General features: G+C 62.6%; 105 protein-coding genes and 2 pseudogenes (1 of these 107 running past the window's edge). 49 read left to right on the top strand and 58 right to left on the bottom strand.

The window, feature by feature from the left end; genetic code table 11:
- Nucleotides 1-65: 65 nt before the first annotated feature.
- Nucleotides 66-592: pseudogene (locus YUO_RS41360) on the bottom strand (GNAT family N-acetyltransferase).
- Between the two features lie 228 nt (nucleotides 593-820).
- Here YUO_RS41360 and YUO_RS0122165 point away from each other — a divergent pair.
- The gene (locus YUO_RS0122165; RefSeq protein ID WP_028349245.1) at nucleotides 821-1,117 is read left to right on the top strand and encodes a hypothetical protein; all 297 of its coding nucleotides are present in this window, start codon (nucleotides 821-823) and stop codon (nucleotides 1,115-1,117) included.
- Between the two features lie 293 nt (nucleotides 1,118-1,410).
- Nucleotides 1,411-2,329 (top strand): annotated as a pseudogene (locus YUO_RS41365) (transposase).
- 136 nt (nucleotides 2,330-2,465) lie between these two features.
- Here YUO_RS41365 and YUO_RS0122180 read toward each other — a convergent pair.
- Entirely contained in the window at nucleotides 2,466-3,413 is a 948-nt protein-coding gene (locus YUO_RS0122180) for a LysR family transcriptional regulator (RefSeq protein ID WP_235782788.1), read from the bottom strand.
- Nucleotides 3,414-3,661: 248 nt separating this feature from the next.
- Between YUO_RS0122180 and YUO_RS0122185 the strand changes: the two genes are divergently transcribed.
- The 6 genes from YUO_RS0122185 (at nucleotide 3,662) to YUO_RS0122215 (ending at nucleotide 10,268) form a co-directional block, all read left to right on the top strand.
- Nucleotides 3,662-4,705: an ABC transporter substrate-binding protein gene (locus YUO_RS0122185; protein ID WP_051379580.1), complete on the top strand. Its 1,044-nt coding sequence runs from the start codon at nucleotides 3,662-3,664 to the stop codon at nucleotides 4,703-4,705.
- Nucleotides 4,706-5,455 (top strand): ABC transporter ATP-binding protein, encoded by a 750-nt coding sequence (locus tag YUO_RS0122190; RefSeq protein ID WP_028349248.1) that lies wholly within the window; start codon nucleotides 4,706-4,708, stop codon nucleotides 5,453-5,455. It abuts the gene before it with no gap.
- Nucleotides 5,452-6,210 carry an ABC transporter permease gene (locus YUO_RS0122195; RefSeq protein WP_028349249.1) on the top strand — a complete coding sequence of 253 codons (759 nt, stop codon included), beginning with the start codon at nucleotides 5,452-5,454 and terminating at the stop codon, nucleotides 6,208-6,210. Before YUO_RS0122190 ends, YUO_RS0122195 begins: the two co-directional genes overlap by 4 nt.
- 24 nt (nucleotides 6,211-6,234) lie before the next feature.
- On the top strand, nucleotides 6,235-7,044 hold the full coding sequence (locus YUO_RS43890) for a methyltransferase domain-containing protein (RefSeq protein ID WP_156908722.1): 810 nt from the start codon (nucleotides 6,235-6,237) through the stop codon (nucleotides 7,042-7,044).
- A complete protein-coding gene (locus tag YUO_RS41375) occupies nucleotides 7,041-7,850 on the top strand; it encodes a DUF169 domain-containing protein (RefSeq protein WP_083754669.1) in 810 nt (269 codons plus the stop codon). The genes YUO_RS43890 and YUO_RS41375 overlap by 4 nt, the downstream gene beginning before the upstream one ends.
- Nucleotides 7,851-8,501: 651 nt before the next feature.
- Nucleotides 8,502-10,268, top strand: a complete 1,767-nt coding sequence (locus YUO_RS0122215) for an adenylate/guanylate cyclase domain-containing protein (protein WP_028349251.1) — start codon at nucleotides 8,502-8,504, stop codon at nucleotides 10,266-10,268.
- Nucleotides 10,269-10,458: 190 nt separating this feature from the next.
- Here the strand turns inward: YUO_RS0122215 and YUO_RS0122220 are convergent, their stop codons facing one another.
- A complete protein-coding gene (locus YUO_RS0122220; RefSeq protein WP_035727309.1) occupies nucleotides 10,459-11,430 on the bottom strand; it encodes a Bug family tripartite tricarboxylate transporter substrate binding protein in 972 nt (323 codons plus the stop codon).
- A gap of 404 nt (nucleotides 11,431-11,834) precedes the next feature.
- Between YUO_RS0122220 and YUO_RS41385 the strand changes: the two genes are divergently transcribed.
- Together YUO_RS41385 and YUO_RS0122235 are read left to right on the top strand one after the other, a co-directional pair.
- Nucleotides 11,835-13,622 carry an adenylate/guanylate cyclase domain-containing protein gene (locus YUO_RS41385; protein ID WP_235782789.1) on the top strand — a complete coding sequence of 596 codons (1,788 nt, stop codon included), beginning with the start codon at nucleotides 11,835-11,837 and terminating at the stop codon, nucleotides 13,620-13,622.
- A gap of 378 nt (nucleotides 13,623-14,000) precedes the next feature.
- Complete coding sequence (locus YUO_RS0122235; protein WP_035727313.1) at nucleotides 14,001-15,203, top strand: MBL fold metallo-hydrolase; 1,203 nt, start codon at nucleotides 14,001-14,003, stop codon at nucleotides 15,201-15,203.
- Between the two features lie 232 nt (nucleotides 15,204-15,435).
- On the opposite strand, the gene YUO_RS0122240 is transcribed toward YUO_RS0122235, so the two are convergent.
- The 3 genes from YUO_RS0122240 to YUO_RS0122250 form a co-directional block, all read right to left on the bottom strand.
- Entirely contained in the window at nucleotides 15,436-18,591 is a 3,156-nt protein-coding gene (locus tag YUO_RS0122240; RefSeq protein WP_028349255.1) for a multidrug efflux RND transporter permease subunit, read from the bottom strand.
- Between the two features lie 9 nt (nucleotides 18,592-18,600).
- Nucleotides 18,601-19,806, bottom strand: a complete 1,206-nt coding sequence (locus tag YUO_RS41390) for an efflux RND transporter periplasmic adaptor subunit (protein ID WP_198028072.1) — start codon at nucleotides 19,804-19,806, stop codon at nucleotides 18,601-18,603.
- Between the two features lie 336 nt (nucleotides 19,807-20,142).
- Nucleotides 20,143-21,165, bottom strand: a complete 1,023-nt coding sequence (locus YUO_RS0122250; RefSeq protein WP_028349256.1) for an SAM-dependent methyltransferase — start codon at nucleotides 21,163-21,165, stop codon at nucleotides 20,143-20,145.
- A 343-nt stretch (nucleotides 21,166-21,508) separates the two neighbouring features.
- Between YUO_RS0122250 and YUO_RS0122255 the strand changes: the two genes are divergently transcribed.
- From YUO_RS0122255 to YUO_RS0122265, 3 genes are all read left to right on the top strand, one after another.
- Nucleotides 21,509-22,504: a hypothetical protein gene (locus YUO_RS0122255; protein ID WP_028349257.1), complete on the top strand. Its 996-nt coding sequence runs from the start codon at nucleotides 21,509-21,511 to the stop codon at nucleotides 22,502-22,504.
- Between the two features lie 175 nt (nucleotides 22,505-22,679).
- A complete protein-coding gene (locus YUO_RS0122260; RefSeq protein WP_028349258.1) occupies nucleotides 22,680-23,705 on the top strand; it encodes a peptidoglycan -binding protein in 1,026 nt (341 codons plus the stop codon).
- The gene (locus YUO_RS0122265) at nucleotides 23,705-24,151 is read left to right on the top strand and encodes a GNAT family N-acetyltransferase (RefSeq protein WP_028349259.1); all 447 of its coding nucleotides are present in this window, start codon (nucleotides 23,705-23,707) and stop codon (nucleotides 24,149-24,151) included. Before YUO_RS0122260 ends, YUO_RS0122265 begins: the two co-directional genes overlap by 1 nt.
- 16 nt (nucleotides 24,152-24,167) lie before the next feature.
- Here the strand turns inward: YUO_RS0122265 and YUO_RS0122270 are convergent, their stop codons facing one another.
- Nucleotides 24,168-26,021: an ABC transporter ATP-binding protein/permease gene (locus YUO_RS0122270; protein ID WP_028349260.1), complete on the bottom strand. Its 1,854-nt coding sequence runs from the start codon at nucleotides 26,019-26,021 to the stop codon at nucleotides 24,168-24,170.
- A 181-nt stretch (nucleotides 26,022-26,202) separates the two neighbouring features.
- On the opposite strand from YUO_RS0122270, the gene rpmE reads away from it, so the two are divergent.
- Nucleotides 26,203-26,430, top strand: coding sequence for a 50S ribosomal protein L31 (gene rpmE / locus YUO_RS0122275; protein ID WP_028349261.1), 228 nt, complete (start codon nucleotides 26,203-26,205; stop codon nucleotides 26,428-26,430).
- A gap of 178 nt (nucleotides 26,431-26,608) precedes the next feature.
- Here the strand turns inward: rpmE and rcdA are convergent, their stop codons facing one another.
- Both rcdA and YUO_RS0122285 read right to left on the bottom strand, forming a co-directional pair.
- Entirely contained in the window at nucleotides 26,609-27,121 is a 513-nt protein-coding gene (rcdA, locus tag YUO_RS0122280) for a protease adaptor protein RcdA (RefSeq protein WP_028349262.1), read from the bottom strand.
- A 560-nt stretch (nucleotides 27,122-27,681) separates the two neighbouring features.
- A complete protein-coding gene (locus tag YUO_RS0122285; protein WP_028349263.1) occupies nucleotides 27,682-27,873 on the bottom strand; it encodes a DUF1192 domain-containing protein in 192 nt (63 codons plus the stop codon).
- 274 nt (nucleotides 27,874-28,147) lie between these two features.
- Here YUO_RS0122285 and metG point away from each other — a divergent pair, with 274 nt between their 5' ends.
- The 5 genes from metG (at nucleotide 28,148) to YUO_RS0122310 (ending at nucleotide 34,614) form a co-directional block, all read left to right on the top strand.
- Complete coding sequence (metG, locus tag YUO_RS0122290; protein WP_028349264.1) at nucleotides 28,148-29,827, top strand: methionine--tRNA ligase; 1,680 nt, start codon at nucleotides 28,148-28,150, stop codon at nucleotides 29,825-29,827.
- A gap of 70 nt (nucleotides 29,828-29,897) precedes the next feature.
- Nucleotides 29,898-30,896 carry an NAD(P)H-quinone oxidoreductase gene (locus tag YUO_RS0122295; RefSeq protein WP_028349265.1) on the top strand — a complete coding sequence of 333 codons (999 nt, stop codon included), beginning with the start codon at nucleotides 29,898-29,900 and terminating at the stop codon, nucleotides 30,894-30,896.
- A gap of 121 nt (nucleotides 30,897-31,017) precedes the next feature.
- A complete protein-coding gene (locus YUO_RS0122300) occupies nucleotides 31,018-33,894 on the top strand; it encodes an EAL domain-containing protein (protein WP_028349266.1) in 2,877 nt (958 codons plus the stop codon).
- Between the two features lie 87 nt (nucleotides 33,895-33,981).
- The gene (locus YUO_RS0122305) at nucleotides 33,982-34,263 is read left to right on the top strand and encodes a type II toxin-antitoxin system RelE/ParE family toxin (protein ID WP_028349267.1); all 282 of its coding nucleotides are present in this window, start codon (nucleotides 33,982-33,984) and stop codon (nucleotides 34,261-34,263) included.
- A gap of 48 nt (nucleotides 34,264-34,311) precedes the next feature.
- Complete coding sequence (locus YUO_RS0122310; protein ID WP_028349268.1) at nucleotides 34,312-34,614, top strand: HigA family addiction module antitoxin; 303 nt, start codon at nucleotides 34,312-34,314, stop codon at nucleotides 34,612-34,614.
- 155 nt (nucleotides 34,615-34,769) lie between these two features.
- On the opposite strand, the gene YUO_RS0122315 is transcribed toward YUO_RS0122310, so the two are convergent.
- Complete coding sequence (locus YUO_RS0122315; protein WP_028349269.1) at nucleotides 34,770-35,054, bottom strand: DUF7662 domain-containing protein; 285 nt, start codon at nucleotides 35,052-35,054, stop codon at nucleotides 34,770-34,772.
- Nucleotides 35,055-35,187: 133 nt separating this feature from the next.
- On the opposite strand from YUO_RS0122315, the gene YUO_RS0122320 reads away from it, so the two are divergent.
- Nucleotides 35,188-36,714, top strand: a complete 1,527-nt coding sequence (locus tag YUO_RS0122320; RefSeq protein WP_028349270.1) for a GGDEF domain-containing protein — start codon at nucleotides 35,188-35,190, stop codon at nucleotides 36,712-36,714.
- Between the two features lie 108 nt (nucleotides 36,715-36,822).
- Here the strand turns inward: YUO_RS0122320 and galU are convergent, their stop codons facing one another.
- Entirely contained in the window at nucleotides 36,823-37,701 is an 879-nt protein-coding gene (gene galU, locus YUO_RS0122325; RefSeq protein ID WP_028349271.1) for a UTP--glucose-1-phosphate uridylyltransferase GalU, read from the bottom strand.
- Between the two features lie 249 nt (nucleotides 37,702-37,950).
- Between galU and YUO_RS0122330 the strand changes: the two genes are divergently transcribed.
- Both YUO_RS0122330 and YUO_RS0122335 read left to right on the top strand, forming a co-directional pair.
- A complete protein-coding gene (locus tag YUO_RS0122330; protein ID WP_235782790.1) occupies nucleotides 37,951-39,315 on the top strand; it encodes a lytic murein transglycosylase in 1,365 nt (454 codons plus the stop codon).
- Between the two features lie 160 nt (nucleotides 39,316-39,475).
- Complete coding sequence (locus tag YUO_RS0122335; protein WP_028349273.1) at nucleotides 39,476-41,194, top strand: SGNH/GDSL hydrolase family protein; 1,719 nt, start codon at nucleotides 39,476-39,478, stop codon at nucleotides 41,192-41,194.
- A gap of 140 nt (nucleotides 41,195-41,334) precedes the next feature.
- On the opposite strand, the gene YUO_RS0122340 is transcribed toward YUO_RS0122335, so the two are convergent.
- The 3 genes from YUO_RS0122340 to YUO_RS0122350 all read right to left on the bottom strand — a co-directional run bounded on the left by YUO_RS0122340 (nucleotide 41,335) and on the right by YUO_RS0122350 (nucleotide 43,150).
- Nucleotides 41,335-41,709: a CsbD family protein gene (locus YUO_RS0122340; protein ID WP_028349274.1), complete on the bottom strand. Its 375-nt coding sequence runs from the start codon at nucleotides 41,707-41,709 to the stop codon at nucleotides 41,335-41,337.
- A 93-nt stretch (nucleotides 41,710-41,802) separates the two neighbouring features.
- Nucleotides 41,803-42,537 (bottom strand): SDR family NAD(P)-dependent oxidoreductase, encoded by a 735-nt coding sequence (locus YUO_RS0122345; RefSeq protein ID WP_028349275.1) that lies wholly within the window; start codon nucleotides 42,535-42,537, stop codon nucleotides 41,803-41,805.
- Nucleotides 42,538-42,565: 28 nt separating this feature from the next.
- The gene (locus YUO_RS0122350; protein WP_235782791.1) at nucleotides 42,566-43,150 is read right to left on the bottom strand and encodes a GNAT family N-acetyltransferase; all 585 of its coding nucleotides are present in this window, start codon (nucleotides 43,148-43,150) and stop codon (nucleotides 42,566-42,568) included.
- A 24-nt stretch (nucleotides 43,151-43,174) separates the two neighbouring features.
- On the opposite strand from YUO_RS0122350, the gene YUO_RS0122355 reads away from it, so the two are divergent.
- Both YUO_RS0122355 and YUO_RS0122360 read left to right on the top strand, forming a co-directional pair.
- Nucleotides 43,175-43,954 (top strand): SDR family NAD(P)-dependent oxidoreductase, encoded by a 780-nt coding sequence (locus tag YUO_RS0122355; RefSeq protein ID WP_028349277.1) that lies wholly within the window; start codon nucleotides 43,175-43,177, stop codon nucleotides 43,952-43,954.
- Between the two features lie 344 nt (nucleotides 43,955-44,298).
- Nucleotides 44,299-45,186, top strand: coding sequence for a TauD/TfdA dioxygenase family protein (locus tag YUO_RS0122360; RefSeq protein ID WP_028349278.1), 888 nt, complete (start codon nucleotides 44,299-44,301; stop codon nucleotides 45,184-45,186).
- A gap of 154 nt (nucleotides 45,187-45,340) precedes the next feature.
- Here the strand turns inward: YUO_RS0122360 and YUO_RS0122365 are convergent, their stop codons facing one another.
- Nucleotides 45,341-45,991, bottom strand: a complete 651-nt coding sequence (locus tag YUO_RS0122365; RefSeq protein WP_028349279.1) for a YqgE/AlgH family protein — start codon at nucleotides 45,989-45,991, stop codon at nucleotides 45,341-45,343.
- A 137-nt stretch (nucleotides 45,992-46,128) separates the two neighbouring features.
- On the opposite strand from YUO_RS0122365, the gene YUO_RS0122370 reads away from it, so the two are divergent.
- Nucleotides 46,129-46,962 carry a protein-disulfide reductase DsbD domain-containing protein gene (locus tag YUO_RS0122370; RefSeq protein ID WP_028349280.1) on the top strand — a complete coding sequence of 278 codons (834 nt, stop codon included), beginning with the start codon at nucleotides 46,129-46,131 and terminating at the stop codon, nucleotides 46,960-46,962.
- 133 nt (nucleotides 46,963-47,095) lie between these two features.
- On the opposite strand, the gene YUO_RS0122375 is transcribed toward YUO_RS0122370, so the two are convergent.
- Both YUO_RS0122375 and YUO_RS41395 read right to left on the bottom strand, forming a co-directional pair.
- Nucleotides 47,096-47,368 (bottom strand): hypothetical protein, encoded by a 273-nt coding sequence (locus YUO_RS0122375; RefSeq protein ID WP_028349281.1) that lies wholly within the window; start codon nucleotides 47,366-47,368, stop codon nucleotides 47,096-47,098.
- Nucleotides 47,369-47,460: 92 nt separating this feature from the next.
- Nucleotides 47,461-47,658, bottom strand: coding sequence for a hypothetical protein (locus tag YUO_RS41395; RefSeq protein ID WP_035727318.1), 198 nt, complete (start codon nucleotides 47,656-47,658; stop codon nucleotides 47,461-47,463).
- 249 nt (nucleotides 47,659-47,907) lie between these two features.
- Between YUO_RS41395 and YUO_RS0122385 the strand changes: the two genes are divergently transcribed.
- Complete coding sequence (locus YUO_RS0122385) at nucleotides 47,908-49,275, top strand: oligosaccharide flippase family protein (protein ID WP_028349282.1); 1,368 nt, start codon at nucleotides 47,908-47,910, stop codon at nucleotides 49,273-49,275.
- Nucleotides 49,276-49,503: 228 nt separating this feature from the next.
- Nucleotides 49,504-50,334 carry a sulfite exporter TauE/SafE family protein gene (locus YUO_RS0122390; RefSeq protein WP_028349283.1) on the top strand — a complete coding sequence of 277 codons (831 nt, stop codon included), beginning with the start codon at nucleotides 49,504-49,506 and terminating at the stop codon, nucleotides 50,332-50,334.
- A gap of 31 nt (nucleotides 50,335-50,365) precedes the next feature.
- Here the strand turns inward: YUO_RS0122390 and YUO_RS0122395 are convergent, their stop codons facing one another.
- The 12 genes from YUO_RS0122395 to cysG form a co-directional block, all read right to left on the bottom strand.
- Nucleotides 50,366-51,154, bottom strand: a complete 789-nt coding sequence (locus YUO_RS0122395; protein ID WP_028349284.1) for a 3-hydroxybutyrate dehydrogenase — start codon at nucleotides 51,152-51,154, stop codon at nucleotides 50,366-50,368.
- Nucleotides 51,155-51,159: 5 nt separating this feature from the next.
- Nucleotides 51,160-52,335, bottom strand: coding sequence for a DUF3734 domain-containing protein (locus tag YUO_RS0122400; protein ID WP_028349285.1), 1,176 nt, complete (start codon nucleotides 52,333-52,335; stop codon nucleotides 51,160-51,162).
- A gap of 137 nt (nucleotides 52,336-52,472) precedes the next feature.
- A complete protein-coding gene (locus YUO_RS0122405) occupies nucleotides 52,473-52,970 on the bottom strand; it encodes a CAP domain-containing protein (RefSeq protein ID WP_028349286.1) in 498 nt (165 codons plus the stop codon).
- A gap of 93 nt (nucleotides 52,971-53,063) precedes the next feature.
- Entirely contained in the window at nucleotides 53,064-54,113 is a 1,050-nt protein-coding gene (locus tag YUO_RS0122410) for a sulfate/molybdate ABC transporter ATP-binding protein (protein ID WP_028349287.1), read from the bottom strand.
- On the bottom strand, nucleotides 54,103-55,101 hold the full coding sequence (gene cysW / locus YUO_RS41400) for a sulfate ABC transporter permease subunit CysW (protein WP_083754672.1): 999 nt from the start codon (nucleotides 55,099-55,101) through the stop codon (nucleotides 54,103-54,105). The genes YUO_RS0122410 and cysW overlap by 11 nt, the downstream gene beginning before the upstream one ends.
- 10 nt (nucleotides 55,102-55,111) lie before the next feature.
- Nucleotides 55,112-55,918: a sulfate ABC transporter permease subunit CysT gene (gene cysT, locus YUO_RS0122420; RefSeq protein ID WP_028349288.1), complete on the bottom strand. Its 807-nt coding sequence runs from the start codon at nucleotides 55,916-55,918 to the stop codon at nucleotides 55,112-55,114.
- Nucleotides 55,919-55,987: 69 nt separating this feature from the next.
- Nucleotides 55,988-56,977 carry a sulfate ABC transporter substrate-binding protein gene (locus YUO_RS0122425; RefSeq protein ID WP_028349289.1) on the bottom strand — a complete coding sequence of 330 codons (990 nt, stop codon included), beginning with the start codon at nucleotides 56,975-56,977 and terminating at the stop codon, nucleotides 55,988-55,990.
- A 137-nt stretch (nucleotides 56,978-57,114) separates the two neighbouring features.
- Nucleotides 57,115-57,837, bottom strand: a complete 723-nt coding sequence (locus tag YUO_RS0122430; RefSeq protein WP_028349290.1) for a phosphoadenylyl-sulfate reductase — start codon at nucleotides 57,835-57,837, stop codon at nucleotides 57,115-57,117.
- 5 nt (nucleotides 57,838-57,842) lie between these two features.
- The gene (locus YUO_RS0122435; protein WP_028349291.1) at nucleotides 57,843-58,358 is read right to left on the bottom strand and encodes a DUF934 domain-containing protein; all 516 of its coding nucleotides are present in this window, start codon (nucleotides 58,356-58,358) and stop codon (nucleotides 57,843-57,845) included.
- Nucleotides 58,345-60,000: a nitrite/sulfite reductase gene (locus YUO_RS0122440; protein WP_028349292.1), complete on the bottom strand. Its 1,656-nt coding sequence runs from the start codon at nucleotides 59,998-60,000 to the stop codon at nucleotides 58,345-58,347. Before YUO_RS0122440 ends, YUO_RS0122435 begins: the two co-directional genes overlap by 14 nt.
- A gap of 13 nt (nucleotides 60,001-60,013) precedes the next feature.
- A complete protein-coding gene (locus tag YUO_RS0122445; protein WP_028349293.1) occupies nucleotides 60,014-60,325 on the bottom strand; it encodes a DUF2849 domain-containing protein in 312 nt (103 codons plus the stop codon).
- Entirely contained in the window at nucleotides 60,322-61,758 is a 1,437-nt protein-coding gene (gene cysG, locus YUO_RS0122450; protein ID WP_028349294.1) for a siroheme synthase CysG, read from the bottom strand. Before cysG ends, YUO_RS0122445 begins: the two co-directional genes overlap by 4 nt.
- A 253-nt stretch (nucleotides 61,759-62,011) precedes the next feature.
- Between cysG and cysD the strand changes: the two genes are divergently transcribed.
- The 4 genes from cysD to YUO_RS0122470 all read left to right on the top strand — a co-directional run bounded on the left by cysD (nucleotide 62,012) and on the right by YUO_RS0122470 (nucleotide 67,406).
- Nucleotides 62,012-62,806, top strand: a complete 795-nt coding sequence (gene cysD / locus YUO_RS0122455) for a sulfate adenylyltransferase subunit CysD (protein ID WP_028349295.1) — start codon at nucleotides 62,012-62,014, stop codon at nucleotides 62,804-62,806.
- A 24-nt stretch (nucleotides 62,807-62,830) separates the two neighbouring features.
- A complete protein-coding gene (gene cysC / locus YUO_RS0122460) occupies nucleotides 62,831-64,747 on the top strand; it encodes an adenylyl-sulfate kinase (RefSeq protein WP_028349296.1) in 1,917 nt (638 codons plus the stop codon).
- Nucleotides 64,748-64,947: 200 nt separating this feature from the next.
- Complete coding sequence (locus tag YUO_RS0122465; RefSeq protein WP_028349297.1) at nucleotides 64,948-67,110, top strand: malate synthase G; 2,163 nt, start codon at nucleotides 64,948-64,950, stop codon at nucleotides 67,108-67,110.
- 95 nt (nucleotides 67,111-67,205) lie between these two features.
- Nucleotides 67,206-67,406 (top strand): CsbD family protein, encoded by a 201-nt coding sequence (locus tag YUO_RS0122470; protein WP_028349298.1) that lies wholly within the window; start codon nucleotides 67,206-67,208, stop codon nucleotides 67,404-67,406.
- Between the two features lie 51 nt (nucleotides 67,407-67,457).
- Here the strand turns inward: YUO_RS0122470 and YUO_RS46390 are convergent, their stop codons facing one another.
- The gene (locus YUO_RS46390) at nucleotides 67,458-67,610 is read right to left on the bottom strand and encodes a Thivi_2564 family membrane protein (RefSeq protein ID WP_156908724.1); all 153 of its coding nucleotides are present in this window, start codon (nucleotides 67,608-67,610) and stop codon (nucleotides 67,458-67,460) included.
- 223 nt (nucleotides 67,611-67,833) lie between these two features.
- On the opposite strand from YUO_RS46390, the gene YUO_RS0122480 reads away from it, so the two are divergent.
- On the top strand, nucleotides 67,834-69,927 hold the full coding sequence (locus tag YUO_RS0122480) for a methyl-accepting chemotaxis protein (protein ID WP_028349299.1): 2,094 nt from the start codon (nucleotides 67,834-67,836) through the stop codon (nucleotides 69,925-69,927).
- Nucleotides 69,928-69,968: 41 nt separating this feature from the next.
- On the opposite strand, the gene YUO_RS0122485 is transcribed toward YUO_RS0122480, so the two are convergent.
- Entirely contained in the window at nucleotides 69,969-70,613 is a 645-nt protein-coding gene (locus YUO_RS0122485; protein WP_028349300.1) for a DUF2865 domain-containing protein, read from the bottom strand.
- A gap of 27 nt (nucleotides 70,614-70,640) precedes the next feature.
- Nucleotides 70,641-71,408, bottom strand: a complete 768-nt coding sequence (locus YUO_RS0122490) for a L,D-transpeptidase (protein ID WP_028349301.1) — start codon at nucleotides 71,406-71,408, stop codon at nucleotides 70,641-70,643.
- Between the two features lie 311 nt (nucleotides 71,409-71,719).
- Between YUO_RS0122490 and YUO_RS0122495 the strand changes: the two genes are divergently transcribed.
- The 3 genes from YUO_RS0122495 (at nucleotide 71,720) to YUO_RS0122505 (ending at nucleotide 73,817) form a co-directional block, all read left to right on the top strand.
- Entirely contained in the window at nucleotides 71,720-72,823 is a 1,104-nt protein-coding gene (locus YUO_RS0122495; RefSeq protein ID WP_028349302.1) for an AI-2E family transporter, read from the top strand.
- Nucleotides 72,824-72,889: 66 nt separating this feature from the next.
- The gene (locus YUO_RS0122500) at nucleotides 72,890-73,249 is read left to right on the top strand and encodes an ElaB/YgaM/YqjD family protein (protein ID WP_028349303.1); all 360 of its coding nucleotides are present in this window, start codon (nucleotides 72,890-72,892) and stop codon (nucleotides 73,247-73,249) included.
- Between the two features lie 118 nt (nucleotides 73,250-73,367).
- The gene (locus tag YUO_RS0122505; protein ID WP_028349304.1) at nucleotides 73,368-73,817 is read left to right on the top strand and encodes a hypothetical protein; all 450 of its coding nucleotides are present in this window, start codon (nucleotides 73,368-73,370) and stop codon (nucleotides 73,815-73,817) included.
- Between the two features lie 314 nt (nucleotides 73,818-74,131).
- Here the strand turns inward: YUO_RS0122505 and YUO_RS0122510 are convergent, their stop codons facing one another.
- The 5 genes from YUO_RS0122510 to YUO_RS0122530 all read right to left on the bottom strand — a co-directional run bounded on the left by YUO_RS0122510 (nucleotide 74,132) and on the right by YUO_RS0122530 (nucleotide 79,346).
- The gene (locus YUO_RS0122510; RefSeq protein ID WP_028349305.1) at nucleotides 74,132-74,548 is read right to left on the bottom strand and encodes a hypothetical protein; all 417 of its coding nucleotides are present in this window, start codon (nucleotides 74,546-74,548) and stop codon (nucleotides 74,132-74,134) included.
- A 229-nt stretch (nucleotides 74,549-74,777) separates the two neighbouring features.
- Entirely contained in the window at nucleotides 74,778-76,052 is a 1,275-nt protein-coding gene (locus YUO_RS0122515) for an MFS transporter (protein ID WP_028349306.1), read from the bottom strand.
- Nucleotides 76,053-76,504: 452 nt separating this feature from the next.
- A complete protein-coding gene (locus YUO_RS41405; protein WP_051379585.1) occupies nucleotides 76,505-77,113 on the bottom strand; it encodes a LabA-like NYN domain-containing protein in 609 nt (202 codons plus the stop codon).
- Nucleotides 77,114-77,408: 295 nt separating this feature from the next.
- Nucleotides 77,409-78,407: a DUF808 domain-containing protein gene (locus YUO_RS0122525; RefSeq protein WP_028349307.1), complete on the bottom strand. Its 999-nt coding sequence runs from the start codon at nucleotides 78,405-78,407 to the stop codon at nucleotides 77,409-77,411.
- A gap of 132 nt (nucleotides 78,408-78,539) precedes the next feature.
- Nucleotides 78,540-79,346, bottom strand: a complete 807-nt coding sequence (locus YUO_RS0122530; protein WP_028349308.1) for a response regulator — start codon at nucleotides 79,344-79,346, stop codon at nucleotides 78,540-78,542.
- Between the two features lie 314 nt (nucleotides 79,347-79,660).
- Here YUO_RS0122530 and YUO_RS0122535 point away from each other — a divergent pair, with 314 nt between their 5' ends.
- Both YUO_RS0122535 and YUO_RS0122540 read left to right on the top strand, forming a co-directional pair.
- On the top strand, nucleotides 79,661-79,852 hold the full coding sequence (locus tag YUO_RS0122535) for a NepR family anti-sigma factor (protein ID WP_028349309.1): 192 nt from the start codon (nucleotides 79,661-79,663) through the stop codon (nucleotides 79,850-79,852).
- Nucleotides 79,852-80,400 carry a sigma-70 family RNA polymerase sigma factor gene (locus tag YUO_RS0122540; protein ID WP_028349310.1) on the top strand — a complete coding sequence of 183 codons (549 nt, stop codon included), beginning with the start codon at nucleotides 79,852-79,854 and terminating at the stop codon, nucleotides 80,398-80,400. The genes YUO_RS0122535 and YUO_RS0122540 overlap by 1 nt, the downstream gene beginning before the upstream one ends.
- A 207-nt stretch (nucleotides 80,401-80,607) precedes the next feature.
- Here the strand turns inward: YUO_RS0122540 and YUO_RS0122545 are convergent, their stop codons facing one another.
- From YUO_RS0122545 to urtA, 15 genes are all read right to left on the bottom strand, one after another.
- Nucleotides 80,608-82,266, bottom strand: coding sequence for a CHASE domain-containing protein (locus YUO_RS0122545; protein ID WP_028349311.1), 1,659 nt, complete (start codon nucleotides 82,264-82,266; stop codon nucleotides 80,608-80,610).
- A 357-nt stretch (nucleotides 82,267-82,623) separates the two neighbouring features.
- A complete protein-coding gene (ureG, locus tag YUO_RS0122550) occupies nucleotides 82,624-83,256 on the bottom strand; it encodes an urease accessory protein UreG (RefSeq protein WP_028349312.1) in 633 nt (210 codons plus the stop codon).
- A 162-nt stretch (nucleotides 83,257-83,418) separates the two neighbouring features.
- On the bottom strand, nucleotides 83,419-84,156 hold the full coding sequence (locus YUO_RS0122555) for an urease accessory protein UreF (RefSeq protein ID WP_028349313.1): 738 nt from the start codon (nucleotides 84,154-84,156) through the stop codon (nucleotides 83,419-83,421).
- Entirely contained in the window at nucleotides 84,137-84,697 is a 561-nt protein-coding gene (locus YUO_RS0122560) for an urease accessory protein UreE (protein WP_028349314.1), read from the bottom strand. Before YUO_RS0122560 ends, YUO_RS0122555 begins: the two co-directional genes overlap by 20 nt.
- Nucleotides 84,698-84,748: 51 nt before the next feature.
- Nucleotides 84,749-85,048, bottom strand: a complete 300-nt coding sequence (locus YUO_RS0122565; RefSeq protein WP_028349315.1) for a putative quinol monooxygenase — start codon at nucleotides 85,046-85,048, stop codon at nucleotides 84,749-84,751.
- 47 nt (nucleotides 85,049-85,095) lie between these two features.
- Nucleotides 85,096-86,811, bottom strand: a complete 1,716-nt coding sequence (gene ureC / locus YUO_RS0122570; RefSeq protein WP_028349316.1) for an urease subunit alpha — start codon at nucleotides 86,809-86,811, stop codon at nucleotides 85,096-85,098.
- Nucleotides 86,812-86,940: 129 nt separating this feature from the next.
- Nucleotides 86,941-87,396 (bottom strand): endonuclease domain-containing protein, encoded by a 456-nt coding sequence (locus YUO_RS41410; protein WP_051379586.1) that lies wholly within the window; start codon nucleotides 87,394-87,396, stop codon nucleotides 86,941-86,943.
- 357 nt (nucleotides 87,397-87,753) lie between these two features.
- Nucleotides 87,754-88,059 (bottom strand): urease subunit beta, encoded by a 306-nt coding sequence (locus tag YUO_RS0122580; RefSeq protein WP_028349317.1) that lies wholly within the window; start codon nucleotides 88,057-88,059, stop codon nucleotides 87,754-87,756.
- Nucleotides 88,060-88,172: 113 nt separating this feature from the next.
- Nucleotides 88,173-88,475, bottom strand: coding sequence for an urease subunit gamma (locus tag YUO_RS0122585; protein WP_028349318.1), 303 nt, complete (start codon nucleotides 88,473-88,475; stop codon nucleotides 88,173-88,175).
- Between the two features lie 40 nt (nucleotides 88,476-88,515).
- Nucleotides 88,516-89,352, bottom strand: coding sequence for an urease accessory protein UreD (locus YUO_RS0122590; RefSeq protein WP_028349319.1), 837 nt, complete (start codon nucleotides 89,350-89,352; stop codon nucleotides 88,516-88,518).
- Nucleotides 89,353-89,388: 36 nt separating this feature from the next.
- On the bottom strand, nucleotides 89,389-90,084 hold the full coding sequence (gene urtE / locus YUO_RS0122595) for an urea ABC transporter ATP-binding subunit UrtE (RefSeq protein WP_028349320.1): 696 nt from the start codon (nucleotides 90,082-90,084) through the stop codon (nucleotides 89,389-89,391).
- Between the two features lie 110 nt (nucleotides 90,085-90,194).
- Nucleotides 90,195-90,956: an urea ABC transporter ATP-binding protein UrtD gene (gene urtD / locus YUO_RS0122600; protein ID WP_028349321.1), complete on the bottom strand. Its 762-nt coding sequence runs from the start codon at nucleotides 90,954-90,956 to the stop codon at nucleotides 90,195-90,197.
- A 4-nt stretch (nucleotides 90,957-90,960) separates the two neighbouring features.
- The gene (gene urtC, locus YUO_RS0122605) at nucleotides 90,961-92,127 is read right to left on the bottom strand and encodes an urea ABC transporter permease subunit UrtC (protein ID WP_028349322.1); all 1,167 of its coding nucleotides are present in this window, start codon (nucleotides 92,125-92,127) and stop codon (nucleotides 90,961-90,963) included.
- Nucleotides 92,124-93,737 carry an urea ABC transporter permease subunit UrtB gene (gene urtB / locus YUO_RS0122610; protein WP_028349323.1) on the bottom strand — a complete coding sequence of 538 codons (1,614 nt, stop codon included), beginning with the start codon at nucleotides 93,735-93,737 and terminating at the stop codon, nucleotides 92,124-92,126. Before urtB ends, urtC begins: the two co-directional genes overlap by 4 nt.
- A gap of 187 nt (nucleotides 93,738-93,924) precedes the next feature.
- Nucleotides 93,925-95,241, bottom strand: coding sequence for an urea ABC transporter substrate-binding protein (gene urtA / locus YUO_RS0122615; RefSeq protein WP_028349324.1), 1,317 nt, complete (start codon nucleotides 95,239-95,241; stop codon nucleotides 93,925-93,927).
- 543 nt (nucleotides 95,242-95,784) lie between these two features.
- Between urtA and YUO_RS0122620 the strand changes: the two genes are divergently transcribed.
- From YUO_RS0122620 to YUO_RS0122635, 4 genes are all read left to right on the top strand, one after another.
- Nucleotides 95,785-97,227, top strand: coding sequence for a DEAD/DEAH box helicase (locus tag YUO_RS0122620; RefSeq protein ID WP_028349325.1), 1,443 nt, complete (start codon nucleotides 95,785-95,787; stop codon nucleotides 97,225-97,227).
- A 23-nt stretch (nucleotides 97,228-97,250) separates the two neighbouring features.
- Nucleotides 97,251-97,538, top strand: coding sequence for a translation initiation factor IF-1 (infA, locus tag YUO_RS0122625; RefSeq protein ID WP_028349326.1), 288 nt, complete (start codon nucleotides 97,251-97,253; stop codon nucleotides 97,536-97,538).
- Nucleotides 97,539-97,806: 268 nt separating this feature from the next.
- Nucleotides 97,807-98,019, top strand: a complete 213-nt coding sequence (locus tag YUO_RS0122630) for a cold-shock protein (protein ID WP_002714433.1) — start codon at nucleotides 97,807-97,809, stop codon at nucleotides 98,017-98,019.
- A 281-nt stretch (nucleotides 98,020-98,300) separates the two neighbouring features.
- Complete coding sequence (locus YUO_RS0122635; protein WP_028349327.1) at nucleotides 98,301-99,884, top strand: TadE/TadG family type IV pilus assembly protein; 1,584 nt, start codon at nucleotides 98,301-98,303, stop codon at nucleotides 99,882-99,884.
- Nucleotides 99,885-100,214: 330 nt separating this feature from the next.
- Here the strand turns inward: YUO_RS0122635 and YUO_RS0122645 are convergent, their stop codons facing one another.
- The 4 genes from YUO_RS0122645 to YUO_RS0122660 all read right to left on the bottom strand — a co-directional run bounded on the left by YUO_RS0122645 (nucleotide 100,215) and on the right by YUO_RS0122660 (nucleotide 103,081).
- Nucleotides 100,215-100,817: a TadE/TadG family type IV pilus assembly protein gene (locus YUO_RS0122645; RefSeq protein ID WP_028349328.1), complete on the bottom strand. Its 603-nt coding sequence runs from the start codon at nucleotides 100,815-100,817 to the stop codon at nucleotides 100,215-100,217.
- A 19-nt stretch (nucleotides 100,818-100,836) separates the two neighbouring features.
- Nucleotides 100,837-101,391, bottom strand: a complete 555-nt coding sequence (locus YUO_RS0122650; protein ID WP_028349329.1) for a TadE/TadG family type IV pilus assembly protein — start codon at nucleotides 101,389-101,391, stop codon at nucleotides 100,837-100,839.
- A gap of 223 nt (nucleotides 101,392-101,614) precedes the next feature.
- A complete protein-coding gene (locus YUO_RS0122655) occupies nucleotides 101,615-102,049 on the bottom strand; it encodes a pilus assembly protein N-terminal domain-containing protein (RefSeq protein WP_051379588.1) in 435 nt (144 codons plus the stop codon).
- 201 nt (nucleotides 102,050-102,250) lie between these two features.
- Nucleotides 102,251-103,081, bottom strand: a complete 831-nt coding sequence (locus tag YUO_RS0122660; RefSeq protein WP_028349331.1) for a sterol desaturase family protein — start codon at nucleotides 103,079-103,081, stop codon at nucleotides 102,251-102,253.
- Nucleotides 103,082-103,306: 225 nt separating this feature from the next.
- Here YUO_RS0122660 and YUO_RS0122665 point away from each other — a divergent pair, with 225 nt between their 5' ends.
- On the top strand, nucleotides 103,307-104,545 hold the full coding sequence (locus YUO_RS0122665) for a glycosyltransferase family 87 protein (RefSeq protein WP_028349332.1): 1,239 nt from the start codon (nucleotides 103,307-103,309) through the stop codon (nucleotides 104,543-104,545).
- 51 nt (nucleotides 104,546-104,596) lie between these two features.
- On the opposite strand, the gene YUO_RS0122670 is transcribed toward YUO_RS0122665, so the two are convergent.
- Both YUO_RS0122670 and YUO_RS0122675 read right to left on the bottom strand, forming a co-directional pair.
- Nucleotides 104,597-106,045, bottom strand: coding sequence for a hypothetical protein (locus YUO_RS0122670; RefSeq protein WP_028349333.1), 1,449 nt, complete (start codon nucleotides 106,043-106,045; stop codon nucleotides 104,597-104,599).
- 18 nt (nucleotides 106,046-106,063) lie between these two features.
- Nucleotides 106,064-106,891 (bottom strand): sterol desaturase family protein, encoded by an 828-nt coding sequence (locus tag YUO_RS0122675; RefSeq protein ID WP_028349334.1) that lies wholly within the window; start codon nucleotides 106,889-106,891, stop codon nucleotides 106,064-106,066.
- A 308-nt stretch (nucleotides 106,892-107,199) separates the two neighbouring features.
- Between YUO_RS0122675 and YUO_RS0122680 the strand changes: the two genes are divergently transcribed.
- The 7 genes from YUO_RS0122680 to YUO_RS0122715 all read left to right on the top strand — a co-directional run.
- Nucleotides 107,200-107,364: a Flp family type IVb pilin gene (locus YUO_RS0122680; protein WP_028349335.1), complete on the top strand. Its 165-nt coding sequence runs from the start codon at nucleotides 107,200-107,202 to the stop codon at nucleotides 107,362-107,364.
- Nucleotides 107,365-107,562: 198 nt separating this feature from the next.
- Nucleotides 107,563-108,087, top strand: coding sequence for an A24 family peptidase (locus YUO_RS0122685; RefSeq protein WP_028349336.1), 525 nt, complete (start codon nucleotides 107,563-107,565; stop codon nucleotides 108,085-108,087).
- Between the two features lie 126 nt (nucleotides 108,088-108,213).
- Nucleotides 108,214-109,005 (top strand): Flp pilus assembly protein CpaB, encoded by a 792-nt coding sequence (gene cpaB / locus YUO_RS0122690; protein ID WP_028349337.1) that lies wholly within the window; start codon nucleotides 108,214-108,216, stop codon nucleotides 109,003-109,005.
- A gap of 17 nt (nucleotides 109,006-109,022) precedes the next feature.
- The gene (locus YUO_RS0122695) at nucleotides 109,023-110,486 is read left to right on the top strand and encodes a type II and III secretion system protein family protein (RefSeq protein ID WP_028349338.1); all 1,464 of its coding nucleotides are present in this window, start codon (nucleotides 109,023-109,025) and stop codon (nucleotides 110,484-110,486) included.
- 9 nt (nucleotides 110,487-110,495) lie between these two features.
- Nucleotides 110,496-111,245 (top strand): CpaD family pilus assembly protein, encoded by a 750-nt coding sequence (locus tag YUO_RS0122700; protein WP_028349339.1) that lies wholly within the window; start codon nucleotides 110,496-110,498, stop codon nucleotides 111,243-111,245.
- Nucleotides 111,242-112,513, top strand: coding sequence for a CpaE/TadZ family protein (locus YUO_RS0122705; RefSeq protein ID WP_028349340.1), 1,272 nt, complete (start codon nucleotides 111,242-111,244; stop codon nucleotides 112,511-112,513). The genes YUO_RS0122700 and YUO_RS0122705 overlap by 4 nt, the downstream gene beginning before the upstream one ends.
- A 22-nt stretch (nucleotides 112,514-112,535) precedes the next feature.
- Nucleotides 112,536-113,838, top strand: the 5' portion of a protein-coding gene (locus YUO_RS0122715; protein WP_083754674.1) for a TadA family conjugal transfer-associated ATPase. The gene runs 164 nt beyond the window's last position; 1,303 of the gene's 1,467 nt are visible here — the first part of the coding sequence; it begins with the start codon at nucleotides 112,536-112,538; its stop codon lies beyond the right edge, outside the window.

Below are 113,838 nucleotides of genomic sequence, written 5' to 3' on the forward strand. Positions count from 1 at the left end.
CCGAAGCAAAAGTTGCGCACCGAACGATTAGTTGGAATGGGGTTTAGCTTCGGTCGGCCTGTCCATTAGCGCAAACTTGCCCAAAGATAAGAAATGACCGTTTCCTTGGTCCCGCCTGTTCCTATCAATCTTTCGGTCTCTGTTACCGCTCGCGCACCTGTGCGCTCATAAAATGCGCGTGCCAAAGAATTTCTGCTTAATACGGTTGCGGTCATGGCTTTAAAACCATTGCTGGTAGCGTAGTCAGCGCACGCCTCCAAGAGAGCCTTGCCGCGCCTTTCCCAATATAATCGGGATCTAGGTAAATCGCGTAAAGCTCCGCGACACCATTCTCATCAGTTGGTCCGACGTCCGCAAAACCAATCATCACGTCGTTGTCGAATGCCACGAACACACCGAACGGGCGGCCAATGGCCAGATGACCCTTATCCTTTTCAAACCAGCGGAAAGCACGGTCTTCAACAGAAAGGCCGTTGAGGTACTCGACTGTATAGATATCCCGGTAGGCTGCGCGAGTAGCTTCGATATGAATCCGGGCGATTTCACCGGCATCATCTTGAGAGGCTCGTCTTATTCTAAAACTCTTATCCATTCAAAATTGATAACATTGATCCATGGGGCGTACACAAAGTCGTTCATGTCCCTTTGCGACCTGCCGAACGGTTCTGAAAATTGTTCGCTTATCGGGGTAGATCGGAAGTGATCGGCACACGGCCAAACCGGCGCTAATGACCCATCCCGGAAGTAGGCCCTAGTCCAGCAGCGGCCTGCCCGATATGCTTTGATGCGTGGGGCTGGAACTGAGACGCACGGTGGCCCGATGTACATATTCATTCGAAAGTACACCAAGGTTCGTTCGGTTGCGGATGCCGCTCGCCGCGCCAAAAGCGGCATCGGTCGGATACTGAGGGAATCGCCCGGATTCAGATCTTATTATGTACTGGATGGGGGCGAAGGCGTCGGTGTCGCTGTAATGATATTCGAGGACCGCGAAAGCGCCATTGCGGCGAACGACAAAGTTCTGGAGTTTGTTCGAGCAAGCCTGCATGACCTTATTCTTGGCGACCCCGAAATCATCGCCGGGGAAGTTTTGGTGAATATAGAATCCGATGCGTAATTGTTCGCAAAGGGTCCTCATCCGCTACGTGCGCAAGCCTGGGACAAGACTGGCCCTTACGGCGCGCATCAAGTTGGAGATGGAGAAGTGGGGCAAGGTGGTGCGTGACGCCAATCTGAAGACCGAATGACCTGACGGAGGCAATGTCTGCGCCGGCCGCTTCCTGGCGCAAAGCGGACGTTTCATGCTCGCACTGAGGATTTCCGGTTTTGACCGATTTTGTTGAAAAAGGCAGTTGTTGCGACTCAGAGCTACCAGTGATTCAGTCTGCTTAGTTGGCAGGACTGAAGATCATGATGGGGCATCGGCAAGTCGAACAGGCTGCGTTGTTCTATGAGTTCTCGCTCGAGAAGCATATCCCCGCCGACCACCTGCTACGGTCGATCGACAGGTTTGTCGACCTTGAAGAGGTCCGGCGGGACTTGGCGTCCTTCTACAGTAGCATCGGTCGGCCTTCGATCGATCCGGAGCTGATGATCCGGATGCTCCTGATCGGTTACTGCTTCAGCATCCGATCGGAGCGGCGCCTGTGCGATGAGGTCCACCTCAATTTGGCCTACCGATGGTTCTGCCGGCTAGGTCTGGACGGGGCAGTGCCAGATCACTCGACGTTTTCCAAGAACAGGCATGGGCGCTTTCGGGAGAGCGATCTCTTCCGTCGTGTGTTCGAGAGCGTCTTGCGCCGCTGCATCGAGGAGCGACTGGTCGGTGGTGAAGGATTTGCAGTCGATGCGAGTCTGATCAAGGCCGATGCCAATCGGCAGAAGGGGATCGAAGGCGATAAGGGACTTCCACCGGAGGCCACCGGCCGAGCAATCGATGAGTATCTGGCGGTCCTCGACGATGCCGCTTTCGGAGCGGCGACCGAAGTCACGCCGAAGTTCGTGTCGCCCTCCGATCCGGCGGCGCGCTGGACGGGAGCACACGGGGCCAAGCTTTCTTCGCCTACTCGACGAACTACCGCGCTCGATCTATGAGGGTGCTCGCGACATGGCCCGCCAGATCGTAAGATCGTCGGAAGGACGCACCTCGCGCCGGCTCCGCAAGAAGATCGAGATGCTGTTCGCGCACCTCAAGCGCATCCTCAAGCTCGACCGTTTACGTTTACGAGGCCCAAACNGCGCGCACGACGAGTTCATTCTCGCAGCCACCGCCCAGAACCTTCGCAAGATGGCCAAGCTAATCCCGATGCAAATCCCCAAGCCCGCATAGCGGACGACAGCGTTCTGCCGCTTCAATGGTTGCGCCAATACATCCGATTACTTACGACCTTTTTCAACGGAATCGACCCCAACCAGACATTGACCGTAGGCCTACAGCTTTCCGGCGGATCCAAACCGGCGATTCTTCACTGCCTGCGAGATTTTCGTACAGCAGGTTGTTTCCGCGCGGCAGCCATCTTGCTTTCAGTCGGATGCGTGATCGGGAGGACCTCACGCATATACTCGGCGAGCGCCTCGCAAAAGCTCTCGGCATAGGGCGGCATTGGACGCCGCTTGTCCCATTGAATGGCATATCGCTCTCGAATCGGCTTGCGCCGGTGTGTTACGCGGACGATTCTCAATGTGTAGCGATCCGTTCGCAGGAGCGATGGAATGATCGCTATCCCTTGCCCGGCCTCCGCGAGCGCGAGCAAAGTATGCGGCGCGCGGCTCTCGAGCATGATATTGGGGTCGACATCTGTGAGACGGCAAGCTGCGTCAAACAGTCTCCGAATTGAATAACCCTGGTCCAGCAACAGCAACGGATGGGACGCGAGCCGGCCGATATCAATAGTGCCGGCATGGCCAAGCTCGAGCGATGGGGCGCAGGCGGCTAAAACCTCATCTGGTGGCAATACGCGACTCTCGAAGCGTCGATCACCTTGATCGTGTCGAATGCCGATGTGAACCTCGCCGCGTTCCAGAATGGCGGTCTGTTCGCGACCGAGGGCCTCTGACAGTTTCACGTGCACATTGGGAAAACGCTCGGCATATCGAGGCAGAAACGGCGACAAGACACTTTCGATCGTGTGCGGCGGGGCGGCAACCTTCAGCACCCCTCTGTCTCCACGCTTGAGCACTTCGACCCGCTCGCCGAGCGCATCGACATGGGCCAATACACCACGAGATTCCGCAAGAAACTCCTCGCCTTCCCTGGTCAAGACGAGGCCGCGCCCGACGCGGTCGAACAGCCTGAGCCCCAGCTCTTGCTGAAGGTCCATGATTTGCCGCGACAGGGCGGGCTGCGTAATGCGCAGCCGCAGCGCCGCTTTCGAAACCGTGCCCAGCTCCGCCACGGCGACGAACGTTCGCAAACGTCTCAAGTCCATAGCTTGGAAATCTATGCTCCCTCGGCATCGGATACTAGAAAAATTATGCATTGGACATTGCTCTGATCCCGGCCATATCGTCCATACAGCATCGCTCAATGGTTGGCCGCCAGTGCGCACTCCACGCGTAAGCTTCTGGCGACCGCCGCCGCAACGAAGAGCGGCCCGCGGCCGTTACCGCGCCAAGGGATTGGCGCCTGGGGTGCATCTTCCGGCGACATGTGGAGGCTCTCATGAGTTGCTGCGACGAAACGACCGCCCGCGTACCCGGTACCAACGTGTCTCGGCGCTCGCTGTTCAAGGGCGCTGCTCTGATTGCAAGCGTCATCCCGGCGGCCCAACCCATCCGATCCGAAGCGCAGAGCAAACAGATCAGGCTCGCCTATTGCAGCCAACTCCTGTGCGGAGTGCCGTACGAAGTCGCACGCTCGGCCGGTATCTTCAAGAATCACGGGCTCGATGTGCAACTCGTCTATACTCGCGGCGGCAATGCCGCGATGCAGGCGCTGGTCGGCGGTGCGGTCGAATATGCCGGCACCGCCTTGGACGTTGCCCTCCAAGCCTATGCCAATGTGGGCGCGGACATCCGGCGCTTTGCGGTCACCGGCCGCCTCCCCCTGTTCGCCGTTGTCACCGCTCCCAAGACCGCGAGCCAGATTCAATCAATCAAGGACCTCGAGGGAAGGACGGTCGGCGTCTCCGCGCTCGGCAATGCCGATCACGCGCTGACGCTTTACCTGCTGAAGCAAGCCGGCGCCGACGCCCAGAAAGTGCAGTTCGCGACCATGGGCGTCAATCTGCTGGAAGCGTTGCGGCAGAACCAGATCGACGTCGGCCTGGTGCAGGAGCCCGCCTTGACCGTGCTGAGGCGCTCGGGCGCGCGCGTGCTCGTCAACGCAATGGACCTTGAAGACGCCAAGCACTATCTCGGCGGTTCTTTTGAATTCATGGGCGTCGCGGTGCGCGCCAAGGAAATCGAACAGCGCAGGCCGGAAATGGTCGCGCTGACCAAGGCGCTCGCGGATGCGCTCAAGGCGCTGCGCCAGATGACGGGCGAGCAGTTGGTTGCGGCTTTCCCCAAGGAGATGGTCACCGGGCTCGACCTCAAGGAGTTCAGCGAAATTCTCGGGCGCCACCGCGATTCGCTCTACCCCGAAACGGTGGGCATAGACCTGGAAGCGGCGAAACGCGTCGAGCAGAGCCTGGTCGCCGGCGGCCTCATCAGGTCGGGGGCGAGCATGGCCGGGCTGCACGACACCACGATCGTCGGGGGTTGAATGCGCGTCAGCGATCTGACCATTTCCTACGGCGGCGAGCCGGTCCTCGAAGGCGCGAGCCTCACCGTCGGCGACGGCCGTTTCGTGAGTCTCGTCGGGCCTTCGGGTTCGGGCAAGTCGAGCCTCTTGCGCGCTGTGATCGGTTTGCAGCGGCCGCTCTCGGGCACGATCGAGACGAAACTTGCGCGCTCGCAGATCGGCATCCTCTTTCAAGACGATGCCCTGCTGCCGTGGAAGACGGCCCGCGACAACGTCGCGCTCGGCCTGAGCTTGAATGGCATGGAGCGCGGCAAGGCGCTCGCCGAGGCGGAAGCCTGGCTCGAGCGGCTGGATCTGGCGGGCTTCGGCGACCGCTTTCCCCGGCACCTGAGCGGCGGCCAGCGCAAGCGCGTCGCGCTCGCACAGGTGCTGGCGATGAAGCCCGAGCTCATCCTGATGGACGAGCCGTTCGCCTCCCTCGATGCGATCGTGGGCGCTCGCATCGTGAAAGACGTCGTCGCGTTGGTCGAGGGTCAGGGAATCAGCGTTCTGCTGGTCACCCACGATCTGGAAGAGGCAATCAGCCTTTCCGACGAAGTCTGTCTGCTGTCGCAGGGGCCGCGGGCGCATATCATTCAGCATTACGCGGTGCCGATTCCGCGGCCGCGCGACCCCATCCATTCGCGCACGCATCCCGCCTTCGCGCCACTCTACGAGCGACTCTGGGCGGACCTCTCCCGCGAAGTGGATCACCGGGCGGAGGCGGCATGATGCTTCCCGGTCCCCGCTATGCCTGGCTACGCCAACTCGCTGCGGTAGCCGTGCTGCTCGCGGTCTGGGAGGCTGCGGGTCGCGCCGACATGCTCAATCCAATGTATGTGCCGAATCCGAGTAGAATTGGAGCGGCGTTGGTCGACCTGTTCGCGGACGGCCGCATCTGGCCGCATCTCGACGCAACCTTCACTGCCGCGCTCGGCGGTCTCGCGCTCGGCATTGCCGTTGGTATTATCCTAGGCGTCGTTGCTGCGCTCGTTCCGGCCATCGCGGAGCTAATCGAGCCGGTAATGTCCGTCCTCAATGCCATCCCGCGCGTGATCCTTGCCCCGCTTTTCGTGATCTGGCTCGGCATCGGGCTCGCCTCCAAGGTTGCGCTGTCCTTCATTCTCGTGGCGGTGCTGATCTTCTTCACAGTGTTCAATGGTATCCGGCAGGTGGATCGCAGGCTTGTCGAGCGCGTCATCACGCTCGGCGGCAGCCGCTGGTCGCTCGTGCGGCACGTCTACCTGCCGTCGGTCGCGGCCTGGGTGCTCGGCAATCTGAAAATCGCGGTCGGCTTCGCTTTCACGGGCGCCTGCGTGGGCGAGTTCGTGGCAGCGACCCGCGGCCTCGGCTACCTATTGTCGTTTGCGCAGAGCACCTACAACGCCGCCCTGATGTTCGCACTGATCCTTCTGATCCTGGTAGTGGTACTGCTGATCTTCGCTATTGCGGGGCGCCTGGAAAAATATCTGCTGCGCTGGAACTGAGCGCAGGTCGCCGGGGATGTCGCTGTGACCGATCTATACACCCGTATCAGAGACCAGCCGCGTGATGCGTTGGACACCATCGCCAAATCGTTGAATGTCCGCGCATCCGAGCCCGCCATGCAGACCATCTGCGCCCGATATATGGCGCAGATCGCCCTGCCCGCGGGCGCTCGTGTCCTTGAGATTGGGTGCGGAAACGGCGCGACGACGAAGCTTATCATGCAGCACGTCCGTCCGGCGCAACTCGTCGGGATCGACCCGTCTTGCGTGTTCATCGACATGGCAGGCGAGACATTCGCCGATGAACCGGGGGTCTCATTCGCGATCGGCGACGCTGCGGCGACCGGACAGGCGGACGCCTTCTTTGATCTTGTTATCGCGCACACGGTCTACTCGCATTTGGTCGACCCGGAGGGGGCGCTGGCCGAGGCCCGCCGGGTTCTCAGGCCGGGCGGGCAGCTCGTGATTTTCGACGGCGACTTCGCGACCATCACTGTCGCCCTGTTCGATGGCGATCCGTTGCAGTCCGCCGTAGGCGCGGTAATGCGTCACATGATGCATGCACCCTACATTATGCGGCGGCTTCCCGCTCTTGTCACCGCAGCCGGATTCAGCGTGCAGTCGGTCGAACCGCACGGCTATGTACAGACGACGAGCCCCGACTTTTTGTTGACGCTGCTGTCGCGCGGCACGAGCGCTGCCGCTCATGCTGGTGAAATCGGTCAGGAGCTCGTTGACGGCTTTGCTCAGGAGGCGCGTCGGCGAGTCGCGAACGGCACGTTCTATGGAGCCATCCTGTTCCTCAGTCTCGCCGCGCGCAAAGATGGCCGGTGACTGAGCCATTCAGCGGGCAGGAGAATTGCACTGTTCGATTGGACATAACTGGAGGGCTGATCAGGAGGGGCGCATGTCGCAGACTTCGCTTCGAGAGTTGGCACCTCGATCTGCAGGACCTGTTAGGCCTTGCGGTTCCGCCGATTGCCATTGCCTTTATCGACCACCTTCCTGCCGGGATCGGCCGTATCGAACGAACCCTGCCGCCGGCAACGACGGATGGCCGGACGGGACCCGTTGCGGCGAGTTGCGTGTTCTGGATCGAGGGCACGCAAGTCGTGTTCGCGACGGTGGCGGAGGACCACGGCAATTGCAGCGTCGACAGCCTTACGCATGGCTTTAAGTCCATGGCGGAGATCGCCCACAATGCAGATGTCGTTGCTCTGTGCGAGACCGGGTGGGTCACGACGGAGGCAGTGGCAAAAATCGCGGTCGTTCGCGAAGCGGCGAAATATGTAGTTTATGGACCGCTGCGCGACGTTCCCGTCGAGCCATCGATTGTCCTGCTGCGGCTGAATGGAAAGCAACAGATGCTGCTGCATGACGCGTGGCCAAGCCTTCGCTTCGAAGGCAAACCGCAATGCCACATCATTCCGATCGCCAAAGAGAGCGGCGAGATCGCCATGAGCGTCGGCTGTATGCTAAGCCGGGTGCGTACCGGCATGTCCAATAACGAGGTGACCTGTGCGATCCCGGGGAGCCGTGTATCCGAGCTCGTTGAGCGCCTGCGCGCGGCACGTGTCGCCGACAATGCAGTGGCAGCATATGCAACAGACGATTCCAAGCGTTTTGCCCGTCATCAATGAAGCGACTGACGGTCCGCCACGCGGCGCCGGTGATCTTCCAGTATCGCCAGCTCGACGCGGCCGGCGGCCTGCTGAGCTACGGAAGCAACGAAACGGAATATTGCCGTCTGATTGTCACCTACTCACGGGGGAGAATTCCTGCCGGCGCTCGGGCTCACCGCCCCGCTCTCGCTGCTGGGCCGCGCCGACGAGGTATCCAATGAATGACGAAGGTTCATTGCGAATTAGCTAGCGCATGATTTGAGGCTCCGGTTTCGAAGCTTGAATCACGTCCGCGATAGCGCCATCAACCCGCACCGGTCTATAGCGAAATCGCTCTGAATTTACTTCCGCTTTGGGGGCATAGCCGAAATGGCCGGACTTGCCGCTGGATCGCTCGTGTAGCCATTGACCCGAAAGAGACATTGCGCGCGAGGGCCGGCCGTGCCGTCCCGGCGCGAGCGGTTCATGCCGGCGGGGAAGGCCGTGGCCGCTTCGATCGGGCTTGGATCGCCTTTGATTTGGCGTTTCGGCTTCTCGGCATCGCGATCTTTGGCGCCGTGGCCCGGCGAAGCCGACTGTGCCCCGCAACGTCGGCCTTGTTTCACAACCGGCTGCTGGCCCCCGCTCCCGAAGGGGAGTAAGATGTCCCTTACCCACCCGGAGGCATACATGGCCAGGGAGCACGTAGAGCGACGGCTCACGGCCATCCTCGCCGCCGATGTCGCTGGCTACAGCAGGCTGACCGGCATGGACGAGGAGGGCACACACATCCAGTTGAAGGAACATCGGCGTATCCTTGTTGATCCCAAGATCAGCGAACATCGCGGGCACGTGTTCAAGAACACCGGCGACGGCATGCTGGCTGAGTTCAGCAGCGTAGTGGATGCGATGCATTGTGCCGTTGAGGTTCAGCGCGGAATGTCCGAGCGCAACACCGGTGTGCCGCAGGAAAAACGGATCGAGTTTCGCATTGGCATCAATGTTGGCGACGTCATAATCGACAGCGGTGACATCTTCGGTGATGGTGTGAACGTCGCGGCGCGTCTGGAGGGCTTTGCTGAACCGGGTGGCATCTGCGTGTCGGGTCGCGTGAAGGAGTACGCACAAGGCCAGCTCGACCTCGCGTTCGAGGACGCAGGTGAGCAGCAGCTCAAGAATATCGCGCGGCCGGTCTGGGTCTATCGAGTGCGGCTCGAAGGGGCCGCGAAAGCGGCGGCCCTTACCGTTTCCCATAAGGCGTCGATAGCCGTCTTGCCCTTCAATAACATGAGCGGCGACCCGGAACAGGAATACTTCGCCGACGGCATTGTGGAAGAAATCATCACGGCCCTATCGCGCTTCCGTGGGCTGTTCGTGATCGCGCGCAATTCGAGCTTCACCTACAAGGGCCGGGCCGTGGACGTGAAGCAGGTCGGTCGCGAGCTGGGCGTTGGCTACGTGCTCGAAGGTAGCGTGCGCAAGGCGGGGAACCGGGTGCGCATCACGGCGCAGCTCATCGATGCGTCGACCGGGGCGCATCTGTGGGCGGATTGCTTCGAGGGAGCGCTCGACGACATCTTCGATCTGCAGGATCGGGCGACTGTGAACGTCGTGGGCGCCATCGCGCCGCAGTTGGAGTGGGCCGAGATCGAGCGTGCTAAGCACAAGATGACCGGGAGCCTCGATGCCTACGACCACTATCTGCGTGGAATAGCGAGCCATCATCGGGGAACCAGGGGGTTTAACAGGGAGGCTAATGAGGAGGCGTTGCGTCTATTCTACAGCGCCATCGAACTCGACCCCGAATTTTCCTCAGCTTATGGCATGGCTGCGTCGTGCTATTGCCCGCGCAAGCAGAATGGCTGGATGGGAAATCGCGTGCAAGAGATCGCGGAAGCCCAGCGCCTCGCTCGTCGTGCGGCGGAGCTGGGCCACTACGATGCGACCGCGCTCTGCAGGGCCGGCTATGCACTTGCCTACCTGGTCCACGACTTCGACGCGGGTGCCGCGCTAACCGATCGGGCGCTTGCGCTCAATCCGAACTTAGCATCGGCGTGGCGGGCCAGCGGTTGGGTGAAAATCTATGTCGGCGAGCCGGAATTGGCGATCGAACGCTTTACGCGTTTCATCCGCCAGAACCCACGCGATCCGGCCATCTTTGGGACGTACCACGGGATCGCGGTCGCTCATTTCTGCTCAAGCCGCTATGACGATGCGTCATCATGGGCAGAGAAGGCGATTGCACAGGCGCCGAATTTCGCGCCCGCATTTCGTGTGGCCGCTGCATCCCAGGCGCTTGGTGGGCGACTGGAGGGAGCGCAGAGAGCCATGGCCCGCATGCGCGAGCTTGATTCCGCGTATCGGATCTCCGACGTCAAGGATCGGATCCCGTTTCGCCGACCGGAAGATCTTGCTAGGTACGAAGAGGGGCTGCGAAAAGCGGGACTGCCGGAGTGACTGCACCCGGCGAGCAGGAGTGTTCGTTATTGGCAGTTTGAGGCGTGCCGACGGACACTAGCAATATCTGTTTATTGGGGTAGACGGGAAGTCGTCGGTAGAGGGTCAAAGGTAGAAGGTCAAAACGGCGCCTTTGACCCTGAGCCGACATAGGCCGGCGAAATCCCGCAGTGCGGCAGCTCCCTGCTGCTCACTCCCGTTTCATATTGGCCGCCAAAATCACCCTGCTCCACTTCTTGACTTCGTCGGAGATCAGTTTGGCGAAGTCGGCGGGCGACCCGCCAAGAGCCGTGCCGCCCAGATCGGCAAGCCGCGCTTGGAGTTTCGGATCGGCGATGCTGACGTTGACCTCCTTGTTCAGCTTTTCGATGACTTCTTCCGGCGTGCGCTTTGGACCGCCAATACCGAACCATGCACTTGCCTCGTAACCCGGCAAGGTTTCGCCCAGAGCTGGAACGTCCGGCAATATTGGCGAGCGCGCCGCCGTCGTTACCGCCAGGGCGCGGAAATTGCCGGCCCTGACATATTCGATCGATGAGAGTAGCGGGCCAAAATAGACCTGCGCTTCGCCGGTGAGAAGGGCAGGAAATACCTGCGCGCCCCGATAAGGCACGTGAAAGAGATCGACGCCGGCCATCGTTTTGAACATTTCGCCGGCCAAGTGGGTCGTAGATCCGGTCCCGGCTGACGCCATATTGACCTTGCCGGGATTAGCCTTCGCGTAGGCGATGAACTCCGCGACTGTCTTGGCGGGAACCGATGGGTGGACCTCCATGACCAACGGCACACGAACGATACCTGCGATCGGCGCGATATCGCGGATGAGGTCGAAGTTAAGCTTGAGCATGGTCGCATTTATCGCATTTGTTGCGGTAACCAACAGCAGCGTGTAGCCGTCCGGGGATGCCCGCACGACCGCCTCAGTCGCGATGTTGCCGGTAGCGCCACTGCGGTTCTCGATGACAAATGACCGTCCAAGTCGCTCCGACAGCGATTGACCGATCAATCGCGCGACGATGTCAGGTGCTCCGCCCGCGCCAAAGCCTTCGAGCAGGTGCACCGGTCGCGTCGGGTAGCTCTGCGCGCTAGCGAAGCGGGATAATACCGGAAGCGTGGCAGCGGCCGCTGCCAGATGCAGGAATTGACGGCGTGGAACTTTCATTGCGGCCTCCCAAACTGCTGGCATGCGGAGTCCCTGCGGAGCCGCACGGGAGGCCGCACACGCAGATGTCGGTTTAATTTCGATGCGCGCCTGCCGACGGCATGAGCGCTGCGGCTATAATAGAAGGGACTTCGGCACGTCCCGCTCGGCAGCTCGTCATCAGGCTACATCAGTTGCACGACCGGCGGAAGGCATGAATTAAGAGCCATGTTGCACCGTCAGCAACTGGCACTTTTGAGACATGCCGGCCGGCACTGATAATGTCTGTTCATCGGGGAAGAGCGGAAGTCATTGGCCAACGTCTAAACGGCGCTGTTGACCCATTTCGGACCTTGGGCGTAGCCGGACATCGACCCACAATCGTGCTATATAACCATTCGATTTCCCCAGTACGGGGGACCATCTTGAGCAGCGAGCACGTAGAGCGACGACTAGCAGCTATTCTGGCGGCGGATGTCGCAGGCTCCTGCCGCTTAATAGGGATAGACGAAGAAGGCACGCTGGCGCGACTGAAAGCGCTTAGAAGGACGCTTTTCGATCCCAAAATCGCTGAGCATCGCGGACGCATCGTCAAGAATACCGGGGACGGCGCTCTCGTTGAGTTCGCCAGCGTCGTCGACGCCGTGCGATGCGCCGTCGAAGTTCAGCGCCGCATGGCCGAACAAAATATCGACGTGCCGCAGGACAAGCGTATCGAACTCCGCATCGGCATTCACGTCGGCGATATCATCATTGATGACAACGATATCTTTGGCGATGGCGTCAACATCGCCGTGCGTCTCGAAGGGATCGCAGAACCGGGAGGTATTTGCATTTCCGACGACGCGCAGCGGCAAATCCGGGGCAAGGTCGAGCTTGCCTGTGTCGATATGGGCATGCAGGTCCTCAAGAATATTGCTGAGCCCCTGCGTGCGTGGTGCGTGAGGTTTGACGTGGCTGTGTCGACGTCGATGAGACCATCTGCGGTTACTGCTCAACCTCTCACAGTTCCCGGCAAACCTTCCATTGCTGTTCTGCCATTCATCAACATGAGCGGCGATCCGGAACAGGATTACTTTGCCGACGGCATGGTCGAGGACATCATCACGGCACTGTCTCGCTTCAAGGCGCTGTTCGTCATCGCCCGCAATTCGAGCTTCACCTACAAGGGACGCGCCGTCGACGTGAAGCAGGTCGGACGCGCGCTCGGGGTGCGCTACGTGTTGGAAGGTAGCGTTCGCAAAGCGGCAAATCGAGTCCGCATCACAGGACAGCTTGTCGATACCGCCACTGGGGCACATCTTTGGGCAGAACGGTTTGATGGTGGGCTCAGCGACGTCTTCGATCTGCAGGACCAGGTTACTGAGAGCGTTGTCGGGGCGATCGCCCCAGCGGTTGAACAAGCCGAGATCGAGCGCGCCAAGCGCAAGCCGACCGAGAGTCTCGATGTCTATACGCTCTACTTACGCGGTTTGGCCAGGTCTTATCAGTTTGCGAGCCGGCAAGCGAACGACGAGGCATTGCGCCTGTTCAACAGCGCGATCGAGCTCGACCCAGATTTTGCCTCCGCCTATGGTTGTGCAGCCTTTTGCTATGTCATTGCCAAGTTCAATGGCTGGATTTCAGGCACAGCGAACGAGATTGCCGAAGTGACGAGGCTCGCCCAGCGGGCGGTTGAGTTGGGCAAGGATGACGCGATCGCGCTCGCCGCCAGCGGGCAGGCGTTAATGTATGTCGTTCGCGATCTCGAGGCAGGCGCCGCCTTGATCGATCGCGCGCTTGTGCTCAATTCCAATTCGGCGGAGGCATGGTATTGCGGCGGCTGGGCAAAAAACTGGCTCGGCGAGCAAGAAGCTGCGATCGTGCGCTTCGCGCGTGCCATGCGCCTGAGCCCACTTGATCCGCGGATGAGCGGTATGCGGTCCGGGACCGCGCTTGCCCATTTCCTCTTGGGCCGCTATGACGAAGCGGCATCGTGGGCGGCAATGGCATTGCAGGACAGGCCGGATTATCAACCTGGATTACGCATCGCCGCCGCAAGCAACGCAATGGCCGGGCGACCGGAGCAGGCAAGTCAGGCAGTGGCTCGGCTGCGGCAAGTGAATCCCGCGTTACGTGTTTCCACTCTCAAGGACGTGCTGCCCCATTATCGGCGGGCCGAAGACTTCTCGCGATACCAAGAAGGATTGCGGCGAGCCGGGCTGCCCGAATGACCATCGCAGCCAGATGCTCGCCCGTGGCAACGAGGTGATCGAAAGAGGGACTTCCGTTGTTGGCACTTTTCGGACCTGAAGGATCTGGCTGACGATGCCCGTTGTTGAGGGCAAAGCGGACTTCCCAGTTGCGCACTCAGACTTCTGAGTTTGACCCCAACCGGACATGTCGCGAGCCGCTACTCGAATCGACCCGTCGGAAAGGGAAGTAGCTTTGCCAGATCGAGAAGTCAGAGCTAAGGCCAGGCATTTTTCTTGACGGAGCAGTTAGTCGGTAGGATCATATTTGACTTGAGACGCCCGACCTTCCGGAACGAACCCGTGCGGTCCCGCGCCTTCTGTTTATGGCCTCGTGGTTGGCAGAACGGGAGGTTAGCAATGGCTATCGATTACACCTCAGCTTCAATCGCGCTATCACAAACAGGTGCTGCTCAGGCGCCTCGGCGGCAGTTTTTCTGCGACGAGGTTGGGCGGCGAGAATTTGTCTGCGGCGGAGGCGCCAGTCTCTTTAGCCTGATACTTGCCACAATACTCGGTAGCTCGAAGCCAGTCAGGGCCGAGGCCATGACCGGATCATTGCCTGAGCTCGACCGCGTGGCAGTCCGGATAGTGATCGATAGCTATCAGTTCGCTGTCGCTCCGAGCAGAAAGCTGCCCAACCTCGATGTCCAGCACTTTGGCTGGGGTCTTAGCGACAAGCCGCCGCGCAAAACGTTGGTCAGCGAATTCGGCCTTGCGATGCATGTCGAGTCGCGGCGCGGTAACGAGACGCGCAATATCCTGGTTGATTTCGGCTTCACGCCGGAAGCCCTTCTCAACAATGCGAGCTTGCTCGGTATTGACCCTGCGGCCATCGACGCACTTGTGCTCAGCCACGGGCACCAGGACCACTTTGGCGGTCTCGTCGGTTTCTTGCAGGCGCACCGTGGCAAGCTGAAGCCCAAACTGCCGTTGTTTGTCGGCGGCGAAGGATGTTTCTGCGCGCGCGAGTGGACTGCAGCCCCGGTGCGGGGCAGCTTCGGCGTCATCGACCGCAAAGCACTCGAGGAGGCCGACCTTGCCGTAACCGTCGCGGACAGACCTGCCCTGGTTGCCGATCACGCCGTGGCGACGGGGCAGATCAGCCAGAAGAGCTTCGAGAAGGTGCTATCACCGAGCGCAATGACCATTGGTTTCGACCGAGGCATCGGCTGCTATCCCGAGCGCCTCAGCGAGGCGGAACGCACTACGCCCGTCGTCCCGGATCAGTTTCAGCACGAGATCGCGACGGCGTTCAATCTGAAAGGACGGGGGCTTGTCGTCCTAACTTCATGCAGCCATCGCGGCGTGGTCAACGCGATCAAGCAAGCTCAAGCCGCCTCCGGCGTGGAAAAAATTCATGCGGTGATCGGCGGCTTTCATCTCGCGCCCTATCAAGAGGACTACGTTCGAGATACGGTCAAGGCACTGCGGGAAATCGATCCAACTTTCGTGATTCCGCTGCATTGCACGGGGGAGCCTTTTTACGAAACCGCGCGAGCTGCGATGCCGACAAAGCTCCTACGCTCGTACACCGGAACTCGATTGGTTTTCGAGGCGTGAGCATAGCCTAACCATTACGTGAATGTCCGTTCGCGGCACATAGCGTCGTTACGCTGTTATGCAGTAGCACGTCGGCTATCGGGGCATAGCGGACTCTGGCGCGGCGCCCGGCAAATTTATAGTTCATGGACTGGATGCATCGGCCGCCGCCTGCGCCAAGGCTTCTCGACGGCCCGAGACCGCAAGTCCCGGCGAAGCCCTGGCGTCGCGGGGTCACGGAGCATGACAGCGTCTATGACTTCACCGGCGCCGGCGGGCCAGCCACCTCGGCTTCCGCCACTTCCTCCACCTTCTCCCTGTCTCCCGCCAGCACGCGCTGCACTGAGACGAAGAACACCGGCACCATCAACAGCGCCAGGATCACGACCGCGATCATGCCGCCCATCACGCTGGTGCCGAGCGCCTGTTGGCTGGCGCCGCCGGCTCCCGTCGCAATCGCCATCGGCAGCACGCCGCAGACGAAGGCTAGGCCGGTCATCAGGATCGGGCGGAAGCGCAGCGAACAGGCTTCGACCGTCGCCTCGATCAGCGGCTTACCTTGCGCACGCAGATCCTTGGCGAATTCGATGATGAGGATGGCGTCTTTCGCCGCAAGGCCGATGATGGTGATCAGGCCGACGGTGAAGTAGACATCGTTCGGCAGCCCCCGCATGGTCGCGGCAATCACCGCGCCGCAGATGCCGAGCGGCACCGTCAGCAAGACCGCAAGCGGAATGGTCCAGCTCTCATAGAGCGCGGCAAGCAGCAGGAACACCACCAGCACCGAGAGGCCGAGCAGGAACGGCGCCTGCGAGCCCGACAGCTTTTCCTGCAGCGACTGGCCGGTCCATTCGAAACCGAAGCCGCGCGGCAGCTTGTTGGCCAGCCGCTCCATCTCTGCGATGGCATCGCCGGAGGTGAAGCCGGGTTTGGCTTCGCCTGAGATACGCACGGCGGGATAGTAGTTAAAGCCCGCGATCTGGGTCGGCCCCTTCGACCACTGGACCGTGGCGAAAGCGGAGAACGGCACCAACTGACCGCGGCTGTTCTTGACGTTGTAATTGAGAATGTCGTCGGCGTTCATGCGGCTGGCGCGGTCGGCCTGCACGATCACGCGCTGCATCCTGCCGCGGTTCGGAAAGTCGTTGATATAGTTCGAGCCGAGATTGGTCGAAATCGTCTGGTTGATGTCCTCGAAGGTGACGCCGAACGCGCCGGCTTTTTCGCGGTCGATCATAAGATTGACCTGCGGCGCCGGCGGCAGGCCCTCGACATAGACCTTCTGCAGGACGGGGCTGGCGTTGGCTTCTGCGATCAGCCGGTCGGATGCGGCAACCAGCGCCGGATAGCCCTTCTGGCCGCGGTCCTGCAGGCGGAACGAGAAGCCGGAGGAATTGCCGAGATTGTCGATCGGCGGCGGCTGCAGCGCCGAGATCCTAGCGTCGCGGATCGACGAGAGCTCGCGGTTGATGTCGGCGACAATCGCGGCGGCGGAATCCTTTTTGCCACGCTCCGACCAGTCCTTCAGCGTGATGAAGGCCTGCGCGGTGTTCATGCCCTGGCCGAGGAAGCTGAAGCCAGTGAGGAACGTGACGTCCTCGACGCCGGCGCGATTGAGCAGATATTTCTCCACGGCCTCGACCGCTGCTTCGGTGCGGGCGTAGGAGGAGTCGGACGGCGTCTGCACGTCCGTCGTGATGAAGCCCTGGTCGTCGACCGGCAGGAAGCCGCCGGGCAGCCGGACGAAGGCCCAGCCGAGGCCGATGAGCAGCGCGGCGTAGATCAGCATCAAACGCCCGGTGCGCTTCAGCGAGCCCTGCACGGTGCGCGAATAGCCGCCACGGCTCGTCTCGAGCACGCGGTTGAACCAGCCGAACACGCCCTTGCGCGCATGGCCGTGGCCGGCCTCGACCGGCTTCAACAGCGTCGCGCACAGCGCCGGCGTCAGCGAAAGCGCCAGCAGCGCGGAGAAGGCGATGGCCGAGATCATGGTGACCGAGAACTGGCGATAGATGATGCCGACCGATCCCGGAAAGAACGCCATCGGCACGAACACGGCCATCAGCACCAGCGTGATGCCGATGATGGCGCTGGTGATCTGCGACATCGCCTTGCGGGTCGCTTCCTTCGGCGGCAGGCCCTCTTCCGCCATGATCCGCTCGACATTCTCGACCACGACGATGGCGTCGTCGACGAGGATGCCGACCGCCAGCACCATGCCGAACATGGTCAGCATGTTGATGGAATAGCCGGCCGCCATCAGCATCGCACAGGTGCCGAGCAGCGCCACCGGCACCACGATGGTCGGGATGATGGTGTAGCGGATGTTCTGCAGGAACAGGAACATCACGATGAAGACCAGCACCACCGCTTCCACCAGCGTCATCAACACCTTGTTGATCGAAGCCTTGACGACGGGCGTGATGTTGTAGGGGATTTCGTAGCCGATATTGGCCGGAAAGAACTTTGATAGTTCCTTCATCTTGGCTTCGACGGCGCTGGCGGTGGCAAGCGCGTTGCCGGTCGGCGACAGCAGCACCGAAAGGCCAGCCGTCGGCTTGCCGTTGAGCCGCGTGTTGAACTGGTAGCTCAAGCCGCCGATCTCGATACGGGCGACGTCGCGCAACCGCACCGTCGATCCATCCGGATTGGCGCGCAGCGTGATGGCGCCGAATTCATCCGGCGATGAGAGCTGACCCTTGACCAGCACCAGCGCGGAGATCCTCTGCTCCGGCGTGCTCGGCTCGGCGCCGACGCTGCCCGAGGCGACCTGGGCATTCTGCGCCGAGATCGCCTTGTTGACGTCGTCGGCGGTGAGGCCGTAGCCGACCAGCTTGGCCGGATCGACCCAGATCCGCAGCGAACGTTCGGTGGAATAGAGCGTGGCGCGGCCAACGCCGGGAATGCGCCTGATCTCGCCGAGCACGTTGCGGATCATGAAATCGCCTAGGCCGATTTCGTCGAGCGAGCCGTCGGCCGAATTCAGCGTGATGATCTGCAGCACGGCAGAGGAGGCCTCCTCGACTAGGATGCCTTGCTGGATCACCGCGCGCGGGAGCCGCGCCTCGACGCGCTTGAGACGGTTCTGCACTTCGACCGACGCCGCGCCCGTCTCCGTGCCGGGCACGAAGTTGGCGATGATTTCGACCTGCCCCAGCGAGTCAGAGGTAGATTCGAAATTGAGAATGCCGGAGGCGCCGTTGAGCTCCTCCTCGATCAGCCGCGTGACGCTGTTGTAGAGGTTCTCCGGCGACGCGCCGGGATAGCTGGTCGAGATCGAGATCGAAGGCGGTGCGATGATCGGATATTGCGCGACCGCCAGCAACGGGATCGAGATCGCGCCGATCAGGCAGATGAAAAGCGCGACTACCCAGGCGAAGATCGGCCGGTCAATGAAGAAGCTGGGCATCTCCCGGTCTCAGCGGGACGCTTGCGCTGCAGGTGCTGCCGGTATCGTACCAACCGAGGCATCCGCATCGATCCACGCCTTCGCCTTGACCTTGTCGCCGGCAACAAACTTCTGGAACCCGTCGACGATGACGCGGTCGCCCTCTTTGAGGCCATCGCTGATCAGCCACAGGCCGTCCTGCATCGGGCCGGTGCGGACCGGCTGCGTTGCGACGCGGCCATCGTCCTTGACGACAAAAACCTCGCTGCCGCCGCCGGCATCGCGCTGGATCGCCTGCTGCGGCACGGCCATGGCATCGGAATCGATGCCCTGTTCGATCAGGACGCGGACATACATGCCGGGCAGTAGTTCGCGGTTCGGATTCGGAAACTGTCCGCGCAGCGTGACCTGCCCGGTATAGGCGTCGACCTTGGCATCGGAGAACAGAAGCTTGCCGGGAATCGAATAGGCGGGACCATCGTCGAGCACGAGGCGGACCTTGGCCACGTCGGGCGCGATCCGGTCGAGGTCGCCGCTTTCGAGCGCACGGCGCAGCTTGTTCATCTCCGCGATCGATTGGGTGAAGTCGGCGTAGATTGGATCGAGTTGCTGGATCGTGGCGAGACTGGTGGTCTCGTTCTGCACCACCAGCGCGCCTTCGCTCACCAGCGCCGCGCCGACGACGCCGCTGATCGGCGCACGGATTGTCGCGTAGTCGAGATTGAGTTTCGCGCGGGCGACATCGGCCTTGCGGCTGTCAACTTCAGCCTCAGCCTGGCGTTGGGCCGCGATGGCCTTTTCGTTCTCGGCCTCGGGCGCCGCGCGCTGGCTGGTCAGCGTCGCAATGCGCCGGGCGTGCTGGGTGGCGAGATCGAGCGCCGCCTCCGCCTTGTCCAGCGCGGCTTCGCTCGCCTGCAGTTCCACTTCGAACGGTTTGGGGTCGATCCGGTACAGCGGATCGCCGGCCTTCACCTCGGCACCCTGCTGGAACAGGCGCTCGACGACGATGCCCGAAACCCGCGCACGGACTTCCGAGACCCGGGTGGGTGCGATGCGGCCGGGCAACTCACGAACGATGGCGCGGGGCTGAGATCTGACGGTGAAAGTGCCTACTTCGGGCTCGGGCGGCTTTGCCGCTGCGGTCGCGGCGATCGGTTCATTGCAGCCAGCCAAAAGCGGCGCCATCGCAGTCAACACCACAAGGATGCATGCCGATTGCGTTCGTAGTCCGGACATTGAAAGCTTTGCCCCAGTTCAGGTTGGAAGGCGCGAGTTGAGCATTCGCGACGTTGTCGTAAGCAGTCTTAGTCGTAAGCAGGTCTCGGGAACTCACGATTGATGGAAGATAGGATAGGGACAGGGTGCTGCGACGCAATACGGTTTCGCGGCGGCCCAATGTCACACAACGCTATCGCACTGAACTTCCACCGATTTTTCCGGACTCACTTGATTGTGAGTCGGTTCCATTGCGTATGGGTCCGAAACGGACGGCGGGAACGTGCCGTTTCGCTGCATAAGATTGCAGCCGATGACGGTGCGGGAGGCATCTGGCACGAATCGGTTAATTTCGGGCTAAGGCGCCTTGAGCCGGTAATGGCTGATGCCCCACTCGCTGCCACCGGCGTAACCGAACAGGCCTGCCGTGGCGAGCAGGAACCAGCGCCAGCGCCGCATCCACAGCGCGGTCTCTCCGTCATAGATCTTGCGAAGCACGCGCTCGATTTCGTCGCGATGTCGGTCGAAGTTCGCCAGCCAGTCCTGCGCGGTGCGCTGATAATGGATGCCACTCCAGCGCCATTCCTTTTCGACCCCGAACAGATCGGCATATTGCCGAATCAGATGATGGCTCGGCATCACGCCGCCGGTAAAGAAATGCTGCGCAATCCAGTCCGCGCCATCGGCGCGATCGAACAGGTGGGCGCCGGATCGGTGGGTGAAGATATGCAGGAAGAAGCGGCCGTCGGGCTTCAGCCATACGCGCAGACGCATCATCAGTTCGCGCCAGTTCATCATATGTTCGAAGATCTCGATCGCGAGGATGCGGTCGAACCGCGCGTCCGGTGCGAACAGGTTCACGTCTGACGTAACAATGCGCAGATTGGCCAGGCCACGCTTTGCGGCTTCGCCCTCGATATATTCCCGCTGCGCGTTCGAGTTGGAGACTGCGGTAACTTGCGAATGCGGGAACTGCCGTGCCGTCCACAGCGACAGCGAACCCCAGCCGCAGCCGAGTTCGAGGATCGACTGTCCGTCGGCCAGATCGGCATGCTCCACCGTCTGGCGCAGCGCCTCTTCCTCGGCCTCCTGCAGGGTCGAGGCCGCTTCGCGGTAGAAGCAACAGGAATATTTCCGGTTAGGACCGAGCACGCGGGCAAAGAACGCGGCCGGCACCTCGTAATGCTGGATATCGAGCGCGTCGGCATATTCGATGGCGCGTGCCGCCATTTCGTCGGCGAGCCAGGCATCGCTTTCGGCATTTCCGGTGGCGAGCTTCATGGCGGTGCGTGAGCAGAGCTGGTGGATGGCAGCCCGGACAATGACGTCTGGCAGCGGCACCCGCTCGGCGGTGCCTATGATCGCGGAGACGAAGCTCATGACCACTCCCTCCCTTTTGGCACCTTTTCGAAAACCGGTACCCGCTATGGGCTAACGCGATCCACCGGGTCGGATGATGCCGGCGGCGGCCGCCGCGGGAAGAATGGGCTGGTGCGCAACCGGCAGTCGCGATAGAGCCACTGCCGAGCGCTGGGCGGGGCTTCTCATGAAAAATCCCGGTTGGACATCGAACCGTTCCAAAATACGCTGATGTCAAAGCCGGGTTTCGGGAAGATGTTCCACCACCGTCGGCCCGAAATCGCGGCTTGCCAGCTTTTTTCTCCAGCCCGCTGTGCCATATTGGCCGCCAGCGCCGATTTTCCTAACGGATGACACCCCGCAAATGCCTTCAGGCCCCTCCTCCCGCTCCGAAATGGAGATCGAACTGAGCAAGCTGTCCTCACCCCGGATTTTCCTGGTGCGGATGCTCGTGTTCCTGGTGCTATGCGCGCTGGTCATGGTCGTGCTCTACAAGCAGATCATCGTGGCGTTCTTTGCCAATCCTGGCCTTAACGCGCTGATCGGCGGGGTGCTCCTGATCGGCATCCTCCTGTCGTTCCGGCAGGTGGTTCGGCTCTATCCGGAGGTGGCCTGGGTCAACAGTTTCCGCATCGCCGATCCGGGACTCGCGATCGATCGGCGCCCGACCCTGCTGGCGCCGATGGCGGCAATCCTCGGCGGCGAGCGTACCGGGCGTATGACGATATCGCAGCAGACCATGCGGCACTTGCTGGATTCGATCGCGACGCGGCTGGACGAAGCCCGTGATATTTCCCGCTACATGACGGGCTTATTGGTCTTCCTCGGCCTGCTCGGCACCTTCTGGGGCCTGATCGAAACCGTCGGTTCCGTCGGCAAGGTGATCGACGGCCTGAAGGTCGGCGGCGATGCCGGCTCGCTGTTCGACACCCTCAAAGAGGGGTTGGCCGCGCCGCTTGGCGGCATGGGCATTTCGTTCTCGTCCTCGCTGTTCGGCCTTGCGGGCTCCCTGATCCTGGGCTTTCTCGACTTGCAGTCGAGCCAGGCGCAGAACCGCTTCTATACCGACCTTGAAGACTGGCTCGCCTCCACCGTGCGCGAATATGGCGATGGCAGTTCCGGGATCGGCGGCGAACTGCAGCATGCGATGGAACGTATCCGCGCAGTGGTGGAAGAGAGCGGCGGCAGCCGCAACACTACGGCCGCGATGGCCAATCTGGCCGAGGCGATCCAGGGCCTGGTTGCGCATATGCGCACGGAGCAGCAGATGATCCGCGAATGGGCCGACGGCCAGGGCGAACAAAACCGCGAGATCAAGAAGCTCCTGGAGCGGATCGCCAGGCAGCCCGAGAAGAGCTGAAGTGAAAGGTTCGTGTCACGGCCGCGGCGCAGCAGGCAAAAGCGCGTTTACGCGCGTCTTCCACACGCTATGGTGATGCGACGCCGAGCCGGGACCCAGCACGAATAGGTCCCGGCTCTGCGGCGCAGCGTTTACACGCCGCACCGCGTCCGGGACACGAGATTGGAGACGACAAATGGCCCTCGCCCGTGCACGCCGCAGTGAGTCCGGTTTCAACTACTGGCCGGGCTTCGTCGACGCGCTGTCGACGCTGGTGCTGTCGATCGTGTTCCTGCTGTCGGTGTTTTTGGTGGTGCAATTCTTCCTGTCGCAGGAGGTCACCGGCAAGGACAAGGCGCTCGAACAACTCAACGCCAAGATCGCGCAGCTCAATGACCTGCTGTCGCTGGAAAAGCTCGGCAAGATCACGCTCGATGACCAGCTCGCGCAATTGCGCGCCGGCCTCGCCGCGGCGGAAGGCGAGCGCGACCGCATCAAGGGGCTTTACGAGGGGTTGAGCGGTGCCGGCGACGCCCAGGGCCGCGCCAACGAGCTCAACAAGGCGCTCGAATCCGAAAAGGCGGTGAGCTCGCGCGCGCTCGCCCAGATCGAGGTGCTGAACCAGCAGATCAGCGCGCTGCGCCGCCAGCTTGCGGCGCTCGAGGAAGCGCTGGAAGCCTCCGAAAAGCGTGACAAGGAATCCCAGGGGCGGATTGCCGATCTCGGCCAGCGCCTGAACGTCGCGCTGGCGCAACGCGTGCAGGAACTGTCGCGCTACCGTTCGGAATTCTTCGGCCGCCTGCGCGCCATTCTGGGCAACCGCCCCGATATCCGCATCGTCGGCGACCGCTTCGTATTCCAGTCGGAAGTGTTCTTCGATACCGGCCAGGCGGTGCTGCTTCCCGAGGGCCGCTCCGAACTCGACAAGCTCGCCACCGCGCTGATCGATCTGGACAAACAGATACCGAGCGAGATCGGCTGGGTGCTGCGGGTCGATGGCCACACCGACATGCGCCCGATCAACTCGCCGCTGTTCAAGTCGAACTGGGAATTGTCCTCGGCGCGCGCCATCTCCGTGGTGCAGTATCTGGTTTTCCTCGGCGTTCCCGCGCAACGGCTGGTCGCCGCCGGCTTTGCCGAATTCCAGCCGCTCGACTCGGCGCCCAACGAAGACGCCTACAAGCGCAACCGCCGCATCGAGCTGAAGCTGACGGAACGGTAGTGGCATATCACACTCGCTCCTACCGTGCAGATGATGAAGCAGCGGCAATTGAGCTGTGGCATCGCACTTGGCAAGAGGCGTATCCCAGGATCGACTTCACCTCACGGCTGGAATGGTGGCGCAGTCGTTGGCGCAACGATCTCGTACCGAAAGCCGAGATTGTGGTCGCGGAACACGAGGCCGGCGCGCTGGTCGGTTTTGTCACTGTCGACCGCGAAGGCTATCTCGACCAGCTTGTGGTTGCGCCAGAACACTGGGGCTTCGGCGTCGCTCACCTGCTGGTCGAAGAGGCCAAGCGCATCTCTCCGAAGGGAGTCACGCTACTCGTGAACAAGGACAACGCCCGCGCGATCCGCTTCTACGAGCGCAACGGCTTTGAACATGCCGGCGAGGATGTAAACCCGACTTCAGGCAGGCCGGTGTTGAAGATGGAATGGAAGGCGTAACCCCTCACCCAGACGGCTACACGCCCTCGAACTGCAGCCGCGCCAATCGCGCGTAGAGCCCGTTCGCCGCGACCAGCTCGGCATGCGTGCCCTGTTCGACGATCCTGCCCTGGTCCATCACCATGATGCGGTCGCAGGAGAGCACGGTAGCGAGGCGATGCGCGATCACGAGCGTGGTGCGGTGGCGCATCAGCTCTTCCAGCGCGGTCTGCACCAGCGTCTCGCTTTCGGCATCGAGCGCTGACGTCGCCTCATCGAGCAGCAATAGCGGCGCGTCGCGCAGGATCGCACGCGCAATCGCAATGCGCTGGCGTTGGCCGCCGGACAGCGTCACGCCGCGCTCGCCGAGTTGCGCCTCGAAGCCGCCGGGCAGCTTGCGCAGGAATTCGGTGGCGTGCGCGAGATCGGCGGCGCGCTCGACCTCGGCGTCGGTGGCATCGGGCCGACCGAAGCGGATATTTTCGCGCGCCGTAGCCGCAAACACCACCGAGTCCTGTGGCACCAGCGCAATCCGCGAGCGTACGTCAAGCGGATCTGCCGATTTGACCGGCACGCCGTCGAGCGAGATCGTGCCCTTGGCCGGATCGTAGAATCGCAGCAGGAGATGAAACAGCGTGCTCTTGCCCGCACCCGAGGGACCCACGATCGCGACCTTCTCGCCCGCTTTGACCGACAGCGAAACCTGATCGACCGTCAGCACATCCGGCCGCGCCGGATACGCAAAGCTGACGTTCTCGAACCCGACGTCGCCGCGCGCAGGCTGCGGCAGCGCGACGGGCTGCGGCGGGGCCGTGATCTGCGACTTGACCCGAAGAATCTCAAACAGCCGCTCGGCGGCGCCGGAGGCGGCCGAGACTTCGCCCCAGACCTCGCTAAGCTGTCCGAGACCGGCGGCGGCGAACGCCGCATACAGCACGAACTGACCGAGCCGACCCGGCGTGATCTGGCCGGTCAGCACGTCGTGCGAGCCGACCCAGAGGATCGCCACCACGCTGGAGAACACGATGAAGATGATGATCAGCGTCAGCACCGCTCGCGCCCGCGTCGAGCTGCGCGCCGCCTCATAGGCCTGTTCGACATCGCCGCTGAAGCGGGCCGTGGCCATCCGCTCGCTGGTATAGGCCTGCACGGTCCTGATCGCACCGACCAGTTCGGAAGCGTACGCGCTGGCGTCCGCCAGCGTATCCTGGGCGTTGCGCGACAGCCGCCGCACCCAGCGGCCGAAGGCGACCAGCGGGATCACGATCACGGGGATCGCCAGCAGCACGAAGCCTGAAAGCTTGGGGCTCGTGATCACCATCATGGTGGCGGCGCCAATGAACAGCATCATGTTGCGCAGCGCGATGGATACCGAAGCGCCGACCGCGGACTTGATCTGGGTGGTGTCGGCCGTCAGTCGCGACACCAACTCGCCCGAACGCGCGGAATCGAAAAATGCGGGCGAGAGTGAGATCAGATGCGCGAACACGTCGCGCCTGACGTCGGCAACGATGCGTTCGCCGATCGTCATGACGAGGTAGTAACGCGACGCGCTGGCGGCGGCGAGCACCGCGACGACCGCGATCATGACGCTGAAATAGCTGTTGATCAGGACGATGCCTTCGGGACTGAAGCCGAAATCGATCATGCGCCGGACCGCGATCGGCACGACCAGCGTGGTGATCGCCGCAACCGTCAACGAAATCAAGGCGAGCGCCGCGCGCCCGCGGTAGCGCGCAACATAGGGCGCGAGCGCCAGCAGCGGGCGCAGCCTGGCGCCGGTCCTCGCCGGCGATTGCGTCAACTGGCTCTCGATGAAGGCCTCTTCCTCGAGCAGGGCGTCACGCGGCGGCGTGCCGCGGGGGGCTTCAATCTGTTCCACTGCGCTCATGAAATCCGACCCGTTTTTCTGCCCCCAGATAGGCCTCCACGGCCCCCTCTGGCAAATCCGGGAGATTCCCAATCAGGACATATACGTAGCTTGTTTTGACAGGCTTCCTAAGCTATAGAGCCGCCAAATCCCGTATTCCCCTGACAGTTGAGACGGGCGCCGGCGCGCCGAAGGATATACCATGAAAGCCGAAATTCACCCGAATTATCATACGATTACGGTCGTGATGACCGACGGGACCGAGTACCAGACCCGCTCCACCTGGGGCAAGGAAGGCGACAAGCTGCACCTCGATATCGATCCCAAGTCGCACCCGGCGTGGACCGGCGGCTCGCAGCAGATCCTCGACCGCGGCGGCCGAGTGTCGCGCTTCCAGAAGAAGTTTTCGGGCTTCCTCAAGAAGGATTGAGGCTACCCGGCCCGGTTCTCGTAGACCAGAAATGCGAAACGCCCCGGCTCTCCGGGGCGTTTTTATTTGGTCACACCTCTAACCCCGTCATTGCGAGCGAAGCGAAGCAATCCATCGCGCCGCAAGCGCAAGCGGAGAAATGGATTGCTTCGCTTCGCTCGCAATGACGCGGAGAGAATTACTGCTCGAACGCTGCTTTCAACCTGTTGAGCTGCGGCACCAGCGGATTGCCGATCGGTGCGCGTTCCGCGGGCGCCGCGTGGATCGAGATGTCGAGGCGACGGACCCGCGCCTGCAGGCTCATCGATCGCGCAATCAGATCCTGCAATTGCTGCGGGAGCTTCTCGATCATGTCCTCCGGCCCGGGATCGGCGGCCGTGAGCTTGACCTTGGTCTTTTCCCGATTGGCCTGGGTCAGCGTCATCTCGCCTTCCTTGACCGCGCGATGCAGCAACAGCCATGACGCAAGCTGCATCAGGCGGGTGGTCAGGCGCATGCTTTCAGTTGCGTAAGTGAGGCTGACAGAACGTTCGAGCGCCTTGGCTTCGGTGCGGCCGTCGCCATCGAGATAGGCGGCGGTTTCCTCGACCAGATCCATGCCCTCCCGGAAGAGAGTTCCGAACGCCGCCGAATTAGTCAGCCGCTCGCTGAACAGAACGAGCGCGGATTCGCTTTGCGAACGGTCCGCCATGGTTAACACCCTCACGCCACTATTTGCCCCACCGGCTGTGAACCACCGGCTTATGATGAACAAATCATTGCTCGGGCGAAGTGGAGAGTCCAGCGGCAACCGGATTTATGGTTTCCGGCTCGTGGGGGCACAAAATAGCCGCGAAGAGCACAAAAAAGAGCCGCCGTTTCCGGCGGCTTTTGAAGTTGATAACAGGGAGGCGTCAAACAGAGTGGACAGGAGCCACTCGGTGTCCAAACGAGGACGATGACAGTCATAATCGAGAAAGCTTAACGGACCGTAAACGAACCATTTTCTTTAGGGATTGTTTGCCATGTCGGCCATTGGCCGAGTTTGGTGATTGACTCAAATTCCTTGTCGTTCCTGCGAACGCAGGAACCCATAACCACCGGCGGTTATGGATGGAGGGGAAAGTCGGCCAGCGGCCTGCCACAAGACAAGCCGCGGCGTGTGGGTCCCGGATCGCGTTCGCGGAGCCTGTCATCGGGCCGGCCGAGGGCCGGACCCGTTGGCTCACTTGTCCGGGACGACGGAGGAGAGAGAAGTCGCGGCTTTGAATTCTACGTCTTGAAAAAACTGTTCGCGGCGTCCTTTGAGGCGCGCTTTTTGGTGACCGCCTCTTGCAGCCGCGCGATTTCCGAATTCAGGAGCGCGATCCGCTCCGTCAATTCCTCGACCGAGAGCAGCGACAGGTCCTGGCCGATCTCATGGCTGATTTTCTTCCGCGGCTTGTCGTCGTCCTCAATGGCCATGTGTCCTCCCGGGCAGTCCTGTCCTGAAACACGCCGATCTGGCGTTTTCCATCCCGAAATGATATCGCTCCTGCACAAGGAGAATTTGCAGTGACTTTCGCGAGCGCGCAACACCTAACGCGAATGCCCCGGCCCGACCGCAAGAAGGCTGACCGGACGGGATAAGTGCGCGTCCAAGCGCGTGGAGCATGAGCCGACCCCAAGCCCTTCCGATCATGCGGGAGGGCTTTTGATTTTCTTCGGTCGGCATCACCAAACGCGAAAGACCATAGTCATGACCAAAATTCTCATCACCAGTGCCCTTCCCTACGTGAACGGCGTCAAGCATCTCGGTAATCTCGTCGGCTCGCTCTTGCCTGCCGACGTCCATGCCCGTTTCAGGCGGCAGATCGGCGACGACGTGCTCTTCATCTGCGCCACCGACGAGCACGGCACGCCGGCCGAACTCGGCGCCGTTCGGGCCGGACGGGACATCCGAACCTTCTGCAACACGCAGCACGCCGTCCAGGCCGACATCTACCGCCGTTTCGGCCTCTCCTTCGACCATTTCGGGCGGACCAGTTCGCCGCAGAATCGCGCGCTGACGCAGCACTTCTATCGCAGGCTCGACGATGCCGGACTGATCGAGGAACGCGAGTTGCAACAGGTCTGGTCACCCACGGACCGCCGTTTCCTACCAGACCGCTACGTGCTCGGCACCTGCCCGCATTGCGGCGACCCATCTGCGCGCGGCGATCAATGCGACCACTGCGGCACGCTGCTCGATCCGCCCGAACTGATCGACCCTCGATCTGCGCTGTCGGGAGACCGCGCGCTGGAGATCCGCGAAAGCCGCCACCTGTTCCTGCGCCAGTCGCAGCTTGTCGCGGCGTTGAGCGCGTGGATCGATGGCCGCACCGGCTGGCCACCCTTCGTGGTGTCGACCGCGAAGAGCTGGCTCACGGCCGATTTGCGCGATCGCTGCATTACGCGCGATCTGGCCTGGGGCATTCCGGTTCCGCGCCAGGGATTCGACGACAAGGTCTTCTATGTCTGGTTCGACGCGCCCATCGGTTACATCGCCGCCACACAGGAATGGGCCGCCGCCGCGCCGGGGCGCGACTGGCGAAAATGGTGGTGGCAGGCCGATGACGTCGGCTACATCCAGTTTCTCGGAAAGGACAACATCCCGTTTCACACCGTAAGCTTCCCGGCGACGCTGATCGGCTCGAACGAGCCATGGAAAACCGTCGACGTCGTCAAGGGATTCCATTGGCTCAACTATGAGGGCGGCAAGTTCTCTACCAGCCGCAATCGGGGCATCTTCACTGATCAGGCACTTGAAGAATTGCCCGCCGATCTCTGGCGCTGGTGGCTGATCGCCAACGCGCCTGAAAGCGCCGATACCGATTTCACTGTCGCGAAATTCGTCGCCGACGTGAACAAAGATCTCGCTGACATCTTCGGCAATCTCGTCAATCGCATCGTCAGGTTCGTGCATCGGGCCTTCAGTGGCCGAATTCCCGAAGGCGGCGCGCCTGATGAGGCCGAGCGCCTTCTCGCAGGCGAGCTGGAACAGCGTATTGCGGTGCTGCGTCGGCAACATGAGGCGCTCGAGTTTCGTGCCGCGGCAGCCGCAACGCGCGCGATCTGGGATGTCGCGAACGCTTACCTGCAGCGCGCGGCGCCGTGGACGGCCATCAAGTCCGATCCGGTTCGCGCGGCAGTCGTGACGCGAACGGGGCTCAATCTAGTCAGCGCCTGCGCCGTGCTGGCGTGGAGTATCGCGCCCGGCCTGTCGGAACGTGTGCTGCGCGCCTTCGGTCGCGATGACGCCGTTCCAATCTGGCCCAATGGCCCACTCGCCGGCTTGCTCGACGGCGGCGCCGGCACGGCCATCGCGCCGATCGGTCCACTCGTCGAAAAAATCTCTCCCGAGAGAGCAAGTCGTCTGGCGGCGCGGTTTGGGGCTTAATGGCGTTTCACTTCGCCGGAAAAAGGCGATATGCCATCCGCGGATCCCCATTCACCGACCGAGGACAATCATGGAAAAGCTGCCCGCGCAAATGACCGTCATCGGCATCAGCAAGCCAGGCGGCCCCGAAGTGCTGTTGCCCGAAACCCGCAGCGTTCCAGCGCCCGGACCAGGCGAAATCCTGGTCAAGGTGATGGCCGCCGGCGTCAACCGCCCCGACGTCGCGCAGCGTTCCGGCGCTTACCCGCCGCCACCTGGCGCCAGCGACCTGCCCGGCCTTGAAATCGCGGGCGAAGTGGTGGCGCTCGGCGAAGGTGCCAAAAAGCACAAACTCGGCGACAAGGTGATGTCGCTGGTCGCGGGCGGTGGCTACGCCCAGTATTGCATTGCGCAAGACGCGCAGGCGATGGCGGTGCCGCCGTCGCTATCGATCCAGGAAGCCGGCGCGATCCCGGAAACGCTGATGACGGTCTGGCACAATGTGTTCGAGCGCGGTGCGCTCAAGCCCGGCGAAACGCTCCTGATCCACGGCGGCTCGTCCGGCATCGGCACCATGGCGATCCAGCTTGCGAAAGCGTTCGGCTCCAAGGTGATCGTGACCGTCGGCTCTCAGGACAAGATCGACGCCTGCCTCAAGCTCGGCGCCGACCGCGCGATCAATTACAAGACCGAAGATTTCGTCGCCGTGGTGAAGGCCGAGACCAGCAATGTCGGCGCCAACCTGATCCTCGACATGGTCGCCGGCGACTATGTCGATCGCAACTATGACGCTGCTGCCGTCGACGGCCGTATCGTGCAGATCGCGACGCTCAACAGCCCCAAGGTTACCGTCAACATTGCCAAGGTGATGGTGAAGCGGCTGACCCATACCGGCTCCACGTTGCGCCCCCGTACTAATGCGGATAAGGCCGCGATGGTCGCCGCGATCGAGGCCAAGGTGATGCCGCTATTGCGCGAGGGACGTGTAAAACCGCTGATGGACAGCTCATTCCCGCTGGAAAAAGCGGCCGACGCGCATCGGCGGATGGAGACCTCCGCACATATTGGCAAAATTGTGTTGGCGGTCTAGCCGATCGCGAGCGAAGCTCGGGTGGAAACCCTTTGATTTGCTTCGCTTTCATGTCATTTATCGCGGCAACGCCGACCCCGTTCGCTGGGCCGGGAGAATCGCTGGTCGCGGAGTACTGACATTGCGTCTGATCAGGTGCCTTGCGCTATTCGCGCTGGGCCTCATGATTGTTATGGCCGCGCCCGCGGCGCATGCCATCGACGCGGTCAGCGTCCGCAGCGACGCGCCTGCCATCGATCTCACCGCAGTGCTCGACCACCAGCGCAGCGAAACCGATCGTATCCAGGTTTCGACAGCGCCGGGAACCGATGGCATCGTCCGCCGTATCGAAGTGCGCGCCCGCGAGGGCGGGCAGAACTGGGTGGTGTTCGCGCTGGCCAACAACACCGACGACCAGCTCGATCGTCTGATCGTCGCGCCGCACTATCGGATCGTGTCATCGGGTCTGTTGTGGCCCGACCTCGGCCTGTCGCGCATCGCGACCATCACGCCGTCGACCGGCGACCGCCCCGAACGGCAGGAGAGCGCGACCGCCGACATCTTCCGCATCACGCTCGACCCTGGCGCCGTCATCACTTTCGTGGCGGAGCTGCGCACCGACAAGCTGCCGCAGCTCTATCTCTGGGAACCCGACGCCTACAAGGACAAGGTCAACTCATTCACGCTCTACCAGGGCATCGTGATCGGCATCTCCGGCCTGCTGGCGCTGGTGCTGACGATCCTGTTCGTGGTGAAGGGCAGCATCATGTTCCCCGCCGCCGCCGCGCTGGCCTGGGCGGTGCTGGTCTATATCGGCGTCGATTTCGGCTTTTGGGGCAAGGTGCTCGACATGTCGAACAATGCCGAGCGCGTCTGGCGCGCGGCCGGCGAAGCGATCCTCGCAGCGACGCTGCTGGTGTTTCTGTTCGCCTATCTCAACTTGAGCCGCTGGCATGTGCGCTATTCCCACATCACCGTCGGCTGGCTGGCCTTCCTCGGATCGCTGGTGGCGCTAGCGCTGTTCGATCCCGCGGTCGCCTCGGGCATCGCGCGCATCTCGCTGGTCTTGATCGCCTTCGCCGGCTTTGCGCTGATCGTCTATCTCTCGACGCATGGTTTCGACCGCGCGGTGTTGTTGATCCCGACCTGGTTCCTGCTGGTGGTCTGGGTGATCGCCGCCGGCATGACGGTGGCGGGAAGCGTCACCAACGACATCGTAGGCCCGGCGCTGCTCGGCGGCCTCGTGCTGATCGTGATGCTGATCGGATTTACGGTGATGCAGCACGCGTTCGCCGGTGGCGGCGCGACAACCGGCATTGTCTCCGACATCGAGCGCCGCGCGCTGGCGCTGACCGGCTCCGGCGACCTGATCTGGGACTGGGACGTCTCTGCCGACAAGGTATTCACCAGCCCGGAGACCGAAAGCCTGCTGGGGCTGAAGCGGGGCACGCTGGAAGGGCCGGCCGCAAAATGGCTGGAGGTGCTGCACCCGCTCGACCAGGATCGCTTCCGTGCCGCGCTGGACAGCGTGCTCGACCAGCGCCGCGGCCGGCTGGTGCAGGATTTCCGCCTGCGCACGCCTGACGGCCACTTCATGTGGTTTGCGCTGAAGGCGCGCCCGGTGGTCGGCTCCGACGGCGAAGTCTCGCGCGTGGTTGGAACGCTGACCGACGTCACCGAAATCAAGAACGCCGAGGAGCGCATGCTGCACGACTCCGTGCATGACAACCTCACCGGCCTGCCCAACCGCAAACTGTTCATGGATCGCCTCGGCGCGGTGGCGAATTTCGCCAAGAGCATGCCGAACCTGCGGCCGACGCTGATGGTGATCGACCTCGATCGCTTCAAGCAGGTCAACGATTCCGTCGGCATTGCGGTCGGCGACTCCATCCTGCTGACGCTGGCGCGTCGGCTGACGCGCATCCTGAAGCCCCAGGATACGCTGGCGCGGCTGGCCGGCGACCAGTTCGGCCTGATCCTGATATCGGAACAGGACCCGGCACGTATCACCGCCTTCGCCGAAACCATCCGCAAGACCATCCGCGCGCCGATCGCCTTCAACGACCGCGAGATATTCCTGACCGCTTCGATCGGGCTCGCGCTGTCGGATCCGCAGGCGCAATTGTCCGACGAGATCATCAAGGACGCCGAGCTTGCGATGTATCACTCCAAGCGGATCGGCGGCGACCGCATCGACGTCTACAAGCCGGCGATGCGCGCGCGAAAGACCGACCGTCTGACGCTGGAAAGCGAATTGCGCCGGGCCATCGAGCGGCAGGAAATCACCATTCTCTACCAGCCGATCGTGCGGCTGGAAGATCGCTCGATCGCCGGCTTCGAGGCGCTGGCGCGTTGGGACCATCCCAAGCTCGGGAGGATGTCGCCCTCCGAATTCATCACGATTGCCGAGGAAATCGGCCTGATCGTCGATCTCGGCATGTTCGTACTGGACCAGACCGCGCGGCAGCTCTCGGTATGGCAGCGCGCAATGCGCTCGCGCGAACCGATCTTCGCCTCGGTCAACGTGTCCTCGCGGCAGTTGCTGCGCCACGACTTGATCCACGATATCCGCACCGTGCTGTCGCGTTCGTCGGTAGCGCGCGGCACGCTTAAGCTGGAGCTCACCGAGTCGCTTGTGATGGAGAATCCGGAGCATGCAGCGCAGATGCTGGCGCGCATTCGCGAACTCGGCACCGGACTGTCGCTGGACGATTTCGGCACCGGCCATTCCTCGCTGGCGTACCTGCAGCGCTTCCCCTTCGACACCATCAAGATCGACCAGTCCTTCGTGCGCACCACCAGCCGCGGCACGCGGCCGGTGATCCTCAAATCGATCATTGCGCTGGCGCATGACCTCGGCATGGACGTGGTGGCGGAAGGCGCGGAGACGGATTCGGATGCGGTCGAGCTCTATCAGCTCGGCTGCGAGTACGCGCAAGGCTTTGCCTTCGGCGAGCCGATGGATGCGGATGCCGCGATGCGGCTATTGACCGAAGAACGGCTGGAAGCGGCGAGCTAATCGCTGCGGCACAAGTCCCCTGAGGGTGTATCGTCGCATGATACAAAGTCCTTGCGATCTGTATCAGTACGTGATACGTAAGGGCTTGTGATCAAGAGTTTCAAGAATGATCTGGCCCGCGCCGCCTTCGAAGGCGAAGCGATAAAGGGCTTTCCGGCCGATCTGCTCAAGGTGGCCCGCCGCAAGCTTCAGTACCTGAACGCGGCGATTTCCTTGCAAGACCTTCGTTCCCCTCCAGGAAATCGGCTGGAAGCCCTGAAGGGCGACAGGGACGGACATCACTCCATTCGCGTGAACGATCAGTTCCGTATCTGCTTTGTCTGGACCAAGGACGGACCAAAAGACGTCGAATTCACGGACTACCACTAGCTACACTGAGGCTGCCGAAGGGCAGGCCCAGATTTGGAGAAGTCGCACATGGCAAAGAAACTGGCACCGATGCACCCCGGAGAAGTTCTCCGGGAGGAGTTCTTGAAGCCGCTCGGGCTCTCGCCAGGTGCGCTGGCGAAGGCGTGCGGCGTCCCCCGCACCAGGATCGAGCGCATTGCGAGCGAGACCACCAACATCACGGCGGATACGGCTCTCAGGCTGTCCAGGGCGCTCAATACGTCGGCCCTGCTCTGGCTTAACCTACAGAACGCCTATGACGTGCAGACGGCTGAGCGCGAGCTCGGCAAGCAATTGGAAAAGATCAAGCCGGTGATCGCTGATGCTGCCTGAAGCCGTAATGCCCGCTATGCTTCCACAGATCGGAGACCGAAATCCGCACCGTTAGCCTAGTGTCTTCGCCGCCCCTGCGAAAACAGGGCCCATACGCCGCGGCTTTCCCGTGAAGTGATGGAGCCAATGGCCTTCGCTACAACAACGCCCGGTGGTTATGGGTCCCCGCGGTCGCGGTGACGACGGCGGTCTTGAGGCATTCTCTTGAACTTCACGCTCTTCCCATCCGCCTGCCGCGTTGCGATGTAGCCGGCTTCGAGGCAGGCCTCGCGCTGCGGCATCTTCTCCTGGGGGCTGCGCAACGTCTCCCACCATGACGCACGGTGCGCGGCGCGCGGCAGCGCCGCATCGATGATCTCCTCGATCTCTTCGAAGCTCAGCACAAATTCGGTGCGCGTCTGCGCCTTCAGATAGTCCCGCAACGGATCGTAAACGTTCACGCGTGTCCTCTTAAGCGAATTGCACAAAACCGTCAGCGCCGGCAACCGGATGTTAACTGTCTACCATATCGCCGTCGCCGCTTAAGACCGCAACAATGTATCCGGCGCATACCGGAAGGCTCGGAGCGGATGAATGCTATTCGAGCGGCAAAGCGACGTAGCCAGAAAGGGTTGGTTCAGGAAAGACTCCGGCCGCCGCCCCTGGCGATTGTCCGTAAAGCTGTTGATCGCATCGACGGTCGCGGCCGTGATCGGCTTCTCCGCGATTTGCACCAGCGTCATGCTCGACATGCGCCGCGGCGAGGAAGAGCTGGCGCGTCAGACGCTGGAAAATCTTGCCTCGAGCATCGACGCCGATATCAGCCGGAATATCGAACTCTACGATCTGTCGCTGCGTAACGTCGCCACCAATCTGGTGATGCCGGAGATCGAAAAGGTCAGCAAGGAGATTCGCCATCTAATTCTGTTCGATCATGCCGCGACCGCCAGGCATTTCGGCGCGATCCAGGTGTTCGACGTGCAGGGCAAGCTGATCATCGATGCGGCAAGCCTCGATCCCGTGCCGGAGGATCGCAGCGACGAGGAATACTTCTTCGTCCATCGTGACAAGCCCGACGTGGGCTTGTACATGAGCCGTCCGATGCTGCATCGCAGCGCCTATTCGATCGTGCTCAGCCGACGCATCACCGACGCCGATGGTGGTTTTCTCGGTGTGGTCGTGGGCTCGATCCGCTTCAGCTATTTCCACGATTTGTTCGGGCGGCTGACACTCGATCCCACCGATACTATCACGGTGTTGCGCCGTGACCGGACGATCATCATGCGCAAGCCATTCGACCTCGACATCGTCGGCAAAAATCTCGCAGAGCGAAGAAACTGGAATCCGGCAAATCTGAAGCAAGGTGGGTCCTACGCCGGGGTCGGACCGGTGGACCCGACGCCGCGGCTTTACGTTCGAAGCGCCAATACGAGCCTGTTCTTTGTCGTAGTCGGAAAACCGCTGGCGAGCATCCTGAGCCTCTGGCACCGGGAGGTGATCCGGATCGGAGCGGTCATGGTGGCCCTGATCCTGTTCGTGCTCGGCACCACATTGTTCCTCGCGCGCGAGATCGGCCGCCGCGCCGAGGCCGAGGAAAAGCTTGAAGAGCTTGCGACCACCGACGCGCTCACCGGCCTGAAGAACCGGCGCAAATTCGATTCCGAGATCGACCTGGAATGGCGGCGGGCGACACGCAACCAGACCCCCGTCGCGGTGCTGATGATCGATGCCGACCATTTCAAATCGTACAATGACACGTTTGGACATCAGGCCGGCGACCAGGTGCTGGTTGGCATTGCGATCTGCATTTCGGATTCGGTGAAGCGGGCCGGCGACTGTCCGGCCAGATATGGCGGCGAAGAATTCGCGGTACTTCTGCCTGGCCTCTCGGCGGTGGAAGCGCTTACCGTCGCCGAAACGATTCGCCTGAAAGTCGAACAATGGGCCGAAGACCCCAGTGTGACGACGGTGAGTATCGGCGTGGCGAGCATGACGCCCACGGCAGCGATCGATTGGTCCTATCTGATCGAAGCGGCCGACAAGGCCCTCTACGCGGCCAAGGCCAACGGCCGCAACCAGTCGGTGGTCGCCGCCATCCCGCAGCTCGCGCTGGTGGCTTAAGCCGTCATTCCGGGATGGTCCGAAGGACCAGACCCGGAATCTCGAGATTCCGGGTTCGATGCTTCGCATCGCCCCGGAATGACGGCAAAAAGCGAAGGCTTTTTGCCGTCACTTCTCCAGATACTTCTTCATCTCCGCGCGCAGGCCGTCGCGCAGGTCGGGGCGGGCCATGCCGTAGGCGATGTTGGCGCGAAGGAAGCCAGATTTCGAGCCGCAGTCGTGCCGCTCGCCCTCAAACTCCACGCCGTAGAACTTTTGCATCTTGGCGAGAGCTTTCATCGCATCGGTGAGCTGGATCTCGTTGCCCGCACCGCGCTCCTGGGTTTCGAGGATCTTGAAGATTTCCGGCTGCAGGATGTAACGCCCGGTGATCGAAAGATTTGACGGCGCGGTGCCCTTCGGCGGTTTCTCCACCATGCCGTCGACCTCGAACATGTTTTTGGCGAGGCGCTTGCCGACGCCGCAAATGCCGTATTGGTGGGTGAGATCGTCGGGCACCGCCTCCACCGCGAGCAGATTGGACTTAGCGCCGAGTTTTGCCGCGGCCTCGATCATCTGCTTCAGGCAACCTGGGCTGTTGAGCACCAGTTCGTCCGGCAGCACCACGGCGAACGGCTCATCGCCAACAATATCGCGCGCGCACCAGACCGCGTGGCCGAGGCCGAGCGGCGCCTGCTGGCGGGTGAAACTCATGGCGCCGGCTTCGGGCTGGTCGCGCGCCAGGATGTCCTGCTCGGCCTTCTTGCCGCGCGCGGCGAGCGTGGTGTCGAGCTCGAACATCCTGTCGAAATGGTCCTCGATCACGCCCTTGTTGCGCCCGGTGACGAAGACGAAGTGCTCGATGCCGGCCTCCTTGGCCTCGTCGACCACGTATTGAATCAGCGGCTTGTCGACGATGGTCAGCATTTCCTTCGGCATCGCCTTGGTGGCGGGCAGGACGCGGGTGCCGAGGCCGGCGACCGGGAAGACGGCTTTACGGATTTTCATGGGATGTCGGGCGCCTTGATATTGAGATTTGGAAATCAGGAAAGTGCTTTGATTGCACGTTGATAGCCGGTTTGCACCCCTGAACAAAGGCGGATGTATGGTGGCGTTCCCGCCCGACTTGCGCCTCCCCTTGCGCGCACCGGGCGGGACAACAAAATGCCCTCTGTTAAGCTATTGGAAACCGTGTCAGGGCCTTCTGGCACGGGGTTGGTTTGGACGGACGGGTACGGCATGGGTCTCTTGGAACGAGTGACGAGTAATCGAACCGGCGCGATCTTAATCGCCGCAGCGCTGTTGTGTTCCAGCGGCCAGTCCCTGGCCCAATCCTCCGGCAACGGGGTTTCGAACTTTTTCGGCAACATCTTCTCAGGGCAGAAGGCGGTGGCGCAGCAGGCCATGCCCGGCCCGGACGGCAGTCCGCCGCCCTGGAGCGGCGAAGACGGCGCGTCCGGCCATCCGCTGATGACAGCGTCCGCGATCCGGCAGGCGGCGGCGAATTTTCAAAATTGCGTCGCCTCGATGTGGCCAGATGCTGCGCGGCGCAACGTCACCCAGCAAAATTTCGAGCGTTTCACCGCCGGCCTCGAGCCTGATTTGCGCATCATGGACCTGATGGATTCGCAGCCCGAGTTCACCAAGGCGATCTGGGACTATCTCGATATCCTCGTCAACGACAACCGCCTTGCCAAGGGCGGCGAGATCCTTGCCCAATACAAGCCGCAATTCGACGCGGTGGAGAAAGCCTATGGCGTCGACCGCTACATCATCGCGTCGATCTGGGGCATCGAATCGAACTACTCGACGCAAGTGGGCGATCGCAACGTCGTGCGATCGACCGCGACACTGGCCTGCATCGGCCGCCGCCAGGCCTATTTCAAGGATGAATTCCTCACCGCGATCGAGATCCTCAACCGCGGCGATCTCAGACCCGAACAAATGCGCGGCTCCTGGGCCGGCGCGTTCGGGCCGACGCAGTTCATGCCGACCGCCTTCAAGCGCTATGCCGTCGACGCCGACGGCGACGGCCGCCGCGACGTCGTCGACAACGTCGCCGATCTGATCGCCTCCACCGCCAACAACCTCAAGAAAGACGGCTGGCAGACCGGCCGGAGCTGGGGCTACGAGGTGGTGCTGCCGGAGGGCTTTAATTTCATGCTGGCGGACAAGTCCAAGGCGATGACGATTGCGCAGTGGCAGAGCCAGGGACTGAAGCGGGCCGATGGCAAGCCGTTTCCCGACACAACCGAGAGGGCCTATCTGCTGGCGCCGGCCGGCATGCAGGGGCCTGGCTTCCTGATGCTGCAGAATTTCCGGGTGATCATGAAGTACAACCCGGCCGAGGCCTATGCGCTGGCGATCGGCCATTTTGCCGACCGCCTGCGCGGCGGGCCGCCGTTCGTGCAACCCTGGCCGCGGCAGGAACGGGTGCTGTCGCGGGCGGAGCGACTGGAACTGCAGCAGCTCCTGGCGCAGCGCGGCTTCTACAAGGGCACGCCGGATGGCCAGTTCGGTGGCCAGACGCGGGAGGCGCTCCGCAGCTTCCAGGTTTCGATCGGAGCGCCAGCGGACGGATTTGCCTCTTCCGACGTGCTGGAGCGGCTGCGGGGCCGTTAAGACCTGTTTTCAGCGCCTAAATGACCCTGAAAACCACGAATCGGAAGGAGCCTTGACGCTGGGCCCGGAACCTCGGTTTATGGGAGGTGAAATCTGCCCGCTTGCGGCCCGATTCCACTGTTATATTTGACGCTTCACGATCTATTAGCGACCGAGCCGGATGCGAAAGCCAACGTCCTTCTTGCGCGTGTTTACCGAGACCGGGCCACTGGTGGCGCTGGCGGTTGCGATCGCGCTCCTGATCGGGATCGTGGGACCCGCGTCGGCGCAGTTTTTCAATTTCGGCGGCTTTGGCGGGCCGCCGCAGCGGCAAGCGCCGCAGCGCGGCTGGTTCGGCGGCGATCTCTTTTCGCCATTCCAGCAGCAGGCCCCGCAGGCGCCGCGCCAGGATTTCTCCCGCGCGCCCGCGCCCGCCAAGCGAGACACGGTGCCGGAACGCAACGTTCTGGTGCTCGGCGACGCCATGGCCGATTGGCTCGCCTATGGCCTGGAAGACGCTTATTCCGAGCAGCCCGACATGGGCGTGATCCGCAAGCACAAGACCGTCTCCGGCCTGATCAAGTATCAGCCGCGCGGCGAGCCCGCCGATTGGACCGCGGCCGCCAAGGGCATCCTCGCCACCGAAAAGCCCGATGCCATCGTCGTCATGCTCGGCCTCCACGACCGCCAGGCCATCCGCGAGGCGGTCACCGAGAAAAAGACCGACAAGAAGGAAGACAAGAAAGACGCGCGCGGCAAGACAGATACCAAGACGGATACCAAGCCGGCAGAGGCAAAGAAGCCGGAAGGCTCGGCTGACACGGCAAAGCGCGACGATAAGCCGGCCGATGCCGAATTGTCGCCTGACGATGCAGCCGATAGCGACACGCCACAAAACGCCGCACCCGCGCGATCTGGCGGCGGACTTTACGAATTCCGTGACGAGCGCTGGGTCGAACTCTACACCAAGAAGATCGAAGAGCTGATCGGGGTGCTGAAATCCAAGGGCGTCCCTGTGTTGTGGGTCGGCCTGCCGGCGATCCGCGGGCAAAAGGGAACGGCCGACATGCTGTTCCTCGATGCGCTGTATCGCGACGGCGCCGGCAAGGCTGGCATCACCTATGTCGATATCTGGGATGGCTTTGTCGATGAAGCCGGCCGGTTCCTGCAGAAAGGTCCCGACTTCGAAGGCCAGATCCGCCAGCTCCGCACCGCCGATGGCGTCTTCTTCACCAAGCCCGGTGCGCGCAAGCTCGCGCATTATGTCGAGCGCGAGGTGACGCGCCTGCTCGCCGCCCGCTCCGGGCCGATCGCGGTGCCGATCGAACCCGCAACGCCGGAGGCCAATGCCGCGCCCGGCCAGCCGGCGCCGCGTCCGCTGGCCGGACCGGTCATGCCGCTGGTCGCCTCGTCCGTCGGCACCGATCAATTGCTCGGCGGTCCCGGCTCGCGTCCGGCAGCGGTCGATGCGCTCGCCGCGCGCACGCTGGTGAAGGGTGAAGCGTTGGCCGCGCCGGCCGGCCGCGCCGACGACTACGTATGGCCTCGTCGCGAAATCGGCCGCGAGCCGGCGAAGGGCGATACGCCCATGGCGGCCACCTCACCGAGCGGAACCGCGGCAGCCGCCCCGCCACAGAAGCAGCTTTTACTGCCGCCGCCGCAGCAAACGCTGCAGCAACAGAAGAGACAACTGCCACCGCCGCCGATGCAGATCCGCCCGCCGCAAAATAACGGTCCGTCACTACGTGACTTCTTCGGCGGGTTCGGGCTAGGGCCGCGGCCGCCAGCACCACCGGCGGCTGCACCGCCGCGTGGCCCCGCTGCTCTTCCTGGCGCGCCGCGGCCGCCGGGCAATGTCGGGCGCTCGGCAGAGGTTCCGCCGGGCATTTTCACGCGGTGATTTAATTTAGGCAGTCCTCATGGTGAGAAGCGCGTCTTCGCGCGTCTGCGGACGATGCTTCACATCGCCGCGCGAACCATGAAGCCCAATGCCCGCCATCCTTCGAGACGCGGCCAAGGGGCCGCTCCTCTCAGGAGAAGTTAGCCGTAATAGCGCCAGCGCGGTGGCGGGCGGCGCGGCGGGCGGGTCATCAACAGCGCCAGCGCAAAGCCAATTCCGGCTGCGACCAACAGCGCACCGAGCGGATTTTCCTGCACGGTTTTCGCTACCGTCTGCTGGCCGCTACGAATGGTGTCGCCGCTGTGCTCAATAGCGTCCTTGGCATAGCTGACGGCGGTGTCAGTGGCCTCGCGGGCGGCATCCTTGGCCTGGCCGTAGAGATTTTGCACTGTGCCGGCCGCTTCGCGCACGCGGCCCTCAGCTTGCGTCTTCGCATCGCCAGCCATCTCGCCGACGGTGCTTTCGACCTTACCCGCAAGATCCTCGGCCGAGCCTGCAATCCGATCCTTGTCCATCGCGGTCACTCCTGCTTTCTGAGGACGTAACCGGAGAGACCCCGTTCGGGTTCCTACCGCGATCGAAACGCACTTCTAATCAAGATGCCGGGCTTACAGGATCAGACCACCGTCGACCACGATGGTCTGGCCGATGATGTAGGACGCAAGCGGCGAGGCCAGGAACAGCGCCGCACCGGCCATGTCGGCCGGCGTTCCGAGCCGCTTCAACGGGATCCGCTCGAGCGCGCCTTCGAGGCGTTTCGGATTGGCGGTGGTCGCCTTGGTCATCTTGGTGTCGACCAGGCCGGGCGCGATGCCGTTGACGCGGATGCCGTCCCCGGCCCATGCCTCGCCGAGCGTGCGCGTCAGGCCGACCGCGCCGGTCTTCGAGGCGTTGTAGGCCGGATTGCCCATCGTGGAGTGATAGGCGGCGGTCGAACTGACGATGATGAGCGAGCCTTTGCTGGCGCTCAGCATCGCATGGAATTTTGTCGCACAGGCCATCAGACTCATCAGGTTGACTTCAACCACCTTGCGAAAGCCATCCATCTCGAATTCGCCGCGGCGGTAGATCACCGCGCCCTGCGCCAGCACCAGCACGTCCAGTTTCGTGAAGGATGGCTGGAAGGATTCGACGGCCTGCGTGTTGCTGACGTCGAGCTGAAAATAGTCGAGCCCGTCAAGAAGCGAGCCTTCGTCGGGCGAATAGTCGGCGGCGCTGTCGCGGGTGCCGCAAATGGCGACGCGCGCGCCCTTGGCACGGAACGCCTGCGCGATGCCATTGCCGATCCCGCTGGAGCCGCCGACCACCAGCACCTGTCTGCCGCTGAAATCCAGTTCGTTCATCTCTGCGATCCCTTCCTTGTGTTCTAGTTCAACCTTCGTCGAGGAATTTGACCATCAGGACCTGGTCGTAATATCGCCCCTCATACTTGAGGCCCCTCTTTTCATAGCCGTACTCGACGAAACCCGCGGCGCTGTAGATCCGGCGCGCGCTCTCATTCTCACTCACCACGGTCAATTGAACCATCTCCACGCGTCCGCGTGCATGATCGAGTACCGCCGCAACGAGCTTCTTCCCGAGCCCCAAGTTTCTTGCGCTGTCTCGAACATACATGCCCCAGAGGGTCGCCCGATGCGCTTGCTTCGTACCTTCCTGCGCAGCATAGGCCGCGACGCCTCCGAGCGTCTCCTCGACGAAAGCGCCGAAGATGGCGGTACGGCCAAGGACGGCTTCGAACCACGACAGCGGTAGCGCGCTCTCCTTCTCAAACGTGCTGCCGAAGGCTTCCGGATTTCGCTGCAGGCCTTCCAGCCGGATATCTCTGAACAGCGCCGCGTTCGAAGGCTCCAGGCGACGGATCTGCAGGCCGCGAATATTAGTCACGTTTGCACCTCGCTCGGCTCGTTTGACCTGTCTGCGGATCGGTGCCAGCCTTGTCAATCCTGCAACGCGCACCTCGCATCTTTGTCCGGATCCGTCATGTCAGATTTCAAAGAGCTCAGCCGTTCGGTCAAAGGTCTGACCGTTCTCGTCACCGGTGCGGCCAGCGGCATGGGGCGCGCCACCGCGCTCGTGTTCGCGGCCGAGGGCGCCAACGTCGCGGTTACCGATTTAAACGCCGAGCTTACCCAGGTGGTTGCCAGCGAAATCGCAGCGAATGGCGGCGCGGCGAAAGCGTGGGCGCTCGACGTCGCGAAACCCGACGACATCATCAAGGTGGTCAACGAGGTTGCCGCACATTTCGGTGGGCTCGACATCGTCATCAACAATGCCGGAATCTCCGTGCGCGTGGCGATCGACGAGGAAGGTTATGAAGCCGCCTGGGACAAGGCGCTGGCCGTGATGCTGACCGCGCATCCACGTATCATCCGCGCCGCGTTGCCGCATTTGCGCCGATCGAAATGCCCGCGGATCGTCAATATCGCCTCCACCGAGGCGCTCGGCGCGACCGCGCTGCACAGTCCCTATTCGGCGGCGAAAGCCGGCGTCACCGGCTTGACGCGCTCGCTCGCCGTCGAGCTCGGCCGCGAAGGCATCACCGTGAATTGCATCTGCCCGGGCCCGATCCGCACCGCGATCACCGAGCGGATTTCCGAAGAGCACAAGACGATCTACGCCAAGCGCCGCACCGCACTCGGCCGCTACGGCGAGCCTGAGGAAGTGGCGCACATGACGCTGAGCCTCTGCCTGCCGGCCGCCTCGTTCCTGACCGGCGCGGTGATCCCGGTCGACGGCGGGCTGATGGCGCGAAATGCGTGAGGCGTTCCCCGGATGTGCGCGGCAGCCATGCCTGACACTCTGGAAGATGAGGTAGAGGCGTTAACGCGTCCCGGACGCGGTGCAGCCTAGGCGATGCGAAGCATCGTCCGGCAACGCTGCGCCGCAGAGCCGGGACCCATAGCGCCGCTAGACCTGGGCCCCGGTTCAGCAGCGCAGCACTCTGTGCTGCGCTGCGCCCGGGGCATGAGAAATCAGCAGCGTCCGGGACACGAGACAGGCGCAATGCCGCATGCGCGCCGCAGCGTTGACTTGGACATTTCGGGGAGTAATTTTTCTTACAAACAGAGCGGGCAAAACCGCCCGCCGCTTTCTGGAGAGACGCCATGGCGATCGCAATCCGGCAGTTGCATCCGCATTTTGTCGGCGAAGTATCCGGGCTTGATCTGCGAAAACCCCTAACGCCGCAGGAAGCAGCCGACGTCGAAGCCGGCATGGACAAATACGCCGTGCTGCTGTTCCGCAACCAGGACATCACGGACGAACAGCAACTCGCATTTGCGCTGAATTTCGGCAAGCGCGAAGACGCTCGCGGCGGCAACATCGTCAAGCCTCAGGATTCGCGCCTCTCGACCGGCCTCAACGACGTCTCCAATCTCGGCAAGGACGGCAAGCCGTTGCCGCGCGACAGCCGCGCGCATCTGTTCAACCTCGGCAATTGCCTGTGGCATTCCGACAGCTCGTTCCGCCCGATCCCGGCGAAGTTCTCGCTCTTGTCGGCGCGGGTGGTGAATCCGAAGGGCGGCAACACCGAATTCGCCGACATGCGCGCGGCCTATGACGCGCTCGACGACGACACCAAGGCCGAGATCGAGGACCTGATCTGCGAACATTCGCTGATGTATTCGCGCGGCTCGCTCGGCTTCCTGGACTATACCGACGAAGAAAAAGAGATGTTCAGGCCGGTGCTGCAGCGGTTGGTGCGGACGCATCCGGTGCATCGCCGCAAGTCGCTGTATCTGTCATCGCACGCGGGCGCGATTCTGGGCATGAGCATGCCCGAGGCGCGGTTATTGCTGCGCGACCTGACCGAGCATGCTACGCAGAAGGAATTCGTCTACGTCCATAAATGGACCGTGCATGACCTCGTGATGTGGGACAATCGCCAGACCATGCACCGGGTGCGGCGCTACGACCAGTCGCAGCCCCGTGACATGCGCCGCGCCACGGTTGCCGGTACCGAGCCGACGGTGACGCAGCAGGCCGCGGAGTAAGCCTATCCGTCGTCCCGGCCAAGCGAAGCGCGAGCCGGGACCCATAACCACCGATCTACACCACCGATCTACGTTGTTGCGCTGGAAAGCGGCCACTGCCTTTGCAATCACCCACGCTTGTGGTTATGGGTCCCTGCGTTCGCAGGGACGACAACTAAGCGTGCCCGGCCTCGTTCGACAGCATGCCGGGGTCGATGCCGATCTTGCGCAACGCGCGTTGATATTTTTCGTCGACGTCGTCGCCGAAGATCAGATCCGGGTCGGCGTCGCAATGCAGCCAGCCATTGTGCTGGATCTCGTCTTCGAGCTGCCCGGGCGCCCAGCCGGCGTAGCCGAGCGCCAGGATCGCGTGCTTCGGCCCGGTGCCCTTGGCGATCGCCTTGAGGATGTCCACCGTCGCGGTCAGGCAGATGCCGTCGTCGATGTTCAGCGTCGCGTCCTTGATGAAGAAATCGCTCGAATGCAGCACGAAACCGCGGCCGGTATCGACCGGGCCGCCCTTCAGCACCTGCATGGTCTCGGCGTTTTCCGGCAGCGTGATCTGGTCGGCCTTCTCGATGATATCGAGCTGCACCAGCAGTCCTGGAAAGTCGATGCTGCCGGCCGGACGGTTGACAATGATGCCCATCGCCCCCTCCGACGAGTGCGCACACATGTAGATGACGGAGCGCTCGAAACGCGGATCGCCCATGACGGGCATGGCGATCAGCAGCCGGCCGTCCAGATAGCCCTCGCCGGCCGAATTATCGCCAAAGCCAGCGGTTTTGCGGCGGACAGGCTTCGATGTCTTGCCTTCAGGGCTCATCCGCAAAGGCCTTTCTTTTGCAGGTTCATATCCTGATATCGGGTGCGGTTTCTGTCAATCAAGCTTCCGGCATCATTCGGCTGCCGATCACACGCAATTCAATGGTTTGCCTCGAAACTTGCCTGTAAAGACGTGCCATGAGCGTCCTAGTTCCCTTGCGCGCCGCACTCGGCGTCGCCGCGTTGAGCGTCGCGTGTGCGGCGTCGGAGGTTCGCGCCCAGGATGCTTCGCCGTGGCAACACGACGCCCATTCCGCGGTACGGTTGCTGGCGGGATCACGCAGCGGCGCTGTGTTGCTCGGCGGCGTAGCCATCCAGTTGCAGCCGGGATGGAAGACCTATTGGCGGACGCCCGGGGATTCCGGCGTGCCACCCCGCTTCGACTTCTCCAAATCCGACAATGTCGAAGCTGTGACGGTGCTGTGGCCGGCACCGATGAAATTCGACGACGGCGCAGGCGGCACCGCGCTGGGATACAAGCACCAGGTCGTGCTGCCGTTGCGGATCGTCGCCAAGAATGCCGACAAGCCGGTGACGCTGCGCACCCACATCAGCTACGCGGTCTGCGAAAAGCTCTGCATTCCCGTCGAAGCCCATGCCGAGCTCGCTTTTGCCAGCGTGGCAAGCACCGAGGACGGCACACTGTCCGATGCGCTCAATGCGGTGCCGAAGCCGGCCAATGTCGGGGACGACAATCCGCTGACCATCCGCGACGTCAAGCGCGAGGGAAAGAACGTGCTGGTCGACGTGACCGCGCCCGAGGCCAAGGAGATCAACCTGTTCGCCGAGGGGCCGACGCCCGACTGGGCGTTGCCGGTTCCCAAGCTCGTGGAGCAAGACCCGCCTGGCGTCAAACGCTTTGCCTTCGAACTGGACGGCCTGCCGCCCGGCGCCAGTCCGGAAGGCGCCGCACTCAAACTGACGCTGGTCGGCGGTGACCGGGCCTACGAGTTCAACGTCAGTTTGAATTGACGCGTCCTGGCGTCCTCCGGGCGTACGCAGTCGCGCGACGCTGCCGCGACGTGGTTTCCTGCCAGTGCAGCGACGCTTTCCAGTCCGAGGAGAGCCGGCGCTTGGCGGCTCTCCTCTTCAGCAACGTGTTCTCCTAGCTCTTCTGGCCGCTCATTTGCTGAGCGCGCATATAGCTCTTGCAAGCGCTACGCATATCGCCCTTTGACATGGCGGCATTCGCCGCACCCATCTCTTTCATCATCGCAAATTTGCCGGGGCTATCAGGCATAGCGTTACTGGACGCGAGGAGCTTGGCCATGTTTTCGCTTGTGCAACCCGTCTTCTGGGCAGAAGCCTTCTGGGCAAAAGCCGGGCTGACAGCCAGCGCGGTGGTGATCGTTACAGCGGTGACAAGCAGTAGTTTCATATTTTTCCTCCCCGGCCGCACCATGCGACCGAAGCTCAAAATCAAAAAAGCCGGAAAAGTTCCGCCAACCCCCGGGGCCAACCAGCATGAAGCTACGAAACCGGGGATACCTGCACGGCTGGCGGGGGCCTGTGGGTCGGTATGGGATCGGGCGCGTTGATGACGTAGAGCGCACCGGCCACCAGCATGATGGCAGCGATCACCAATCCCAACATGGCCAGGACCAGATCGTTCGGGTCATCCATTTCGCGGCCCGGACACGCGGGCTGTTCGGGTGCGACGGCAGCCATCGCCTCTGGCTACCCGCGCGAGCGCCTGCAATGAATAACGGCGGTCCGAAGACCTCTGGCCATCCATGACGTGCGCCGTTGTGAACGGTGGGCGATGGCTCCGCGACTTCAAACGACGGCCCGGCCGGTTTGTTCCTGACTTCGTCGTTTCGCAGCTCCAGGCGGCAGCACACCCAACCGAATCTTAACGAATGGTTGATACATCCGACCAACGCCGCCGCCTCGCGGCACGTTTCGGGATGTATCGTTGTGGCCGTGATGGATACCCAATCCGCAACCGCTTCGCCTAGTGGCGTGATCGCGCGCCTGCGTGCGCTGCTTGGCGGCTCCAGTGAAGCCTCCGTTACAAGGCGGCTGGCCGGCACGATCTTCGTGATCCGCGTCTTCAGCGCAGCGCTTGCCTATTTCTCGCAGATCCTGCTGGCGCGCTGGATGGGCGGCTCGGACTACGGCGTCTATGTCTATGTCTGGACCTGGGTGCTGCTGCTCGGCAGCATGATGGATTTCGGCATCTCGGCGTCCGCGCAGAAGATCATTCCGGAATATCGTACACGCGGTGAGCATGCGCTGCTGCGCGGCTTTCTCTCCGGCAGCCGATGGATGACATTCGCAGTCGCCTCCATCGTCTCGCTGCTGCTGGCGGGCGCGGTGAAGGGATTGTCGCCATGGATCGACGACAACGCGATCGTTCCCCTCTACATCGGTTGCCTGACACTGCCGGCGTTCGTCGTCGCCAACACCCAGGACGGCATCGCCCGCTCGCACGACTGGATGCGGCTTGGCCTGGTGCCACAGTTCATCGTGCGCCAGTCGCTGATCATTGGCCTGACCGCTGGCGCCTTCGTGCTCGGCTTTAATCTTGGCGCCACCGCCGCGATGTGGGCCAGCGCCGCGGCGGTATGGATCGCGATGATCGGCCAGATGATCGTGCTCAATCGCAAGCTCGGCGGCCATACCGACCGCGGCCCCCGGGCCTACGACTTCCGCGGCTGGCTCGCGGTCTCGCTGCCGATCCTGCTGGTAGAGAGCTTTTATCTGCTGTTGTCCTACACCGACGTACTGGTGCTGCAGCAATTCCGCTCCTCGGAAGAGGTCGGCGTCTACTTTGCCGTGGTGAAGACGCTGGCGCTGGTCTCCTTCATTCACTACGCGATGGGGGCTTCGACTGCGCATCGCTTTGCCGAGTATCACGCGCAGGGCGATAAGCCGCGGCTGTCGGCCTATGTGGCGCATGCGATCCAGTGGACGTTCTGGCCGTCGCTCGGCGCAACCATTCTGCTGCTGGCGCTGGGCAAGCCGCTATTGTGGCTGTTCGGACCGCAATTCGTCGTCGGCTATGACATCATGTTCATTGCAGCGATTGGCCTTGTGGTGCGCTCCGCCATCGGCCCGGTCGAGCGACTCCTGAATATGCTCGGCCATCAGCACATCTGCGCGCTGGCCTATGCGCTCGCCTTTATCATGAACGTTGTGCTGTGCGTCGTCCTGGTGCCCCACTTCGGCGGCCAAGGCGCCGCGGCCGCGACCTCGATCTCGCTGACGTTCGAGACGGTGCTGCTGTTCTGGATCGTGCGCCGGCGGCTCGGACTGCACGTGCTGGCGTTCGGGAAGCGCTGATCCCACAGACCGCTGGAGCGGTTGGAAGACGGCCGCCGGGGCGGCCGACAGCATCGGCGAGGCAGGACACCGGTTTCGCTCTGCACCGCCAAATTGGGGAAAACAACCACCGGATTCCTATGTGCGCATGAAATATTCTTATTTCACCCCATGCGCCGCCATCGATAGGACGTTTATCCCCTGCGTTGCTATATACTCGCACATGCCAAATGGAACTTGCACCCGGAAATGATTGATCCGCTTTACGTTGCCTCGGGATTCGGCGTCGGCCTGCTGGTCGGGATGACCGGTGTCGGCGGCGGCTCGCTGATGACGCCGCTGCTGATTCTGCTATTCGGCATCCACCCGTCGACCGCTGTCGGCACCGACCTTCTATATGCCGCGGCCACCAAAACGGGCGGCAGCCTGGTGCATGGCTTTGCACGCAGCATCCACTGGCCGGCAGTGATGCGTCTCGCCAGCGGCAGCATCCCGGCAAGCGTCGTTACCTTGCTCGTGCTGTGGCAACTCGAGCTCAAGGGGGAGGCCGCGCGCAGCCTGGTTAATCTGGTGCTGTGCTTCGCGCTCCTCCTCACGGCGACATCGTTGATCTTCCGCAGGGCGATCATGGATCACTATCGCCGCCGCATGGAAGGGTTCGATGCCGCGGCGACCGGCCGCGCGACCGTGATGGTCGGCGTGGCGCTCGGTGTGCTGGTCTCGATTTCATCCGTCGGCGCCGGCGCCGTCGGCGTCACCGCGCTCCTGCTGCTCTATCCGCGCCTGCCGATGGCGAGCATTGTCGGCTCGGACATCGCGCATGCGGTGCCGCTGACGCTGGTAGCCGGCATCGGACACTGGGCGCTGGGTTCGGTCGATTGGGCGCTGATGAGTGTGCTGTTGGTCGGATCTTTGCCCGGCATCGTGATCGGCAGCTACTGCGCGGTTCGCGTCCCGGAGACAGTGCTGAGGGTGGTGCTGGCCTCAGTCCTGATTCTGGTGGCCAGCAAGCTCGGCTTCAACGAGCTGCATTTTTCGCAGGCGAGTATCGCAGCCGTGACCGGGAGCGTCGCCCATTAGGCGCGCTTCCCGGGCCTGCTCACGATTTGCCTTATGCCGCGGTCCATCCGCCGTCGATCGACAGATTGGCGCCGGTGATCTGGGCGGCATCGTCGCTGCACAGGAACAGCGCCAGTGCGGCGACCTGTTCGGAGGTCACGAACTCCTTGGTCGGCTGCGCCTCCAGCAACACGTCGTTGATGACCTGCTCCTTGGTCAGGTTGCGCGCCTTCATGGTGTCGGGAATCTGCTTTTCCACCAGCGGCGTCCAGACATAACCTGGGCTGATGCAGTTGCAGGTGATCTTGAACGTCGCAAGCTCCAGCGCCACCGTCTTGGTGAGACCGGCAATGCCGTGCTTGGCCGAGACATAGGCCGCCTTGAACGGCGACGCCACCAGCGAATGCGCGGAAGCCGTGTTGATGATACGGCCCCAGCCACGCTTCTTCATGCCGGGGACTGCAGCGCGGATGCCGTAGAACGCCGACGACAGGTTGATGGCGATAATGGCTTCCCACTTCTCGGGCGGAAACTCCTCGATCGGCGAGACGAACTGGATGCCGGCATTGTTGACGAGGATATCGACCGAACCAAACGTCTTCTCGCCAAGCGCGACCATTTCGGCAATCTCGGCGGGCTTGGTCATGTCGGCGGGCGAGTGCACGGCGCGGACCTTGAAGTCGGTCTCGATGCCGGAACGCTCGCGCTCAATATCGGCCGGCACGCCCATGCCGTTAAGGACGACATTGGCGCCGGCGGCGGCAAAAGCGCGCGCGTAAGCCAATCCGATGCCGCTTGTCGAGCCGGTCACGACAGCGGTCTTGCCTTTTAACGTACCCATTCCATTCACTCCTGCTTGCCTGCGGCGGTCTTCGAAACATCCCCCGTCATATCGTAGGCCATCATGGTCTGGCCGGATTGCGGACGCTCCAACACATCCTTGTGACGCATCGACAGATGAACGTCGCGGACGCCTGCGTTCCAGTGTTCGACCATGGCGACATGCGAAAAGTCGTAATCCTTGGATGAAGTTTCGTAGTTCTTGCTCTTGTAGATCAGATGCACGACGGTGACGGTGTTTTCCTTGGCCGCGTTGCAGAGAACTGCCACCGACGGATCGTTCTTGAGATCATCGGGCAGCCTTCCGAGCAGCTCGCGCAGCGCCTTCCGCGCGTTGTGCACCTGCTTGTTCTTGTCGGTGGTCATGCGGGTGCGGCTGGAATAGCGGATGTCCTTTTCGCGCTCTGCGGCCTCCAGCAGCGATGTCGGCAATTCGCCGCGCGCGCTGAACAAATCGACCTGAAAGATCAGGAGATCGCGGTTGGTTTCCCCGCCCAGCACATAATCGAGCGGGGTATTGGAAGCGATGCCGCCGTCCCAATAGTGCTCGCCTTCGATCTCGATGGAAGGAAAGCCGGGCGGCAGCGCGCCGGAGGCCATGATGTGCTCCGGGCCGAGCTTTTTGCCGCGCTTCCTGAAATCGAAATTGTCGAAATATTTCAGGTTGCCCGAGGTTACCCCGACCGCGCCGACGCTGAGCCGCGTCTTCAGATCGTTGATGCGGTCGAAGTCGACCAACCGCTCCAGCGTTTTCTTCAGCGGCGCAGTGTCATAATAGCTTTGCGATTGCCGGCTGCCCGGCGGCCACAAAGGGGCAGGCGGAATGCGCGGCATAAAGAAGCCCGGTACGCCGAAGGTCGCAATCAGTGCGGCACTGGTTTCGTTGAACAGCGAGCGCGCGCGGTCGCCTGATGCGACGGGCTTCCATGGCACCGGAGATGACACCAGCTCCCAAAATTCTTTCAGCCGGTCGACGCGCTTTTCACCTTCGTTGCCGGCAATGATCGCAGCATTGACGGAGCCGATCGAAATGCCCGCGATCCATTCGGGTTCGAACCCCGAGCGGCACAGCGCCTGAAAGGCACCCGCCTGATAGGAGCCGAGCGCGCCGCCGCCTTGCAGGACCAGCACACGCTGCGCTTTGGCGGGCGTGGTTGCCGGCGCGATATCGGAATGATCCATCGTGACCGTCGGCTAGTGGACAATGACCGGGGCACCGTGGCGGCAGTTCGCGACGGCGTCAATCAGGCAAGATCGAAGCAGGGATCACGCCGAGTTTATCGCTTTGTGAGACGTCGAAGCCTGCATCCGGCGTTGCCTCAGGTTGATGCAAGGATCAGCGTCCAGAACACCTTGTATTTGGTGTTTGGAGCGTAAACCGCCGCAATGCCCAATTTTGTGACACCGTTCTTGAGCATATTGGCCTTGTGCGGCGGCGAGTCGCGCCAGCCGGAAAAGGCTTCCGCCATCGTGTGATAGCCGGCCGAGATATTCTCGACGGCAAGCTTCGCCGGATAGCCTGAGGCCCCCAGCCGCTTGTCCAGCGGGCCCTTCACATTGTGGTCCATCTTGTTGCGGGCCGCCATCGCCTGGGACTGCTGCTCCGCCAGCTTGATCAGATCGGGATCGACCACGACGGCGCCGAGGCCGTTGTTCTGGCGATATTGCGAGATCAGAAGCGCCGCTGCCACAGGGTCCAGCGTGGCGCCGGGTTGGGCCATGTCGAGATACATGGCCGGCTGTTCCGGAATCTTGACGTCTGCCGAGCAGCCGGCAAGCAGCAATACGCCGATAATGGCGGTGGTCGCCCGTTTCACTGAAAGAATCCCCCGAAGAAAGCCCCTAAGCCTGGATGGCCGCTTGTTGCATACCAACCGTGGCTGAATGGTGAACGGGCCGTCGTTTCGACGTCATTCCTGCGCGGCAAAGATCCGGTAGCGGCGGGGTTGCAGGCTGATGATTTCTCCGGCCTGGAGTTCCCGGTCGCGGGGGGCGTCGATCTCGATCACGGTCTTGCCCTCCCCGCCCGTCAACGCGATCTCCGCCCGCTGGATCGGGCCGAATGAGCGGACATGGCGCACCGCGCCCTCCAGCGAGCCGGTTCCGGCGGGCCCGATCTGCATGTCGTGGCGACGGACGAACAGCTTTGAGGCGCCGGAGGCTGCACCATCGGCGGCGATATTGAGCGTGCGGCCGCCGAGCCGCACCGAGCCGCCTGAGACCTCCACCGGCAGTACGATGGATTCGCCGATGAAGCCGTGGACAAAGGCGGTCGCCGGATTGTCATAGACGTCGCCGGGCGTGCCGATCTGCTCGATGCGCCCCTTGTCCATCACCACCACGCGGTTGGCGACTTCCAGCGCCTCTTCCTGGTCGTGGGTGACGAAGATCGAGGTGACATGGATTTCGGAATGCAGCGAACGCAGCCATTGCCGCAGCTCTTTGCGCACCTTCGCGTCGAGCGCGCCGAAGGGCTCGTCGAGCAGGAGGATGCGCGGCTCGATCGCAAGCGCGCGTGCCAGCGCAATGCGCTGCCGCTGGCCGCCCGACAATTGGCTGGGATAGCGGTTTGCCAGCCAGTCGAGCTGCACCAGGTCGAGCAATTCCTTGACGCGGGCACGGATCGTGGCCTCGTCCTTGCGAACGGCGCGCGGCTGCACGCGCAGGCCGAAGGCGACGTTCTCGAACACCGTCATGTGGCGGAACAGCGCGTAGTGCTGGAACACGAATCCCACGTGGCGCTCGCTGGCGCCGTGTCCCAGCGCATCCTCGCCATCGATCCGCACCTCGCCTGCATCGGGCCAGTCGAGGCCTGCGATAATCCGCAGCAGCGTGGTCTTGCCCGAACCGGACGGGCCGAGCAGCGCCAGCAATTCGCCCTTGCCGACCTTCAGATCGACATTGTCGAGGGCAGCGAACGCGCCGAATTTCTTGACGATGTTTTTGACTTCAATGGTCACTTGGATCGTCCCTTAAATCATCCCTTAAATCGTTCCTCGGGGTTTGTCCTTCATCCAGACGCTGTTCGAGAACGGTCTTCACGACCAGCGTGATCAAGGCCAGCATCGCCAGGAGCGAGGCAATCGCAAACGAGGCTACGAATTGATATTCATTATAGAGGATCTCGACCAGTAGCGGCATGGTGTTGGTCTCGCCGCGGATATGGCCCGACACCACCGATACCGCGCCGAACTCGCCCATGGCGCGCGCATTGCACAGCAGTACGCCATACAACAGGCCCCATTTGATATTGGGCAGAGTGACGCGGAAGAAGGTCTGCAGGCCTGACGCTCCCAGCGAGATCGCGGCTTCCTCCTCCTGGGTGCCCTGCTCCTGCATCAGCGGGATCAGCGAACGGGCCACAAACGGAAATGTCACGAAGATGGTCGCGAGCGCAATACCGGGCACGGCGAACAGAATATGGACGTTGTGCGCCTGCAGCCAGGTGCCCCAATAGCCCTGCGCACCGAACAGCAGCACGAAGACAAGGCCCGAAATGACCGGACTGACCGAGAACGGCAGGTCGATCAGCGTGACCAGGAAGGTCTTGCCGGGAAAATCGAACTTTGCGATCGCCCAAGCCGCGATCACCCCGAACAGCAGATTGAGGCCGACCGAAATCGCCGCCACCAGCAGGGTCAGCCGGATTGCCGACAGTGCCTCCGGCTCGGCCAGCGCGGCGAAATAGGCGCCAAAACCTTTCGACAAGGCCGATGCGAACACCACGACCAGCGGCAGCACGACAAAGATGGTGAGGAAGCTGACGGCAAGCGCGATGATGACGAAGCGGACCGGCCCCGGCTCTGTCCGAAAATCCTCAGGCGAAGCAATCGCCCGCGGAGGCTCGCGCGCCTCGCGGCGCGACAGCGAGGAAATGGCCGCGCCCGCCGTTGACGCGTAGGCCCTTAGCGGCGCCTCCGGAGTCACAAAGCTCGTTTGCGTCGACATCGATCGGCCCTCAATGCGCGGGAATGCGGGTTTGCGCCCAGCGTTGCAGGCGATTGACGGCTAAGATGATCACGAACGAAGCCAGCAGCATGATGACGGCAATCGCCGTCGCATCGGCGTAGCGAAATTCGGATAACCGGATCACGATCAGCAGTGGCGCGATCTCCGATACGTTCGGCAGATTGCCGGCGATGAAGATCACCGACCCGTACTCGCCGACCGCGCGCGCGAATGCCAGCGCGAAGCCGGTCAGCAGCGCCGGAATCAGGCTCGGCAAAATCACCCGGAACACGGTGTGCCAGCGGTTGGCGCCGAGGCTTGCGGCCGCTTCCTCGATTTCCGGATCGAGATCGATCAGGACGGGCTGAACCGTGCGCACCACGAAGGGGATGCCGATGAAAATCATCGCAATAAAAATCCCGATCGGCGTGAACGCCACCTTGATGCCGAGTTCAGCCAGCGGCGCCCCAAGCCATCCCTTCTGTGCGAACAATTGCGTCAGCGCCACCCCCGCGACCGCGGTCGGCAGCGCAAAGGGAATGTCGACGATGGCATCGAATATCCGCCGGCCCGGAAAGCGGTAGCGCACCAGCGCCCACACGATGATGGTGCCCATCACCAGGTTGACGCAGGCTGCGGCAAAGGAGAGACCGAACGAAATCTTCAGCGCATTCAGCGTACGGCGGCTGGTGAGAATTTCCCAGAACTGCGCGGGCGAAAGCTCGAGCGTCTTGAGGAACAGGCCGGCGAGCGGAATGAGGATGATAACGGAGAGCCACGTCAGCGTCAGGCCCATGGTGAGACCAAACCCTGGCAGGCTGCTTTGCCGCGCGACCGCTGTGCTCACAAATCCCCCTGCTTCGGCTACGGCCGCCCGTTGGCCAGATCAGTTCTTGTAAATCTGGTCGAAAATGCCGCCTTCGCCGAAGTGATCTTTCTGCGCCCTAGTCCAACCACCGAAAACGTCGTCGATTGTGAAAAGTTCGACCTTGGCGAAGGATTTTTCATGCTCCTTCGCGATTTCCGAATCGCGCGGACGGTAGGAATTGCGTGCGGCAATTTCCTGACCCTCCTTGGTGTACCAATACTTCAGGTAGGCCTCGGCAACGGCGCGGGTGCCTTTTTTGTCGGCAACCTTGTCGACGACTGCCACCGGCGGCTCGGCGAGAATCGACAATGGCGGCGCGACGATCTCGAACTTGTCCTTGCCGAATTCGCGCTGCGCCAGGAACGCCTCGTTCTCCCACGCCAGCAACACATCGCCGACGCCGCGCTCGACGAAGGTTACCGTCGAGCCGCGCGCGCCGGTATCGAGCACCGGGACGTTCTTGAAGAGATCGGCGACGAACTTCTTCGCCTTGTCGGCGGAGCCGAATTTCTTTTCGGCAAAGCCCCATGCGGCCAGGTAATTCCATCGTGCGCCGCCCGAGGTCTTCGGGTTCGGCGTAATCACCTGCACGCCGGGCTTGATCAGATCGTCCCAATCCTTGATGGCTTTGGGGTTACCCTTGCGAACAAGGAATACGATCGTGGACGTATACGGGGATGCATTGAGCGACAGGCGCTTCTGCCAATCCGGCGCCACCAGCCCCTTTGCAGCGATGGCGTCGATGTCATAGGCCAGCGCCAGCGTGACGACATCGGCCTGCAGCCCGTCGATTACCGCGCGCGCCTGCGAGCCCGAGCCGCCATGCGACTGCTTGATCTCGACGCTCTTACCGTTCTCTTTCCGGTAGGCCGCCGCGAACGCCTTGTTGAAATCGGCGTATAGCTCGCGCGTCGGATCGTAGGACACGTTGAGCAAGGTGTAGTCGGCAGCGAAAGCCGAACTCGCCCAGAGCAATCCGGCAACAAGCGGCAGAATGCGACGGATCATCGTTGATCTCCATTCGGCTTGACGAAGCATATCATCAACCACGAACGCATAAGTCGCGACGAAGGGCCGCTTAGTCAACGAAACCGCATTTCAATGTTTGCGGTTCCGCAGCTTGCCTGTCCTACAAAGTTCGGACTCTAGGAAGTTTTGGTCGTATGGATGCCGCATTCCGTCTTGGGCCTGCCGCGCCAGCGGCCGGCCCGGGCGTCCTCGTCCGGCGCCGTCCGGCTCGAACACGGCATGCACCCGACCGACAGGTAGCCCGAGGCGACCAGCGGATGCGGCGGCAATTTGGCGAGCTTGTAGATCGCCTCGATCTCTTCGCGCGATACGTTGGCAAACGGATTGAATTTCAACCTCTCGCCATCATCTTCAACGACGGGAATCTCAGCGCGCGCGCCGCCCTGAAAACGCTTGCGTCCGTTGATCCAGGCCGAGAACGGTTTGAGCGCCCGCGCCAGCGGCTCTACTTTACGGATACGGCAGCAGGCGTCGGGATCGGAAAACCACAATTCGCGATCGGGATCCTGGCGTGAGAGCGCTTCTGCCAGCGGCTTGATCGAGCGGACGTCGCGGAGACCAAGCGCAGCAATCAGCGTATCGCGATAGGCGAGCGTCTCCTCGAACAGCCAACCCGTGTCGAGGAAGATCACGGGAATCGCGGGATCGACGTCGGCCATCACCTTCAGCAGCGCCGCCGATTCCGTACCGAACGACGACACCAGCGCAAGCTGCTCGCGGCCGACGGTCTTCAGCGCGGTTTCAATGACATGCGTCGGTGAAGCGTCGCGCAAGGTATGGTCGAGCGTCTGCGCTGAAGGAAGGATCGCCGCTTCGGTGGCGAGCGCATGCTGTAAGATCGCTGTCACTGGCCCGCACTCTCTGAATGACGCAACTGCATCCGCCGATTGAGCGCCGTGACGCGGCCATCGCCGGTCGGCTGGTAGAACACCGAATAGCGCTTCATGGTCTCGGCGAAGGCGTCGGCGTCGGCATCCTTCTTCACCTCGAATGCGTCGAAGCCGGCGCGCGACATGAACACGAACTGGTCGCGCAGCACCTGGCCGGTGGCGCGCAGCTCGCCGTCATAGCCATGCCGCTCGCGCAACAAGCGCGCCTGGCTGTAGGCTCGGCCGTCGCGGAAGGTCGGGAACAACAGCGCGACGGCGGCCAGGCGGTCGAGATAGGGCACGAGATCGTCGACGGCGCGATTGTTCGGCCAGATCACGCCGGTTTTGCCGGCGCGCTTGAGAATGGCTTCCGGATCTTCGAGGAACCGCGCCGCCGAAATGAGGACCGCTCCGTCGCCCGGCAATTCGGCGCCGTCGGCAACATGGACGAACAGGTCGGTGGTGATTCTTCCGTTCTTAACGAGTGGCATAGACCCGCTCCTTGAATGGCTCGACGCCCAGACGCTTGACCGTATCGACGAACAGCTCTTCGGGACGGTCGCGCAGCGCGAGATAGGCTTCGACAATGTCTTCGATCACGTCGGCAACTTCCGCATAAGGGACGGCCGGGCCGATCAGCGCGCCCATCTGCGCGTTCTCGTCGGCGCGGCCGCCGATCGTGATCTGGTAGAACTCCTCGCCGTTCTTCTCGACACCGAGGATGCCGATGTGGCCGACGTGGTGATGGCCGCACGCGTTGATGCAGCCGGAGATGTTGATGTGCAGCCGGCCGATCATGTCGGCGGTGTCGTGATTGGCAAAACGCCGGGTCAATTCCTGTGCGATCGGAATCGAGCGCGCATTGGCGAGCGAGCAGTAGTCGAGCCCTGGGCAGGCGATGATATCGGTGACCAGATTGACGTTCGGCGTGGCGAGCCCGAGACGGTCGAGCGCCTTCCACAATTGCGGCAGGTCGCGCTTGGCAACATGCGGCAACGCCAGGTTCTGCTCGTGGCCGACGCGGATTTCGCCGAAGGAGTATTTGTCGGCGAGATCGGCGATCGCGTCCATCTGGTCGGCGGTGGCATCGCCGGGCGGACCGCCCACCGGCTTCAACGACAGCGTCACGATCGAATAGCCCTGCACCTTGTGCGGGGCCACCGAGTTCTTGCGCCAGCGCTCGAACAGCGGATCATGCGCGGCCTGCTTCAGCTCGTCCGGCATGTGCGGAAGCTTCTCGTAGGCCGGATAGGAGAAGCGCGAACGCACCTCCTCGATGACGGAATGGTCGAGTGTCAGGGCGCTGTGGCCCATCTGCCTCCATTCCTCGTCGACCTCACGCGCGAACTTCTCGATGCCGAGCTCATGCACCAGGATCTTGATGCGCGCCTTGTAGATGTTGTCGCGGCGGCCGTACTGGTTGTAGACGCGCAGGATCGCCTCGACATAGCTGAGAATGTCGCGGCCGGCTACGAACGGCTTGATGGTCTTGGCGATGAACGGCGTGCGGCCGAGGCCGCCGCCGACCAGTACCTCAAAGCCGGTCTCGCCGTCGGCGTTCTTGTGCAGCCGCAGCCCGATGTCGTGGATTTTGATCGCGGCGCGGTCGTGCTCGGATGCGGTGATCGCGATCTTGAACTTGCGCGGCAGGAACGAGAATTCCGGATGCAGCGTGGTGTGCTGACGCAGGATCTCCGACCAGATGCGTGGATCCTCGACCTCGCCGGGCGCGACACCCGCCCATTGGTCCGAGGTGACGTTGCGCATGTTATTGCCGGAGGTCTGCATCGCGTGGATACCGACCTCGGCAAGCTCGGCCAGTGCATCGGGCAACTCGGCAAGCTTGATCCAGTTGAACTGGATGTTCTGCCGCGTGGTGAAATGGCCGTAACCGCGGTCGTAGCGGCGGGCAATATAGGCGAGCCGGCGCAACTGCTTCGATGACAGCGTGCCATAGGGGATCGCGACGCGGAACATGTAGGCGTGCAATTGCAGGTACACGCCGTTCTGCAGCCGCAGCATCTTGAATTCGTCCTCGGTGAGTTCGCCCGAGAGGCGGCGCTTCACCTGATCGCGGAATTCCGAAACCCGCTCGTTGATGAGCGTGCGGTCGAGTTCGTCATATGCATACATGATGGATCAGCCTTTAGGCCGGAAGAAGGTCGATGGTGAGGCCCTTCGACCGGATGTGTTCACGGAGGTTGCCGGGCTTGACCAGCCCGCCGTTGAGCTCGACCGGCGCGATATAGGCACCGACCGCGCCGACGTCATCGGCCGCGCTTTCGGCGAGCAACGCACGCGCATCATCCGACGTGCTCACGATCGCAGCGTCGGACAGAGCGGTCGACCACCCCTGCTGTGCGGTCCGGTAGACCACAGCGCCATCCCAGGTGCGGTTGGCGGTCACTACCGACGGCCCGGTGATTCTGATTTTCTTTTGTTCGAGCGGAGAGGTCATTCGGCAGCATCCAATAGTTTTGAGATGACTTGATTGAGGTTGGACTGGCGCCACGGCGCGGAATGCGCGACTACGTCGCCGATGATGAGGATGGCGGGGCCGCCATCGATTTTTTCGACCAGCGCAGGAAGCTTTTCGAGCGTCCCGACCACGGCCTGCGCATCCGGCCGTGTCACGCGCGCAAATATTCCGACCGGCGTTTGTGGCGACCGCCCTGCGGCCAGAAGCCCTGCGCGGACCGACGGTGCGGCCGTCATGCCCATATAGACCACGATGGTCATTTTCTTGTCGGTCAGCACCGACCAGTCGACGGCCTCGGCGTCCTTTGCCTTGTGCGCAGTCAGGAAAGTGATGCGCAGCGCTTCATGCCGATAGGTCAGCGGCGCCTCGAACTGTGCGGCGGCGCCGAGGCCTGCGGTGATGCCCGGCACCACCGAATAGGCCACGCCCGCGGCGCGCAGCACTTCGATTTCCTCACCGCCGCGGCCGAAGATGAAGGGGTCGCCGCCCTTCAGCCGCACCGCGCGCTGTCCAGCCTTGGCAGCCTCGATCAGCAGTTTGTTGATTGCATCCTGGCCGATGCCGGGCTTGCCGACGCGGCGGCCGACCGGAATGCGCGAAGCGTCGCGGCGCACTCGATCGAGAATTTCCGGCGACACCAGCTCGTCGTAGAAAACCACGTCGGCATCCTGTAGCGCGCGCAGCGCCTTGATGGTGAGCAGATCCGGATCGCCCGGTCCCGCGCCGACCAGCGTTACCCTGCCCTCGGCCTTGCCGTCCTTGCTCGCGCCGGCGAAGGCGGAGGGATCGGCGATTTCGTTCAGCGCTTTCTCGGCCTCGCTCTTGCGCCCGGCAAGCACCAGCGCGCCAATCGGGCCGTCAATCACGCGCTCCCAGAAGCGGCGGCGCAGCGCAAATTCGGGAATGCGCGCATGGATCGATTTACGAAAGCTGCCGATGAGGGCGGCGAGATCGCCGATGCGCGCCGGCAGCACTGCTTCGATGCGCTCGCGCACGCGACGCGCAACCACCGGCGACGCGCCGCCGGTGCCGACGGCGACGACAACGTCGCCGCGATCGACGATCGCGGGAAAGATGAAAGTGGAATGCGCGAGATCGTCCATCACATTCACAGGCAAACCGACCGTCTTCGCGCGCACTGACATCGCAACGCCGATATCACCGGCGCCGGCGCAGAGCACCGCAATGACGCCTGAGAGATCGGCCGTGAGCGGATCGCTGGTTGCGCGTTCGATCCGTGCGGCAGCGGCCGCATCGAGTCCCGAAACGTCATGGCTGCCGTCGGTCGCATACCAGCGAATGTTTGCACCGGCCGATGCCAAGAGGCGCAGCTTCGCGCGCACGAGTTCGCCGGCTCCGACGAGCAGCACCACGCCGCTTTGCAGATCGAGAAACACGGGCAGAAATCGCATGCGAAACTCGCTTCCCCCACTTCGGGGTTGACTGGAATTATTTTCTATATATGTGTCGTTCAGCGCCCGCAAAGAGAAAATTTTTACTTCTCTGTTGCATCGCGACTATAGAATTTTCGCCCACCAAGGCCAAGGCCCAGAGATGCATCTTCTCAATCCCGACTCTGCCAAAGACCGGTTGCGTGGCGCCGACCGCAAGAGCGGCGCCACCGTCGAACAAATTTTCACCGATGGACGGCCGCCGCCGCCCGCGATGGATCATCTCGACGAGCTCGAGGCACAGAGCATCTACATTCTGCGCGAGGCGTTCGCGCGGTTGAAAAAACTCGCGCTGCTGTGGTCGCTCGGAAAAGATTCCAACGTGATGATCTGGCTGGCGCGCAAGGCCTTCTTCGGCCGCGTGCCGTTTCCGGCGCTTCACGTCGATACCGGCAAGAAATTTGCCGAGATGTACGCCTTCCGCGATCGCTTCGGAAAAGAGTGGGATCTCGATCTGAAAGTCGAACCCTGCCCGTCGATCGATGCCGTCGATCCAACGCTGCCGCCGGCCGCACGTTCGGCCGCCCGCAAGACCGAAGGGCTGAAGTGGGCCCTGACCAAATATGGTTTCGACGGATTGATTGCCGGCATCCGCCGCGATGAGGAGGCCACGCGCGCCAAGGAGCGCGTGTTCTCGCCGCGCGGGCTCGAAGGCGGCTGGGACGTGCGCGACCAGCCCCCGGAGTTCTGGGACCAGTTCAATGCATCAGTGCCGCAAGGCGCACATTTGCGCGTCCACCCGATCCTGCATTGGACCGAGGCCGACATCTGGGCCTACACCAAGCGCGAAAACATTCCGATCATTCCGCTCTATCTCTCGAAGGACGGCAAGCGCTATCGCTCGCTGGGCGATCAGGACATCACCAATCCTGTTGCGTCGACCGCCTCCAGCATCGACGAGATCCTCGCCGAGCTCGACGGCACCAAGGTGCCGGAGCGCGCCGGCCGCGCGCTGGATCATGAAACCGAAGATGCTTTCGAGCGGCTGCGCGTCGCCGGCTATCTCTAACGGACATTTGCTGTGAGCGTTGCGATGAACATGATCCTGCCTGCCAGCGTTTCGGCAACACCGAACGGCACCACCCGCCCGCAAGTCCGCATCGTCATCGTCGGTCACGTCGATCACGGCAAATCCACGCTGGTCGGCCGCCTGCTGCACGAGACCGGCAGCCTGCCCGAAGGCAAGCTGGAGATGCTGAAAGCGGTCAGCGCACGGCGCGGCATGCCGTTCGAATGGTCGTTCCTGCTCGATGCGCTGCAGACCGAGCGCGACCAGGGCATCACCATCGACACCACGCAAATCCGCTTCCGCACCCGCTCGCGCGACGTCGTACTGATCGACGCGCCCGGCCATGCCGAATTCCTGCGCAACATGATCACCGGCGCCTCGCAGGCCGACGGCGCGGTGCTGATCATCGACGCGCTGGAAGGCGTGCGCGACCAGACCCGGCGTCACGGCTATCTGCTGCATCTGTTGGGCATCAAGCAGGTCGCGATCGTCGTCAACAAGATGGACCGCGTCGATTTCAGCGCTGATCGCTTCAAGGAGATCAGCGACGAAATTTCGGCGCATCTCATCGGCCTTGGCGTGACGCCCTCGGCTGTGATTCCGATTTCCGCACGCGACGGCGACGGCGTTGCGGAGCAGACGCCACGGATCGACTGGTATCAGGGACCAACCGTCGTCGAAGCGCTCGACGCGCTCGAGCCGGCGCGGCCGCCGGAGCAACTGGCGCTGCGGCTGCCGGTGCAGGCGATCTACAAGTTCGACGACCGCCGCATTGTTGCGGGCCGCATCGAGTCCGGACATCTGAGTGCCGGCGATGAAATCGTCATCATGCCCGCCGGCAAGATCGCGAAGATCAAGACGGTGGAGAGCTGGCCGGTGACGCCGCTGAAGGGCAGTCATGGCGCCGGCCGTTCGGTCGGCATCACGCTCGACCGCGAATTGTTCATCGAGCGCGGCGATGTCATCGCCCATGCGGGGGCTACTCCGCGCGACACGCGGCGGATTCGCGCGCGCATTTTCTGGCTGCACGACAAGCCGCTGTCGAAGGGCGACCAGATCCTGATCCGACTCGGCACGCGGGAAACCCGCGCCAGCGTTGTCGCGATCGAGAAGGCGGTCGATCCCGGCGAACTCTCCAACGAGGAGACGACTGCGATCGCGCGCAATCATGTCGGCGAAATCGACATCTCGCTGGCGCAGCCGATTGCGGCCGATCCCTATCAGGAAAATTCGCGCACCGGTCGGCTGGTAATCGAGGTCAATGGCCGCATCGCCGGCGGCGGCCTCGTGCTGTCGGTCGACGCTGGACAGCGTGCCGTTCCGATCGACATTGTGCCGGTGGAATCCGCATTGCGCCCCGAAGAGCACTCGGCGCGCTACCGCCACAACGGCGCGGTGATCTGGCTGACTGGCTTGCCGGGTTCGGGCAAATCGACGCTGGCGCGCGCACTCGAGCGACGGCTGTTTTCGCGCGGCGGTTCACCCATCCTGCTCGATGGCGACACGCTGCGCGCCGGCCTCAATGGCGATCTCGGCTTCTCGGCGCAGGACCGCACCGAGAACATCCGCCGGCTGGCGGAAGTTGCGACCCATCTGGCGCGCAACGGGCACATTGCCGTCGTCGCTGCGGTCTCGCCGTCGGCGGACGATCGCGCAGCCGCGCGACGCATCGCCGACGCTTCATTCCGCGAGATCTACGTCGCGACGCCGGCCGAAGTCTGCGAGAGCCGCGACCCCAAGGGCCACTACGCCAAGGCGCGCGCCGGCACGTTGCAGGCATTCACTGGAATCGGTAACGACTACCAGCCTCCGGCGCAGGCCGAACTGCGCATCGATACCTCCGCGCGCACGGTTTCGGACGCGACCGACGAGATCGAGCGAATGCTGGCTGAGACGGGCATCCTGTTCGACGAACTGGTGGATCTGGCGGCGAACATCTAGAAAGCGTTTTCGAGCGAAGTGGACACCGGTTCGCGTGAAGAAAGCGCGTCCAAATAAGACCTTCCACTTCTTTTTGGGGCCTTCTCATCGACCCGGCTTTAGGGCTAAAAGGGCGGCCAATGCCGCCCCTTTGGCGCGTTTTTTGCTGTTTTCGCCTGAAAACAGCCATTGAACGCCAGTTTTACCCGAGAAAGCCCGTCATGAATCGTGTCGACGCCCACGGATTGAAGATCGCCCCTGTCCTGTTCGATTTCATCGCCAAGGAGGCGACCCCCAAAACCGGGATTGCGCCCGATGCATTCTGGGCCGGCGTCGCCGCCATCGTCAAAAAGCTCGGGCCGAAAAATCGCGAGCTGCTCGCCCTCCGCGACGCGCTGCAGGTCAAAATCGACGGCTGGCATCGCACCAACAAGGGCAAGGCGTTCGACATGAACGCCTACACGGCGTTCCTGAAGGAGATCGGTTATCTCCTGCCCGAGCCGGCTACGCAGAAGGTCGAGACATCAGATGTCGACGAGGAGATCGGCAAGATTTGCGGACCGCAGCTCGTCGTTCCCCTGACCAATGCCCGCTACGCGCTGAACGCGGCGAATGCGCGCTGGGGCTCGCTCTATGACGCCTTCTACGGCACCGATGCGATTCCGCATGATCCGAGCGAGGCTGGCCGCGGCTACAACAAGGCGCGCGGCGACAAGGTGATCGCCAAGGCCAAGGCGTTCCTCGATTCCGCCGTGCCGCTCGCGACCGGCAGCCACACCGACGTGACCTCATATAGCGTGATCGCCGGCCAGCTTGCGGTGAAGCTCAAGAGCGGAAACGCCACCGCGCTAAAAACTGCTTCGCAGTTCGCCGGCTACCAGGGCGACGCGGCGCAGCCCTCCGCGGTCCTGCTCGTCAACAACGGCATGCATGTCGAAGTGAAGATCGACCGCAATCATGCGGTCGGCAAGGACGATCCGGCCGGTGTCGCCGACATGATTTTGGAAGCGGCGGTTTCAACCATTCTCGACATGGAAGATTCGGTTGCCGCGGTCGACGCCGAGGACAAGGTGCTGATCTATCGCAACACGCTCGGCCTGATGAACGGCACGCTTTCGGCCGACTTCGAAAAGGGCGGCAAGACGGTTCAACGATCACTCAACCCTGACCGCGTCTACAAGACGCCCGACGGCAAGGAGCTGACGCTGCATGGTCGCAGCCTGCTGCTGATGCGCAACGTCGGCCATCACATGTTCACCGACGCCGTGCTCGATGAAAAGGGCGAGGAGATTCCGGAAGGGCTGCTGGACGCTGCGGTCGCCGGTCTGCTCGCGATCCACGATCTCAAGGGCAATTCGAAGGTCAGGAATAGCCGCACCGGCTCGGTCTATATCGTCAAGCCGAAGATGCACGGCCCCGACGAAGTCGCGCTGACCTGTGAATTGTTCAGCGAGGTGGAAAAGCTGCTCGGACTGCCCGAGAACACCATGAAGGTCGGCATCATGGACGAGGAGCGCCGCACCACGGTGAACCTGAAGGCCTGCATCCAGAACGCCTCGAAGCGCATCTGCTTCATCAACACCGGCTTCCTCGACCGCACCGGCGACGAGATTCATACCTCTATGGAAGCGGGTCCGATGATCCGCAAGAACGACATGAAGGCGCAGCCCTGGATCAAGGCCTATGAGGACTGGAACGTCGACATGGGCTTGATCGACGGCCTGCCCGGCCATGCCCAGATCGGCAAGGGCATGTGGGCGGCGCCTGACAAGATGGCTGACATGCTCAGCCAGAAGCTCGGCCATCCACAGGCCGGTGCGACCACGGCATGGGTGCCGTCGCCGACCGCGGCCACGCTGCACGCGCTGCATTATCACCAGGTCAACGTGATCGCGCGACAGGAAGAGCTCGCCAAGGGCGGCCAGCGCGCAAAACTTTCCGACATCCTCACCATTCCGGTTTCGCAGTCGAACTGGGCGCCCGATGACGTGAAGCAGGAGATCGACAACAACTGTCAGGGCATCCTCGGCTATGTCGTGCGCTGGATCGACCAGGGCGTCGGCTGCTCCAAGGTGCCCGACATCCATGACGTCGGCCTGATGGAAGACCGCGCGACGTTGCGGATTTCCAGCCAGCATCTGGCGAACTGGCTGGCGCATGGCGTCGTCAGCAAGGATCAGGTGATGGAATCGCTGAAGCGCATGGCCGTCGTGGTCGACAAGCAGAATGCCGGCGACCCGCTCTACAAGCCGATGGCGCCTTCGTTCGACGGCGTTGCCTTCCAGGCCGCCTGCGATCTCGTCTTCAAGGGCCGCGAGCAGCCGAACGGCTATACCGAATACATTCTCACCGCGCGCCGCCGTGAGGCAAAGGCGGCGGGCTGAGCCCGCCGCGACACGTCACGATGCCGCATTGATTCTGGCGGAACGCCTGAGCTTTTTGTCCGTTGATCGCCATACCAACAGAGGAGGAGATGGCGATGGATTGGAACAGGGTTGAAGGCAACTGGAAACAGTTCAAGGGCTCCGCCAAGGAGAAGTGGGGCAAGCTTACCGATGACGATCTGAATGTCATCGAGGGCCGCCGCGAACAACTCGAAGGCAAGCTGCAGCAGCGCTACGGCTTCGCCAAGGACCAAATCCGCAAGGACGTCGACGACTGGTTCCGGACGTTGAAGTAGGTCCTCGCTTTGCGAACACCAAAAGCCCCGCATCCGTCGGGGCTTTTCGTTTTAGACCGAGATGTATCTCAACAGCGAGATCACGCCCAGAATGATCACCACGACGCGGGCGATCTGCTTGGCGCGGCCGTCGATCGGCAGGAGGTTGATGAGATAGAGGACGAGAATAACGACCAGGAACGTGATGAGTATGCTGACAAGCATGCGAAGCCCCCGTTCGGCGTTGGCCGGAAAATGCGCTGTAGTGTTTTGTTAACGTGAACAGGCGCCCCGGGTTCCGCGCGACGGAACCGAGCCGCGCTTGGAAAAGCCCCGCTTGGAAAATCGCAGCCATTTCAAGGAATCCTCGTAGTACTACGCGGGCTCTCACTCGATAAGTCTTTACCGTTTTCCCCCCAAATGGCCCACGACGCCTCGGGGGAGCATCATGTTGAATCGTCTGACCGTATCCGCGCTGCTGAAAACCGTCATCCTCGTCACCTCACTCTGCGTGGTGGTTGGATTTTCGCTTAGCGCCTGGGACTCCTGGGGCCGCTTGCAGGCGGCGAGCCGCATTGCGGTCATCGCCGACGCGTCCGCAAACATGTTCAAGGCGATGCACAATCTGCGCACCGATCGCTCCACGACCAACCGGCTCCTGAATTCCGACGCGCCGATGGATGCCGATATCGAGAAGTATCTGCGCAACATCCGCGACACCGAAATGCCGGCGATGGGCAAAGCGCTCGGCCTGCTCGGCAGCCTGGAGTTCGCGCAGCACCAGACGCTGGTCCCCGAGTTTGACCGCCTCTACAAGACGATGACGGCGCTGCAGAAGGAGTTCTGGGAAGCCGTGGCCAAGCCGAAGGCTGCGCGCCGACCCGAACTGGCCAAGGAGTATATGGCTGCCGCCAGCGCGATGCTGGAGACGCTGGAGAAGCTGTCCGGGGCGCTGGGTGCGGCCGTCAATCACCAGGACGCGACCATCGACCAGTTGCTGGCGATCAAGCAGATCGCCTGGCTGTTGCGCAACACCGCCGGCGAAGCCTCGCTGATCGTCTCGACCGGGCTCAGCACCGGGAAGGTCTCGCCCGAGGGAAGGCTCGCCTACACGAAATATACTGGCGGCATCGACGCCGCCTGGAGCGCGCTGGAATTGACCGCAGCGGGGATGCAGTTGCCCCCAGCGATCTCGAGCGCCATGGCAGCAACCAAAATCGCCTATTTCGAGCCGCAATATCTTGCTCTGCGCGACCGGCTGCTGACGCAGGTTGCGGCCGGTGAGAAGTCGGAACTGACCGCCAACCAGTGGACCCCGGTCACGGTCGGGCGTCTCGCAGCCGCCGTCGCCGTGGCCGAGGCCGCGCTCGACGCTGCCAAGGATCACGCCGCACACCTGCGCTCCACCGCCCAAGGCTCGCTGACGATGCAGCTCGCATTGCTGACCGGCGCGCTGGCGCTGGCGTTCGGTGCCATGGCGATCGTTACCCGCCGCGTCATCAAGCCGCTGCACACCATGCGCGACGCCATGCTGAAAGTCGCCGCCGGCGACCTCGGCGTCGATACCGGCTATGCCGCGCGCAACGACGAAATCGGCGCGCTGGCGGGCGCACTGGAGACGTTCAAGCAGCAGGCCGCCGACAAGGCGCGGATCGAGGCGCAGGAGCGCGAGCGCAACGCCGGCGCGATGGCGCGGCAGCAGGCGATCGAGAGCTATGTCGGCGAGTTCGAGGGCATGGTGCGCCAGACGCTCAACCAGCTCGGCGATGCTTCCGGCCAGATGCGGACCACCTCGGCCGGCCTCTCGACGATTTCGCGCCAGACCAACGAGCGCGTCCAGATCGCCGAGAAGGCCTCCGGCGACGCCTCGATGAGCGTCGAGACGGTCGCTGCGGCTTCCGAAGAGCTCAGCGCCTCGATCAACGACATCAGCCAACAGGCGGCGCATGCCGCCAGCATCGCCAGCCGCGCGGTCGGCCAGGCGCGCAATACCGACGGCACCGTTCAGGGGCTGGCGCAATCGGCAGGGCGGATCGGCGAAGTCGTCGGCCTGATCAATACCATTGCCGCGCAGACCAACCTCTTGGCGCTCAACGCCACCATCGAGGCCGCACGCGCCGGCGAGGCCGGCCGCGGCTTTGCGGTGGTCGCCTCCGAGGTCAAGTCGCTGGCGAGCCAGACCGCGAAGGCGACCGAGGAGATTTCCGAGCAGATCTCGGATATCCAGCGCGTGGCAGGCGAAGCCATCGACGCCATCAAGGGCATCGGCAGCATCATCGGCGAGGTCAACGAAGTCGCGACCGCGATTGCCGCCGCCGTGCAGCAACAGGGTGCCGCAACGCAGGAGATCACGCGCTCGACGCAGTTTGCCGCGCAGGGCACCAAGAACGTGTCCGACAACATCACCGGCGTGAAGGCCGATGCCGACGCGGCAGCGGCCGCCGCCGAGGACGTCAAGCAGGCTTCGCAGACGCTGGAGACGCAGAGCCAGCAACTCGGCAATCAGGTCACCGCATTCCTCGGCAAGATCCGCGCGGCTTAGTTCACCTCCACTCGGTCATGCCCGGGCATGACGACCGGCGATCAATCCCGCGCCACCACCGGCACGCGGCCGTATTTGGCGCGGGCTTTGCCGGAGGCGGGAGAGAAGTTCAGCTCAGTGCCGCGCCTGTCGCCGCTACGGCCCGCGACCAGGAGTCCGTTCTCGCCGGCGACGATGTCGCCCTTGCGCAGCGTCGGGTCGTCCTCGATCTTGACCTGCGCCAGCCCGACCTGGTCCTTGCCATTGCAGGTGCAGCCACCGACGAGTTCGTTGCGATAGCGGAACGCGTTCGGCAATTCCGAATAGGCCTTTCCGTTCTCGGCGGCCGCGTCGTCGATGCTGCTGCCGTAGAACACCTTGGTCTCGCTCGCCGGGCATAGCTTGTTGCAGGAGGTCCCCCGGCTTGCGTTGTCGGACGCTGTGAGCGGGAAGTAGCGCCCGTCGCAGGTTCGCACGCAATAGGCCTGGCTGCCTCCAACGCCGTAACGGGTGCGCCCCTCGCCGCGCGGCGCGTACACCTGGCCATCGTCATTGGGAAACGGCATCTGGGTATTTGGCTGATGGCGCGGGCGGGCGAATCCGCCGAATAGTTGCGAGAAGAAATCCTGCGCCTGCGCGGCAGGCGCCAGCACCGACGCGCAGGCCAGCGCGGCTACTCCCCATGCCGCCAGTTTTCCCGATCGCATCAACGCTCTCCTCTCACGCAAATTACTTCAGTTCAGCTCCGGCGGCGTCAGGTTCATCGCCTGGCGGCCCGACGGCGCGATTGCGACGGGGCGCGGATGCGCGGCCGGACGAGCCGTGATGCCGGTCCTGGAGTCCCCGCCGCGCGCCATGACCGGGGCCTTCTTCGGCAGCACCACGACCTTGGTGCCGACATCGACACGGTTGAACAGGTCGATAACGTCCTCATTGATCAGGCGGATGCAGCCGGACGAGACGAATTTCCCGATCGTCGAGGGATCGTTGGTGCCGTGAATGCGGTACTGGCTGGTGCCGAGATACATCGCCCGCGCGCCGAGCGGATTGCCGGGACCGCCGGCCATGAAGCGCGGCAGATAAGGCTGGCGCGCGATCATCTCGCTAGGTGGATGCCAATCCGGCCATTCCGCCTTGCGGCTGATGGTCTGCACCCCGGCCCAGGTAAAGCCTTCGCGGCCGACGCCGACGCCGTACCTGATGGCCCGGCCCTGGCCGAGCACGTAATAGAGCGTGGTGTTGCCGGTATCGATGACGATGGTGCCCGGCGCCTCGGTCGTGCCGAAGGGGACAACGGCGCGGCGAAGCCGTTCGGGCGTCGCGCCCTCGTCGGAGGCGATCACCTCATCGGCGGGATAGCCATTCGGCTGGGTGGACGCGTAGCCGAGCGTCTGCGCCTTCGCAGCGCTCGAGAGTGCCGAGGGCGTCAGCAAGACGGCGGCAACGAGGACAAATGCGCTCGCCACGCGCGACAAAGGCCGGCGATCGGAGGACTGTGTCATGGGACCTGCCCCGTGGGATGTCTGCATCATTGGATGCTCTGCACCAACAAACGCGGCCACCAGCCGGCGGTTCCGAACAGCCGATGTCACGTCGCATCACGTCAAGTGCGACACCGCTCACGCCTGCGCGATTGGAACTCGCACCCTATCGTCACGTTATGATCGCAGTCCGGTTCGCGACGTCGCTTTTGCCGTGTCACCGCCGCTTCGGGCGAGGGAAAACCATTGTGAGCGTCATTCCCACCAAGCCTTCGCCCACCAAGCCTTCGCCCGCCAAGCCTTCGTCCGCCAAATCCCCGCCGACAAAGCCGTTGCCCAGTGAACGCCAGCTTCCCCACGAGCAGGAAGGCGCGCCGGTCCCCGAAAGCAAGCTCGATTTGCCGCCGGTCATCCGCCGCATTGAAGTGGTGGCGATCTCGCTCATCGGCCTGCTGGTCATCTGCATCATTGCCGGCCTCTATCTTGCCAAGGCGTTGCTTCTGCCGATCACGATGGCCTTTATCGTCGGGACCATGCTTTCCCCGGCCGCCAGCCTCCTGGAGCGCTACCGCATTCCGCGCGCGGTCGCCGCGGTGCTGATCGTGGCGGCCGCCAGCGCCGCGACCGCTTTCATGGTCGGCCTGATCGCCTCGCCCGCGATCGAATGGAGCGGCAAGCTTCCGGAGCTGGGAGCGCTCTTGAGGGACAAGCTGCGCGTGTTCGACCGGCCGCTCGCGCTGTGGCAGGAGTTGCAGAGCATGCTCGGCGGGCCCGATACGCTGACGACGTTGCATCTGCCCAAGGTCGACTGGGTGCAGCCGACGCTGGAATTCCTGTCGCCGACCTTTGCCGAATTCCTGCTGTTCATCGCGACGCTGCTCCTGTTCATCGCGAGCTGGCGGGACCTGCGCCGGGCCCTGATCCTGAATTTCGGCGAGCGGGCGTGGCGGCTGCGGACGCTGCGGATCCTCAACGAGATCGAGGAGCATCTCGGCAACTATCTGTTGCTGGTGACCATGATCAATGCCGGCGTCGGCATCGCCACCGGCCTGATCTGCGCGGTCACGGGCATGCCCAACCCGGCCAGCCTCGGCGCACTGGCGGCGATCCTGAATTTCATTCCGATCATCGGCCCGGTGGCGATGTTTGCCGTGCTGGTCGTGGTCGGCATTGTCGCGCTCCCGACCATCAGCGCCGGGCTGCTGGCGCCATCCATGTTCGCCGTGATGACTTTCCTGGAAGGCCATTTCCTGACGCCGACGATCGTCGGCCGCCGGCTGGCGCTGAACGCGCTTGCAGTATTCCTGGCGGTGGCGTTCTGGACCTGGCTGTGGGGCCCGATGGGCGCGTTCCTGTCGTCGCCGCTTCTGATCGTCGCGCTGATCGTGAGGGAGCACTTGATGCCGCCGGCTTCGCCGCAACTGCCGGAGGACTAGGGCGAGGAACTTCCCATTCGGCGGAGCGTTTGTTCCGCGAATGAACTCAGTACCCGGGAGCTTTCGATGTCTGACGCCGCAATGAAGAATCTGACGGACAAAGCGACCTACGAGCGCCTGCAGAAGGACGTGACCGCTGTGAAAAACGATATCGCAGCCCTGACCGAGCAGATCACCGAAGCGCTGAGCAGTTTTGCCGGCACCGCCGGCAAGCAGGCGCGGCATGGCTACAGGCAGGCGCGCGCCAATGCAGAACAGGTGGTCGACGACGTGTCGGAGCGCGGCAGCGCGATGATGGACGCAGCCCAAGACGCCGCCTCTTCGATCGAGGAGACGCTGGAAGACGCCATCACGCAGCGTCCGCTGGCAACCGTCGCCGTGGCGCTGGGGATCGGCTTTCTGATCGGTGTGGCGTGGCGTAGGTAGGTTTGGCAACGGATTGCGCGCGCTGGGCAGCCATGCCTTGCATCGCCTCTTGCATTCCCGTGGCGACGGAGCGCTGCGGCGTGTTTTGTTGACGCGGTTTTCAGATCGAGGCGTGGCCATGTTTCAGCGACTGATCGACGACTTCAAGGAATCGACCGGCACCGCGGTGCGGCTGACCTCGCTGGCGGCAGCGGCGGCCATGGCGTTGCTGGTCACAACCGCCTTTCTGTGCGCGGCGGCCTTCGTGTTCGTGCTGGAGCGGTACGGTCCCGTGCAGGCTTGCCTCACGGGTGCCGCCATCTTCTTCGTGGTCGCGCTCATCGCGGCCGGCTGGTACATGGTGCGCAAGAGGCAGATCGAGGCGCGCGCCAAACAGGCGGCGAAGGCGAAATCCACCGCGCAGGCCGTGCTGTCCGATCCGGTGCTGGTCGCGACCGGCATCCAGGTGATCCGCGCCATCGGCGTCAAGAAGCTGATCCCGATTCTCGCAATCGGCGGACTGGCGCTGGGATTTCTGGCAAGCCGCGCCAACGCCAGCAGCGGCGAGAGCGAAGCGCCGGCGGAGTAAGCTAGCTCGGCCGTCGTGAGATAGTGAAGCTGTCACATGCTGAGCATGCGGCACATCCAGTGCGCTGCGGCCTATCGCACGTCATTGCGAGCGCAGCGAAGCAATCCATTCTTTCTTTATGCGACGGCATGGATTGCTTCGCTATGCTCGCAATGACGTGGGAATAGCGACGCAGCTTGCACGCCAGGCAAATCAGTCGCGGTCTCGTAGGCTGGGCAAAGCGAAGCGTGCCCACCATCACGAAGCGTGCTCAATGATGGATGGTGGGCACGGCGCTATCGCGCCTTTGCCCACCCTACAGACTGCACATTGGATCAGGTCACGCAGCGGCCGGGCTGAAGCAGTTTTGCGACTTCGGTCAACACGCTGACCGGCGGTTCGCAGGCGATCGTCGTCTTCGATCGGTCGGGCTTGTTCTCCGGCTTGGCCGGTGGCGTCGGGCGGTTCCGCGCCTCCTCTTGGACTACGGGAACACGCACCACCACGGAGGTGTCCTCGAGGCCGACGGTCCGGATCGTAATCGTCTCGGTCTGACCCGCCGCGGCTTTGACGGCCGCGCGGTCGGACTTGGCAGCACGGTTGATGTCTGCTCCGCGGTTGATGTCTGTTCCGGGTGAGGTCGCGGCGAGTTTCAGCCGGCTGGCGAGATCGTGACCGGAAGCAAACTGAACGGCGCCAAACGTAGCGAAGACGGCAAGAAGGGCAAAAATTGCTTTGAAAATCTGTGACATGGCTCTGTGTCCCTCGCCCCATGGCGATCACGAACACAACCCGAACCGAGTAACCATAGGTCCGGCGCTTATCGATCACTTAACCGTGTATGAAAAATATTTGCGGCACCATGGAACGACTCCGGGGGGCTTGGAGTCATCTCGGCAGCCGGTTATTCCCCCTGCCCCATTGACCGGCGACGTAGGGTGCGACCGTGGTGATGCCGGTCGCACCCTGCTTTTTTTGTAACTACCGCCCAGCCGCCTTCATCTCCTCGCTCGGCCTCACGTCCTGCGAGCGGCTGTAAATCGCAACCGCCACAATCAGCACCAGCGTCAGCGTGCCGAACAGCGCGCGATAGGCGTCCTCCGTGCGTGCGCCGTCCGCGAGCGGCTCGAACGCGCCGATGATGATGCCGGAGAGCGTCTGCATGCAGGCGACGCCGAGCATCACTGATGTATTCATCGTCGAGATGCCGCGGCCGATCAGGCGGTCGGGGAAGATGCCGCGGCCATGCGTCATCACCATGGTGCTGGAGGCGGAGAAGAAGCCCATGGCGACGATGACGCCGACCGGTAGCCAGGCGGGCGGGTGGGAGAACAGCGCCAGAATCGCGAGCAGCAAAATGATCGCCGAGGTGCCGCCGATCGCGATCCATTTGCGGGTGTCGAGCCGGCGGTCGAGCGGGCCGAAGACGAGCATGCCGGCCTGGTAGGCGATCACGGCGCAGAGCAGGACATTTCCAGCCGCGATCGGGCTGAGGCCATGCACCTCGCGCAGGAACGCACCGCCCCACAGGCCCTGCACGGTGAAGGTACAGGCATAGTTGCAGAAGTTCAGTGCCAGGATCGGCTTCAGGCGCGGATTGCGCAGCACCTCGATCAGCCCTTTGAGCATCTCGCCGGGCGGCTCCGCCTTCCGGCTCAGGAAGGGATGGCCGGGCGGCGCGTCGCGCACCACCAGAAAGATCGCGACCGTGGCGAGCGCGGTGAAGACGACGACGGCGCCGAACACCGGACGCCAGCCGACCGCCTGCGATGCCCAGGCGAGCGGCGTGGTGGCGGCGAGGTTGCCGAGCAGGCCGATCGACAGCACGAGCGCCGTCAGCGTCGAGAAACGATCCGGCGGAAACCAGCGCGAGATCACCACCATGCTGCCGATCAGCATCACGCCGCAGCCGGCGCCCATCAGCACGCGGCCGGTGAGCAGCACCGGCCAGCTCGGTGCCAGCGTGAACATCGCGCCGCCGAAGCAGGCCACGATCAGCATGCCGACCACGGTATAGCGCGGCCCGAAACGGTCGAAGAAGAAGCCGCACGGGATCTGCATCGCGGCGAAGCCGAAGAAGAACGCGCCGGTCAGCGCCCCCAGCGCTTCCGGCCCGATCGCAAGATCGCGCATCAAGTCGAGGCCGATGGTGACGTTGGAGGCGCGGAAAAAATGGCTGGCGACATAGGCGGTCGCCAATGTCGCAACGATGATGAGGCCCCGGCGGTGGGGGAAAGGCCGCTCGGCGGACTGCATCGGTGAAGGACGTTTCCGGTTTGTTTTTCTTGCGAGTGCGAGCCTATGCGGGCGCGGAACGCAGTTCAACCAGCAATCGATCCGATTGCTAGCCTCTATGTCGGTGTGTGCATGGCTCTTGCCCGAAAAAAATCCGGCGCGCTGGTGGCGCGCCGGATAGTCCGACCAGCTTTCACATCGAAGCTGGTGGCCCTAGCCAGGGGGAGGTGCCTGGCCGAGAACACGGTAACGCCGGCGATCGCCGATTCCAGCGTGTGGAATTCCGGGATCGGCGGCGTGTCAGGCGAAGCAATCATACCGCCGGCCTCACAAGCCGGAGGTGAACTGCTTCACAGACCGCGTGCACAAAAAGACAGGCCGTGCACCGGGCACGCCGAAATCCATTCCAACTCTACGCAACAACAACTCGGATCAGTCCGCGGCCCGCGGTCCAACAGACCAATCAGAAATCATTACGCGATGCCACCGCCATTGATCGCTCCGCGCGCTGCGAACGGCGGCAATTGCTGGCGGATGTCGCGTGCCGGCGGCCGCTCGGACGGATCGCGCCCAATCGCTGTCTTCAATTCCGCAAGGTCGATGAAAGCATCGGCCTGACGCCGCAGTTCGTCAGCCACCATCGGAGGCTGGCTGGTCAGGGTCGAGACGACAGTAACGTGCACGCCGCGGCGCTGAACCGCCTCCAGCAACGGGCGGAAATCCCCATCGCCGGAGAACAGAAACATCCTGTCGATATGCTCGGCGAGCTCCATCGCATTGACGGCAAGCTCGATATGCATGCTGCCCTTCACCTTGCGGCGGCCGCTGGCGTCAGTGAATTCCTTGGTGAGCTTGGTGACGACGGTGTAGCCGTTATAATCGAGCCAATCGACGAGGGGACGGATCGACGTATATTCCTGATCCTCGACAATGGTCGTGTAGTAGAACGCGCGCAATAACGCGCCGCGGCTCTGGAACTCCTTAAGCAGACGCCGGTAGTCGACGTCGAAACCGAGTGTCCTGGCGGTCGCGTAAAGATTGGCGCCATCGATAAAGAGCGCAATTCTGTCGGACGGCATCATCAGACACTGGCCTCTCATTTTGGGGACGCCGATCGAGCGAGCATTCGCTAAAGGCTTGCCCGCACGCTGCTAGGTACAAAAGCTGACCGAGGTGACGAGGCAGGGGCGCCGACGACCGGGAGGAACAATCGTGCGCTGCGCCAGTAGTTCAGTCGATATGCATCCTGCCTCGACGCCCCAACGTTAAGGTGCATGCGCGCCGAGCTCAATTGTACCGAGGTAAGCCGCCGGTATCGAAAACGGATGGACCGACTATACGAAGGTTTAACCTCTTCCGCCGCAAACCGGCGGCTCTTCACTGAGCCGGCCTATTCCGACGGCGTTGCAGAAGATGCTTCAGCCACTTCCACGCCGGCGCGAGGACAAATCCGACGACCGGAATCGATGCGGCGCCGACCAGTAATCCGATGACACCGGAGATGGCGGCCTCAACCACCCATTCGAGAATTGTGGCGAGGGGCGGCACTGCGTGCGCCGCGGCCTCCGCCGCCCCCTTGACCGCGTGTTCGATCGCGGGCGGGCCGTAGACCTCGAGGCCATGCAGGATGATGCCGCCGCCAACCCAGATCATGGCGGCGGTGCCGACGACGCTGAGGATTTTCAGCAGCACGGGCATGCTGCGAACAATGCCGCGTCCGAGCGCGCGGCCAACAGCCGAAGCGCGGTCGCTGGTCGCCAGCGCCACGCCGACATCGTCGGCTTTCACGATCAGGGCGACCACGCCGTACACGGCGACGGTGATTCCGATTCCGACGAGCGCCAGCACGAGCGCCTGGTTCCATAGGCTTCCGACGGGGATGGCTGCCAAGGTGATCGCCATGATCTCGGCCGAGAGGATAAAGTCGGTCTTGACGGCACTTGCGACCTTCTCGTCCTCGATCGACTGCGCGTTCAAAGCGACCGTTTCGAGCTGGGCCTCATGCTGATGCGCGCTGTGCGGCATGACGGCCTCGAGTACCTTTTCCACCCCTTCGTAGCAGAGATAGGCCCCACCCAGCATGAGCAGCGGCGTGATCGTCCAGGGGAGGAAGTAGCTCAGCACCAAGGCGGCTGGCAGCAGAATCAACAGCTTGTTGCGCAGCGATCCTGCGGCGATCCTGCCCACAATGGGAAGCTCGCGCTTCGGCTCGAACCCGATCACGTAACCGGGCGTGACAGCGGTATCGTCGATCACGACGCCTGCGGCCTTCGCGCCCGCCCTGGCGGCCTGGCTGGCGACATCATCCAGGGAGGCTGCAGCTACCTTCGCGATACCAGCGACATCGTCGAGAAGGCCGATCAGCCCGATACTCATCGATTTCCAACCCGCGCCATTTGATTCGCCGCCCCAAGCCTTGGTCCCAAGCCTTGCGGTTTATGACCGCAAAAAATCCGGCGCGCTAGTTGAGCGCGCCGGATCATTACTACACTCGCTACAAGGCTCCTGTCAGCCGGTGGCTGCGCGCGGGGCGCGATTGCGCGAGTTGCGCTGGAAGAACAGCGCCTGGCTCGCGACCGCCGAAACCATCGCGGGCTGGAACGGCTTTGAGATCAGGAACGCGGGCTCGGGGCGTTCGCCGGTCAGGAAGCGCTCGGGGTAAGCGGTGATGAATACCACCGGCACCTCGAACGCACGCAGCAATTCGTTGACCGCATCCAGGCCCGACGAGCCGTCGGCGAGCTGGATGTCGGCGAGGATCAGGCCGGGCTTCTTGTTCTTGGCGAGCGCGACCGCGTCGGCATGGGTGCGGGCGACGCCGATGACGTTGTGACCGAGGTTCTTCACGAGGCTCTCGAGATCCATCGCGATGAAGGTCTCGTCCTCGATGATCAGGACATCGGTGGCGATTTCCGCCGCCATCTCGCGGCCGGCGGTATCCGTCAACTGCCGGGTCTCGGCAATGTCGGTATTGAGAATGAACGCCACCTCTTCCTCGGAGAAGCCTTCGAGCGACAGCAACAGGAACGCCTGTCGCGGCAGCGGCGTGATGTTCGACAGCCGCCGCTCCGGCGGCAGCGCCAACGTCGCGACGTCAGGATTGTCGTTGAGCGAGACCGAATTCCAGATCTGGGTGAACAGCTTGAACAGCCCGGCGCGCGGGCCGTACCGTTCATCCAGCAGCGAAGGATCCTGCAGCAGGGCCTCCAGCATGGCGGCCACATAAGCATCGCCCGAGGCCTGGTTTCCAGTGAGCGCACGGGCATAGCGCCGCAACAGCGGCAGATGTTCAGCAACGAGCTGTGATCGGGACATCCCCATTCCATCCTTGTCTTGGGCCGTATCCATGGCCGTTACTTAGGGTCGCATCTGGGCGGACGTAACCTCGTGCGCCGCGTCCGGCGCCAATTTAAAAGTTTCTTAAGCCTCGATTCGGGGGGACCCGGTTCCCCTGTCATCCCGACTACTCGCGGAAGGCAAAAAAGTTCCAGAAAAAGTTCCCAGATTTCGGAACCTTCCGCAGATATTCGCATTAGCCTCTGACCTATAACGCGGCGGCCTAGGCCCAATTTCGAGGTAACCTCTTGAAACCACAGAGAATTAACTCTCGGGGAAGCGTGGATCAGACCATGAAGGAAGCAAAAAAGCAGGGCGGGCTCAATGCCGAGATTCAATCGAGGATCGGCCATCAGCTCCGCGCCATGTACGACGATGTGGTTCGACAGGGCGTGCCGGACCGCTTTGCGGAGCTGATCCGGAAGCTCGATGGGCCGGAGGCGGCGGCGGCCCAAATCGACAAACAAGAAGACGGGAGGGACTAATGCCTCTCACAGACTCTCTTCGCGACGACATTTTGGCGTCGGTACCAAGCCTACGCGCGTTTGCGATCTCACTCTCGGGTAATGGTGACCGTGCGGACGACCTGGTGCAGGAGACGTTGCTGCGCGCCATTGCCAACATCGACTCGTTCCAGCCCGGCTCGAACCTGCCGGCCTGGTTGTTCACCATCCTGCGCAACCTGTTTCGCTCGGACTATCGCAAGCGGCGGCGCGAGGTGGAGGACGCCGAGGGCAATTACGCGAAAACTTTGAAGACCCAGCCGTCGCAAAACGCGCATCTGGAGTTCGAGGAGTTTCGCACAGCGCTCGACAAGCTGCCGCAGGACCAGCGCGAAGCGTTGATCCTGGTCGGCGCCTCCGGCTTCTCCTACGAGGACGCCGCCGCCATCTGCGGCTGCGCGGTCGGCACCATCAAGAGCCGCGTCAACCGCGCGCGCTCGAAACTCTCCGCGTTGCTCTATGTCGAGGGCGCCGAGGATTTCGGACCTGACGAGACCGTGCGCGCCGTGATCGGCGGCAACGGCGGCTGATGACGCTATCGATACGACACGGAAAAGGCGGCCCAAGCGGCTGCCTTTTTGTCGCTATCGTAACCTGGACGTGATGCCTTCAACGATGTCCTCCCTGCGAACGCAGGGACCCATACGCCGCGGCCGGCGCAAGTCGCACAATGCGAGACGGCTTGTCTCACAACCCACAGCGGTGGTTACAGGGACGACAGGTGGACGGAGCGTGACCTACTTTACCGGCCGTACCGGCGCGGAAATTTCGCCGGTGCGATCGCGCTCGGTCATGTCGACCACCGTGGCCATCGGCGCGATGAGCTCGTAGACATAGCTGACATCGGTGAAGTAGCGTTTTGCGGTGCCGCCGAGCGCTTCCGGAGCGACGCGGTCGAGCAGGATGAGGCCGAAATCGCTATCTTCACGCCGTGTCGCCGCGCTGGTGTTGAACTCTTCCCAGCGGAAATGAAAGACCGTGTCGGGCTCCTCGCCCGTGACTTCCCAGTTCGCGACGATATGCGGATGCTTGCCGACCAGCGACAGGCCCTCGTCGGAGTGCGAGGCCAGCTCGAAAAACAACAGCGAGAGCGACTGCGCGGCGCGCGCGCTGACGGCGATATCTGGGCCGTTGACGACGATGCGGTCGGCATGCGGGATCGCGCGCGACTCGAACAGGCCCTTGAGCTTGACGCCCTGCCACTGGCTTTCGCTGAGCAGCGTCACCACGTTCGACATCGCATGGATGCGGCCGATCAACAGCTCGCGTGCCACATCCATGTCGGAGCCGTGACGCAGCGTGCGCGTCACGATCGACTGGATCACAGCCAGGATGTTCTTGACCCGGTGGTTCAGCTCGTCGATGACGGCGGTCAAGCGCCGCTCGAAGCCGATCCGCACCTGGATCTCGCGGCTGAGCCGCAGATTGTTGTAGGCGACATAGCCGAACAGGCCACAGACGATGCCGGTGAGCGCCAGCCCAATGGCCGCCACGACGATCGCGGTCTGCTGCGCACGCTGCGCGGCGTTGTTCTTGGCGTAATAGCCGAGCGACCAGTCGCGGCCGCCGAACGTTACCGTCCGCACCACCGACGGCAGCGGATCGCCCTGCCTCACCGCCCGCAGCGTGACGACGCCCTGGTCGTTGGCGACATATTCGTCGTTGGCGTCATCAGGGTCCTTCAACACCACCGAGAACAACGAGCGGTCGTCATCGGTCAGCATCAGCGGCGCCAGCTCGTAGGAAAAGGTGACGAAGCCGGCCGGCTCCGAACTGCCCTCCAGCAGAATCGGAGACGCCAGCACGAGACCGATCGGCCCGTTCTGGCGCAACAGCGGGATCGGGTCCGACGCCAGCGGCTTGCCGGTTGCCGCCGCCTGCGCCAGCATCGGCCCGATCACCGAGTGCCGGTCGTAGGCGCGGCCGGGAAAACCGAGCGTGTCCGGACTGCGCGGCTCGAGGTCCATCAGCACGTCGATCGGCTTGTTGATGGTCCGGAGATCCAGCGGCTTGTCGTCGAAATCCCTGATCGTCGGATTGGTGAAGCCGGCCCCCTTCAGCTCCGCCTGCGCCGCCGCCAGATCGCCTGGCTTGAGACGCGCGATCCAGGACGCGATCACAAAATCGGTCTTGAAGGCATAGATCGCCGAACGCAGCGGCTGCAGCATGTTGGCCTTCACTACTGAAGGTGAGCGAAACAAGCCGGATGCAACGCGTGCGAGCAATTCGCGCTCGGTCAGCCGGTCCTGCGCCAGGCTGGCATGAACGTCGATGGCGCGCGACAGTGCGATGCCGTCAATCGCCAGTTCCTGCTCGTGGACGCGATAGGCCGCCAGACCGGAGAGCAAAACTCCGATCAGGGCAATAAAGCCGATAATGAAGCCCAGCCGAACCACTCGCTTACTCGGGAATGACGTGTTGGCGAAGACGTATTGGAAGCATTACGGGGTCTGCCGGGGCAGAGACACGTGGCAATAGCGCGAAGGCCAAGCGCGGCGAATATGACGGAGCGATCATCAGCACGCAACTGACAGCCTGGCAGCGGGCAACAACACGGCAGCCGTTAACGCTGATTTGGCGGCGCCAGAAGTTGATAATCTGACAGCGTCGATTTGGTTCCGGCGCGGGCGGACAAATCCGAGGGGCTGGCGGCGGACCGAGCATTAATGTTAACGCGCCGCTCACCTGCCGCTGGCCTGACCGCTCGTTCGGCCGCCTGTTCATCCGGGCCCCGCGGGGCCGGCTACCCCGGCCTACCGGGCCTTGGCGGCCGGGCGCAGGCCGCCCTTGGTCTCGATGAAGCCGATGATGCGATCGAGCCCCTCGCTCTTCTTCAGATTGGTCATCACGAACGGCCGCTCGCCGCGCATCCGCTTGGCGTCCGTCTCCATCTTCTCCAGCGACGCGCCGACATAAGGCGCCAGGTCGATCTTGTTGATGACGAGCAGGTCCGAGCGGATGATGCCGGGGCCGCCCTTGGAGGGAATCTTGTCGCCGGCGGCAACGTCGATCACGTAGATCGTGAGATCGGCAAGTTCGGGCGAGAATGTCGCGGCGAGATTGTCGCCGCCGGATTCGATCAGCACCAGATCGAGATCGGGAAATTTCGCGCGCATGTCGGCAACCGCCGCGAGATTCATCGAGGCGTCCTCGCGGATCGCGGTGTGCGGGCAGCCGCCGGTCTCGACGCCGGCGATGCGGTCCGGCGTCAGCGACCCCGAGCGCACCAAGAATTCGGCGTCCCATTTGGTGTAGATGTCGTTGGTGATGGCGGCGATGTCGTAGTGCTCCCGCATCGACTTGCAGAGCAGGTCCATCAGCGCGGTCTTGCCGGAGCCGACGGGACCGCCGACGCCGATCCGAAGCGGGCCGTGAGAATTAGACATGTGAACAGTTCTCTCTGTTGTCGTCCCTGCGAAAGCAGGGACCCATAACCATCGAACTCAATTGTAGCAAAGGCCGGAGCCCCAGCCCGGCGTAACAGCAAACATTTGTGGTTATGGGTCCCCGCGTTCGCGAGGACGACGAGTGGAAAAAGCCGTCACGCGTCATGACCGGAACAGCCGCGTATATTGCGTCTCGTGGCGGAGGCTGGCGAGGTCGGCGCGGAAGGTGGCGCTGCCGAGATCGTCGAGCGAGGCGGCAAGCGCTCGGCTGGCGGTCGAGGTGACCTCAGTTTCCAGGCTCGCGAGAATGCGCTGGCTGTCGGTTTGCCCGAGCGGCACGAGGCGCGCGCCGGCCGAAATCCAGTTCGAAACCACGGCATGCAGGAAGGCATGAATTGCCGGCGCAAGCGGAACGGCATGGGCAGCGCTGACGACACCGACCGCGACGGGATAAACGATCGCGCTGCCGCTCGCAGCAACCATGCTGTCGAGGCCGTCGCAGGCCCAGGCGGCGCGCGCGATATCGATGAAGGCGCGGCCCTGCGTTGTCGTCTCGAGCTGACGCTCGCGCGAGGGCACGAAGGCAGCCGCGAGTTCGGCAACCTCGCGCAACGCCGTAGCATCCTGCCCGGACGCGGCGCGATATGCCTGCGCCAGAAACGCGGCGTCGCAGAAGCCGGAACCGTCAACCAGCATCGCGGCCAGCCAGTCGCGCAGCGATGCGGCGTCGGTGATATCGCCCGCCTCCACCGCCCATTCGATGCCGCTGGAATAAGAGAATGCACCGACCGGGAAGGACGGCGACAGCCAGGTCATCAGCCGGTACAGCGCCGCTGCCTCCTCCGCATTCATTCCACTGCTCGCGTCGGCGGGCGCAGGCTCACTTGTGGTCATGAGCATGAGAGTGATCGTGGTGGTGATGATCGTGGTCGCAATGTTCGTCGTGGTGGTGATGGTGCGCGTGATCATCATGATCGTGGCCGTGGTGGTGCGCGGCATGATCATGCGAAGCCTGCGCATAGGCGCCGCCTTCCGGATCGAACGGCGCCTCGATCTCGATGATGCGCGCACCCAGCCCCCTCACCATCGCCTCGATGACGTGATCGCGGCGGATGCGCAGGCCCTTCGGCATGATCTGGGTCGGCAAATGACGGTTGCCGAGATGCCAGGCGATGCGGACCAGATGCAAGGGATCGACGCCCCGGATCTCGATCAGGGGCTCGGCGGCCGCGACCACCTCGATCAGCCTGCCGTCCTCTAGCACCAGCGCGTCACCGCCGCGCAGCGCCACCGCATTCTCCAGGTCGAGCAGGAATTCGAGCCCGCGCGTTCCCGTCATCGCCATCCGCCGCCGGTGCCGGTCGTCGAAATCGAGCACCACGGTGTCGGCGGCTGCTTCTGTCCAGCGATGCTGGCCCAGGACTTTTGTCGCGCGGATCATGACGTGGGCCTCAAAGCCTCTCCACAATTTCTCTCCCGTTGGCTTTTCTTGTCAGCGGGTCTCGACTTTTTCGGGCGTGATCACTTCGATCTTCGGTGGCGCTGACATGCATTTGACGGCGACGCGGCCGAAAGTCTTCATGTGCTCGGCGCCACGATGCGGTACCAGCGCCTCGGCATTTTCCCACTGCTCGACGAACACCATCTTTGAGGGATCAGTGACGCTCTCGTGCAGGTCATAGGCGATATTGCCGGGTTCTTTCCGGGTTTCCTTGATGCAGGCGGTGGCGGCGGCGATGAAATCGGCGCGCGTTTCGGGCTTGATGGTCAGCGTGGCAACGACGTAGATCACTAGATCCCTCCCGGATTTTTGTTCTGGCTAACGTTCCGGGCCAGACCTTAGAACATGAAATACCGCTGCGCCATGGGTAGAACCTCTGCGGGCGCGCATGTCAGAAGCTCGCCGTCTGCGCGCACCTCATAGGTCTCGGCATCGACCTCGATCTTGGGCGTCGCGCCGTTATGGATCATGCTCTTCTTGGAAATGCCGCCGCGGGTGTTTTTCACCGGATAGAGCGTCTTGGCTATACCGAGCTTGCGCGCCAGCCCGCCGGTAATGGCGGCCTTCGAGGTGAACACCACCGAGGAGGCCGTCAACGACTTGCCGAAGGCGGCGAACATCGGCTGGTAATGCACCGGCTGCGGCGTCGGGATCGAGGCGTTCGGATCGCCCATCGGCGCCGCCACGATCGAGCCGCCCTTGATGATGCAATCCGGCTTGACGCCGAAGAACGCCGGTGACCACAGCACGAGGTCGGCGAGCTTGCCCTTCTCCACCGAGCCGATCAGTTTCGAGACGCCATGCGCGATCGCGGGGTTGATGGTGTATTTGGCGATGTAGCGCTTGACGCGGAAATTGTCGTTGTCGTTCCCCTTGTCCTCCGGCAGCGCGCCGCGCTGCTTCTTCATCTTGTCGGCGGTCTGCCAGGTGCGGATGATGACTTCGCCGAGCCGGCCCATCGCCTGCGAGTCCGACGACATCATCGAGAGCGCGCCGAGATCGTGCAGGATGTCTTCGGCTGCGATGGTTTCTTTGCGGATGCGGCTTTCGGCAAACGCGAGATCCTCCGCAATCGACGGATCGAGATGGTGGCACACCATCAGCATGTCCAGATGCTCGTCGATGGTGTTGCGGGTGAAGGGGCGCGTCGGGTTGGTCGAGGACGGCAGCACATTCTTCAAGCCGGCAATCTTGATGATGTCAGGCGCATGGCCGCCGCCGGCGCCTTCGGTATGGAAGGCGTGGATGGTGCGGCCCTTGAAGGCTTTTACCGTGTCCTCGACGAAGCCGGATTCGTTCAGCGTGTCCGAATGCAGCATCACCTGGACGTCGTAATCGTCGGCGACGGCGAGACAGTTGTCGATCGCCGCCGGCGTGGTGCCCCAATCCTCATGCAGCTTCAGCGCGCAGGCGCCGGCCTTGATCATCTCGACCAGTGCAGCGGGACGCGCGGCATTGCCCTTGCCAGATATGCCGAGATTGACTGGGAAGGCGTCGAACGACTGGATCATCCGGCCCATGTGCCAGGGGCCGGGCGTGCAGGTGGTCGCAAAGGTGCCGTGCGAGGGCCCGGTGCCGCCGCCGAGCATCGAGGTGACGCCACTCATCAACGCATGCTCGATCTGCTGCGGGCAGATGAAATGGATGTGGCTGTCGAAGCCGCCGGCAGTGAGAATTTTTCCCTCGCCCGCGATCACGTCGGTGCCGGGGCCGATGATGATGGTGACGCCGGGCTGGATATCGGGATTGCCGGCCTTGCCGATCGCCGCGATCATACCCTCCTTGATCGCAACGTCGGCCTTGACGATGCCCCAGTGATCGACGATCAGCGCATTGGTGATGACAGTATCGGCAGCGCCCTGCCGGTTGGTGACCTGCGACTGCCCCATGCCATCGCGGATCACCTTGCCGCCACCGAACTTCACCTCCTCGCCATAGGTGGTGAAGTCTTTTTCAACCTCGATGATGAGATCGGTATCGGCCAGCCGCACTCTGTCGCCGGTGGTCGGCCCGAACATGTCGGCATAGACGCTACGTTTGATTTTCACGGACATGACGGACTCCAGCTTTCGGTGTTTCGTGCCAATTGCAGGCATGGCGACTCGGGGCCACCCCTCTCCCCAACCCTCTCCCGCAAGGGGAGAGGGAGCCTGACCAGCGTGCTCACCTCACCTCACATCGCATCACGACTGCTCCTCGACGTCTTTGGCATCAGTCAGGGACGCACCGGCGGATGGGTTCCCTCTCCCCTCGCGGGAGAGGGTTAGGGAGAGGGGTGCCGCTTGCTCCGCTGCCTGCAGAATGAAAAGAACAGCTCCCTCAAGATTCTTCATTACGTCGTTGTTGGTGAAGCGCGGTACGCGATAGCCGCGAGACTCGAACCATCGGTCACGCGTAATGTCGTGTCGAATGCGCTCCTCAAAATCGTGGCTCTCGCCATCGACTTCAACGACGAGCTTGCAAGAGTGAGCAGCGAAATCCGCGATGTAATTGCTCATCGGGACTTGGCGGCGAAATCCTAGCCCCGCGAGCCGTTTCGCTTTTAGATGGCGCCATAGCAACGTCTCCGCACGAGTCATCTCGCGCCTTAAACGCTTGGCGCGATCGCGCTGAACCTTGCTTACCTCGTCGTGTGGCATACCCCTCTCCCCAATGCTTCCCCGCAAATGAGGGAGCCCGGCTAGCGTGCTCTCCTCACATCGCATCATGGCCTTCTGCAAGTTGCACCTTCGCGTGACTAGCACGTGTTAGGGGAGCATCGGCGGTAGGGTTCCCTCTCCCCTTGCGGGAGAGGGTTAGGGAGAGGGGTGCCGCTTGCTCCGCTGCATGAGGAAGAGCGTGGACAATGTCCTCAACGACATTAGACGTCATCGCGCTCAGCTGGTTGATGCGATGTCGCGTTCCGTCTCCCGTCAGCGCCCGCGGCTTACCCCTCTCCCCAACCCTCCCCCGCAAGGGGGGAGGGAGCCCGGCTAGCGTGCTCACCTCACAATAATTCACAGCTTCCCCTGCACGTCGCCACGGAAGCCGTAGATGGTGCGCTTGCCGGCGAGGGCGACCAGTTGCACGTCACGCGTTTGCCCCGGCTCGAACCGCACCGCGGTGCCGGCGGCGATGTCGAGGCGCATGCCGCGGGATCTTTTGCGGTCGAATTTCAGTGCGGGGTTGGTTTCGAAGAAATGATAGTGCGAGCCGACCTGGATCGGGCGGTCGCCGGTATTGGCGACGGTGAGCGTCACCGTCTTGCGGCCAGCGTTGAGTTCGATCTCGCCGTCCTTGATGAAGCGTTCGCCGGGGATCATGTACCCTCCTCTGTCATTCCGGGGCGACGCGCAGCATCGAAACCGGACGTTCGAGATAATAACCTCTGGATTCCGGGTTCGGCCGCTTTGCGGCCGCCACGGAATAACGATGACTATCGTATCGGCTCGTGCACGGTGACGAGTTTTGTACCATCCGGAAACGTCGCTTCGACCTGGATGTCGTGGATCATCTCGGGAATGCCATCCATCACCTGCGCGCGGGTCAGGACCTGGGCGCCGGCTTGCATCAGTTCGGCGACAGTGCGGCCGTCGCGGGCGCCTTCGACGATGAAGTCGGAGATGATGGCCACCGCCTCGGGGTGGTTGAGCTTGACGCCGCGCTCGAGCCTACGGCGCGCCACCATGGCCGCCATCGAGATCAAGAGCTTGTCCTTTTCGCGGGGGGAGAGATTCATGCGAGCACTCTGGTGATTGTCTCTAATTGAGCCACAGCGGTTAATTGAGCCAAAGTCTTGGTAGCGCCGCGGCGCTGGCGCGGCCGAGCACCGTCATCATATCGGCGCGGAGCCGGGCCGCATCTTGGGCACAGAAGCGCGCCATTGCAAATCCATTCCAGCAGGAGATGCCGACCTCGCCACCAAACGTTTCCGAGGCTTCGCGGATGCGCTCCACGACTGCCTCATCGCCGGGCACAATCAGCGCGGTGCCGATGGCAACGCCGCCATTGGCCACGGCCGGCCGCGCCAGCTTTGCGCCGATGTCGCCGTCGAGCCGGATGGTCTCCGCAAACACCAGCTTGCCGCCGCGGCGCAGGCGCCAGCGGTCGACGAACTCGCCGTGAAGCATCCGCTCGCCCATCGCGGCGCGGCCGAACACGACGATTTCGCAGAGCAGAAGCGAGGCATCTTCGGCCAGGTCGATGTCGATGCGCCTGACAATTCGCGCGCGGTCGAACAGGATAGTCTCCTGCGGCAGCCAGGCGAGATGCGCACCGGCTTCCGCCTTCAGGGCGATGCTGAGCTGGGCGGCGGCGCCGGGCGCACGATAGACCTTTTCGGCCGCCGCCGTCGTCAGCGTCAGCCGCGTCCCCTCGCCTGCCCCGATATCGATATCGAAGCGGTCTCCGCCGGCAATGCCGCCGGCGGTGTTGACGAACACGCCGAATAGTCCTTCCGCTTCAGGAGAAGGAAAGCGGACGCGCAGCGAGCCGGATTCGTGCAGGTCGCCACGGCGGGTGACGCCATCCTGCAGATGCACGCCGAACCGCACCGCGCCTTGCGCGCGGTTGGCCGCGAACGTTACTGACGCCGCGCGCGTGATATCGGTCCGCATCCGTCCCCCAAACGGTGTGTGCCGCGCTCGAAAACGTTACAGCGCCATCTGGCGACTGATCTCCGCGGGATCGAGATTGGCGCGGTCGCAGGCATATTTCACCGCACCGCGGTCCATGACCGCAAAATTGTCGCCGAGCTCGCAGGCAAAGTCGAGATATTGTTCGACCAGCACGATTGCGATGTTGCCGAGGCTGCGCAGGTAAGAGATCGCGCGGCCGATGTCCTTGATGATCGAGGGCTGAATGCCTTCGGTCGGCTCGTCCAATAGCAACAGTTTCGGCCGCATCACCAGCGCACGGCCGATCGCGAGCTGCTGCTGCTGGCCGCCGGAGAGGTCGCCGCCGCGCCGCCCCAGCATCGTATTCAGCACCGGAAACAGCGAAAACACGTCGTCGGGGATATAGCGATCCTCGCGCTTGAGCGGCCCGAAGCCGGTCTTGAGATTTTCCTCAACCGTGAGCAGCGGAAAAATTTCGCGGCCCTGCGGCACGAAGCTGATGCCGCGCCGCGCGCGTTCATAAGGTTTCAGACCGGTGATATCGTGACCATCAAGCGCGATCGAGCCACTGGCGATCGGATACTGGCCGACCATCGCGCGCAGCAGCGAGGTCTTGCCGACGCCGTTGCGGCCCAGCACGCACGTCACCTTGCCGGGCTCGGCGGATAGCGAGACGCCGCGCAAGGCTTGTGCTGCGCCGTAGTAGAGATTGATGTTGTCGACGTTGAGCATGCCGCACGTCCTCGTTATGGCGAATCGCGAATGGCGAGTAGCGAATAGGGACGAGCAAGTCCCCGTTCCTTCTTTTCCCATTCGCTATTCGCTACTCCCCATTCGCCTCTTCATCTTCCCAGATACACTTCGACCACGCGCTCGTTCGATGAGACCTGATCGATGGTCCCCTCCGCCAGTACCGTGCCTTCGTGCAGGCAGGTGACCTTGACGCCGAGTTCGCGCACGAAGGTCATGTCGTGCTCGACGACCATGACGGTCTTTTCCTTGTTGATTTCCTTCAGAAGCTCGGCGGTCTGATGCGTCTCGACATCTGTCATGCCCGCGACCGGCTCGTCGACCAGCAGCAGTTTTGGGTCCTGCGCCAGCAGCATGCCGATCTCCAGCCACTGCTTCTGGCCGTGTGACAGGCTGCCCGCAAGACGGTTGCGTGCATCGGTCAAACGGATGGTTTCGAGCACGCGGTCGATCCGCTCGGATTCGTCCCTGCTGCCGCGCCAGAACAGCGTGCCCCTGACGCTGTGATCGACATTGAGCGCCAGCAACAGATTGTCCTCGATGGTCTGGCTCTCGAACACCGTCGGCTTCTGGAATTTGCGGCCAATGCCGAGTTCGGCGATATGGGTCTCGTCCAGCCGCGTCAGGTCGGTCATGCCATCGAACAGCACTGTGCCTTCGTCCGGCTTGGTCTTGCCGGTGATGATGTCCATCATAGTGGTCTTGCCGGCGCCGTTCGGGCCGATGATGGCACGCATCTCGCCGGGCTCGAGGGTGAGCGAGAGATTGTTGATGGCGTGAAAGCCGTCGAACGAGACATGCACGCCGTCGAGGTAGAGCAGCGCCGAAGTGGTCCTTCCCTCCATGACACTCATGCGCTCACTCCGCCGGCTTCGGTTCGCCGACGCCGTCTTCGAGCGCGGCGCTTTCGGCATTGGCTTTTTCGGTTGCCTTCCGGGATTCCCGCCAAGCGTTGAAGGTGCCGACGATCCCCTTTGGCAGCAGCAGCGTCACCAGGATGAACAGCGCGCCCAGCATGAACAGCCAGTACGGCGCCAGCGGGCCCGAGGTGAAATAGGTTTTTGCGTAGTTGACGACGACGGCGCCGAGCGCCGCGCCCACCAGCGTGCCGCGGCCGCCGACGGCAACCCAGATCACCGCTTCGATGGAGTTGCCCGGTGCAAATTCGCTCGGATTGATGATGCCGACCTGCGGCACGTAGAGCGCACCGGCAACGCCGGCCATGCAGGCCGAGAGCGTGAACACGAACAGCTTGTAGGACTCAACGCGGTAGCCGAGGAAGCGGGTCCGCGACTCGGCATCGCGGATTGCGATCAGGACCTTGCCGAGCTTCGAGGTTACCACCGCCCGGCAGATCAGGAAGGCCACGATAAGCGCCAGGCAGCTGAGCGCGAACAGAGCGGCGCGAGTGCCGTCGGCCTGTACGTTGAAGCCGAGGATGTCCTTGAAGTCGGTCAGGCCGTTATTGCCACCGAAGCCGAAATCGTTACGGAAGAACGCCAGCAGCAGCGCATAGGTCATCGCCTGGGTGATGATCGAGAGATAGACGCCGGTGACGCGAGAGCGGAACGCCAACCAGCCGAAGCAGAACGCGAGCAGGCCGGGAACAAGAATGACCATCAGCGCCGCGAACCAGAACATATCGAAGCCGTGCCAGTACCAGGGCAGCGCCGGATAGTTCAGAAACACCATGAAGTCGGGCAGGATCGGATTGCCGTAGACGCCGCGGCTGCCGATCTGGCGCATCAGGTACATGCCCATGGCGTAGCCGCCGAGCGCGAAGAATGCACCGTGGCCGAGCGAGAGAATGCCGCAATAGCCCCAGATCAGGTCGATCGAGAGCGCCAAAATGGCGTAGCAGGCGTATTTGCCGAACAGCGCGACCAGATAGGTCGGCACCTGCAGCGCCGAGCCTGCAGGCAGCAGGAGATTGGAGAGCGGGATCAGCACGCCGAGGCCGGCGACCACCACCAGGAAGATGGTGGCGCTGCGATCGAGCGAGCGCGTGAGGACGTGCGGTGTCATGCTTCCACCGCCCGGCCCCTGAGCGCGAACAGGCCGCGCGGACGTTTCTGGATGAACAGGATGATCAGCACCAGGATGGCGATCTTGCCGAGCACGGCGCCCGCCACCGGCTCCAGGAACTTGTTGGCGATGCCGAGCGTGAAGGCGCCGACCAGCGTGCCCCAGAGATTGCCGACGCCGCCGAACACGACCACCATGAAGCTGTCGATGATGTAGCTCTGGCCGAGGTTGGGGCTGACATTGTCGATCTGCGACAGCGCCACGCCGGCAATCCCGGCAATGCCCGAGCCGAGACCGAAGGTCAGCGCATCGACGCGCGAGGTCGCGATGCCCATCGAGGCCGCCATGCGCCGGTTCTGCGTCACCGCGCGCATCTCGAGCCCGAGCGCGGTGTAACGCAGCATCGCAAGCAGGATGACGAACACCGCGAGCGTGAAGCAGAGAATCCAGAGCCGGTTGTAGGTGATGGTGATCTGCCCGAGCTCGAACGCACCGCTCATCCAGGAGGGATTGCCGACCTCGCGGTTGGTGGGCCCGAACGCGGTGCGCACGGCCTGCTGCAATACCAGCGACAGGCCCCAGGTCGCGAGCAGCGTTTCCAGCGGACGACCATAGAGGAAGCGGATGATGCCGCGCTCGATCGCTACACCGACGGCGCCCGCGACGAGGAACGCCAGCGGCACCGCGATCAAGAGCGAATAATCGAACAGGCCGGGATATCTGCTGCGAATGACCTCCTGCACCACGAAGGTGGTGTAGGCGCCCAGCATCACCATCTCGCCATGGGCCATGTTGATGACGCCCATGACGCCGAAGGTGATGGCGAGCCCGATCGCGGCGAGCAGCAGCACCGAGCCCAGTGACAGGCCGTACCAGGCGTTCTGCACCATCGACCACATCTGCAGATTGCTCTGGATCGAAGCGATCGCGCTTGCGGCCGCACGTGCGACATTGGGCGGCACGTCGCTACCCAGCCCGGTCAGCAGCGCCATCGCTTCCTGGTCGCCCTTCGCCTTGACGATGGCGACCGCTTCGAGCTTTTCGACCTCTGTCGCGTCGGACTTGTAGAGCAGGATGGCGGCACGGGCTTCCGCGAAGGCGGCCTTAACGGACTTGTTGGTCTCCTTCGCCAGGGCGCCGTCGATCACGGACAGCGCACTCTCCTCGTGGCTCTTGAACACCGATTGCGCCGCCGCGATCCGCTTGGCCGGATCGGGTGACAACAGCGTCAGCCCGCCGAGCGCGGCCTCGACGGCGCGGCGCAAGCGGTTGTTGAGGCGGACGGCGGCCGCGTTGTCCGGCAGCTTGTCCACGGCAGCGCCGGTCGCGGCATCGATGATCTTGCCGTCGGCCTGCGTGACGAAAACCTTCTTGGTATCAGGATCGGCTGATAGCCGCCCTTCCTGCAGCGCGCTGATGATCGGAAAGGCCAGCGGATTGCCCGACGTCGCGACCGCGCCGATCGCCTCATCGGTGTCGGAAAAATCGTCGTTGGCGAACTTGGCGACCGCGTCCTCGAACGGGCCCGCCAGCGCCGGCGCCGCAAAGGCTGCAGCCAAAAGGATCGCGAGCAAAAGCCCGCGAAGGCGATCAAGGAAATTGGCAGACACAATACGACCCCGGCAGGAGTATGGGGAGAAGGCGGCGGCAGCGCCGCCTTCTCCCGTCGTTCTCTTCGAAGAACTCTTGGAAGTTCCTTTATTGCAACTCAGGCGATCCTGATCCTGTCGGACCAGATCGAGATCATGATCCAGTCGGATCAGATCGGGATCATGATCCTGTCGGATCAGATCGGGATCAAGTGCCCTGACCGCCGCACTTGTTGGTCTTGGTGTTGTAGTTGCCGCACTTCTTGCCGACCCAGTCGCCGATCAGGTCCTTGGAGCCCTCGAGCTCCTTCGACCAGGCGTCGCCAGCAACAAGGCCCGGGGTCTTCCACACCACGTCGAACTGGCCGTTGGCTTTGATTTCGCCGATGAACACCGGCTTGGTGATGTGATGGTTGGGCAGCATCTTGGAGGTGCCGCCGGTCAGGTTCTTTGCTTCGATGCCGGGCAGCGCGTCGATCACCTTGTCCGGATCGGTCGACTTCACCTTCTCGACCGCCTTGACCCACATGTCGAAGCCGATGACGTGCGCTTCCATCGGATCGTTGGTCACGCGCTTCGGATTCTTGGTGTAGGCCTGCCAGGCCTTGATGAACTTCTCGTTCTCGGGCGACTTGATCGACTGGAAGTAGTTCCAGGCGGCGAGATGGCCGAGCAGCGGCTTGGTGTCGATGCCGGCGAGTTCTTCTTCGCCGACAGAGAACGCGACCACCGGAATGTCGGTTGCCTTGATGCCCTGGTTGCCGAGCTCCTTATAGAAGGGAACGTTGGCGTCGCCGTTGATGGTGGAAACCACGGCGGTCTTCTTGCCGGCCGAGCCGAACTTCTTGATGTCGGCCACGATCGTCTGCCAGTCACTATGACCAAACGGCGTGTAGTTGATCATGATGTCTTCCTGCTTGACGCCCTTCGACTTCAAGTAGGCTTCGAGGATCTTGTTGGTGGTGCGCGGATAGACGTAGTCGGTGCCGGCCAGCACCCAGCGCTTCACCTTCTCGTCCTTCATCAAATAATCGACGGCGGGGATCGCCTGCTGGTTCGGCGCAGCACCGGTGTAGAACACGTTGCGCTCGCTCTCCTCGCCCTCGTATTGCACGGGGTAGAACAGGATCGAGTTCAGTTCCTTGAATACCGGGAGCACGGACTTGCGCGACACCGAGGTCCAGCAGCCGAACACGACCGAAACCTTGTCCTTGGTGATCAGCTCGCGCGCCTTTTCGGCAAACAGCGGCCAGTTCGAGGCGGGGTCGACGACGACAGGCTCAAGCTTCTTGCCGAGCACGCCGCCCTTCTTGTTCTGCTCCTCGATCAGGAAGAGAATGGTGTCCTTCAGCGTGGTTTCGCTGATGGCCATGGTGCCGGAAAGCGAATGCAGGACGCCGACCTTGATGGTCTCCTGCGCGTTGGCGTTCGAGAACGCAGCCAGACCCAAAACCAGGCCGGCAGTGGCCGCTAGCCAGCGGCGGCGGCTCAGCGTCGCTATATCGTGAGTCAATTTTGTAAGCATGAAATGTCATCTCCCTGACGCAGGCGTTGAACGCTGCGAACGGCCCCACGGCCGCCTGCGTTAGAGGGAATCGCAAGAACCATGCCATGGCTCGATGGCCGGATAAGCTTTTATAATCGCTTGGAAATTCCGGCTACGCGAAAACCGGCGGCGAGAAATCTGCCTATTTATTAGACAGCATAAATGTATGCTTTGGCGGCAAACCATCTACTTTTTGTGCAAATGCCGCAATTTGGCTAAATTTCTTGCACGAATTTTGATCGTCTGGGTTGGCCGGGCGGCACGGGCGCGACCTGCCCGATCGGTTTCTTTAACCGCGCTGGCGAGGCGCGCCGAATTCACCTTGAAAGCGGAGCGCGGGTGCTCCATATGACTGCCGTGACCTAGAGAATCATCAGGTCCCTGCGAGCCGCGTGTTCTGATCCCGTTTTGCGGTTTCTGGCTTGCCCCCTTCAGCTAGCAAAACCGACGCCCCAAACACGCGGGTGTCTTAAGACACACTCGCGCGCTCCTGGCTGACATCGCCGGGCGCCTGCTTTTTTAATGGAAAGAACCACCCTTTTGACCTCCTTTCAGGATTTCGGCCTTGCCGATCCCATCTCGCGTGCGCTCAAGGAAGAAAATTACCACACGCCCACGCCCATCCAGGCCCAGACCATTCCCATCGCATTGACCGGCCGTGACGTGGTCGGCATCGCCCAGACCGGCACCGGCAAGACCGCGGCGTTTGCGCTGCCGATCCTGCACCGGATCCTGGAGAACCGCATCCGGCCACAGCCGAAGAGCTGCCGCGTGCTGGTGCTGTCGCCGACCCGCGAGCTGTCAGGCCAGATCCTTGACAGCTTCAACGCCTATGGCCGCCATATCCGCCTGACCTCGGCGCTCGCGATCGGCGGCGTGCCGATGGGCCGCCAGGTCCGCTCGGTCATGCAGGGCGTCGAAGTGATGGTGGCGACCCCCGGCCGTCTGCTCGATCTCGTCCAGAGCAACGGGCTGAAGCTGAACCAGGTCGAGTTCCTGGTGCTCGATGAAGCCGACCGTATGCTCGACATGGGCTTCATCAACGACATCCGCAAAGTCGTCGCCAAGCTGCCGATCAAGCGGCAGACGCTGTTCTTCTCGGCCACCATGCCGAAGGATATCGCGGAACTCGCCGAATCCATGCTGCGCGATCCTGCGCGGGTGGCGGTGACGCCGGTGGCCTCGACGGCCGACCGGATCAGCCAGCGCATCATCCAGGTCGATTTCGCGGCCAAGCCGGCGGTGCTGGCGCAGCTTTTGAAGCAGGAACCGGTTGACCGCGCGCTGGTGTTCACCCGCACCAAGCACGGCGCCGACAAGGTGGTGAAGGTGCTGGCCAAGGCCGGCATCGAAGCCAATGCGATTCACGGCAACAAGTCGCAGAACCACCGGGAACGCGTGCTGGCGGCGTTCCGCTCCGGCGAGATCCGCACGTTGGTCGCCACCGACATTGCCGCCCGCGGCATCGATGTCGACGGCATCAGCCATGTCGTGAATTTCGACCTGCCCAATGTTCCCGAAACCTATGTCCACCGCATCGGCCGCACCGCGCGCGCCGGCGCCGAGGGCGTCGCGATCTCGCTGATCGCGGGCGCCGAGGAAATGGGCTATCTGCGCGACATCGAGCGGCTGATTCGCATTGCGCTGCCGCGGGAAGACCGCAGGACGCCGGGCCACCGTGACGCGGCGCCGGCCGCCGCCCAGCACCGGGGCGGACGGCCTGGAACACGCGTCCACGCTAGCCGTTCCCATGAACCGGCCCCAAGCGCAAAAGGCCCTCGCCGACGCCGCCGCGGTGGTGGTAATAATGCGCAGCAGCCGAACAGGCACGAAGCGCCGCGTCCTGCCCAGCAGGGCGGCAAGAGCCAGGCCGGCCACAGCGAAGGCATTCAAGGCGTCGCCTTCTTGCATCGCGAGAGCCGTCCGAATAATCAACCGAACCGTAGCCACCGACCACAGCGCTAGCCTCGATCGATCTGGAGACCACCATGGCTAAAGAAGAGCTGATCCAGTTCGAAGGACTGGTGACCGAAATTCTCCCCGACGCGCGCTATCGCGTGCAGCTCGATGCCGGACACGAGATTGTTGCCTATACCGCGGGCAAGATGAAGAAGAACCGGATCAAGACGCTGGCAGGCGACCGCGTGACGATCGAGATGTCGCCGTATGATCTGGAGAAGGGTCGCCTGATCTTCCGACACAAGGACGAGCGTCCGTCGACACCGGGCGCCCCACGCGGCGCGCCGCCGCGCGGCGGCCAGTTCCGCCGCCGGTAAACAGATCGTAAACGCCCTCGAAATCGCGCTCGACGCGGCCGCGTCGCGCGCGAACGAGGGCGGCTGGCCGGCCGAATCAAAAAATCGCACGTCAGGATTGTTTTGAACCCTACTATCGAATAATATTAGGTATCGATTTTCGGCCGGACGACATTAGCTATCCACCGGTACAGCCGGTTTAGACGCTGACGACCCTTCCAAAAATTCGATCTCACCAGCCCATCGAAAGGTGGGCTACGACTTGTCTATCTGAGAAGGGACTACCCCCGTGAGCATGGGAACCGTGAAGTGGTTTAACGCTACCAAGGGCTATGGCTTCATCCAGCCGGATGACGGCGGCAATGACGTGTTCGTGCACATCAGCGCAGTCGAGCGTGCCGGCCTCGGAACGTTGCGTGAAGGCCAGAAGATCTCCTACGAAATCGTGGCAGATCGCCGCTCTGGCAAATCTTCGGCCGACAATCTGCGCGCCGCCGGATAAAGGATTTGCTCCGGCCTCGGCCGAGAAATCCAGTTCGAAATATAGAAAGGCCGCGCTGATGCGCGGCCTTTTTATTTTGGTTGGTGCGAGCATCTGGCTATCGACGAAGAACGCGCAGGGGCTGCGTCTTCGCGGAGCTCACGTAGTAAAGAGATCGTAACCGACCGCTGCTGAAATCGGTCACATCTGAGATCTCCCTGTTTTTCGGCAATTGAATTAAGGGGCACTTAGGGGGGCTGCGGCTACGATCGCGCGCTTTTGGATAGCCAAGGGGCGCTCTCGTGCAATTCCGTCTTCAGCAGCTTCTTTCCCGTTTCCGCCGCGATCAACGCGGCAATGTCGCGGTAATTTTCACGATCGCAGCGATCCCCCTGATATCGGCCGTCGGCTGTGCGGTGGATTACTCGCAGGCGACCCGAATAAAGGCCAAAATGCAAACCGCGGCGGACGCTGCGAGCATCGCCGCGCTTGCACAGAAGTCGCCTGGCTTTCTCGCAGCTTCGGTCATGACAGGCAACGGCTCGGTCACCGCCGGCGTTACCGATGCCAACAATGTCTTTGATGCCAACATGAATGGGGTCACCGGCTACCAAAATCTGGCTCGCAACAGCACCGTTACGAAGACCGGAATCAAGCTGGCTGCCAGTGTCACGTTCTCGGCCGACGTACCGGTAACCTTCATGAAAGTGGTCGGGTTTCAGAAATTGACGGTGACGGGCGTTTCAAGTTCGGCCGCCTCGTTGCCGCCGTATCTCGATTTTTATCTGACGCTGGACGTCTCGGGCTCGATGGGCCTGGCGTCGACGCCCGCCGAACAGACGCGGCTTTCCCAAGTCAATCCGGATAATTATCGCCAATATCCCACCGGCTGCACCTTCGCCTGCCATTTTGCGCCGCAGAACAGCGCGTGCACCAATACCGGGACCCAGGCATACCCAACGAACAACTACTGCATGGGCTATGCCATCTCGCGCGTCAGCCAAAGCGGCTACAAGGGTCTGCTCTCGAACACGACAGTCAATTCGACTTATCCCAAGGGCAAGAAGCTCCCAGATACGATGGTGCCCGGCCTGCCGAATTCGCTGTATACGGCCTTGCCGCCCGTTTCATCCTGCGAGACCGACGGCACCGACGCCTGCATCCAGTTGCGCCTCGACGCGGTCGGCTACGCCCTGAACGAATTATTCAAGACCGCGAACACCGAGAAGAAGGTTGCCAACCAGTTCCGGATCGGACTCTACCCGTTCATTCGGTACCTCTACGCCTATTTTCCGCTGACCAGCAGCATCAACGGCGATCCCAAAACCTCCGGCACCATCAACTACGCGGCCGCAAACCTTGCCACGCAGCTTGACACAAATATAAATGCAAACCTTGGCTCCGGCGGCACGCATATCAGTGCCGCGCTTACTTCGGTCAATAACCTCATCTCCGGCGGCACCGGCGCCGTCGGCGACGGCAGCACGCCGACCACCCCGCAGCCTTACGTCTTCCTCGTCACCGACGGCGCACAGAACAACCAGGTCAAGGGCGTTCCCAACGGTTCCTGGTCGGGCAGCAACCACGCTACCACGATTGATCTCCAGAACAGTCTGGCGACCGTTCCCTCCTGCGAAGCCCTCAAGAACCGCGGCATCATCGTTTCCGTGCTCTACATTCCCTATGAAAAGATCGATCCCGTGAATACGAGCTTTGCCGGCAATGAAGGCACCTATGCCAACGACAACATTAAGTTTATTCCGGCCAGCCTGAAGAAATGCGCGTCGCCCAGCTTCTTCTACACCGCGAGCACGCCCGATGAGATCAAAGCGGCGCTGAACGCCATGTTCAAGCACGCGCTGCAGACCGCACATATTACGCACTGACCTGACAGAAGGGCCGGCCATGAGCCTCCCAATGGGCTGTTTGGCCGGCAAGACCCGTCGTCAAAATCGGCCACGACTGCGGATGTCCCCAGACGGCAAGGCGCCCGGAACGACCACGAAGAGACTAAGGTTTCCGTTCGGCGGCCAGGCAGACGATCGATGCAGGAAATACCGCGCTGCTGGCGCGCGCATTAGATCCTGATCCGATCGAAGCCGTACGGCACCGCTTTCCAATGCAGCGGATCGGGCTCGCCCTTACCGAAGCCGGACCAATTCACCCACGAAACAGCGGCGCCCGTCGTCCAAGGTAAGATCGCCACTAGTTTAATGCTACGAGCCCTGACAAGTGGCGTAGCCACCCGTCGGATATGTAATACAGAGCTCCGTCCGCGGACGCGTGTAGGCGGCACCGTTAAAGGTGAGGCCTGTCTTCGCCAGCACATAGCCGACGGCCGGTGTATATTTGTAGCTGACCTTGCTCCAGATCACGTATGTGCCCTTGGCCACGACGAGAGTCGACGGCAATGTCACAATGTCATCCTTGTTATGAGGCGCCGCCGCGATATCGACATTTCCGGACGCATCGATCGTCAGCCCCTTGCTCCACTGAACCTTAGCGACTCCCGATGCATCGACGTAAACCTGCGTAATCGAGGATATCAACGGCGATGCCGGGTAGGGTGTCATTATCGCCTTTGCCGCTTGACCAAAATTTTTGAGGTCGGCATCTGCCACGCTCTTCGTCTGAGACGTCAGATCGGAAAGCGTTCGCGCAGCCAGGGTGGCCTTGCGATCCACAGAAATGGCCGACGAAATCTCGACCACTCCGAAGACCATCACCACCATCATCGGCAAGATCATGGCAAACTCAACCGCCGCAAGGCCGCTGCGATCGTCCAACAGACTGCGCACGCGAAGCGACATCTTCTGCATCAGGGACACCATCATCGCATTACGGCTCTACATGAAAAGCGGCGGTCGCAGCGAGCAACCGTTGGCTGCCGTTGAGATTTGCCAAGTTGAAGCCTAACCCGGTCACGAACAACGGCCATTTATAGAAGGCGCGAACGACGATGGTATTGGGAGAGCCCGATGGCGGCAGAGAATATGAGAAAGGTCCGGTCAGGCTTCCAGCGACGATCGGATCGGTAATCGTGATCGCGGTGCCCGGGGTAAAGACCTTCACATCCACGGTAAGGTTGGCCAGATTGCTGCTGCAGTTGAACAACACCTTGATGCGATCGCAGAGGTTCGTTTTGAACGCAGTTTCGTCCATGCCGCTGTCCTGGGCCTGATGCGTCATCATCAGCCGCGCGCTATCCGCCGTTCCCTGTTCCAGAAGCTGGCCTGCAAAAAACACAATCGCCGCCTCGATAATCGCAAACAGCAGGACGAAGAACAACGGCGCGATCAGCGCGAACTCGACGGCGGCGGCGCCCCGCCGGTTGCGGCGAAATCGACGCAATAGACTTCTAACAGAGACTGTTGCAGGAGCAGGTGACGACATCGAAAAATCCCCAGACGGCAGCGATTATCCGCCCGCAAGAGCTACCTGAAAGTGATTGTGGAAGTGTTTCGTCGAATCGAAGCGGGGCGGCCCGCCCCGCTAACCGGGCGTTAACTAACCTCGGAGCATGCGGGCCGATATCGAATCGCAGACAGCGTAATGTGCTGGACGCGCCGACAAGCTTCCTCTGACCCGTCTAGCGAAGGGACCGCTTAGTTAGGGCTTAGTTTCCCGCTTTACCTGCAGCGCCGCTGGCTTGACCGCTGAGCGAACCGGCCTGGTCGATGGCGGTCTTGAAGTAGCCGTCGCCGTCACCGAGGGTGACCCGGCGCTGGCAGATCGGCATGCAGCTATAGGATTCGCGTTCGATGCCGCGGTAGACGGTGACGAGCTGATCGGTCGGGCCTTCGACCTGGATCTGGCGGTCCACCAGCACCTCGCCGTTGCGGTCCATGGCGATGAAGTTGGTCGCGCCGTAGCCCTTGCCGGTGACGACGACGATGCCGCCGCTCTGCAGCGTGACGTCCGCAATCAAGGGGTTTCCGACCACAATGGTGGAGACCTTGGCGGGAAGCTTCACGAGCTTCGCCTGGTCGACATAGACGGCGATTCGGTCGGGATCGGGCGAGGCCAGGCCGACGGCCGGCCACAGCAGCATTCCTGCTGCGAGAGAACGCAATCCAAAACGCGCGCGTGCGCGAATACGCGGGAACTTGAACGACATACTTTACCCCGGGGCATCAACAAGCCGGCGATGGCGATACGCAGCGGAACCGGCGCCCGACAAGGTGAATCTGACGACAATTCATGAACAAACGGCAAATAGACCCGGCTGTGCGGCAAGAAATCCGCCGCCGGCCTATTTGCGGAATGGGTAAGCCAGTTGCCCAATGATTTCGCGCGGGAACGAGGACTGATCGTCTACGCCGTACTGCTCCGGCAGCGCGCCCTTCGGCATTCGGAAGGTCCCGAACAGGATGTCCCAGAGCGGAAAAGTGCCGGCAAAATTGGTGTCGCCGCCCTCCTCGCGCGAGGTGTGATGCCAGCGGTGAAACACCGGCGTCGCCACGACATATCTGAACGGCCCCAGCGTCCAGTTGAGGTTGGCGTGCACGAACGCCGAATGGAAGATGTTGAACGGCCCGAGCCACAGCATCACGCCCGGCGAAATGCCGGCTATCAGCAGCGCGACGTCGACCCCGATAGTGCCTAACACGAGATTAACCGGGTGAAAGCGTGCCGCCGAGATCCAGTCCACATCTTCCGACGAATGATGAATGGCGTGGTATTTCCAGAAGCCGCCGCCGTGGAACATGCGGTGCAGCCAGTACATCATGAAGTCGGCAGCGACCAGAAACAGCATCGCCTGCAGCCACAACGGCATCCTGGACAATGGGCCGTGGCCGTTGTCGTAGAAGGCGATCAGCTCGTCGGCGTCGTGAATTCCAAACAGCAAAGCGGTGCCGAGCACCAATAGACCGATGCGGAATACGCGCGCGAACAGCGGGACCAGGAACCAGTAGCAGATGTCGGTGACGAGTTCGCGCTTGCGCCACCACGGCTTGCCGGGATTGCAGGCCCAGAAATGCGAAAGCAGCGAGAACACGAGCGCCAGCGCGATCGTGACCGGCACCACCTTGGCCAAGGTCTGGCCTAGCATCTCGACGATTTCCGTGGGCAGGCCCGGCATATCCGTCTCTTCCGGTCGGGCAACCCGGAGCGGCAATTGCTCCAACCGGTGGGCCCTGTGTTTGCGGACTCGCTACCAGAATTCGGGTGCACCCGCCAGTTTGACCGCTGACATCCAGCGGCGCCGTCGAAATCCTGCTGGAATATCCAAAGGCTTAAGATTTCGGCAATTCACTCCGGCCTACTGCTTGAGAGTCTGAGCTCCAGCAAAGGCAAGAGAATCCGCATGGCCACTTTGGCACAAGCTGCGATGAACCCGCCCGGGGAAGGCGCCGTCCCTGACGCGCTGTTCAGAGCGTGCTTTGTGCTATGCGGCATCAATGCCGGCTATTTCGCGGTAGCGTACTTCCTGGGCTTCTGGATCTACGATCTGAATGGCCGCCTCGAGCCGACCGATTTCGTGAACGTCTGGGCCGCGGGCCGCCTCGCCCTCGATGGTCATCCGGCACTGGCCTATGACTGGGATATCCAGAGGCAAGTCGAGGTAGCGGTACTTGGCCAGGACTTCTCCGGCAATTTCGCGTGGCATTATCCACCGCCGTTCCTGTTCGTTGCGACCTTTCTGGCTCAGTTTCCCTATCCGATGGCCTTCCTTGGCTGGATGGCAATCAGCCTGGTGCCATATCTCGCGGTGATGCGGGCGGTGGTTGGCCGTAGTTTCGGCCTGATGCTCGCGGTCGCGCTTCCGATGCTGTTCGTCAACATGATGGTCGGACAGAACGGCTTTCTGACCGCCGCGCTGATCGGTGGCACACTCTACCTGCTACCGACGAGACCGGTTCTGGCGGGCGTGTGTCTCGGGCTGCTCAGCTACAAGCCCCAATACGGGTTGTTGTTTCCGATCGTGCTGATCGCCGCCGGACACTGGCGCGTGTTCATTAGCGCCGGCGTCACGGCTGTCCTGTTGGCTTTCGCGTCCTGGCTCGCGTTCGGCACCGAAAGCTGGCAGGCGTTCTTTCACTGGCTGCCGCTGTCCTCGCAAGCCTTCCTGACCGAAGGCAGGGCCGCGTGGTGGAAGCTGCAGAGCCTTCTCGCGCAGGTGCGCTATTTGGGCGGCTCCGACCAATTGGCGTGGGCGTTTCAATGGGTCTTGACCGCTTCGGTTGCCACTGTGCTGGCACTGATGTGGCGGAGCCGCGTGCCCTACACGATGAAGGCCGCGGCGCTTGCGGCCGGCACCTTGTTGAGCACGCCGTATCTGTACATGTACGACATGATGGTGCTGGCGATTCCGATAGCGTTCCTGGTCCGTATCGGACTGAAGTCCGGATTTCGCGCTTACGAGCTTCCCGCTCTCGGCTCTGCGATGGCCCTGATCCTGACCTTCATCTTCGCAGGCATCCCGGTCGGGCTCGGCGCTACGCTGATCGTCGCCGGCCTGATCTTGCGCCGCGCAGGCCCATGGTGGCGGCGGGAGCCGTTGCCCTCAACGGCGATGGTTCCGAGCAGCAGCATCACGGGGTGAAAAGCGCCGCCTGCGCGAAATCGCCGTTGATCCGGTAACTGCCGCGATCAATCAATTCGCGGCGCGAACATGCAGCACTGCGTTCTTGTCCGCGTAGACTTTCTGCCAGCCGTCGAGATAATCGAGCAGGCTCGCCGCCGGGGTGGCGGGCGTCAGCAGCACGGCGTCGATCTCGTAGTCCTTGAGAAGGCTGAGAAGCTGGTTGACGTCCTTGAGCTGGAGCGCGCGGTAATACGCCATTTCGAACGCCTCGCCGTAGAGTTCGGCACGGCCGTCGATGAACACCGGCATCTGCCGCCAGATCAGATAGCCACCGAAGGGAAGGTCGTTGAGGACACGCTTGGGATCGCGCACCTTGAGAGCATCGACGGCGGCAGCCGGCGAGTGGTTTTCGGGCGGCGCAAATGGGGTGTTGGCCGCGACCAGCCATGTCCAGCCGCCAAGGAGGATCATCACCGCGGCCAGCACAGGCATCGGGGCGCCGGTGCGGGCAGACCAAGCCGGCCGCAACGCGAACTGCGACGCCACCGGTGCGAGCACCACGATCGGAAGCAACAACGCGAAGATCTCGACGTTCCGAACGTGCGAGAGCGCCATGTGCAAAAGACCCAACACGAGCGCGATCCGCGGCGGCGACAGCTTTACGCCGCCGTAAAGCGCGCCCGCGATCAACGCCAGGATCGACATCTCGAACGGGCCGAACTTGCTGAAGTTGGCCGGCATCCATTCGTAGATGAGATGCAGCAGCTCCCCGAGATCGAGAATCTTGCGCGCCGCAAGGATAGATCCCCATCCGTAGGGCGTGACGCAACACGCCGCCAAAGCGGCGACGCCGAATGCTGCCCAGCGCAGCGTCAGCGACCTTTGCTGCGCGCGATCGGCGTTCCACAGCGCATCGAGCGCGAAGGCGCCGACCAGCACCAGGCCGAACACGAATCCGCCGTGCAGGTTCGCCCACAATGCGATCAGCAGCAAAAGCCATGGCGATGGCGCCTGTCCACGCTCGCTCGCCGACATCAGCCCGTACGCCCATGCCAGCATGATCGGCAGCACCAACACGTGCGGGCGCGCCAGAAAATGCCCCATCGAGAGTACCAGCGCCGCGATCGCGACCGCGACCGCATAGGTCGCGGGAATGCGGCGGCCGAGGATGTGGGCGAACAACGCAAAGGTTACGGCGATGGAGGTCGCGGCGAGAACCACGGGTCCGGTCCAGCCCGCCAGATTGTAGCTCACCGCATACAGTACCTGCGACAGCCAGGACGATGATGTCCACGGCTCTCCGGTCTTGGTGAAAGAATAGATATCGACGCGTGGCAAAGCGTGGTGGTCGAGGATCCACTGGCCCACGGCGATCTGCCAGTAGGTATCGGAATCGTTCAGAAGCCATCTACCGATCAGTACCAGCGCGTAGACGGCGATGCCGAGCCAGAACCATGCCGGGACATCGCCAAGCCTGAAGGCTTTGGCGCGTTGGATCGTCCCGACTTCAGTGCTCATGCGAAATTTCCAGCCGGGCTACTGACGGAATGGATAGGCCAATTGGCCGCCGATCTCGGTCGGGATCTGCTGATCGTCGACGCCGTAATTGTCGGGCAGCCGGTTCTTCGGCATGCGGAACGTTCCGAACAGGATGTCCCAGAGCGGAAAGGTGCCCGCGAAATTGGTATTGCCGCCCTCCTCAAGCGAGGTGTGATGCCAGCGATGGAAGACCGGCGTGGCAAGCACGTATTTGAACGGCCCCAATGTCCAGTTCAGGTTGGCGTGAACGAAGGCGGAGTGGAAGGTCGTGAACGGCCCGACCCAGAGCATGATGTTGGGAGAAATGCCCGCCATCAGCAGGATGACGTCGACCAGGATCGTTCCGATGAACAGGTTGACGGGGTGAAACCGCGCCGCCGAGATCCACTCGAGATCCTCGGAGGAATGATGGATGGCATGATACTTCCAGAACCCGCCGCCGTGAAACATGCGGTGCAGCCAGTACAGCATGAAGTCGGATGCAACGAGGAACAACAGCGCCTGCACCCAGAGCGGAAGCTGCGACAGCGGTCCATGGCCATTGTCGTAGAATGCGATCAGGTCGTCGGCCTCGTGAATGTTGAAGACGACGCCGGCGCCAAGCACCAATAGTCCGATGCGCAAGATGCGCGCGAACACCGGCACGAGAAACCAGTAGCAGATGTCGGTGATGAGCTCGCGCTTGCGCCACCAAGGTTTGCCCGGATTGCAGGCCCAGAAATGCGAGAGTGCCGTGAACACGAGGGCAAGCGCGATCGTGACAGGAACGACCTTCGCTATCGTCTGGCCCACTACCTCGATGACTTCCATTGGCAAACTGGACATGACGACCTCGTTCAATCAGACACTGCAAGGGGTATCCGCTCGCGCTTAAGGAGCCGTGAATCAAAGGAGTCGGCCGGCACGGCGCGACCGCGTGTAGACGTGCATGACGTCGCGCTTGCATTTTATCGGATGCCTTAATGCGGTGTTTACTGTGCTCAAGAACTGCAAGCTCCAAGCATTTTTGCACGATCGAATTAACTGCGCCGAAATTGTCGCACCCTAGGGTGACGCCATGGTCACGGTGCTGAGAACGCCGGCGAGACCAAACTTAAGTTCGACCAGCCACGTGTGTACACACAGGAGTTATCATGAAAAATCTCGTTTCGCGTTTCGTGAAGGACGAGTCCGGCGCGACCGCCATTGAATACGGCCTGATTGCCGCCGGCATCTCGATCGCGATCATCGGCGTCGTCAACGGTCTCGGCACCACGCTGTCGAGCAAGTTCAATGCGATCTCGACCTCGCTGAAGTAAGCGACGGTTGCGAGCCAGTTTTCAAGGGCCCCGGCATGCCGGGGCCTTTGTTGTTTTCGCAAGATCCGCGCGTCGGACTCAGAAAGCGCCTCGGATGCGCACGACCTACGATTTCCGGCGTTTCCCGATTGTTCACTTCTCGTGGCTAGGCTCGGCCGGAGCCTGGACATCGGGTCAATCGCCAGCAAGCGTGAGTTCATGATCCTCGATACCGCCCGCCTCCTGCTGTTTCCAGCCCTGATGGCGTTCGCAGCCGCGAGCGACCTTTTCACCATGACGATTTCGAACCGAGTGTCGCTGGCCTTGATCGCGGGCTTTGTCGCGCTTGCGGTGTTCGGCGGCATGGGCCTTCACGACATCCTCCTGCATTTCGGCGCCGGCGCCGCCGTTCTCGTCGTGGCCTTCGCCTGCTTTGCGATGGGCTGGGTCGGCGGCGGCGACGCCAAGGTCGCGGCCAGCGCGGCGCTCTGGTTCGGTTTCGACCATCTCCTCAATTATCTGGTCTATGCCTCGCTGCTCGGCGGCGCGCTGACGGTCCTGCTGATTCAGTTTCGGCAATGGCCGCTGCCTTCCCTGCTCACGGGACAAGCCTGGCTAAACCGGCTGCACGACAAGCAGAGCGGAATCCCCTATGGCATCGCGCTCGCGCTCGGCGCGCTGATCGTCTATCCGGAGACCGAATGGATCAAGGCGGTCGACCTCACTCACCTCGCCATGCGCTGATCCGGCGTCGCTAACTTTCCGTTAAGGCAATTTACACACGCCTCATTAACCATGCTTTGACGAATAGCTGGTCAACTCCCATCACGGCGACGGAAGCGTCGCGGCGTAATGTGGAAAGTGAAGCGTATGAATAAGCCACGCATTGTGGTCCTGGCCATCGCGATCGGCGCCGGCGGCATTGCCGCATATCTCGCCAGCGGGTCCGGCAACGAGCCTGCCCCGGCTCAGCCGGTCGCGCAGCTTCAGACCGTCGATATTCTCGTCGCAAAATCGGACATCGACCTCGGCAAGTCGGTCAAGCCCGACGATCTGCAATGGCAGACCTGGCCGGCCACGTCCGCCAGCAGCAACTTCATCAGCCGTGCCAGCAAGGCCGACGCCGTCAAGGAGATCACCGGCTCGATCGCGCGCGCGCCGTTCATCGCGGGCGAGCCGATTCGCGAGCAGAAGCTGGTGAAGGCCGACGGCTCCGGTTTCATGGCGGCGATCCTGCCCGCAGGCTACCGAGCCATTTCCACCGAAATTTCGCCGGAAACCGGCGCCGGCGGCTTCATCCTGCCGAACGACCGCGTCGACGTGATTCTTACCAAGCGCGAGAAGAATCCGGACGGCAAGGGCCCGGACGTCTCCAGTTCGGAGATCATTCTCAGCAATGTTCGCGTTCTCGCGATCGACCAGGCGCCGAAGGAAAAGGAAGGCGCCAGTGCGCTGGTCGGCAGGACGGTCACCCTCGAACTCAAGCCCGAGCAGGCCGAGACGCTGGCGCGGTCGCGCCAGAACGGCTCGCTGACGCTGGCGCTGCGCAGCATCGCCGACGTCAACGCGGTCGAAAAGCCGGACGAACAACTCAACAAGCGCGGCGAGAACCTCAACGTCATCCGTTACGGCGTTGCGAGCCAGCAGACGGTGCAGAAGTGACCAAAAGGACGCACGATATGAAGTGCAGGGAAATTCAGCCGATGATGCGAACGTTCATCGTCCGCGCCCTGTCGTTTTCGGCCGTGGCTGCTCTCACGCTCAATCCGGCGCTGACGCCGGTGGTGGCGAGCGACTATCGCGTCGCGCCGGTGTCCACCGATGGGCAGATGAACGCGCGCTTCGTTTCTCTCGGGATCGGCAAATCCTTCGTGATCGACCTGCCGCGCGAGATCAAGGACGTGCTGGTTGCCGATCCGAAGGTCGCCAACGCCGTGGTGCGTTCGACCCAGCGCGCCTATATCATCGGCGCGGCGGTCGGCCAGACCAATATCGTTTTCTTCGATTCCACCGGTGCGCAGATCGCGGCCTATGACATCGCGGTCAAGCGCGACCTCAACGGCGTACGCGCGGCGCTGAAGCAGTCGCTGCCGAATTCGGACATCCAGATCGAAGGCGTCGGTGACGGCGTGGTGCTGAGCGGCAGCGCGGCGAGCCCGGTCGAGGCGCAGCAGGCCGCCGACATCGCCGCCCGCCTGGTGGGCGGCACCGAAAAGGTCGTCAATTCGATTGCAGTTCGCGGCCGTGACCAGGTGATGTTGAAGGTCACGCTCGCCGAAGTCCAGCGCTCGGTCATCAAGCAACTCGGCATTGATCTCAGCGCCAGCATGACCTACGGGACATCAGTTGTTAACTTCAACAACAGCAACCCGTTCACCGCAAATAGTGCGCCGCTCGTCGCCGACAACGCCCTTACCGGGAGATTCGGCACGATGCCATCCGTGACGGCGACGCTGCGCGCGATGGAAAGCGCCGGCGTGGTGCGGACCCTTGCCGAGCCCAACCTCACAGCCATTTCCGGCGAATCCGCAACGTTTATCTCCGGCGGCGAATTTCCAATTCCGACCGGCGTGACCTGCCAAACCACAGTGGGTGGTGGCATCGGGCAATGCGTCCAGACAGTTAGCTTCAAGAAGTTCGGCATCTCGCTCAACTTTACACCAGTCGTGCTGACGGAGGGGCGGATCAGCCTTCGGGTGATGACCGAAGTGTCGGAAGTCTCGACCGAAAACGCTTTAAAGGGCGGTGCCGGTGGAACGACGATCCCCTCGATCAAGACCCGCCGCGCCGAGACGACGCTGGAAATTCCCTCCGGCGGCGCGATGGCGATGGCCGGCCTGATCCAGGACCAGACCAAGCAGGCGATCAACGGTCTTCCGGGTTTGGCGCAACTGCCGGTTCTCGGCACGCTGTTCCGCAGCCGCGACTTCGTCAACAACCAGAGCGAACTGATGGTTCTGGTCACGCCCTATGTGGTGCGCGCGGTGGCGCAGAAGGACCTGTCGCGCCCCGATGACGGCTTTGCCAGCGCATCGGATCCGCAGGCCGACCTGCTCGGCAGCATCAATCGCATCTACGGCGTTCCCGGCCGCGTCGAGAAGGCGCGGAATTATCGCGGCACCTACGGCTTTATTACGGACTGAGGCGGGACAATGACAGCACAGAGCACAAAACCCGCCGATCACAATCGCGCGCTTCGCCTGACCGCAGCGCTGATCGGCCTTTCCGTGGCGCTCGGCGCCTGCAAGCATACCGTCGTCGATCCCGTGACGACGGCCGGCGTGCCCGATGATTACCGCCAGCGCCATCCGATCGCGGTCCAGGAAGCCGACCGCTCGATCGTCGTTTTCGTCGGTCGCGGACGCGGCGGCTTGTCCGCCTCTCAGCGCGCCGATGTCATGGGTCTGGCCCAGGACTGGCTTCGCGAAGGCACCGGCGTCATCAGCGTCGACGTACCCGTCAATACGCCGAACGCGCGGGCGGCCGAGGACTCGTTGCGCGAGATCCGGGCGAGCTTTGCCGCTGCCGGCGTGCCGCCGCGCGCAATCAATGTCCGTCAGTATCACCCGGAAGATCCCAGGCATATGGCCGCGATCCGCCTCAACTATCCGAAGATCTCGGCGGTGGCCGGGCCGTGCGGGCTGTGGCCGGAGGATCTCGGACCGTCGATCAACAACAAGAGCTATTTCGACAACAAACAGTATTACAATTTCGGCTGCTCCAACCAGCGCAACCTAGCGGCGATGGTCGATAACCCATCCGACCTCGCGCAGCCGCGTCCCGAAACCCCAGCCTTTGCGCCGCGCCGTGGCGTCGCCTTCGACAAGTATCGCAAGGGTACGACCACCGCGACCACCTATCCCGAGGCCGAAAGGGCCAAACTCAGCGATACCGGCAAATGATCACTTACTCGCGCCAGAATACAGAACCGCAGCCGGAAATCACGGCGCCGTCGACCGAGGACCACATCGCACCGGCGCCGCGGGTGTCGGTGCAGGCGTTCTGCGAGACGGTGGAAACCGCGGCCGCCGTGCAGTCGGCGGGCGAAGACCGCCGCCTCGGCAAGGCTCATCTCAAGATCCAGATGGGCGGCATGGCCGCGGCCATCGAGGCCTATCGCTCGGCCCCGACCCCGAACGTCATCATCCTGGAGACCGAGGGCCGCAACGACATTCTCGCTGGCCTCGACCAGCTCGCCGCCGTCTGCGACGCCGGAACACGCGTGATCGTGATCGGGCGCATCAACGACGTCATGCTCTATCGCGAACTGGTCCGCCGCGGCGTCAGCGATTACGTCATCGCGCCGGTCAGCGCCATCGACGTCGTCCGCTCGGTCTGCAACCTGTTCTCCTCGCCGGAAGCCAAGGCCGTCGGCCGCATCATCGCCGTCGTCGGCGCCAAGGGCGGTGTCGGCGCGTCCACCGTCGCCCACAACGTCGCCTGGGCGATCGCGCGCGATCTGGCGCTGGATTCCGTGGTCGCCGACCTCGACCTCGCTTTCGGCACCGCAGGCCTCGACTACAATCAGGACCCACCGCAGGGTATCGCGGATGCCGTGTTCTCGCCCGACCGGGTCGATACCGCGTTCCTCGACCGCCTGCTGTCGAAATGCACCGACCATCTCAGCCTACTGGCGGCGCCGGCCACGCTCGACCGGGTCTACGATTTCGGCGCGGAAGCCTTCGATTCGATCTTCGATACGCTTCGCACCACGATGCCCTGCATCGTGCTCGACGTTCCCCATCAATGGTCGGGATGGACCAAGCGCGCTTTGATCGCGGCCGACGATATCCTGATCGTCGCCGCGCCCGATCTCGCCAACCTGCGCAACACCAAGAATATCTTCGACCTCCTGAAGGCATCGCGGCCGAACGATCGTGCGCCGCTCTACTGCCTCAATCAGGTCGGTATCCCGAAGCGGCCGGAAATTCCCGCCGCCGAGTTCGCCAAGGCAATCGAGAACCACCCGATCGCCGCGATCCCGTTCGAGCCGCAACTCTTCGGCTCGGCCGCCAATAACGGCCAGATGATTGCGGAGATCTCCGCAACGCATCGCACCACCGAGATGTTCCTGCAGATTGCGCAACGGCTCACCGGCCGCGGCGAGACCAAGAAGCCGAAGAGTTCGTTGCTGTCGCCTTTGATCGAGAAGTTGCGGGCCAAGAAGTAGATAGCCCGCGTGGAGTGCCATCGTGTTCGGTAAGCGTAGCGGAAATGATAGTGATACGCGGGTCCTCAAGCCCGCCATTCAGGCGCCGGAGCCGGTCTCCAGCGCCGTAGCGGTGCCGCGCGAGGTCGCGGCGCCGGCGGTGGCTTCGCCGCCGCTCGCACCCGCAAAGCAGCAGCCCGCGCCCACCATGGAGGCGCGGCGCTCCGACAATTACTACCAGGTCAAGGCGACCATCTTCGGCGCGCTGATCGAGGCGATCGACCTTGCCCAACTCGCCAAGCTCGACGGCGAGTCCGCGCGCGAGGAAATCCGCGACATCGTCAACGAGATCATCGCGATCAAGAACATCGTGATGTCGATCGCCGAGCAGGAAGAACTGCTCGACGACATCTGCAACGACGTGCTCGGCTACGGCCCGCTCGAGCCGCTGTTGTCACGCGACGACATCGCCGACATCATGGTCAACGGCGCCGGTACGGTGTTCATCGAAGTCGCCGGCAAGATCCAGAAGACCGGCATCCGCTTCCGTGACAATCAGCAGCTCCTCAACATCTGCCAGCGCATCGTCAGCCAGGTCGGCCGGCGCGTCGACGAATCCTCGCCGATCTGCGACGCCCGCCTCGCCGACGGCTCCCGCGTCAATGCCATCGTTCCGCCGCTGGCGATCGACGGGCCTGCCCTCACCATTCGTAAGTTCAAGAAGGACAAGCTGACGCTCGAGCAACTGGTCAAGTTCGGCGCGATCTCACCGGAAGGCGCGACGATCCTGCAGATCATCGGCCGTGTCCGCTGCAACGTGCTGATCTCGGGCGGTACCGGCTCCGGCAAGACCACGCTGCTGAACTGCCTGACCCAGTTCATCGAGCATGACGAGCGCGTCATCACCTGCGAAGACGCCGCCGAGCTTCAGTTGCAGCAGCCTCACGTGGTGCGGCTGGAAACCCGTCCGCCCAACATCGAGGGCGAAGGCCAGGTCACCATGCGCGAGCTGGTCCGCAATTGCCTGCGTATGCGTCCCGAACGCATCATCGTCGGCGAAGTCCGCGGACCCGAGGCGTTCGACCTGTTGCAGGCGATGAACACCGGCCACGACGGCTCGATGGGAACGCTGCACGCCAACAACCCGCGCGAAGCCATGTCGCGCTGCGAATCCATGATCACGATGGGCGGCTTCTCGCTGCCCTCGCGCACCATCCGCGAGATGATCTGCGCCTCGATCGACGTCATCGTGCAGGCCGCGCGCCTGCGCGACGGCTCGCGCCGCATCACCCACATCACCGAGGTGATGGGCATGGAAGGCGACACCATCATCACCCAGGACCTGT

The sequence above is a fragment of the Bradyrhizobium murdochi genome, assembly GCF_000472965.1.
GTDB lineage: Bacteria > Pseudomonadota > Alphaproteobacteria > Rhizobiales > Xanthobacteraceae > Bradyrhizobium > Bradyrhizobium murdochi.

Excerpts from the sequence above, each read along its gene's own strand:
- YUO_RS0122165 (WP_028349245.1), top strand. The coding sequence starts at position 821 with ATGTACATATTCATTCGAAAGTACACCAAGGTTCGTTCGGTTGCGGAT.
- YUO_RS0122185 (WP_051379580.1), top strand. The coding sequence starts at position 3,662 with ATGAGTTGCTGCGACGAAACGACCGCCCGCGTACCCGGTACCAACGTG.
- YUO_RS0122190 (WP_028349248.1), top strand. The coding sequence starts at position 4,706 with ATGCGCGTCAGCGATCTGACCATTTCCTACGGCGGCGAGCCGGTCCTC.
- YUO_RS0122195 (WP_028349249.1), top strand. The coding sequence starts at position 5,452 with ATGATGCTTCCCGGTCCCCGCTATGCCTGGCTACGCCAACTCGCTGCG.
- YUO_RS0122215 (WP_028349251.1), top strand. The coding sequence starts at position 8,502 with ATGGCCAGGGAGCACGTAGAGCGACGGCTCACGGCCATCCTCGCCGCC.
- YUO_RS0122220 (WP_035727309.1), bottom strand. The coding sequence starts at position 11,430 with ATGAAAGTTCCACGCCGTCAATTCCTGCATCTGGCAGCGGCCGCTGCC.
- YUO_RS0122235 (WP_035727313.1), top strand. The coding sequence starts at position 14,001 with ATGGCTATCGATTACACCTCAGCTTCAATCGCGCTATCACAAACAGGT.
- YUO_RS0122240 (WP_028349255.1), bottom strand. The coding sequence starts at position 18,591 with ATGCCCAGCTTCTTCATTGACCGGCCGATCTTCGCCTGGGTAGTCGCG.
- YUO_RS41390 (WP_198028072.1), bottom strand. The coding sequence starts at position 19,806 with ATGTCCGGACTACGAACGCAATCGGCATGCATCCTTGTGGTGTTGACT.
- YUO_RS0122250 (WP_028349256.1), bottom strand. The coding sequence starts at position 21,165 with ATGAGCTTCGTCTCCGCGATCATAGGCACCGCCGAGCGGGTGCCGCTG.
- YUO_RS0122255 (WP_028349257.1), top strand. The coding sequence starts at position 21,509 with ATGCCTTCAGGCCCCTCCTCCCGCTCCGAAATGGAGATCGAACTGAGC.
- YUO_RS0122260 (WP_028349258.1), top strand. The coding sequence starts at position 22,680 with ATGGCCCTCGCCCGTGCACGCCGCAGTGAGTCCGGTTTCAACTACTGG.
- YUO_RS0122270 (WP_028349260.1), bottom strand. The coding sequence starts at position 26,021 with ATGAGCGCAGTGGAACAGATTGAAGCCCCCCGCGGCACGCCGCCGCGT.
- rpmE (WP_028349261.1), top strand. The coding sequence starts at position 26,203 with ATGAAAGCCGAAATTCACCCGAATTATCATACGATTACGGTCGTGATG.
- rcdA (WP_028349262.1), bottom strand. The coding sequence starts at position 27,121 with ATGGCGGACCGTTCGCAAAGCGAATCCGCGCTCGTTCTGTTCAGCGAG.
- YUO_RS0122285 (WP_028349263.1), bottom strand. The coding sequence starts at position 27,873 with ATGGCCATTGAGGACGACGACAAGCCGCGGAAGAAAATCAGCCATGAG.
- metG (WP_028349264.1), top strand. The coding sequence starts at position 28,148 with ATGACCAAAATTCTCATCACCAGTGCCCTTCCCTACGTGAACGGCGTC.
- YUO_RS0122295 (WP_028349265.1), top strand. The coding sequence starts at position 29,898 with ATGGAAAAGCTGCCCGCGCAAATGACCGTCATCGGCATCAGCAAGCCA.
- YUO_RS0122310 (WP_028349268.1), top strand. The coding sequence starts at position 34,312 with ATGGCAAAGAAACTGGCACCGATGCACCCCGGAGAAGTTCTCCGGGAG.
- YUO_RS0122320 (WP_028349270.1), top strand. The coding sequence starts at position 35,188 with ATGCTATTCGAGCGGCAAAGCGACGTAGCCAGAAAGGGTTGGTTCAGG.
- galU (WP_028349271.1), bottom strand. The coding sequence starts at position 37,701 with ATGAAAATCCGTAAAGCCGTCTTCCCGGTCGCCGGCCTCGGCACCCGC.
- YUO_RS0122335 (WP_028349273.1), top strand. The coding sequence starts at position 39,476 with ATGCGAAAGCCAACGTCCTTCTTGCGCGTGTTTACCGAGACCGGGCCA.
- YUO_RS0122340 (WP_028349274.1), bottom strand. The coding sequence starts at position 41,709 with ATGGACAAGGATCGGATTGCAGGCTCGGCCGAGGATCTTGCGGGTAAG.
- YUO_RS0122345 (WP_028349275.1), bottom strand. The coding sequence starts at position 42,537 with ATGAACGAACTGGATTTCAGCGGCAGACAGGTGCTGGTGGTCGGCGGC.
- YUO_RS0122355 (WP_028349277.1), top strand. The coding sequence starts at position 43,175 with ATGTCAGATTTCAAAGAGCTCAGCCGTTCGGTCAAAGGTCTGACCGTT.
- YUO_RS0122360 (WP_028349278.1), top strand. The coding sequence starts at position 44,299 with ATGGCGATCGCAATCCGGCAGTTGCATCCGCATTTTGTCGGCGAAGTA.
- YUO_RS0122365 (WP_028349279.1), bottom strand. The coding sequence starts at position 45,991 with ATGAGCCCTGAAGGCAAGACATCGAAGCCTGTCCGCCGCAAAACCGCT.
- YUO_RS0122370 (WP_028349280.1), top strand. The coding sequence starts at position 46,129 with ATGAGCGTCCTAGTTCCCTTGCGCGCCGCACTCGGCGTCGCCGCGTTG.
- YUO_RS0122375 (WP_028349281.1), bottom strand. The coding sequence starts at position 47,368 with ATGAAACTACTGCTTGTCACCGCTGTAACGATCACCACCGCGCTGGCT.
- YUO_RS41395 (WP_035727318.1), bottom strand. The coding sequence starts at position 47,658 with ATGGCTGCCGTCGCACCCGAACAGCCCGCGTGTCCGGGCCGCGAAATG.
- YUO_RS0122390 (WP_028349283.1), top strand. The coding sequence starts at position 49,504 with ATGATTGATCCGCTTTACGTTGCCTCGGGATTCGGCGTCGGCCTGCTG.
- YUO_RS0122395 (WP_028349284.1), bottom strand. The coding sequence starts at position 51,154 with ATGGGTACGTTAAAAGGCAAGACCGCTGTCGTGACCGGCTCGACAAGC.
- YUO_RS0122400 (WP_028349285.1), bottom strand. The coding sequence starts at position 52,335 with ATGGATCATTCCGATATCGCGCCGGCAACCACGCCCGCCAAAGCGCAG.
- cysW (WP_083754672.1), bottom strand. The coding sequence starts at position 55,101 with ATGTCGACGCAAACGAGCTTTGTGACTCCGGAGGCGCCGCTAAGGGCC.
- YUO_RS0122425 (WP_028349289.1), bottom strand. The coding sequence starts at position 56,977 with ATGATCCGTCGCATTCTGCCGCTTGTTGCCGGATTGCTCTGGGCGAGT.
- YUO_RS0122435 (WP_028349291.1), bottom strand. The coding sequence starts at position 58,358 with ATGCCACTCGTTAAGAACGGAAGAATCACCACCGACCTGTTCGTCCAT.
- YUO_RS0122440 (WP_028349292.1), bottom strand. The coding sequence starts at position 60,000 with ATGTATGCATATGACGAACTCGACCGCACGCTCATCAACGAGCGGGTT.
- YUO_RS0122445 (WP_028349293.1), bottom strand. The coding sequence starts at position 60,325 with ATGACCTCTCCGCTCGAACAAAAGAAAATCAGAATCACCGGGCCGTCG.
- cysG (WP_028349294.1), bottom strand. The coding sequence starts at position 61,758 with ATGCGATTTCTGCCCGTGTTTCTCGATCTGCAAAGCGGCGTGGTGCTG.
- cysD (WP_028349295.1), top strand. The coding sequence starts at position 62,012 with ATGGATCATCTCGACGAGCTCGAGGCACAGAGCATCTACATTCTGCGC.
- cysC (WP_028349296.1), top strand. The coding sequence starts at position 62,831 with ATGAACATGATCCTGCCTGCCAGCGTTTCGGCAACACCGAACGGCACC.
- YUO_RS0122465 (WP_028349297.1), top strand. The coding sequence starts at position 64,948 with ATGAATCGTGTCGACGCCCACGGATTGAAGATCGCCCCTGTCCTGTTC.
- YUO_RS0122470 (WP_028349298.1), top strand. The coding sequence starts at position 67,206 with ATGGATTGGAACAGGGTTGAAGGCAACTGGAAACAGTTCAAGGGCTCC.
- YUO_RS46390 (WP_156908724.1), bottom strand. The coding sequence starts at position 67,610 with ATGCTTGTCAGCATACTCATCACGTTCCTGGTCGTTATTCTCGTCCTC.
- YUO_RS0122480 (WP_028349299.1), top strand. The coding sequence starts at position 67,834 with ATGTTGAATCGTCTGACCGTATCCGCGCTGCTGAAAACCGTCATCCTC.
- YUO_RS0122485 (WP_028349300.1), bottom strand. The coding sequence starts at position 70,613 with ATGCGATCGGGAAAACTGGCGGCATGGGGAGTAGCCGCGCTGGCCTGC.
- YUO_RS0122490 (WP_028349301.1), bottom strand. The coding sequence starts at position 71,408 with ATGACACAGTCCTCCGATCGCCGGCCTTTGTCGCGCGTGGCGAGCGCA.
- YUO_RS0122500 (WP_028349303.1), top strand. The coding sequence starts at position 72,890 with ATGTCTGACGCCGCAATGAAGAATCTGACGGACAAAGCGACCTACGAG.
- YUO_RS0122505 (WP_028349304.1), top strand. The coding sequence starts at position 73,368 with ATGTTTCAGCGACTGATCGACGACTTCAAGGAATCGACCGGCACCGCG.
- YUO_RS0122510 (WP_028349305.1), bottom strand. The coding sequence starts at position 74,548 with ATGTCACAGATTTTCAAAGCAATTTTTGCCCTTCTTGCCGTCTTCGCT.
- YUO_RS0122515 (WP_028349306.1), bottom strand. The coding sequence starts at position 76,052 with ATGCAGTCCGCCGAGCGGCCTTTCCCCCACCGCCGGGGCCTCATCATC.
- YUO_RS41405 (WP_051379585.1), bottom strand. The coding sequence starts at position 77,113 with ATGATGCCGTCCGACAGAATTGCGCTCTTTATCGATGGCGCCAATCTT.
- YUO_RS0122525 (WP_028349307.1), bottom strand. The coding sequence starts at position 78,407 with ATGAGTATCGGGCTGATCGGCCTTCTCGACGATGTCGCTGGTATCGCG.
- YUO_RS0122530 (WP_028349308.1), bottom strand. The coding sequence starts at position 79,346 with ATGTCCCGATCACAGCTCGTTGCTGAACATCTGCCGCTGTTGCGGCGC.
- YUO_RS0122535 (WP_028349309.1), top strand. The coding sequence starts at position 79,661 with ATGAAGGAAGCAAAAAAGCAGGGCGGGCTCAATGCCGAGATTCAATCG.
- YUO_RS0122540 (WP_028349310.1), top strand. The coding sequence starts at position 79,852 with ATGCCTCTCACAGACTCTCTTCGCGACGACATTTTGGCGTCGGTACCA.
- ureG (WP_028349312.1), bottom strand. The coding sequence starts at position 83,256 with ATGTCTAATTCTCACGGCCCGCTTCGGATCGGCGTCGGCGGTCCCGTC.
- YUO_RS0122555 (WP_028349313.1), bottom strand. The coding sequence starts at position 84,156 with ATGCTCATGACCACAAGTGAGCCTGCGCCCGCCGACGCGAGCAGTGGA.
- YUO_RS0122560 (WP_028349314.1), bottom strand. The coding sequence starts at position 84,697 with ATGATCCGCGCGACAAAAGTCCTGGGCCAGCATCGCTGGACAGAAGCA.
- ureC (WP_028349316.1), bottom strand. The coding sequence starts at position 86,811 with ATGTCCGTGAAAATCAAACGTAGCGTCTATGCCGACATGTTCGGGCCG.
- YUO_RS41410 (WP_051379586.1), bottom strand. The coding sequence starts at position 87,396 with ATGCCACACGACGAGGTAAGCAAGGTTCAGCGCGATCGCGCCAAGCGT.
- YUO_RS0122580 (WP_028349317.1), bottom strand. The coding sequence starts at position 88,059 with ATGATCCCCGGCGAACGCTTCATCAAGGACGGCGAGATCGAACTCAAC.
- YUO_RS0122585 (WP_028349318.1), bottom strand. The coding sequence starts at position 88,475 with ATGAATCTCTCCCCCCGCGAAAAGGACAAGCTCTTGATCTCGATGGCG.
- YUO_RS0122590 (WP_028349319.1), bottom strand. The coding sequence starts at position 89,352 with ATGCGGACCGATATCACGCGCGCGGCGTCAGTAACGTTCGCGGCCAAC.
- urtE (WP_028349320.1), bottom strand. The coding sequence starts at position 90,084 with ATGCTCAACGTCGACAACATCAATCTCTACTACGGCGCAGCACAAGCC.
- urtD (WP_028349321.1), bottom strand. The coding sequence starts at position 90,956 with ATGAGTGTCATGGAGGGAAGGACCACTTCGGCGCTGCTCTACCTCGAC.
- urtC (WP_028349322.1), bottom strand. The coding sequence starts at position 92,127 with ATGACACCGCACGTCCTCACGCGCTCGCTCGATCGCAGCGCCACCATC.
- urtA (WP_028349324.1), bottom strand. The coding sequence starts at position 95,241 with ATGCTTACAAAATTGACTCACGATATAGCGACGCTGAGCCGCCGCCGC.
- YUO_RS0122620 (WP_028349325.1), top strand. The coding sequence starts at position 95,785 with ATGGAAAGAACCACCCTTTTGACCTCCTTTCAGGATTTCGGCCTTGCC.
- infA (WP_028349326.1), top strand. The coding sequence starts at position 97,251 with ATGGCTAAAGAAGAGCTGATCCAGTTCGAAGGACTGGTGACCGAAATT.
- YUO_RS0122645 (WP_028349328.1), bottom strand. The coding sequence starts at position 100,817 with ATGCAGAAGATGTCGCTTCGCGTGCGCAGTCTGTTGGACGATCGCAGC.
- YUO_RS0122650 (WP_028349329.1), bottom strand. The coding sequence starts at position 101,391 with ATGTCGTCACCTGCTCCTGCAACAGTCTCTGTTAGAAGTCTATTGCGT.
- YUO_RS0122655 (WP_051379588.1), bottom strand. The coding sequence starts at position 102,049 with ATGCTGCTGTGGCCGGCCGTCGGCCTGGCCTCGCCCGATCCCGACCGA.
- YUO_RS0122660 (WP_028349331.1), bottom strand. The coding sequence starts at position 103,081 with ATGCCGGGCCTGCCCACGGAAATCGTCGAGATGCTAGGCCAGACCTTG.
- YUO_RS0122665 (WP_028349332.1), top strand. The coding sequence starts at position 103,307 with ATGGCCACTTTGGCACAAGCTGCGATGAACCCGCCCGGGGAAGGCGCC.
- YUO_RS0122670 (WP_028349333.1), bottom strand. The coding sequence starts at position 106,045 with ATGAGCACTGAAGTCGGGACGATCCAACGCGCCAAAGCCTTCAGGCTT.
- YUO_RS0122675 (WP_028349334.1), bottom strand. The coding sequence starts at position 106,891 with ATGTCCAGTTTGCCAATGGAAGTCATCGAGGTAGTGGGCCAGACGATA.
- YUO_RS0122680 (WP_028349335.1), top strand. The coding sequence starts at position 107,200 with ATGAAAAATCTCGTTTCGCGTTTCGTGAAGGACGAGTCCGGCGCGACC.
- YUO_RS0122685 (WP_028349336.1), top strand. The coding sequence starts at position 107,563 with ATGATCCTCGATACCGCCCGCCTCCTGCTGTTTCCAGCCCTGATGGCG.
- cpaB (WP_028349337.1), top strand. The coding sequence starts at position 108,214 with ATGAATAAGCCACGCATTGTGGTCCTGGCCATCGCGATCGGCGCCGGC.
- YUO_RS0122695 (WP_028349338.1), top strand. The coding sequence starts at position 109,023 with ATGAAGTGCAGGGAAATTCAGCCGATGATGCGAACGTTCATCGTCCGC.
- YUO_RS0122700 (WP_028349339.1), top strand. The coding sequence starts at position 110,496 with ATGACAGCACAGAGCACAAAACCCGCCGATCACAATCGCGCGCTTCGC.
- YUO_RS0122705 (WP_028349340.1), top strand. The coding sequence starts at position 111,242 with ATGATCACTTACTCGCGCCAGAATACAGAACCGCAGCCGGAAATCACG.